This is a genomic window from Microbispora sp. H10830, assembly GCF_014161375.1.
Taxonomy (GTDB): domain Bacteria; phylum Actinomycetota; class Actinomycetes; order Streptosporangiales; family Streptosporangiaceae; genus Microbispora; species Microbispora catharanthi.
Genome location: NZ_JABBWX010000002.1, coordinates 452,985 through 566,798 on the forward strand (window position 1 = coordinate 452,985; position 113,814 = coordinate 566,798).

Sequence of the window (113,814 nt, forward strand, 5' to 3'; positions counted from 1 at the left end):
CTGATGCTCACCGCCTTCGGCGCCCTCGCCGACCGGGTCACCGGACTCGACGCGGGCGCCGAGGACTACCTGGTCAAGCCGTTCGAGATCGACGAACTGCTGGCCAGGGTGCGCGCCCTGCACCGCAGAAACCTGGACCAGGCCGCGCTGCTGCCGCTCGGCGCCGGCTGGCTCGACTCCGCGTCCAGCACCGTACGGCTGCCGTCCGGTGAGCAGGTGACGCTGTCCGGCCAGGAGTGCCGGCTGCTGCACGCGCTGGCGGCCCGTCCCCGGCAGGTGCACACGCGCACCTCGCTGCGGCAGCGGATCTTCGACGGCGCCAGGACCGAGTCGATCGTGGACACCTACGTCTACTACCTGCGCAACAAGCTGGGGCCCGGCGTCGTCCGTACCGTGCGGGGCGTGGGGTACCGCCTGGGCGAGCTGTGACGACCAGACGGTCCTTCGATCCGGAGCGGCGCCTGCTGATCCGGACCCGCCGCCGGATCACCGCGCAGGTGGCGGCCGTGTTCTCGCTGGCGATCGCCCTCCTGGGCACGCTGGTCTACTCCGTCGTGGTCGGCGAGCAGGATGCCACCGCCCGGCGCGACCTGGCCGTGGCCGCGATGTCGGCCCCGATGGACCACCCGCCGCCCTGCGTATGGCTGTTCGAACTCCGGGCGAACACCGTGCGGAGCTCCCCGGGGGCGCCGGAGAGCCTGCCGGTGCGCGAGGCGCTCGACCGGGTCGCCGCCGACGGCCGCACCCGGGTCGACGTCGCGGAGGTCGGCGGCCATACCTACCTGGTCCGTACGCAGCGGCGCGGCGACGTGCCCCTGCAGGCGGTGAGGGACATGTACTACCCCGTCACCGAGCGGCAGCGGCTGCTGCGCACGCTCTGCGCGGCCGAGGCCGCGGCCCTGCTGGCGGCGTTGCTGATCGGCCAGGTCCTCGCCCGCCGGGCGATCGCGCCGCTGGGCGAGGCCCTCGACCGGCAGCGCCGGTTCACCGCCGACGTCAGCCACGAACTGCGCAGCCCGCTGACCCGTCTGCACGTCCGCGCGCAGCTCGCCGCCCGGCGTCTGCGCCGGGACCCCGATCCTCTTGTCGTCGTGGGCGACGTCGACCGGCTGGTCACCGGCATCGGGCAACTGGGCGAGGTGATCGAGGACCTGTTGCTGTCGACCCAGCTCAGGCAGCGCCGCCGGCCGTTCGGGCCCGCGGACCTGGCAGCGTTGGCGGAGGAGTCGGCCGACGCCGAGGCGGCCCGCGCCGGGCAGCGCGGGGTGACGATCGACCTGCGGCGAAGTCCGGGTGACCATGTGGTGTGCGGAGCGCCGTCCGCGCTGCGCCGGGTGATCTCGGCGCTCCTCGACAACGCCCTCCGTCACACCTCGGCGGGCGGCCACATCTGGGTGACCGTGTGTTCGGGTCCGGAGACGGTTCGGCTCAGTGTGCGGGACGACGGCGTGGGGCTGGATCCGCGTGACGGCGAGCGCCTGCTCGCCAGACATGTCGGCGCGCCCCACACCGGAGGTCTCGGCATCGGCCTGGCTCTGGTGAGCGAGGTGATGGACGCGCACGGCGGCACGATCGACGTGGACGGGCGGCCGGGAGCCGGAGCCACCTTCACCATCTCTCTCCCACGGGCGGCGCCGGACCACGCTCCGCGCCTGTCCCGGATCTTCCTGCCCCAGCAGGCGCGGAGCGAGACGAACAGAACGCCTGAGGCGACCGCCTCCGGCCCCGGCGACGCCTCCCTGTAGTCCTCCGGGATGGCGGAGGGCGCTCAGCCGCGCCGGTGCGCGGTGCGGGCGTGACCGGGGGCGGTCGCGGCGTCGAGCAGCGCCCGGGCGGCAGACCGGGCCCGCTCCGCGGGAGCGGTGGCCGTGCCCATGGCGGCGGCGACGATGGCCCCCTCCACCAGCAGCAGGAGCTGGTCGGCGAGCGCGTCCGGGTCGGCGGCGCCCGCCTCCGCCGCGAGCGTGTGGAGCCGTTCCCGCAGCGTGCGCTTGTGCGCCCGCGCCGCCGCCACGGGCGGTGACGCCGGGCCGAGCTCGCCGAAGGCGTTGATGAACGAGCAGCCGCGGAAATCGGTGGTCCCGAACCACTCGGCGAGGAAGCCGAAGACGGCCGTCACCCGCTCGCGGGACTCGGCGACGCGGCCGACGTGCTCGGCCAGGGCCTGGTTCCACCGCTGGTCGCGATGCTCCAGGTAGGCCTCCACCAGCGCGTCCTTCGACGGGTAGCACTGGTAGAGCCGCTTGAGCGAGACCCCGGCCGCGTCGCGGATCTGGTCCATGCCCACGGCCTGGATGCCCCGGGCGTAGAACAGCCGCTCGGCCGCGTCGAGGACGCGGCGGCGTGCCGTGTCGCCGTCGATCCGCCCGCGCTGTGTGGCGTCCGGGCCGCGTGCTGTGTCCAGGTCGCGTGCGGTGTCCCCGTCGCGTGGTGTTTCCACCGACCCCTCCTCGCCCCGGAAAACGCTCGTTCTCTACGATACGTAGGGAGAACGAGCGTTCTCTTATTCGGGAAGGAGAGCACGATGAGCACACGTCCCCCGCTTCCGCCGTTCACCGAGGAGACCGCCAGACAGAAGGTGCAGGCCGCCGAGGACGCCTGGAACACCAGGGACCCCGAACGCGTCGCGCTCGCGTACACCGAGGACTCGGTGTGGCGCAACCGCTCGGAGTTCCTGACCGGGCGGGAGGAGATCGTCGCCTTCCTGCGCCGCAAGTGGGAGCGCGAGCGCGACTACGCCCTGCGCAAGGACCTGTGGACCTTCGGCGGCGACCGCATCGCCGTGCGGTTCCAGTACGAGTGGCACGACGCCGAGGGCCGGTGGTGGCGCAGCTACGGCAACGAATTGTGGGAGTTCACCGCCGACGGCCTGATGAGCCGCAGGGAGGCGAGCATCAACGACGTGCCGATCGAGGAGAGCGAGCGGCGCATCCGCGGCCCGCGCCCCGAGTCCGAGCCCGGGGCCGGCCTCCCGCTCGCCTGACCGGCGGGGGCGGCCCGAGGCCTGTCACCCGGCCATGCTGCCGAGGGACTCGGCGCGGAGCGCGTCCGGCGCGCAGGCGGGGCAGTCCGGCGCCGCCGGATGGCGCGTGTAGACGTGCTGGTCCGGGGCGACGAGGTTGATGCCGGTGACGTAGCTGCCCGAGGTCGCGGGAATCCCGGTCAGGAACGCGATGACCGCCTGGGCGGTCAGGTGGCCCGACACTCCGGCGGAGGGCGCGATGACGTCCGGCCCGCCGAGGTCGAGGGGGATCCCCGGCGCGAGCGGGGCGTCGACACTCGCGGTCAGGCACTCGTAGCACGGGCCGCCGGGAGCGAACGCCGCCACGCTCACCAGCGGGCCGTTGTAACCGCCGAGCGCCCACGGGATCCTCTCTGACAGGCAGGCCCGGTTGGCCCAGATGCGGATGCCGCCCCGTCCGGCCGGTTCGTCGGCGCACATCGCCACCGCGTCGAACCCGCGTACGAGGTCGATCATGTCCTCCTCGCACTCGACCGCCCGGGTCTCCCCGGTGACGCGGACGGAGGAGTTGACCTCGGCGAGCCGGGCGACGGCCACGTCCACCTTGGGACTGCCGATGTCGGCCTCCCGATAGAGGGCCTGCCGCGTCAGGTTCGACAGCTCGACCAGATCGCGGTCCACGCAGTGGATCTCGCCGACGCCGCACGCGGCGAGCGCCCAGGCCGTGTGGCTGCCGGTGCCGCCCAGCCCGAGAACGAGCACGCGGGAGCGTTTGAGACGGACCTGGGCCTCCCAGCCGTGCTCGCGCGGCGCGAGGCCGCTGCCGCGGAAGAACGCCGCGTTGCGCGAGTAGCGTTCGAGCTCCCGCAGGCTGAGCTCCTCGGGCCGCGGGCCGGCGGCGTCCTCCACGTATCCCGAGGTGAGCAGGAGATCGACGACGCCGGTCGCCTCGGCCTCGGTGAGCCGCGGGAACGCGCGGCACAGGCGGGCGACGACCTCCTCCGGGGTCCTCGTGCCGTCCATCGCGTTCAGGGCCGCCCAGGCGTGGCCGTCCGGATCGCTGATCTCCTGCGCGGCCCCGCCTATCCGGATCCGGTCGTTGCCGTACCTGTGGGGGCGGTGCTGGGCTTTCACACGGGGCAACCGCAAGGCGACCTCTCGGCATCGCGAGCGGGACAACAATCGACAGGTGGATCTTTCTCGAAGTGTCCACTCATGTCAAGGTGAATGCCGAAGCGGCATCGTCCCTGGATGCGGCGGTGACCGAAGCCGTGACCGTGAGCCGGCCGTCGCGGGCGGGCTGTTTTGTCGGACGGCTCGGCTACCTTCCGGATCATGACAGACCGTTCCCCCAACGGCGCGACCGTGTGGGCGCGACACAGCAGGCTGCGGGTGGTGCCGCCGGTCCAGCCGCGCAAGCTGGCGAAGGTCCCCTTCGTCGAGCTGGCGGACGGCCGGCTGCAGGGCGTGGTGTCGAGCGGCTCGGACATCGGCCGGGTCTACGTCTCCTCCATCGCCGCCGGCACCCACGACTACAACTGCAGCACCAACAACAACCGCCCCTGCGGCGGCCTGTACGGCTCGCCGTGCAAACACCTGCGGGCCCTGGTCGCCGAGGCCGTCGTGCAGTACGGCGCCGACCGCGTGTCCCGTTACCTGCGGGTCGAGGTCCCCGAGGGCGCGGATCTGGCCGACTGCCTGGGCGGCGTCCACGAGCCCGCCCCCGCCGCGGTCGTGTTCAGCCGGTTCCTGCGCCACCTGGCCTACCTGGAGGTGGCCGACACGACCCTGCCGATCCCGGAGCTGCACTGGTTCCCGGCCACGGGGACGGTGGGCTGATGCTCGCCGTACAGCTCGCCGCCCTGCTCGGCGGCGACTCGGGAAACGCCGGCGAGGGGGCCGAGGAGGCGCTCGCGCTGCTCGACGGCTTCGACGACGCCCTGGTGCACGGTCTCGCCCGGCTCGCCGACGAGCGCGCCGACGCGGTGACCGCGCTGGCCGCGGCGTTCGCGGCCACCCCTCTCGGCGATCGGCTGGCGGAGGCCGCCGACGCGGTCGTGTCCGGTTCGATCACGCAGGAGCATCTGACGGCCCTGGCGGGCGGCCGGGTCGCGTTGTCCGGCGCCGTGCACGATTCCCTGCTCGAGAGCCTGGACACGGCATTGGGACGGGAACGGGCGGAATGGCCATCGGCGCCCGACGGCCCGGGGACGGCCGGCGGCGCCGCCGCTCAGCCGGCCGGGCACGTGCTCGGCGGCGTCCGCTCCTGGCTGCGCGAGCTGGCCATCACCGGCTGGCGCGGCGTCGACCACGACCTCGTCTCCGCCGCGGACCAGGTCATCGAGGCCCTGCTCGCCGCACCGGATCTGCGCAGGCTCGCGGTGCTGCTCGACGGCTTCGCCGCCGAGCTGCGCGCCTCCTGCCCGATCGGCTCCGCGGAGCACCTGCCGGTGCGGCGCTGGGCCGACCTGTGGACCCGCGCCCTGCTGTTGTCGCAGGAGGGCGTACTGACCGGCGAGCCCCGGCCCGCCGCCACGGTGTCGGGACGGCTGCTGGTGCTCGGCGTCGACGTGCACGAGCACGGCACCGCCGTCCAGTTCCAGGTGCACGCCGTCCTGGAACCCGCCGACGGCGGCAGGTCCCGGCTGGTGCGCACCTCCGTCACCGTCGCCAAGGTCGACACCATCGTCGGGACCGCGCTGTGGAAGCTGCCGCAGCGCCACAAGGTGCTGCTGGCCGCGCTGGCCGACCGCCGCAGCGTCGAGATCGCGGACATGCCCCTGCTCGACAGCGGTGACCTCGTCTGGGACGACGACCGCGCCTTCGTGAGCAAGCCCGCCGACCCGTTGGCGACCGCCCGGCTGTGCCTGCCCGGCGCGCTCGCCCCGGCGGTGCCGCCCCTCGACCGCGTTCCCGTACGCATCGCCGAACCGGTGCTGGTGGAGGGCTACAAGGTGACCAAGGACGGCTCCTTCGACCTGGACGGCACCGTCCTCGCCGTGGACGCGGAGCTGCTGCCCGGCTGCGGCCCGCTCACGCCCAAGCTGGTGGCGGCCTCGTCGGCGTGCGTGGGACTGGTCCGGTGGGACGGCGGCCGATGGACGCTGCAGCCGCTCGCCGTGCAGGCGAAGGTCAAGCGGGAGGCGGTGGTGGTCGCCACCGGCGACTGGGCGCTCGGCCCCACCGACCCCAAGGCGGCCAAGGCCGAGGCCAGGGCCGCCGACGCGGTCACCGTCCTGCGGGAACGAGCCGGACGGCTGCTGCGACGATGAGCGACGACATCTCCACGAGCGCCCACGCGCCCACGGGCGGGGACGCCACCGCGCCCGTTCTCCCGCCCGTTTCCACAACCGGAGACGACGGACTGACGAACGCCGACCGCAACCGGCGTCAGTTGCTCTACTGGCGGCTGCTGGCCCGGCTGTTCGACCACGAGGAGCAGCCGGCGCTGGAGACCGCGAGCGTCGCGGTCGTCGGCGACCTGGGCCTGCCCGCCGGGCTGCTCGACCCTGCCGTGTCGGTCGACTCACTGGTGCAGCGCTTCCCCGACCTGGCCGCCGAATTCGAGACCCTGCTCACGCCGGACGAGCACGTGTCCGGCGGCGAGGTGCGCAGGGCGGCACTCGTCTCGAAGCTGCTGCTCAACGTCTTCGCCACCGGTGCGGGTGACGTCAGCGCCACCCAGCTCGCGACCTGGCAGCAGGACGCCGCCTGGCTCAAGCGGGCCCTGTGCGCGGGGCCGGCGCCCGGACCGGGAACGGGCACGGCACCGGCGGCGGGACCCGGGACCGGCGCGGAACCGGGAGGACCCGGCGGCGAGCCCGGGACGGGCGTGGGGCCGGGCCCCACGGCCGGCCACGGGCCTGGCAACGGCGTCCGGATCGGCGACGACGACCTGGCCAAGGCGCTGGCCGACATCGAGGCCGGGCTGGTCAGCCGCATGCGCCTGCGCGAGGTGCTGGCCGACCCGGCCCTGGCGCGGCAGCTCACGCCCAGCATGTCGCTGGTCGAGCAGCTGCTGCGCGACAAGGCCAACCTCTCGGGGGTGGCGCTGGCCAACGCCAAGGCGCTGATCCGCAGGTTCGTCGACGAGGTCGCCGAGGTGCTGCGCACCCAGGTCGAAAAGGCCAGCGCGGGCGTGATCGACCGGTCGGTGCCGCCCAAGCGGGTGTTCCGCAACCTGGACCTCGACCGGACGATCTGGAAGAACCTCACCAACTACAGCCCCGAGGACCAGCGGCTCTACGTCGACCGGCTCTACTACCGGCGCACCGCGAGGCGCACGACGCCGGCCAGGATGATCGTGGTCGTCGACCAGTCCGGTTCCATGGTCGACGCGATGGTCAACTGCACCATCCTGGCGTCCATCTTCGCCGGGCTGCCCAAGGTCGACGTCCATCTGGTCGCGTACGACACCCGCGCGCTCGACCTCACCCCGTGGGTGCACGATCCGTTCGAGGTGCTGCTGCGCACCCAGCTCGGCGGCGGCACCGACGGCACCGCCGCCCTGGCCCTCGCCCAGCCGAAGGTCGCCGACCCCCGCAACACGGTGGTCGTGTGGATCTCGGACTTCTACGAATGGAACTGCCCCGCCGTCTACGCCGGGATGGAGGCGCTGCACCGATCCGGCGTACGGCTCATCCCGGTCGGCTCGGTGAGCAGCGGCGGCCAGCAGAGCGTCAACCCGTGGTTCCGGCAGAAGCTCAAGGACCTCGGCACGCCCGTCATCTCGGGCCACATCCGCAAGCTCGTGTTCGAACTCAAGAACTTCCTCGCCTAGGAGACCCCCTCACATGACCAACGAGATGCTCCGCGCGCCCGCCGAGGTGAAGTACGCCGAGGAGCTCGACTGGCTGGAGTCGATCGACGACGGCCCCAAGCCGTTCTCCTGGCGGCTCAGCCCCCGGATGGTCCGGCTGTTCGTGCTCGGCAGCGAGCGGTCCGACGGCCTGGACCGGGAGATCCCGCAGAAGTGGTTCGGCGACCGGAGCTTCGTCGAGCGCAGCATCGTGACGCTCGCCTCCGACCGCGGCCTGCTGCTGATCGGCGATCCGGGCACCGGCAAGAGCTGGCTGGCCGAACTGCTGTCCGCCGCCATCTGCCGCAACTCCACCCTGGTCGTGCAGGGAACGGCGGGCACCACCGAGGACCACATCAAGTATTCGTGGAACGTCTCGATGGTGATCGCCAAGGGCCAGTCCCGCGAGTCGATGATCCCGTCCCCGATCATGACGGCGATGGAGCAGGGCATGATCGGCCGTTTCGAGGAGCTGACCCGCTCCACCAGCGACGTGCAGGACGCCCTGATCTCGATCCTGTCGGAGAAATACGTCTCCATTCCCGAGCTGGACACCGACAACACGGTGTTCGCCAGGCCCGGGTTCTCGATCATCGCCACCGCCAACAGCCGCGACCGGGGCGTCAACGACCTGTCCTCGGCGCTGAAACGGCGGTTCAACTTCGTCCGCATCCCGGTGGTGACGAGCAAGGCCAGCGAGGCGGAGATCGTCCGTTTCCGCACCACGGAACTGCTGCGCCGGCACCGCATCGAGCTGGACGTGCCGCCCGCGCTCCTCGACATCCTGCTGCAGAGCTTCGCCGACCTGCGCACCGCGGCGGCGTCGGCCACGAGCGAGGACGAGAAGCTGGAGTCGGCCCTGTCCACCGCCGAGCAGATCGGCGTGCTGGAGGACGCCATCCTGCACAGCCACTTCTTCGGCGACCGCACGCTGCGCGCCGAGACCCTGGGCGGCTCGCTGGTGGGCTCGCTGGCCAGGCGCGCCCCGGAGGACCTGGCCATCCTCAACAAGTACTGGCACGGCGTGGTCGAACCACGCAGCAGGAACGACGGAGGCGAGTGGACGCGGTTCCTCGACGGCGGCCGTCAGGCGATCTCGACGCTGTCATGAGCACCTTCGACGCCCTGCGCGGGCAGCTTCTCGACGCCGCCGCGGCCTTCTCCGGCGGCGGCGACGCCCTGGCCGGCATCCTGTCCGGCATGGTCGACGACGTCGACCGCGTGCTGCGCGAGGAGCTGGAGATCTTCCCGGTCTGCCACCACTCGCCGGCCTCCGCCCTGGCCATGACCCGGCGGCTGCGCGACAAGCGGCCCAAGGTCGTCTACCTGGAGCTGTGCGAGGACATGCGCCCGATCCTCGACGAGCTGCGCAACTGCCGGCTGCCGGTGGCGCTGCAGGCGTTCGCCACCCAGCTCGACGGGTTCCCGGCCGGCTCCGGACCGCTCAGCGTGATCGCGCCGGTCACGGAGGCGTCGGCGGAGTATCAGGCCATCGCGTACGCGCTCGACACCCCCGGCGTCGAGATCGTGCTGGTCGACCGCTCGGTGGACCACGTCTTCCAATGGCTGCCCCAGGAAACGGGTGGTCCGGCCGATTCGGCCGGACCGGCTCCGGAGGAGGCCGGCTCGGTCGAAGACGGGCACGGTGACGAGGCGGCGCTGCACGGGGACGCCGTGGGCGTCGAGATCGGCGACCTGCGGCCGCGCTTCGCCGAGCTGGAAAAGCACCTGCTGCACCACGGCAAGGTGCGGCACTGGTCGGAGTGGTGGGACCAGTACGTCGAGCAGCCGCTCACCGGAGCGGGCTACGACACCTACCGCCAGGCGATGGCGCTGGTCGGCAGCCTGTTCCGGCGGCTCCGCCCGCAGGGGAACGACCGCCTGACCATTGACGAGGAACGCGAGCGCTATATGTGGACGCGCATCCGCGAGCACCTCGCGGAGTCGGGCGCGGACCCCGCCGACTGCCTGTACGTGTGCGGTGCTTTCCACGCGGTCAGCACGATCGCCGAGTTCGGCCTGCGGTCCGAGGCGCCGCCGTACGAGATCAGCCCGCGCACGGGCACCCGCTGGCTCTACGGGCTGATCCCCTCCAGCCACTCCGCGATCGAGGCGCAGTTCGGCCTGGCCCAGGGCTCGGTGTCCATCGCCGCCGCCACCTGGGCCAAGGCGGTCAAGCGTGGGGGCCTCACACCCCACCGGCTGGAGGGGCAGCAGGGCGGACCCGGGAAGCGGGCCGCCAAGGCCGACAAAGCCACCAAGGCAGCCAAAACCGCCAAGGCCGCATCGCCCGTCGCCGCCGAGCCGGCGGCCGACCGGCTGACGGGGTTCCTCGCCGGCCCGCCCGTGCTCGACGGCCTGGACGAGGACGAACTGCGCGGATGGTGCGTCGACATCGTGCGGCTGGCCCGCCGCAACGGCTATCTGGCCAGCACCGCCGACGCCATCGCCGTGTTCGAGACGTCGATCCTGCTCGCCGGGTTGCGCGGGCGGGCCAGGCCCACGCCGTACGACTTCGCCGACGCGGCCGTCACCTGCATCGAGAAGGACGCCGTGCCGGGCCGCCGGGACGTCCGCCGCCTGTGTGAGATCCTCCTGGGCGGCGACAAGATCGGGATGGTCGGCTACGAGGCGTTGCCCCCGCTGGCCCGTGACGTGTACGACCGGCTGGAGCCCCTCGGGCTGGACCTGACCAGGCGCACACAGCAGCGGGTGCTGCTCGACCTCAAGGCGGACCCAGAGCTGGAGCCGTGCTCCGATCTGCTGTGGACGCTGCGCTACCTGCTGCCCGACGGTGCGCTCCGGCCGATCATGGGGGCGCGCCGCCTCGGCGAGCGGCCGATCCAGGAGAGCTGGGACGTGGCGCTCGGCCGGCACCAGCGGGAGATCGTCGAGCTGGGCTACGAGGGCGTCACGGTCGAGCAGGTGCTGGAGCAGCGGCTGCGCCGCACGGCGTGGGATCCCCAGGCCACGGCCGCGGTCGCGCTCGCGGCCGTCGAGGACGCCATCCTCTACCTGGGCGGCCGCCGCCTCGCCGGCGAGCTCGGCGCCCGCGCCGTCGAGCTGCTGGCCGCCGAGCGCACGGTGGACGACGCTCCCGAGGTGCTGCGCCGGATCAGGCGGCTGCTGACCTACTACCGGGCGAGCGAACCGGAGCTGCCCGCCTGGTGCGAGGACTTCGTCACGGCCGGATACGCCCACTACTGCACGCTGCTGCCCACCGCGTTCGCCGACGACGACACCGGCGTACGCCAGGTCGGCGCGATGCTCGGCTTCCTGTTCACGCTGGAGAGCCTCGCGCTGTCGCTGGGGTGCGAACGGGCCCAGCTCGAACTGGCCGTACGGCAGTCGCACCCGCGGGACCCCGCCAAGGTCGCGTTGCTGTGGGCGGCGCAGACGCAGCTGGGCCTGCTGACCAGGGAGGAGCTGCGTGCCCGCTGTGACGAGCTGCTGGCCAACCCGCTCGTCGTCCCGGCCTATCCGCTCTATGTGAGCGGGTTCGTCCAGGCGCTCGAACCCGTCCCCGGCCTCGCGCCGTTCGTGGTCGAGGCGCTGTCGAAGGCCTTCGCGCGGCTGCCCGACCCCGTCCTGCTGCCGTGGCTGCCTACGTTGATCACCACGTTGCGCCGGCACGCGCCGGAGCTGGTCCCCGTGCTCGTCCGCGAGGCCGGCCGGACCTTCCCCGGCGCGCTGGCCGAGCTGGACGCCTGGACCCCGCCCTGGGAACGGCCGGCCGCACCGGCGCGCAGGGCCCGGGCGGCACCCGCGCCGAGCGGGCCGGTGTCCGCGCTGCTGACCCGGCATCCGCAGGCGTGCGACGCCATGGCCGCGCTGCTCGGCTGCACGGCGGAGTGGGGGAGCGGACGGCAGGAGAGCGGCGAGGTGGCGGCTCTCCTCGCCCGGCACCCGGCGACGACCGGCGCGGTCGCCGCGCTGCTCGGCGCGTGAGCCATGCCCGCGCCTTCACCCGGTGGCGGCGCCGGCGAGCAGGGCGGGGACGAGTGAGGCGAGAACGGCCTGGTCCTCCTCACGGCGGGGGGCGTACTCGGTGATCCCCAGGCCGGCCAGGGGAAAACGGGCCGTCAGCGCGCGTACGGCGTCGCGCAGTGCCGCGACGGACAGACCGCCGGCCTCGGGGTAGCTGAGCGACCCGAACTCCTCCGGGTCGAGAACGTCGAGGTCGATGTGGATGTAGACGGCGGTGCCCCCGGCGGCGGCGACGGCCGGGACCAGGACGCCGGGGTCGGCCGTCAGCTCGGGCACGGTGTGCCAGGCGAGGCCCGCGTCGGCGGCGTAGGCCGGCTCCGCCGGATCCAGCGCGCGGACTCCGGCGAGGATCACCTGCCCGGGCCGCAGAGCCCGCGGCGGGACCAGATCGGGGTGCCCGTCGCCCAGCAGGGTGCGCAGGACCATGCCGTGGAAGGCATGCGAGGGTGAGGAGCCGGGCGTCGCCGACGCTCGACCCCTGCCATCAGAACACTGCAGGCGACGGGGGTTTTTCTCTCTGGGCTCATCGCGGATGCCTTTCACCTGCGCGGTTAGATGGACGGTGCTGATAATGATCGGGTGACTCGTCAGGTGCGCACCTCCCCCGGCGCGGCGTATGACCTCGGGTACCACGTGGTGTGGTGCCCGAAGTATCGCCGCCCGGTCCTGGGTGGCCGGGTGAAGGCCCGCCTTGAGGAGTTGATCCGCGCCAAGGCGAGCGAGCACGGATGGGAGATCGTGGCGCTTGAGGTGATGCCCGACCACGTGCAGTTGTTCGTCAAGCCGCACCCGAAGAACTCGCCGTCGTACGCGGCCAACCTGTTCAAGGGCTTCACCTCCCACCACCTGCGCGCCGAGTTCCCCCACCTGCGTTCCCGGTTGCCCACGCTGTGGTCGAGGTCGTCCTTCGTGGCCACGGTCGGCGCGGTGTCGGCTGAGACGGTGCAGCGTTACATCGAGGCGTGGTACGAGCGCGCTCCGAAGGGGAGCGGTCGTGCGTAGGTCCTTCAAGTTCCTGCTGCGCCCGACCCGCCACCAGGAGATGGCGCTCGCCGCGTGCGTGGAGGATCACCGGCTGCTGTACAACGCGGCGTTGGAGCACCGGCGGACGGCCTACCGCAAGGCCGGGGTGACGGTTCGCTACGGCGACCAGTCGGGCGAGTTGAAGCACATCCGCGCCGATGACGCCGAGGGTCAGGGCCGGTGGTCGTTCTCCTCCCAGCAGGCCACCCTGCGACGGCTGGACAAGGCGTTCGCGGCGTTCTTCCGCCGCGTCAAGGCAGGCGCGAAGCCCGGCTTCCCGCGTTTCAAGGGGCGCGGGTGGTTCGACACGGTCGAGTGGCCCAAAGATGGTGACGGGTGCCGGTGGGATTCCCAGCCCGGACACCCAGCCGCAACGTTCCTGCGCTTGCAGGGTGTGGGGCATGTTCGCGTCCACCGGCACCACCCGGTGCGCGGCCGGGTGAAGACGATCGCGGTGAAGCGGGAAGGCAACCGCTGGTATGTAATCCTGTCGTGCGACGACGTCCCCGCCGAGCCGTTGCCCGCGACCGGCGCGGCGGCCGGGATCGACATGGGCGTGGCCTCGCTCGTCACCACCAGCGACGGGGAGCCTCTGGCCAACCCGCGCCACCTGGAAGCGTCCGCCGGGCGTCTGGCTTCTGTTCAGCGGGACCTGGCCCGCAAGAAACGCGGGTCCAAGCGCCGCCGCAAGACCGCAGCGCGGGTGGCCGCCCTGCACGCCAGGGTGCGGCGGCAGCGCCTCGACGGCGCGCACAAGACCGCACTGGCCCTGGTCCGCGCGTATGACGTGATCGTGCATGAGGATCTGCGGATCGCGAACATGACCCGGTCGGCGTCCGGCACAATCGACAACCCCGGCCGGAACGTCGCCCAGAAGTCCGGCCTCAACCGGAGCATCCTGGACGCGGGTTGGGGGGTGTTCCTGCGTGTGCTCGCGCACAAGGCTGAAAGCGCCGGTCGAGAGCTGATCGCGGTGAACCCTGCCAACACCTCCCGCACCTGCTCGCGTTGCGGGCACTGCGCGAAGGAGAACCGCCTCAACCAAGCCGGGTTCCGATGCCAGGCGTGCGGGCATTCCGCGCATGCCGACGTGAATGCGGCGGTCAACATCCTCAGGGCAGGGCTTGCCCTTCGCGACGCTGCGGAAGCGGCCTAGCGAGAAGCCGCTCCCTTCGGAGCGGAGGAGTCACTGGGGCACGTGAACGACCGCGGTCGGAAGCACGGTCCGATCATTCCATGCCGATGCCCACCCGGGCAGGGGCGGCGCCCGCCCGGGTCTCCACCTGGCGCTGCCCGGTCAGCGGGCATTTCCGGGGGCGGGGACCATCGGCGCCGGCAGCGACGCCGAGCGCCCCGCCCGCCCGAGCGCCCCGCCCGCCCGAGCGCCCCGCCGCGCGCGACGGGGCGGCGAGACCGCGCGGACGGTCCGGTCGACGGGTCGCCGAGGCCCCCGTATGTGCTCTCGGCGACCCTGCCGCGCCCTCCGCCGGGCCACTGCCCGGCCTGCTCGTCCGCTGAGGGGCACCGCCCCGGGGGGCAGGCGACCCTGCGGGCGTTCATCACCCGATGGTTCCGGGACGCCGGCGAAACCGGCAGACCGGAGGCGTGCGCCGCTTCGCCAGTTCCTCCAGCGCCGCGTCGAGCCGCTGCCGGCGCCCGTACGGCTGCGCGTGCCGCGGGCGCCCGCCCCGTCTGCCTACGGTCGCATCGGCCGGGGCGTCGGTCATGAGGCCCCACTGCCAGTACCACTTCTGCACGCCGTGCAGCACGCATACATAGAGCGTGTCGATCTCGTCGGAGCACTGTGCGGCGTACGTCGTGATCTGGTCCCAATCGGCGACGAGCGGCGTGGTGGTGGCTCCTTCGGCGCGGACGTGCGTCAGCACGTACAGGCGCGTGTGCTGGTCGAACTCGGCTTCGGCGACGTCGCTGAGCAGGCGCGGCTGCCGCCGGATCGGGCCGGTTCGAGGTGGGGGCCAGGCCGAGAGCGTGAGCAGGCCCAGCAGCGCCACCTCGATGCACCAGTCCAGATTCATCGGAGGGGGTTCCCTTCGTCGGAGGCCGTTACCGGATTCGTCCCGGGCGAAGCCCGACCGCGGGCCGTCACGCCGGCCGCCTCGCGGGTGAGGGAATCGGGACGCGGGTACGGTCCACAGGTGAGACGAGACAAGGAGAGCGGCTGCGACGATGCCGGTCGCAGCCGCTCTCTCGCGGCGCGTCTCCACTCGCGCTCCTGCTCCAGGTAGCGGGGCGCGAATGGAAACGATCATCCGGTGTCCCGGAAGGCAACTCCGCCGCGGACCGGACGAGGGACGTCCACTAGTTACCCCCACGTCCCTCGCCGTTCTCGGCGGTGGCGCGCACTCGCCGAGAGCATTTCGGTGCTGTCGTCGCCGGCGCCGCGGCGTTCCCGTTCACCGCGCCGGCTGACCTGAGGTGACCGGTTAGCGGTGTCCCCAGCCGCCGGAACCGCCGGGGCCGCCGTTGCCGGGACCGCCGTGACCGGGGCCACCGGGGCCGCCGTTGCCGGGACCGCCGGGACCGCCCTGGCCAGGGCCGCCGTGACCGGGGCCGCCCCAGGGGCCGCCACCCGGACCGCCGTGACCGGGACCGCCCGGACCGCCGTGACCGGGACCGCCCGGACCGCCGTGGCCGCCCCAGCCGCCGCCCGCACCACCGGGGCCGCCGTGGCCGCCCCAGGTGCCGTTGCCCCAGTGGCCGCCCCAGTGGTCGCCGCCCCAGTTGTGGCCCGGGTTCCAGTACCCGCGGCCAGGCAGGCCGTACCAGCGGCCGGGCAGGCCGAGGGACGAGTCACAGCCCCAGCTGCCGGGCAGGGGGTATCGGCGGCCGTCGACGATGTAGACCGGCGTGGTCAGTCCGGCCCCGCAGGTCGGCGAGACGTAGACCCCGCCGTTGACGACGTACTGGCAGCTGGGGAGCACGTAGGTGCGCCCGCTCACGACGTACTCGTGGATTCCGGTGCCGAGCTGGTAGCCGGGGAGGCCGTACCAGCGGCCGGGCAGGCCGCTGACGGCCTGGTCGCACCAGTCGCCCGGCAGGGTGTAGGTGCGACCGGACAGGATGTACACCGGCCGGGTCAGGCCCGCCCCGCAGGTCGGCGAGACGTAGACGCCGCCGTTGACGACGTACTGGCAGCTGGGGAGGATGTACGTCTTGCCCTTCAGGACGAACTGGTGGACGCGGATGTCCGCGCGCGGATCCGGCCCGCGCCTGGAGGCGTCGACCGGGCGGGAGACGCTGCTCGTGGCCTGCGACGCCGTGCTCGCCGCGCTCGCGGCTTCGGCGGCCAGCACCACAGGGGTGATCAGGGCAGCGGTGGCGAGTGCCCCCGTGAGGAGGGCTTTCTTCATCGTCAAGAGACGATTCCTTTCCTGAGGTGTGCTGCTTTCGGATCGAACGCACATCCCGGAAGCCGGCGGTGTGGCGACGGCGAAGCGGGATGCGCAGGACCGCAGTCGAGGCGGTTCGAGCCGGACTCCCCGTGAGATCCTCCGCCGAGGATCAGGGGTGACCCGGATCGGAAACGCGTGATGCGATCACGAGTCCTCGTGCGTGTCAGCAGATTTTGACGACACGAAGGGCCGGAACAGGTCGAGAGTCCGCACCCCCGCTGCCGCCGCGATGGCGTCCGCCGTGGTGCGGCGGCATGTGCCTCGTTTGAGCAGACCATCGATGCACTGCCTGGTAAGGGCTGCCCGGCGAGCGAAATCGGCCACGCTGTGACTGTGGCCGACCATCAAGGCGCGCAAGAGCGCCACGCTCCGAAGGTGCATCTGCGGCTTTCCCGCCATAGCGAACCTCTCCGATGGAAACTTCATCATCAGATTCTGCTGACGTCCCGACTGCAGGTCGCACTCTAATCCGACCGAGCGCACGGCCGCACGTGAAAACGGAAGGTTTCCGCGAATAAATCTTGTGAAGCACGGCGTTTTATGACGCATCTTGTTGACACAACTGATCCCCGGCTTCGTCGGGGTTTGCTCCCTGTCGTCAGGATCTAGCGGGCATGATGGTGGCGATCGCGGCCAGAAAGAGTCGAGGAGCTGACAACCGAATGCCGTCGCAGCGCGTGACACCCGACCAGCCCCCCACCCCCCTGAGCGACTGCATCCGCGACTATGTGGCGGACAAGGGGATGAGCATCCGGACGCTCGCGCTGAGGTCCGTGAGCGGGAGCACAGGTCAAAGCCTCACCGCCCAGTGGATAACCGACGTGCTGAGCGGCCGGGTGTCGCGGATGCCTGATCTGTGGCGCCTGGAGGCTCTCGCGGCCGGACTGGAGATGGATCCGGACAGCGTCAAGGCGCTGGCTATCAGCCAGTGGATCGGGTGGGACATCGCCGACGTTCGGACCGGCCCCGGAGAACGCCTGATCTTCCGCGTCCCCACGGGTTATACAACTGAACAGTGCGCACGCCTCGCCGATGAACTCATGCAGGTGATCAATAGCGCGGCCGAGCCGGAAAGGGAGGAAAGGTGATTTTCCGGATGCATGGTCGCGTTCGCCGGTGCTGATGCGTCAAACTTTCCTGGCATCGAGCGGCGAAACGATCGGGGACGTGATTGCACAGAAAGGATTTGGTGGATGATTCGTGTCATCACCGTCGCAACCATCAGTGGAATTCCGTCGCGCCCAGTTGCTGCATAGCTGCCCTGCGGTAATCCATCACGCACTCCAAGCCAACCGGATCATTGCCTATGTCGACGAGAGGCAGTTCGCCCCCGAGCTGACGATCCCCATGGACGAGATCGGCACGGCGACGCTGGAGCTGCTTCAGCCCGTCGAGGACGCACGCCCGATGCCGGCGCTCCGCGTCCGCATCAGAAGAAGCGGAGAGCTCGGCCGTGAGCTCGCCGTGGCCGAGTTCGCGACAGAGGAGATCACGGTCGCCGTCGACAAGACCCTCATCACCGAGGAACTGGCCGCCTTTCTGGGCGACGCCGGCACCGCGGTCACCCGCGCCTTCGTCCGGCGGACGATGTGAGCCCCGGCGCCCCTGGAACGTGCCAGGCGGGCATGCCGGAGCCGATGGGGCGCCTGCCGTCGTTTCATCGCCTCATGCGAGGAGGCCGAAAGCGGCGTCAGGGAGACTGGGCGCCGGCCCTGGGCGCCGACCGATGGTGAGGCGGGAGGAGAGGGCAGAAGTCAGGATTCATGCGGGTGAGTGCGCGCGGTGGGAGGCCGCGTGTGCCTCGCTGGATGAGCCGGGCCGTGGTGCCGCCGGGTACGCCCCCGCAGTGCCTTCCCGCCGTGCCGGGAGCGGAGGCGTTGGCCGGGCGGCGGTTGCGCGGGCCTCGACGGAGCGGTGCCGGATCGGGCCGTATCGGGGGCCGTCGTGGCCACGGTGCCGGCAGGCGGGGACGAGCCCGGCACCGGACCTGCGGTGTTGGTGCTCGCCCAGACGCTCACGGCGGTCAGGACCGCGGCCCCGGTCACGATCAGTGAACGGATCAGCTTGGGCCGCGACAGGGAGCGATGGCGCCCGGCCTGCGGTATCGGGGAGGGCTCCGGTTCCGGCTCATGCCGGTCGAGTGGTTCGCCGCCGGTGCTGTCACGCCGCCCGGGGGACGACGCGTACGGCGGCGGCTTGGGCCGGGCCGTGCGGCCGGGGCCGTAGGGCGCTCGCCCGGGGCGCCGGGGAGAGCGAGGTCTGTCGTGGCCGTTCATCGCGCGCTCCGGATCGAGGAAGTCGTGCCATGCACGAAGAGAGACGGAATGGCTACGAACGGTATCCGAAGATCTGGGAATCACGGCCGGCTTTGGCCCCAGGTTGTCAGCAAAATCTGCTGACAACCTGGGGTTTTTAAATCCCCCGTCGAGCGCATGCTCGATCGAGGGTCGTGCTTGCGATCCTCAGGCGGGATCTCTCATGAGGTCCCCGATCGCGGTGCCTCAGTCGCAGGGGGTGACGTAGTAGTCGGCCCCGCAGTCGTCGCCGTAGAGGCCGTCCACGAGCACCACCGGGGTGCTCCAGTAGCCCAGCGGGCGGCTCCAGTAGCCGAGCGGGCGGCCCCAGTAGCCACTGTGCCAGGGACGGCTCGAGGGGTGCCCCCACCCGCCGTGCCCCCACCCGTCGGCGTGAACCGGAAGGCCGGCCTGTGCGGTCGTGGCCGGCTGTCGCGGGGCTGCCGTCTCCGCCGAGGCGGCGATCGGTGCCATGACGACGATCCCGGCGGCGCAGGCCGCGCCGGCCAGGAGTAGTCGACGGATCATGCGTAACCTCCTGTGTGCGTGACGTCACTGAATGTGACCGCTGTCACGCTACAACCCCGCTGATCGCGCTTGTGGACGGCGACACTTCAAGCGATGGCAATGTCGCGGGCGGTGCTGCCGCACCGGTCCGTCGAGCGCCGGCCCGGTCTCCCGGCTCACCTCTGTCCCGGAGACCGCAGCCGACGCCCGATCCTGAACGAGATCTCACTCTCACCTGAGACGTGTCCGGCGGCGCCGTCCCTGGGGGTGTGGGGCGGGGATCACCAGTCGCCGTCCCCGCCCTCGTCCTCGTCGTCCTCGAAGATCTCTTCGACGATCTCGCCGGCCACCAGGCCGCCGACGACCCCGGCGGCGCCGGCCGCGGCCACCGCGCCCCAGCCGGGGCCGCCGCGGTGCTCGTGGCGGTAATGGTCCTCGTAGTCGCCGCCGTGCCCATAGCCGTGCCCGTAGCCACCGTGGTGGTCACCGTACGGCGCGCCGTGATGGGCGCCGTGCAGGGCGAGCCCGGTGAGCCAGCGGTCGATCTCCCCGGGCCAGTCCATGCGCGCCGCGTCCTCGTGACCGACGCGGAAGCGGCCGACGGCGTCGCCGGAGTGACGACCGGCCCGCTTGTCGGCCTCCAGGATCACCTCCAGGCCCGCGGGGTCGGCCACGAAGGTGAGTTCGACCTCCCCCACCACACCGGCGTGCCGCGGGGGCGGGTAGAACTCGATCTCCTGGTAGAACGGCAGCTCCTGGCGTACGCCGTACAGGTGGCCGGCCTCCAGATCGGCCGACTTGAAGGCGAAACCGAGCTGGAGGAACGCCTCCAGGACGCGGAACTGCGAGGGGAGCGGCTCCACGGCGATCGGGTCGAGGTCGCCCTTGTCGACGGCCTTCGCGATGGCCACCTCGGTGCGTACGCCGAGCGCCATGCCGGTCAGGCGCTGCCCGTCGATCTCACTGATCGGGGTCTCCCACGGCACCGGGATCTGGAAGGGGATACTCCGGTTCTCGCCCTGCCGCAGGATGAACGGACCGGACACCCGGGCGCGGGAGAACTCACCGAGCCCAGCGCTCTCGCCGTCGCCGTGCTCGATCTCCACCCCGGCGACCAGGCCGAGAGTGATGTCCTCGATCTCGGCGTCGAAGTCGCCGCCGGACAGTCTCACCTCGCCGGTGAGCACGCCGCCCGGCCGGACTCGTGGGGTGGTCAGTACGGTGTCCACCGAGGGGGCGCCCACCCCGAGAGCACCCAGCATCCGCTTGAAGACCACGTGTTTCTCCCTGTCGACGGTCGATGAGGTGTGTCAGCCGCCCACCTGAACGATCAAGTGCCGCGGCCGGTTCCGGCCGCGGGTGAAGATCCGTGATCAACGCGCGGGACGCGGCACCGGGATTTCCGCAACCTTGCCGTCGGTTTTGCTCAGATAGGCATATTAAGGATTGTTATCCATTTGACCTGCGAAAGCGAATGAAGCGGACAGTGTGGAGGCGGCGAATCGGCGTGGAGACCATTTCGGCGGAGGCAGAGGTGGCGACGGGCCGCGCGCCCCGGAGCAGGGTCGTCATGTCGCTGATCTCCCTGGCGCTGGCGGCCGTGCTCATCTCGTTCCTTCCGCACATCACCGGAGTCACCTGGGGGCAACTCGACGAGCGCCTGGTGCGGGTCGGCTGGGGCGCGATGGCGGTGCTCACAGGGGTGTGGCTGGCCGGGCTGTGGGCGTACTCGAACGTGCTGAGCGACTCCCTGCCCGGGTTGAGCAGGCGCCGGGCGTTGCTGGTCAACTGCGTCGGCAGCGGCGCCAGCAACGTGCTGCCGTTCGGCGGGGCCGTGGGTGTGGCCATGACCTTCACCATGATGACCAGGTGGGGCTTCGGGCGGCGGCCGGTGGTGGCCTCGACGGTCGTGACGGGCGTGTGGAACCTGCTGTCCCGCTTCCTGCTCCCCGCCGTGGGACTCGTCTGCCTGCTCGGCGCGGGGTACATGCCGGATCGCCGGCTCGCGGCGGCCGCAGGGGTCGGCGGCGCGTTGCTCGTCGGCGTCGTCGTCGCCATGTCGGCAGCCCTCCATCGAGAGGCGGTGGCCGACCTGCTGGGGCGGGGCCTGGATCGGGTGGTCCGATTCCTGCCGCTCAGGCGCAAGCCGTGCCTGCGCGACTTCCTGCTCGACCTGCGTCACTCCACCATCGAGATCACTCGTACGCGGTGGCCCCGGCTCACGCTCGGCATGGTCGCCTACATGGCGCTGCAGTGCGTTCTGTTCATCGGATGCCTGCGCGTGACCGGTGCCGAGGTCGCCGTCCCCGAGGCGGTCGCGGCCTTCGCGATCAACCGGGTGCTGACCACCGCCGTCATCACGCCCGGCGGATCGGGGATCAGCGAGTCGGCGACCGCGCTGGCGCTGATCGGCTTCGGCGTCGCACCCGGGGCGGCCACGGCGGCGGTGTTGCTGTTCTGGTTCTTCGCCCACCTGATCGAGATCCCGGTGGGCTGGTTCGCCTGGAGCATCTGGTCGCTGACCGCACGCGCGCGGCCCTGAGCCGCCGGCGTACGGCGCGGCGGTCTACCTCTTCACCGGGCGGCCGGAGGGCGTTGCCCTGGCGTACTCCGCCCTGGCACACTCCGCGACCGGCGTTCGCGACCGGGTCAGCCGGTGGACGCCCAGGCCGGCGGCGGCCAGCGCGACCAGGCCGGCCGCGGCCAGGAGGCCGACCCGCCCGGAGACCTGCTCCACCAGCTCGTACGAACTCCCCGCGGCGTACCCGAGCCCGACGGTGCCCGCCCCCCAGGCCAGCCCGCCGGGCACCTCGAAGGCGAGGAATCTCGTGTACGGCAGGCGTCCCATACCGGCCAGCATGGGGACCAGGGCGCGCAGCAGACCGACCCAGCGGCCGAAGAGGACGGCCCATCCGCCGCGCCGCCGCAGGTAGTCCTCGGTGCGGTCCCACCGCTCCGCGCTCACCCGGCGGCCCAGCCGGCTGTCGCGCACGCGAGGCCCCAGCCGCCTGCCGATCCGGTAGCTGATCGAATCCCCGGCGACCGCGCCCACGCCGGCCACGACCATCATGAGAGGCAGGCTCACATGCCCCGTGTAGGCGAGGAAACCGGCCATCAGCAGGGTGAGCTCACCCGGCACCACGAGGCCGACGAGCGCCGCCGTCTCCGCGCAGGCCATCAGCCCGACCACCAGGTAGGCCCACGGGCCCGCCACCGCTATGAACTGGTGCAGCCCCTGCGTCATCGGATGCCCCCCGCCGTCGCGATGACTGTCTCCCCACAATGCACGTCACAAGGGGAACGCCAGTAGCTCGCGGCGGGAAAACCTCAGTAAGCGTCCAGCCCACAGGGAAAACGTCAGACAGTGCCGGAGAACGTGTCACACCGGGCAGGAGAGCCCGTCTTGTATCCCGTGGTGAACCACTTCACCCGCTGCTGGGAGCTCCCGTGCGTCCACCCCTCGGGGTCCACTCTGCCCTGGGTGCGCTCCTGGATCCTGTCGTCGCCCACCGCCGCCGCCGCGTCCAGGGCCTCCTGGATGTCCGCCGCGGTGAACGGGCTCTCGTAGAACCCCGTGTCCACCGCGTTCTTCGCCCACACTCCCGCGTAGCAGTCCGCCTGAAGCTCAAGCCGTACGGAGGCGCTGTCCGCCCCCTGGCTGTCGCCGCCGACCCGCCGGGTGGTGCCGAGGAGGTTCTGCACGTGGTGGCCGTACTCGTGACCGATCACGTACGCCTGGGCGAAGGGCCCGCCCTTGGCGCCGAATTTGCTCTCCAGCTCCTTGAAGAAGCCGAGGTCGAGGTAGACCCGGCTGTCGGCCGGGCAGTAGAAGGGGCCGACGGCGGAGCTCGCCTGGCCGCAGCCGGTGCTCACGGCGTTGGTGAACAGGACGGTCCGCGCGTTGCGGTACGGCTGCTTGCCCCGCTCGGCGAAGGCGTCCCGCCAGTATTTCTGGACGCTGTTGACCACACCCACCACGCGGCACTTCTCCGACTGGTCCGCGTCGCTGCCCTTCTTGCATCGGGACGTCAGATCCGAGGCCGGGTGCGCGCCCGTGGACCCGCCGGACGAGGAGCTTCCACCGCTGAGGAGATCGGCCGGGTTGACGCCCAGGACCAGGGCGACGACCAGGGCGACGACACCGACGACGCCCCCGCCGATCGCGAGCCCGCCGCCCGGGAACCCTCCTCCGCCCTCCTCCACCTGTGACGCGTCGAGATCCACGTCGTCGCGGAAGTCCATCGAGCCCGCCTTCCTGTCCCGGGGCCTGCCACGCCCTATGATCCCCGACGGCCGCCGCTCGCTCATCCGGTGCCCCGCCGACAGAAGTGCCCTTTTTGGACATTGAGGGATGAATGCGCACGAAGTTCGCCACTGTGTTGCGCTTTGCGGAATTGCGGGCGTTGTGACCTAGTCGTTCCTAATTCGTGACAGATGACCAGAATGAGGCGATAGTTCGTCTTTGCTTCAGTCTCTTCACGCACGTCGTTCACTCGCGAGATCCACTGTGACCGCTCGAGACCGCGCCGCTTTATCGGCGCTTTATGCACCGTGATGGAAGGGACTGCACCTGATGCAGCCAATGGCAGCCAGAAAGCTGCTGGGAGGCTTGAGGAGGCGAGGTCGTCTCGCCGTGGCCGTCGTGATCGCCCTGGTCGCGACGCTGCTCATCAGCGGCGTTGTGACGGCGGCGCACGCCGACCCGGACCCGGCGACAGCGGGTCATGGACGCCCAAGCCCGACGCCGACCGGTTCCCCCACCCCGCCCGCCCTCAGCCCCGCCGGTGGCTCGTACATCGAGGGCATGGTCAAGGTCACGGCGGCTCCGGCCGCGGCCGGTGACAGCGTCACCGAGCTCGCCGTCGACGGCGCCGCTCTGAACGCCACCCGTACGGTGGGCGTGTCGAGGCTCCGTTTCGACGTCGGCTCGAACTCGACGGAGGCGCGATACCACAACTACGTGCTCGTCAACGGCGTCTACCGGAGCGACATCGGCGACCTCGTGAACGAGCGGGCGACCATCGAGATCCCGAACGAACACCTCGTCAAGGGCGAGAACACCGTCGAGATCTTCGCCGGGACGATCCAGAGCTCGTGCGGCACCAACTACGACGACTTCGTCCTGTCCGACGTGGGTCTCGAACTGCTCGGTGAGGTCGCGGACGGGGAGGACAACCCCTACACCCTGTCGTTCGGCGACGGCAACTGCGGCTCGAACACCGCGCTGCTCAAGCAGGCCACGCTGAAGTTCTTCGTCAAGGGCGACCCGCAGGGCACCACGGGTCTCGCCACGGACCTGGACACCACGACGCTGGCGAACGGCGAGCACGCCATCACCGCCAAGGCCGCGTCCGGGGCCACGGTCAAGCACACCGTGACCGTGAACAACGCCCCGGCCGGGGCGCCCCGGCTGCTGCCCACGGACGGCACGCTGGTGGCGCGCACCACGCAGATCTACGCGAACGTGCCCGCCGCCGGTGCGGGCGGCGTCTCGTCCCTCACCGTCGACGGCGCGGAACCCGCCACGAAGGCCACCCTGGGCAACGGCGCGGCGACCTTCAGCTTCGACGTGGGCACGGACTCGATCGACGACAAGTACGACGACTTCCTGCTCGTCAACGGCAAACGCATCGACCTGGGCGGCACCTGGGCGGGCCGGCGCGTCACCGTCGCCGTTCCCGCCCGGTTCCTGGTACCCGGCGACAACACGGTCAAGGTCGTGACCGGCGACTGGAAGGCGTCCTGCGGCGCCGACCGCGACGACTTCACCATCGCGAACCTCGACCTCGCCCTCGACGGCGCCACCGTGACGGGTCACGACGTCAAGCCGTCCTACGATCTGGGCGACGGCACCTGCGGCAGCAGCCAGACCGCCCTCCGCGAGGTCGAACTGCGCTACACGATCGACGCCCCGGGGGTGCACGTCGTCCGGACGCTCGGCTCGGGCGACGCGACCCTCAGCTTCACCGTGGGCACCAACTCGATCGAGGCGCGCTACCAGAACTACCTGCTCGTGAACGGGCGGAAGGTCGTGCTCGACGGCGACTTCGTGAGCCGGCGGGTCGACTTCACCTTCCCGAACGAGTACCTCGTGCCCGGCTGGAACACGATCGACTTCGTGACCGGCACCTATCCCACGTCATGTGGCAACAACCGCGACGACTTCGCGATCTCGAACATCGCCCTCACCCCGGTGCGGGGCACGGCGGCCGGTCAGACGCTCAAGAGCTCCTACAGCATGGGCGACGGCAACTGCGGCGACAACGTGAACCTGCTGACCGAGATCGACCTCGAGTTCCTCGTGGACGCCCCCGCCGCCGGCCTGAGCGCGGATCTCGACACCACCGCGATCAAGGACGGCAAGCACACCGTCGCCGCCACCTCGACCACGGGCGAGACCGCCACCCGTACGCTGATCACCGACAACTCGGCCCCCAAGGTCGCCACGAGCGTCCCCGCCGCGGGCGAGAAGATCACCGCCTCCGTCGTGCTGGACGTCAAGCTGGAGGACGCCTCCGGCGTTGTGTCCGGGCCGGACGTCACGCTCGACGGGCAGGCGATCGCGCTGGGCGCCCAGGTGGGCCCCGGACTGCGGCCCGGTTCGCACACCCTCGCCGTGACCGCCGCGGACTCGCTCGGCAACACCGCCACCAGGGAGGTCTCGTTCGAGTCCGCCGGCATCCCGGACGCCCCCGCCGAGCTCACCCCGGCGTCCGGAGCCGTCGACGTGTCGGGCTCCGTCACGCTCTCGGCGAAGGTCGCCGAGCCCGGCGGAGGCCAGGTCAAGGCGACGTTCTCCGAAGCCGACATCCTGACCCCGAACCAGGCGTTCCAGGGTGTGGCCGAGACCGTCCCCACGACTCTGGAGGTGCCCGGAGAGAAGAAGGTCAAGGCCGCCGGGCTGGAGCCCGCCGACGGCGCGACACTTGACGCGCCCGCCGGCCGGGACGTCACCTACCAGCGGTACGACATCCAGGTGAAGGGTCACGTGGACGCCCCGGTCCTGCGCTGGGAGGGCGTCATCGACCCCGAGCGCCTGGTCTCGCTGCGAGCGTGGAACACCAAGACCCGGGCGTGGGATCTGCTGACGAGCTCCCGCGGCGCCGCCGAGGGCCAGACCGCGCTCACCGCCGTCGTCGGCGACCGGTACGTCGACGGGCAGCAGGTCCACGTGATGGTGACGGGCGAGGACCCGTTCGCCGACGACATCGACCCCGGTGACCCGAACGGCTTCGCCGACCCCTCCACGTACGACTTCTCAATCGTCCACTTCACCGACACGCAGTATCTGTCGGAGGGCGCGGTGGAGCAGGAGACCGCCGAAGAGCGCGCGGTGTGGGAGTCCGCGTACGCCGGGATCGTCAACTGGATCAAGGACAACAAGGACCCGCGCAAGATCTCTTACGTCGCGCACACCGGCGACCTCATCGAGAACAACATCCGCAAGCCCGCGGACGAGGCCACACAGCGACAGGTCGTCGGCGAGTTCGAGGTGTCGTCCAAGCAGCAGAGCGTCCTGGACGAGGCGAAGATCCCGAACGGCGTGATCGCGGGCAACCACGACAACCAGTCGGGCACCGAGGACGGGCCGGGGGCGATCTACAACAAGTACTACGGCCCCGGCCGCTACCAGTCGGCGGCGCAGGGCTGGCAGCACGCCGAGTACGGCGGGCCGTGGAAGGACGGCGACAACCAGAACCACTACGACCTGTTCTCGGCCGGCGGGCTGGACTTCGTCGTGGTCGGCCTGTCGTACGGCGTCACGCGGGAGGAGGCCGAGTGGGCCGACTCCGTCTTCAAGCGGTTCCCCGACCGCAACGGCATCCTGCTCTCGCACGACTACCTCGTGCCGAGCACCAACCCGGACGGGCGCGGCGCGGGATTCTCGGCGCCGGACGGCTCGATGCTCTACAAGACGGTGGTCGAGAAGAACCCGAACGTCTTCCTCATCCTCGCCGGGCACGAGCACGGCGTGGCCACCAACGTGAAGCCGAAGGTCGGTCAGGTCGGCAGGGGCGTCGTCGAACTGCTGGCGGACTACCAGTTCTACACGGTCTCGGCCGACCGCCTCGGGCTCACCCAGGTGGGCGGATACAACCCGGACGACCAGCTTCAGTTCGGCGCGAGCTTCTTCCGGCTGCTGCAGTTCAACGTCAAGCGGGCCGAGCTGACCGTGGACACCTACTCCCCGCTGCTGAACGACTTCGGCGCGGGCGAGTTCGACCCGTTGCGCCGTTACGACGGCCGCGAGGACAACATGGTGCTGCCGGTCGATCTCACCACCCGTACGACGAGCTTCACGACCGACTCGCTGGCGATCTACGAGCCCACCCGGGTCGTCGGCACGAGCACGGTCCCGTCGGGTCAGGTGGCCTCGGTGACCTGGAAGCGTCTCAAGGGCGACACGGCCTACGCCTGGTTCGTCACCGCACGCTCCACCGGCGGCGGCGTGACCGCCTCCGAGCCGAGCGTCTTCGTCACGAAGGACGAGCACGGCCGCCCCGGTAAGTGGGGACCGGACTCGCCCCTCTACCGCTGGTTCCAGCGTAGGTAACCGTCATCGCCGCCCCGGACCCCCGCGTCGACGCGGAGCGTCCGGGGCGGCCTTTCCCCTCGAACTCGGACCCCCTCGAATCCCGGACCCCCGAAACCCGGACCTCCTCAAACCTGGAGAACGAGACATGTCTCGCAGGCTGTCCGCCGCCGTCCTCGCTCTCGCCTTCGCCCTCGGCGGGCTGACGGCGTTCTCCGCTCCGGCAGCGGCGCACAACGCGACCACCAAGGCGCACGCCACGGTGACCGGAGCGGGCGCGGATGTCAGAGTCGTGCTCGACCTGGAGTACGACCTCCTCATGAAGTCGGCCTGGCTGTACGCGGAGGCGTACGACGCGAAGGAGCGGGCCGAGCAGCTCCGCCAGCTCAAGAAGAACCACGCCGCCGTCGTCGACTACGTCACGCGCCGCTTCGCCGTGGCGTACGGCGACACGCCCTGCCCGCCCACGCCGGTGGGCGACGCGGGCGTGCGCGACCGCGACAACGTGGCCCATGCGGTGCTGACTCTCGACTACCACTGCGCGGGCGACGGCGGGGGAGGACACGCGATCTCAAGCGCGCTCTTCCCCGACGCCGAGAGCTTCGTGCACAGCACGGAGACGATCGTCGGCTACACGCTCGACGGCACGACGGGTTCCGCGGTCCTGACCGCCGGGAACCCGACGCTGCGGGTCGGCGAGCACCGGGCCTCGCACCAGATCGGGGAGTTCTTCCTGCTCGGCGCCGAGCACCTGCTGTCCGGACTCGACCACATCTTCTTCCTGCTCGCCCTGCTCATCGGCGCCCGCCGCCTGCGGGACGTCGTCGTCACGGCCTCCGCGTTCACGGCCGCCCACAGCATCACGTTCCTCCTGGCGGCGCTGGGGATCGTGGACGTTCCTGCGGGGATCGTCGAGCCGGTCATCGCGGTGTCGATCATCGTCGTGGCCGTCGCCAACCTCCTGGGCCGCGACGAGGACAAACTGGGCAGGTGGCGGCTGCCGATCGTCTTCGCCTTCGGCCTGGTGCACGGGCTCGGCTTCGCGGGCGCGCTGGACATCGACGAGAAGGGATCGTGGGAGCTGCTCCTGTCGCTGCTGAGCTTCAACGTCGGCATCGAGGCGACCCAGCTGCTGATCATCGCGGTGCTCTTCCCGCTGCTGGTGCTGCTGCGCCGTACGTCCGCGGTGCGCTGGGCGACCGCCGCCATGTCGGTCCCCATCGTGGCGGTCGGCCTCTACTGGTGCGTCGACCGGATCACGTCGCCACTTTGACGTCCGGCCGGGCGGCGAACGGCCGCTCGGCTTCGTGACGAGGCCGGCACCGTGGTCGAATCGTTCCTCCACCTCCTTCCGCTGAGGAGACGAAGACCATGAACGATCGATCCCTTGAGGAGACCAGGGAGTTCTTCGCCGCGAGGGCGGCCACCTGGGAGGAGAAGTATCCCGACGACGGCCCGGCCTTCGCCGCCGCGATCGCCGAGATGGCCCTGCCGGCCGGGGGCCTGGTCCTCGACGCCGGATGTGGAACCGGCCGTGCGTTCCCCCTGCTGCGGGACGCGGTCGGGGCCGCCGGGCACGTGGTGGGCGTGGACGTCACCCCGGAGATGATCCGGTCGGCCCGCGAACGGGGACGGGGTGAGTCCGGCCGGCTGGTGATCGCCGACGTCGGGCGGCTTCCGTTCCGCGATGGTGTGGCCGACGGCGTGCTGGCCTCCGGGCTGATCTCCCACGTTCTCCAGCCGGCGGCCGTGCTGTCCGAGCTGGCCCGGGTGACCCGCCCCGGCGGGAGGCTGGCGCTGTTCCACCCCGTGGGCCGTGCGGTGCTCGCGGCACGGCGTGGCCGCACCCTGACCCCCGGCGACATACGGGCCGAGCACAACCTCCGTCCCCTGCTGGACGCCGCCGGCTGGACCCTGCTCGACTACGACGACACCGATGAGCGCTATCTGGCGCTGGCCTGCAGATGAGAGACCGATGACGCGGTGACGTCTGTCCGGCCGGAGGCGGCTCCGCCCTTGCCTTGACGTCTACGACAAGGTTCTAGCGTGATCGCGAACACCGGCCCGAGGAGCCCCCGATGAAATTCGCGATCGCCTACTCCACCGCCGACGGACTCGACCCCGACCGGCTGGTGGCCTATGCCCGCCATGCCGAGGATTGCGGCTTCGAGGGGCTATATCTGCCGGAGCACATCGTGCTGTATCCCGGCGCCGCGGTCGGTCCCTTCGAGATCCCGCCGGCGCTGCCCTATCCCGATCCGCTCGACTGCCTGGGCTTCGTCGCGGCGGCCACGCGACGCCTCCTGCTCGGCACGGCCGTGCTGCTGCTGCCGTACCACCACCCGGTGGTCCTGGCCAAGCGCCTCGCGACCATCGACGTGCTGTCCAAAGGGCGGATGCGGCTGCTGACCGTGGGGCTCGGCACCCTGCCCGGCGAGGCCGGAGCGGCGGGGGTCGACTTCGGCACCCGTGGACGCCGCGCCGACGAGGCCATCGACGTGCTGCGGCTGCTGTGGGAGGGGGACGAGAAAGGCGTCAGCTTCACCGGCGAGTTCTTCGGTTTCGACGACGTGTGCAGCTATCCCAAGCCCTATGGCGTCACCCACCTGCCGATCCACGTGGGCGGGTCGAGCCGGGCCGCCGCGCGCCGGGCCGGACGGCGCGGCGACGGCTACTTCCCGGGCGGCGCGCTCACCCCGGAGGAACGCGCCGTCCAGTGGGAACTGGCCCGCACCGCGGCCGCCGAGGTCGGTCGCGATCCCGATGCGCTGGAGTACACGCGCTGGGGGTCGATCGACATGTCCCCCGAACGCGTCGAGACGTACGCCGCGCAGGGCGTGACCCGCATCGTGGTCAGCCCCTCGTCCACGGAACCGGAGCGGCAGCGGGACGAGATGTCCGCGTTCGCCGAGCGGTTCGCCCTCCCCCGTATCGGCTGACGCCTGGCTCGTGCGATGTCCGGCATCACTCGCGCGTGACGCGGCGCTCGCGGCCACCTGCGTGAGGAACGGTACATTGCGCGCGTGTCCTCCACTTCGCGGCCTGACGATCGCCTCGCGTCCGTGTTCCGGTTCGCCACCGAGCTGGTCGCCTGGATCGCGACCCCGTGGGCCGTCGCCTCGCGGTCCGTGCCGCTGGCGGTGCTGTCGGTCGTAGTGCTGATCGGGCTGCCGACGCTGTTGTCCACGCCGGGGGACAAGCGGAACGTGATCGTCGCGGTGCCCGGGCCGGTGACCATCGCGCTGGTCCTTGTGCAGCTCGCGGCGGCGGTGGTGGCGGCGTGGGTCGCCTGGCCCGCGTTCGCCGCCGTGCCGGTGACCGTGCTGGCCGCGATCACCGTGGTGCTCGAACTGCCCCGCTGGCGGTGGCTCGCCCTCCGGTGAGGGGTCGTCAGGCGTGCGCGGGGTCGCGTCGTGTGCGCAGGAAGGCCGCGGCGAGGAGGACGCCGAGCAGGACGAGGACGGCGTTGACGGCGATGGCGGCGGTGACACCGTGCAGGATCGCCCCGGCGGACGCCACGCCCCCGGCCGTGGCGGTGGCGATCGCGGACATGATCGGGGTCCCCATGGTGATGCCGACCTGCTGGGACATCGAAGCCAGGCCGGTGGCCAGGCCCTGCTCGTGGTCGGGGAGGCCGGTGGTGGCGGTGACCATGAAGCCGACGATGACGAGCATGTTGCCCACGCCGCCCAGGAAGGTGGCGGGCAGCAGCAGTCCCATCGAGGCCGGCGTGTCGCCCAGGAAGATCAGGACGGCGGTGAAGACGGCCTGAAGCAGCCCGCCGCCGATCAGGACGGCCGCTGTGGAAGTGCGGGCGATCGCCTTGGGAGCGAGTATGCCGCCGGTCACGGTCCCGGCTCCCAGAACGCCGAAGGAGAGCCCGGCGGCGAGGGCCGAGAAGCCGAGGGTCTTCTGCATGTACAGGGTGAGCAGGTACACCAGGGACGTCTCGGTGACGAAGGCGAGCAGCCCGAGCACATTGCCCCAGGCCACGGTGCGCTTGCGCAGTACGCGCACCGGGACCAGGGGCTGGGCGGCCCTGCGCTCGACGAGATAGAAGACGACCAGCAGGACCGCCCCTGCCAGCAGGCCCGTCAGGGCGAGGGGCTCCCTCCAGCCGTGTTCGCCGGCGCGCGTCAGGCCGTAGACGACGCCGAGCAGCCCGAGGGTGACCGACAGCGCGCCGGGCAGATCGACCTTGGGACGGGCGGCGGGGCGCGACTCGGCGATGACGGCGGGGGCGACGAGGAGCACGGCCAGGGCGACGGGGACGTTGATGAGGAAGGCCCAGCGCCAGGACAGCAGGTCGGTGAGCACGCCGCCGAGGACCGCGCCGGTGGTGAACCCGGCGGACATGAGCGCACCGTTGAGGCCCAGGGCCTTCTGGCGCAGGGGGCCTTCGGGGAAGGACGTGGTGAGCAGGGCGAGCCCGGCCGGGGTGGCGGCGGCGGTGGCGAGCCCTTGGGCGATGCGGGCGATGAGGAGGACCGCGGGGCTCGGGGCGAGCCCGCCCGCGAGCGAGGCCGCGCCCAGGAGCGCGAGGCTGCCGAGGAAGATCCGCTTGCGGCCGATCAAGTCGCCGATGCGGCCGAAGAAAAGAGTGAAGCCGGCCGCGCACAGCGCGAAGGCGGTGGCGATCCACTGCAGATCGGCCAGGGGGAACCCGAGGTCGTCGCCGATCGCGGGCAGTGCCACGTTCAGGATCGAGAAGTCGACGGCCAGCATGAACTGGGCGACCAGCAGCACCGCGAGGATGACCTTCAGGCGGCCGGTCAGGCGCCGCGGTGGCGCATCGTGAGTGGCGGCCGCGGCCACCGGCGGGGATTTCGTGGTGGACATGACAGGGACGTCCCTTCGAGCATGGAGGCAGTACGGTCTTAACGGTTCTCGCGTCCCGTTAAACTGATGAGGACACTAGCACTCCATGCCGCCTTAAGGGAACTGTCGTCCCGATAGTGGCCTTGTGGGAAGGAGCCTTCATGGCAGCCACTCCACCGCCCGGTGCCGTCCGCCCAGGTGGACGCACCGCTCGCGTCCGCGAGGCCGTCCTTGAAGCCGCCGCCGACACGCTGGCCGAAAGGGGCTTCGACGGGCTCGACCTCGGCGAGATCGCGCGTATCGCGGGAGTCGGGAAGACCACCCTCTATCGCCGCTGGGGCACGCCCGGCGCGCTCGCCGCCGACCTTCTCCACGACATGGCCGAACGATCCCTGCCCCGGTCGCGCAACGGCGACATCGACCAGGATCTGCGCGACAACGCCCGCCTGGTCCTCAAAACCCTCACCGATCCCCGCCAGGGGCGGCTGTTCAAGGCGCTGATCGCCGCCTCACTCTGCAACGACCAGGCGGCGCAGGCGTTGCGCCGCTTCTACGCCGTACGCATCGACGAATGGGCCGGCTGTGTCACCGACGCGATCGAACGAGGCGAACTGCCCTCCGGCACCGACCCGCGCCGGGTGATCGCCGCCGTCTCCGCACCCCTGTACTACGCCCTGCTCAACACCGGGGAACCTCTGGACGAGACCGCGGCGGATCGGGCCGCGGCGGCGGCTCTGGCGGCGGCCCGCGCGGGCGCCCTCACCTGACGCCTGCCAGTGAGAGGCGACAGCCCGCCGTTGGCGCTGTGCGACGCTCACGCCACGTTGCACGGCGCTGCCCGGGTTTCCACGCCGGCGCTCGCGCGAACGCTACGGATCATGCTCTCCACACGAGAGGTCCCATCGGCGTCGGTCGCAGGTTCCGCGACACTTGGTCCTCGACGAGTACCGATTCGGCGTCTGCGCGGCCCAGGCTCGAGATCGGTCGCGCAGCCGACGAAGACCGAACGCCGCAGGAGACAACCGTGAGCATCGAGGCACAGCGCGCCCACATCCTCACCGGGCAGATGTACAACGACCTGACCGACGAACTGGTCGCCGCCCGACAGCGCGCCGTGCTGCTCACCAACGCCTACAACGACAGCTTCGGCGCTCCCCAGGCCCAGCGTGAGGCCCTCCTACGTGACCTGCTCGGCCACGTCGGCCCCGGCGCGCACTTCGAGCCCACCTTCCGGTGCGAGTTCGGCTACAACATCAGCGTCGGCGCCGGCTTCTACGCCAACTTCGACGCCGTCATGCTCGACGGCGCACGAATCACGATCGGCGACAACGTTCTGCTCGGGCCGCGCGTGAGCATCTACACCTCCAACCACGCCATCGATCCTGACGAGCGCGTCGCCGGGGCCTGCTACGCCAGGCCCGTGACCATCGGCGACGGCGTGTGGATCGGGGGCGGGGTCACCATCAACCCCGGCGTGACCATCGGCGACGGCGCGATCGTCGGCTCCGGGGCCGTCGTGACCCGAGACGTCCCCGCACGCGTCATCGCCGCCGGTAACCCCGCCCGGGTCCTGCGCGAGATCACCGAGCGGGATGCCACCGGCTGGCGCCCCGACGCCCTGTAGGCGCGCGGCCGGGAATTCACCGCCAAGGACGCCGGCGCGGAGCAGAATGGCCTGGCGATAACGGCGACAGCAGCGGCGGTTGGGGCGGGGATCGGCCGGGGTTGCGCACACCGTGGAGCGCAGGCCATCATCGAGGCATGATCTCCAACCGAAAGGGCGGCGACGCCCACGCGCGTTGACCGCGCCCACGCGGCGCTATGTCGCCGCTGAACCTGTGGCCGACGTCCGGAGCAAGAGCGCTCACGACCGGTGGCAGGAAGCTGTCAAGATCCGACAGGAGTGGCTGGACCACGGTCTGTCCACGCAGCCGGCCGACCGGCGGACCGTCGAGCACAGCCTGACCGTGATCTACGCGAGGATCTCTCGCCCGAAGCCCCGTTTTGAATGGGTGGACTCACCGGACAAGGCGATCCCGCTTGTCGCCGGTCTGCCCACTCTCGACCAGCTCTACGGGTGGATTCGGGATCCTCGTCCGCGCGGGACACCGCCACTGGCCAGTGATCTGGCCATGCTCGAGTCCCAGTTGCGCGGCGCACTCAGCGCGGGTGTCTCCCACGCCGACCCTGAGCTGTCCCCGACGCGGAGGGGTAAACGGGGCGAGCCTTGGCCCGAACTGCCACCGCTCAAGGCACTCGACGCCGGCGTTCCACTGGGTGTGGTGCTGCACCAAGGCATCCGCACCGCACTGCACCGGAGCCTCGCGCACGGATATCGCATGCCGATTCGTAACGCGCTGGCCGGCAGCGGGCCCGTACCGGCGTGTTGGTACGGGCAGCAGGACGCGGCGTGGGTCGCTTACTACGACGCCCTGCACCGGCTCGGACTGGCCTCCTACGGGCCGGACGAACTCGAACACCTCGGCCACTGGGCCGCACTGGTTCGCTCCTGCGGCTGGTGGTGGCCCGGCGAGGACGTGTGCATCGTGGTGGATCGGCCGGAACTGGTCCGCACCGAACCAGTTCCCGGAACCTGGCACGACGAGGTCCGGCTCCGGCTCGACGGTGTCCGATACCGCGACGGCTGGCACCCGCTGCCGGCATGACCCACGGGTCGGCCGGGACGAGGCAGATCGTCTCGTCCCGGCCCGCCCGAGGACAACCCGTCCGCTGGCGCTCGTCTCGACCTTCCCGGTCGTCTGCGCGCTTGTGAGCGGGGCCTGGTCACTCGGTAGGGCAGGAGAGCCGGTTCCGTGATCGGAACCGGGTTTCCTGCCGGCACTACCTGGTCGCGTTGGCGCAGGCCGGACTCCGGAACCGGAGTTCGTGCGCCCGGTGCTTGCACACGTTGTTTCCTGCCGGAATCCACGATGGACCGGACCCCTGTGGCGGGGTCCGGTCGATCGGTCAGAAATACCGGCCGCAGGGGACCTGGTCGATGACTCCGATCTCGTTCCGTTGGGACCGGGGCACAGTTCACAGTCGCGGGCTTGGAGTCGAGTTGGATCCGACTGCAGGCGTTGCGAGGCGCCGGTGCCGCTCACACCAGAGCAGGGCGGCCGAGATCAGGCAGGCGGCGGTGAACCACAACGGGGAGACGGTCGTCGGCCTCGAGAAGGTGGTGATCATCGCATACGGATCGAAGGCGTCCGAGCCGTAGAGGAGCCCCGGGCCGCCCCGGTCGGTCAGGGTCACGGCGGCGATCCCGCCGAGCGCGGTGAGGAACAGGCCGCTCATCGCCACCCAGAACACGGCCCGCCGCTGCAGGGCGACGAGCACCAGTACGGCCAGGCCGCCGATGCCCACGAACAGCTCCAAAGCGTGCCAGAACGCCGGGGAGACGGCGCCCACCACGTCACCCACGACAGGAGGCAGTCGCTCGATCGACACGTGCGGACTGATCCACGCCGGATGGCGGTTGGCCAGCGGCGGAAGGAGCAGGACCAGGCACGCGGCGAACCGGGCCGCCACCGTGAACGCCGCTCCACGATCGGTCGGCGGGACGTATGGCGCGAGCCCGCTGGGCGTGCCGACGAGTTCGTGGGCGGACCGGGCCAGCCAGATCACGATCAGAGCGTCGGCGGCCGACGTGGCCTCGTCGTAGACGTCGTGGAAATCACCGGCCCCGCTCAGCGGTATGCCCCCGATCAGGAGCGCGACCGGCACCAGCACGGAGGCGATGCCGTACCACACGGTCGTCCGCCCCCAGCGGCCGTCCCGCCACTGCGCCACGAGCACAAGCACGGACCACACCAGAGTCCCGGCGCCGGCGAACCCGCCGAGCGCCGCCGCCCGCTCCGCCGCGTGCCAGTCGAGCATGTCGAACACCTCGGTCGCCGCCAGGCTCACCTGGGCCAGCAGGCCGGCGGCCAGGGCGAGATCGGCGTGCCGTACGTTGCGGCGCAGCACCGGGTGGAACAGCACGACGACCGCCGCCATCACCAGCGTGTCGAGCACCACCGCCCACCACGGCCAGACCGGCATGACCGCGTAGAACACCCAGAATGCCACTGCCGCGTACAGAGTCCTTCGCAGCGGGCGCGTCTCGGGGTCGGCCGAGAGGGTCTTCCCGTACGGCAGGCCCCGCAGGCTCTGCCAGAGCGCCCAGGCCCACAGTCCGCCCGCCAGGACGAGGATGAGCACGTTCGGCCACGTGGCCGTGGCGTCCTCGTCCGCTTCGACGAACAGTGACAGCCGCCACAGGAAGCCGACGTCGCCACCGGTCCGCGCGACCACGGCGGCGACCACGAGCGCCGCCACATAGCCACCGGTCACGAACACGGCGGGAAGGACCGACCGATAACGGCGCACGCGTCACATCCAGGAGATCGAGCAGAGGGCGGGGCCGCTCACCCTAGCGCTTTGTGATCACAAATTCGATCAACGGTCAAACGGTCAAGGGCCTGATCATGTCTCTAGTGATCAGGCCCTTGATTCTCGAGTCGGGGTGGACGCGCACCCGGGTTTTCCCGGCCTTGCCCGGCGGTGGAGGGCATATTGCCTTTGTGACAACGGGCAGGTGTGTGAGGGACCTTCTGGCGGCAGGGATCGTCGAAGGCATCCTCGTCTGGGGTGCGGTTGGTGCGTGGACAGCCGCTACGGTCGGCAACTACCCCTGGAACGCCTGGGTCCCGATCGCCTACGGAGCCGGCAAAGGTGTCTTCCTCGGTCTGCTCGCCGGACTCGGTGCCGCCGCAGGGCTGACAAGGTGGGCGCGGCGCACTCCGAAGTCCATCGCCTTCGTCGGCGCCCTCGTCGGCGGCTCGATTCTGGGCACGATCAAAGACTTCAACGGCCCACCTGCACCTATGGTCTACTTCATGCCGCCGATGCCGGATGAGCGCTGGTACTGGTCCACCATGCTCATCCATTGGTCCGGCAAGATCATGGCGCCGGCTGTCCTTTGCGCCGTCAGCCTTGTCATGTTCGTCGGCCGCCTTATCCGGGAACCGTACCCGGCGAGGCTGTCCGTCGCGACTAACTCGATGCTCGCCCTGGCAGGGGTGGCGCTGCTACTCCTTCCGGAGATCGCCTCAAGCTTCGTTCCTGAGGTGCAGGGCAACGGGCAGCACGTGAACGAGGGAATCATCGCGGCCCTCTACTGCTGGGCGATGGCCATTCCCGTGATCGCCGTGGGCATCTGGCGACTCCTTCGCCGTTCTTCCTCCATCTCAGTATTTCCGCCCAGAGATGCCTCCGCTGGAGCGCTTGAGACTCGAACCCCTCATTGACGGATTACAGCCGACCGACGCCCTGGGCACATGGCCTCTGAATCGGGGGCAAATGTTCATCTGGCGCGTTGCCGTCGCCGGTTGCCGTCCGCCGCCGTCAGCAAGTAGTGAGTTGGTGCACGGCTCTTGCCAAGAAGTGTCATCGGCTGGGGTTACCGTCGCTGCCATGCGGATACCTGACCTGATCCCCATTTCCTACGAGCCCGATTACCACACCGACACCATCGGCACTCATGCTGGAGGCTTGTTCTTCGGAGGGGTGTGCAGGGGATGGCCGGTCGCGGCGTACGAAGAGGTAGGGGAGTGGCCCTGGCGTGATGAGCATGGTGAGCCGATGCCGGGGCCATGGTTCGCGATCCTTCATCTGTTCGACCACGATGGTCGGCACCTCAGCTCAGAGATCGGTCCGTTTGCGGACGGCGCCGAGGCAGATCAGGCGTTGCGACGGATGCTGGCCTGCTTGCAGGACGTCGAGTATGGGGACATCGCCGTTCGTCTCTTCCGTGTTGACGCCCACGACTGCGTGTTCGGTCTCATAGACGAGACGGACAGAGCCGAAGACGGCGACGGCTATGTCGAGTACTACCCCAACCAGATCGGGTTCTACGAGCCCTGGGATGGCTCCTACGACACCTGATCGCTTCTCGGCAGCCCTCGCCGGTGGGTAGCCCAAGATTCGCCGGGGTCACTCTGCCTGGGCGCGCTCTTCCGGGGGGTGACGAAGCTGCCCATGCCAGGCTCGGTGTGGATCAGGCCGTCTGCCCAGAGCGCCCGCATGACCTTCTGGCCGGTGGCGTTCGCGACGCCGAACTCACCTACGGCCCGCACTCGTGCTCGGCGATCACCTCGGGGCCGGAGTGCCCCCGCCGGAGGCGCATTCATGCTCAGCCCTCTTCTGCCCTGTACCGGAAGCCGGGGAGCGCGGCGGCCGGCGCGATCGGGGTCCGCGCGCGGGCCTGCTTCGAGCGCGGACTCCTGGTCGAGCGCGCCGGAGCCCACGCGGCATGACCTGGATGGTCGGGCCATGCCGCGTCCTGTTCGGCCTCGCGCTACCGCTCCACGTGGGCACGCAGAGCCTGGATGAACCAATCGAACACTGGGGCCAGACTCTCGGGGACCGGCCAGCCGTTGATCACGGCCAGCAGTTGCCAGTACCGCTCCACGCGGGGATCGTTGGCGGTCTCCAAGCGCGTCAGCAGCCAACGCTGCAGGTTGGCGTCGTCGGGGCGGCCGAAGACGTCCGCGTAGCGGGCCATGAGCGCTGTGATCACAGGGGCGGCCTGGGGCGAGGCCGGGGCGACACCGGCTGCCAGTGCCTGGCCGACCTGGTCGCGGACGGTGTCGGTGAGGTCATGGTGCAGGCCCGTGGTGTCGCCTTGAGCGCGTTCGGCCGCCTGGTACTCGGCCATCCGGCGTACGGAGGCGCGGAAGTCCGGCTCCTGGGAGAGCTCGGCGAGTTCGACCCAGGTCTCGACCTGCTCCGGCGTGGGGTCGTCGGGCAGGTCGGGCATAGCCGAGCGCATCATGGCCACCAGATCGGGGTTGGCGTCGAGACCACCGAAGGTGTCGTCGATGAAGTCGCTGATATGACGTCGGCGTTCGTCATCGGAGAGCTTGGCGAGCTTGTGCATCAGGTCCATCTCCTCAGGGGTGGAGCCACGCTTGGCTACCGCTCGCAGCACCGCACGCCGCAGTCGCAGGGTACGGATCTGCACCTCCAGTGCTTCGGCATGTGCTGCGGCGACCTCGGGCAGCGAGATCTCCCGGTTCAGGATCTGCCGGACGGCGGCAAGGTCGAGTCCCAGGTCGCGCAGCGTCCGCACGAGGTCCAGACGCGCGAGGGCATCGATGTCGTAGAGCCGGTAGCCAGCCGGGCTGCGGTCAGTCGGCGGCACGATTCCCGAGTCGGAGTAGAACCGTATGGTCTTGACCGTCAGCCCGGTCCGCCGAGCCAGATCGCCGATCGAGTAGAGCGTGTCGCCGTCCATACTCCGTACCCTCGCGTCTCCCCCTGCTGGAGACTCAAGCTCCTCTTCCCGGTCGCTGTTCCACTCCAGCGAATCGGCAAGCCGCATCCCGTCCACACGTCTTGACTATTCCTCCCAGGCGATCACCGGACTCGATGAGGTGATTCGGGCTGCGGATAGACGTGCGACTTCGAAAGGTGACCGACCTCACCGATCACTGGAGACTGCAGGAGCAACGGCCCCACTGCCCGGCGAAGCAGCTGCGGACACGCACGATGGTGCTGCCGTAGGTGCCCGAAGGGCCGCGGAGCGGTGGGCGACGGCGCGTGCGGTGGCGACGCGGCTGAACGCGCCGTCGGCCTCCACGCCGATCGGCCCGATCTCCTCCTCCAGGATCAGCGTCCCTCCGGGTGTCCAGCAGGGACGGCCCTCGGCCTGGTAGGCCGCGGCGCCCCCGGGCGGCAGGCGATCCTGTTCGTACCCTGCACCGACCGGGCCGCGATCGGAGAGCGGAACGTGTGGCCGGGGCGCGGTGGAGTTGCTTGGCACTATCGGGGCGTTGGCGTGACCAGGAAGTCTGCCTGAAATTTACAGCGGTGTCGGTCACGGACCAGCGGTTCGAGCAAGTCGTCTCCCTTTCTGTTGACGCACTCCCGCCTCCCCTCTAGCGTGAGGCCTCCGTGGGTGATCGGCAGTTATTTTGTTATCGCTAACAATGTGCACAAATGAAATTTCGACCCAGCCATTTAGATCTAGTGATGGGACATTTCATGGCACTGAGCATGGCGTCTGATGGTTGCTCATCAGGACCATCGCGGAGCATTCGGTCGTTGCGCCAATTGCTGATCGCCCTTGTGCTGACCGCGCTCACCGCAGTGGCAGCCCTCGTCCCCGCGCCATCGGCCAATGCCGCCACCAGCCAATTCCGAGGTATGAACTGGGCCGTGCTGGGTGACAACTTCAGCACCGGCACGCTCGTCGTGCAGGGCCTGAGCCAGTCCGACAGCAACGCGACAGTACGGGCCAAGGCCAACGCGCTCTACGACTACATGGAATACATCATGGGGGTCAACACCGTCCGGTTGCCTATCAACACCCACACTGTGGCCAACACGACCTGGTGGAACTCCTACCGCGGCGCCATCGACGCCGCCACCGACCGTGGATTCAAGGTCATCTTGGCCTATTGGGAGGACGGCGCAGCCTCCGGCGGCAGGATCACGAACCTCGCCGCGTGGAACTCGATGTGGTCCACCGTGACCAACACGTACGGCTCGAACAGCAACGTCTACTTCGAGCCGATGAACGAGCCGCACGGCTACTCATCGGCGGAATGGCGCGACGTAGCGGCGAATTGGCTCAGCACTCACACCTCGGCGGTGCCTGGCCGGGTACTCATCGGCGGTACCGGCTTCAGCCAGGACCTCCGGGACATCTGCAACGACAGCCGCTTCAACTCGACGCTGCTGTCCTTCCACTACTACGCCTTCTTCTACAGCGCGATGACCTACGACGCCTTCCGAAGCCACATTCAGACGCGTCTGGGCAACTGCGCCTCGCGCGCGGTCATGACCGAGTTCGGTGCGCCGATGAACGACGGCCGCAACTACGGCGACGCGAACAGCACCGACAACTTCGTGCGCTACCTCCGCGCCGTGGCCCAGGTCATGCGTGACAACCAGATGGGCGGCACCTACTGGCCCGCCCTCGGCGGCAAGCCGACCGACAACCTCGGCTACGACCACTACTCGATGTACGCCCTCGGCGGCAGCGGCACCAACCTCACCTTGACCATCCGCAACCAATCCGGCGCCGACCGGGTCCGCTACGGCTGGGGCGACACCGTCCGCGACTCCACCCCTTCGCCGCAGCCGGAAACGTTCTACAGGATCGACGCGCGCCACAGCGGCAAGGCCATGGACGTCCTACAGGCGAGCACCAGCAACGGTGCGCGCGTCGACCAGTACACCTACGGCGGCAACCCATGGCAGCAGTGGCAGTTCCAGGACGCCGGCAGCGGCTACTGGCGCCTCGTCAGCCGCCACAGCGGCAAGTGTCTTGATGTGGTGGGCGCTTCAACCGCCGACGGCGCCGAGCTCATCCAGTACACCTGTGGCACCGGCACCAATCAGCAGTTCCAGATGGTCGCCAACGGTGGCTACTTTCAGCTCCGGGCACGACACAGCGGCAAATGCGTGGACGTACCGTCCGCGTCGACCGCGGATGGCGTGATCCTCAAGCAGTATCCGTGCAACACCGGCACCAACCAGCAGTGGTCGCGCACGGCCGTCTGACGGTCGTCTCGACGTAACCGCGGATCCGCGGTACATCCCTCCCCGGTGCCGAGCTCGTGCTGTGCGTTCGGTGCCGGGGATCCGGATTGCGGCGTTGTGTGGTCCGTTCCCACGGCCCGCACAGCACTAGCATCGGGCTCCATGATCGTATGGCTTAACGGCACCCACGGCGCAGGCAAGACGACGACCGCTCCACTTGTGCAGCAACTGATCCCGAATTCACGGGTGTTCGACGCCGAGAAGGTAGGCGAGACACTCATGGACATCACGCCGGGGCTGCCGGCGACCGACAACTTCCAACACTGGCCGCCGTGGCGGCCACTCGTAGTCGAGACCGCCCGCCTCGTACTCGACTACACCGGCGGCACTCTGGTGATGCCCATGACTGTCCTGGTTGAGCAGTACTGGCGCGAAATCAGCATGGGCCTCACCCAACATGCCATCCCGGTACGACACTTCGTCCTCCACGCTGACCAAGACACCCTGCGTAGGCGCATCGAGGGGGACACTCTTCTTGGCCCCTCCCCCTTCCGTCTCAGATACCTTGAGCCCTACGCCGAGGCGGCCCGCGCGTGGCTACACGGCGAGGCCGAGGTCGTCGACACCACGCACCTGACACCGGCCCAGGTCGCACTGCAGATCGCAGAGGCCGTCAAAAGTTGAGGTTCGCCCCCACGCGAAGACTGTGCACCCCGGTGAACGTTTTCCGTCACAGCACGAGTAATCGTCAAGACCTGTGGATCAAGATCCTTCAAGCAGCGATGGATGACTGCGAGCATCGGCAGCACGCAGAATCGCCGTGGCGGATGCATTAAACCAGGATCTCCACCCGTCCCCGGCGAGCCTAATGACGAGGTTGGCCCGAAGGACCACTCAGACCCAGTCAGGCGGGCCAACCCACTCTTCATAACGCGATCCAGAGAAACGATCGTGCGGAGAACAGGTCTAGCCAGCGGCAGTCGCAGGGCAGAACACCGACGCGAGGGCTTGGTCGATACGCTGCGCCACAGCACCGCGCTCGGCGTCATCCATGGCCACCGTCACGGAAACCGCGAACTGCAGCCGCCCGTCCGGCGAGGTGTAGGTCGCGGCGACGAAGCCAGGGGCGCTGCCGCCACGTGGCTGGAAGGCCGGCTTGCCCATACACGGACCGCCCTGCGGCGGCGACGGCTGGCCGGGCACCGGATCGGTGATCACTTTGCGCAGGGAGTCCGGCAGCAGCTTGCCTTGGATGAACGCGCGTTGGAAGGCGCTGATGTCGTGCGCGGTGGAGATCACGCCGCCGGCGCCCAGCATGGTGGTGGCGTTGAGCTTGTCGGCGTCGAGCAGCTTGCCCGTCTCATCCTTCCTATAGCCGTGCCCATGCGGGCCCTTGATTCCCTCGGCGGCTTTGATCGGCAGGTAGGTGGCCCGCATGCCGAGCGGGGTGAAGATCCTCTGCTTGAGCTCGGTCGCCAGCGAATGCCCGGTCACCTTCTCGATGATCATGCCGAGCAGGATGTAGTTGGTGTTGGAGTAGTTGAAGGTCCCGATCTCCGATGGCCGTTGTTGCTTGCGCGAGGCGGCCAGCAAGTCGACGGGGCGATACGTGGTCGTGGAGCCGAGCGGGTCGATCTCGGGGGTGAGGAAGTCGGGGATGCCCGAGGAGAGCTGGATCAGGTTGCGTACCGTGATCTCGTCGGCCCGTTCCACTAGATCCTTCTCCGCCACCTCGGGGAGCACCTCGCTGAGCTTGTCGTCCAGTTTCAGCTTGCCGCTCTGGACGAGTTGCAGGGCCACGGTGGCGGTCATGTTCTTAGTCTGCGAACCGATCCGGTAGCGGGCGGTGGAGGGGATCACGCCGCCCCCGCCGTCGAGCAGCCGGGAGCCGGCCGATCCCTTCCCGACCCGCTTGCCGTTCACATACACCTCGCCGATGGCGCCCACCACGTGGCCTGACTTCACCAAGGCCTCCATCGCCTTCTGCACGTCCCCTACCTTGACCGGGGCGTTGTCCGTCGACGCGATGGCGGGCGCGGACACGCTCAGAGCCAACGCCGCGCATGCCGCCGAGACGACGCGTGCGCCTGCCGATTGACGCGAAACCATGAAGCGCTCCTCCTGGAAAGCCGAAGCTCCGATGTGAAGCTCCAGTCCTAGCCAGGGAGTTGCTACATAGGCATAAGTAACAACCCCTGAGAGGGGTGGGGGCGACGCCAAGACATGTAAGTCGCGCCGGACTCTCGCCCTGTCCAAGCGCTGCTTGGACGCGTTACAGCGGCAGAGGGAACAGCAGGAAAGGCAGCGGGAAGCCGCGGAAGAAGTGGCAGGAGAACAACCTCGTGTTCGCATCCAAGGTCGGGACCCCACTCGATCCCTCGCACGTACGGCGCGACTTCCGCAATGCCATCAAGGACGCCGCAGATGCTAGTGATCGGCAGCGTAGCGAGTGGTGCTCCTACGGCAGTGGCGTGTCGGAGAAAGGTAATAGCGTTGTCTGGCAGGCGATTCAGTCGCTAGAAGAGGCGAGATCAACGATCTTTGGCCGAAGAAGTTAGCTGGAGATCCCAGGCCAAGCGGGCTGGCACCGTCGGGCACCCGAGCCTGTAGTCCCTCCCCATGGGGAGAGATCTCCCCGCAGGCTAGTCACTCAATTACTCACTCAGGAACGCAGAAGGCCGGTTCCGATCTTCGGAACCGGCCTCTCAGCTGGTACTACATGGTCGGGGTGGCGGGATTTGAACCCACGGCCTCTTCGTCCCGAACGAAGCGCGCTGCCAAGCTGCGCTACACCCCGGTCGCTTGGACTTTTCGTCCTGCGCCTCGGCAAGTCTAGCGGACTTTGCGGCTGCTTGTGTCATCCGGCACGACGGGGCGGCGGGGGACGAGCGTCAGCAGGGTCGCCTCGGGCGGGCAGGCGAAGCGCGCGGGTGCGTACGGCGAGGTGCCGAGTCCGGCGGAGACGTGCAGCCAGGAGCTCTCGTGCCTGCTCAGCCCCTTGACGCGGGCGCGGTCGATGCCGCAGTTGGTCACCAGGGCACCGTAGAACGGAATGCACAGCTGCCCGCCGTGGGTGTGCCCGGCCAGCAGCAGTTGATACCCGTCCTGGGCGAACCGCGACATGTTGCGTGGCTCGGGCGAGTGCATGACGCCGAGCCGCAGGTCGGCGTCCACGGGAGTCTGGCCTTCGATCTCGTCGTACCGGTCCCGGTCGATGTGGGAGTCGTGGATGCCGCCCACATGGACGTCGAGGTCGGCCACCTTGAGGCGGGCCGTCGCGTTGTTCATGTCCAGCCAGCCGGCCTCCCGCATCGCGGCGCCCAGCTCGGCCCACGGCAGCGTCGGCACGTGCTGCCGGGAGTCTCCCTTGGACGTACGCCACAAATAGCGGGCGGGGTTCTTCGGCCGGGGGGCGTAGAGGTCGTTGGAGCCGTAGACGAACAGACCCGGCCGGTCGAGCAGCGGTTCCACGGCGTACATGTACGACTCGACCGCGTCGGGGTGCGCCAGCGTGTCGCCGGTGTTCACGACGAGGTCGGGGTCGAGGGAGGCCAGCGAACGCACCCAGTTGATCAGCCGGTGGCGCCGGGGCGTGAGGTGCAGGTCGGAGATCTGCAGGATCCGGACCGGCCGCTGGCCAGGAGCCAGGACGGGGACGTCGAACCGGCGCAGCCGGAACCAGTTTCGCTCGATCACCGAGGCGTAGCCGACACCGGCCACGCCGAGGCCGAGGATGGACAGGGGAATCGCGGCTGCTTTCCTCACACAGCCATGATGCCCGACGTACGGCCCGCCTCCCGCATAACCTGGCGAAGACGGGAGCCCGGGCACGGCAAGATGGACGCATGAGTGCGTTGAAGGACAAGCTGAAGGCCGACCTCGCGGCCTCGATGAAGGCTCGTGACGAGGTACGGCTCCGGACCATCCGGATGGCTCTGGCCGCCGTCAACGTCGAGGAGGTCGCCGGCAAGGAGGCCCGCGAGCTCTCCGACGACGAGGTGATCAAGGTGCTGACCCGCGAGGCCAAGAAACGCCGGGAGGCTTCCGAGGCGTTCGCGGGCGCCGGGCGGGCCGAGCAGGCCCAGGCGGAGCTGGACGAGCAGGCGGTCCTGGAGGAGTACCTCCCCGCCCAGCTGAGCGACGACGAGCTGAACGCGCTCGTCGACGAGGCGATCTCCGAGAGCGGCGCGCAGGGCCCCAAGGCCATGGGCCAGGTCATGAAGATCCTGAACCCGAAGGTCGCGGGCCGCGCCGAGGGCGGCCGGGTCGCTCAGGCCGTACGCGCCCGCCTGTCCGCCTGACGGCCGCGAGCGCCCGGCCGAGGCCGGAAACTCCGCCTCACGGCCGCGGGCGGCCGGCCTGGGAACGGGCGAGTGTCCGGCCGAGGCCGGAAACGCCGATGGGCCGCTCCTCGGCGAGAGGAGCGGCCCATCGGGAGAAGGATCACCCGAACGGGTCGAAGGGCGAGTCGCCGCCACCGGGGCCACCGCCGTTGCCACCGCCACGGCCGTTGCCGGGACCGCCGCCATGGCCGTTGCCGCGACCGTCGCCACCCGGACCGTCGCCGCCGCCGCGGTCGGACTTCGGCTTCGGCGGGGGAGCGCACTGGTGGGCGCAGCCGCCGAACCTCGACATGTCCGGCTTGACGAACGACGAGGCGTCGACGCCCTTGAGCGCCGACAGGAAGGTCGCCTTCCAGATCGGGCCCGGGATGCTGGCGCCGAAGACCGAGCCGTACGACCGGCCGCCGATGACGCGGTTGCTCAGCGGGTAGCGGACCGGGCCGCGCGGGTCGCCGAGGCTGACCGCACCCGCCAGGTCGGGGGTGAAACCGGCGAACCAGACGGTCCGGGAGACGTCGCCCGTACCGGTCTTGCCGGCCGCGTCCCTGCCGATGCCGCCGACACCGGACATGGTGCCCTTGGTGAACACGCCCGACAGGATGCTCGTGGCCGCGTCGGCGACCTCGGCCTCGACTGCCTGCTTGCACTTGGGCTTGAACGAGGTCACCTTGTTGAAGCGGTCGGTGATCTCGGTGATGGCCATCGGCGCGCAGTACTTGCCGCGGGCGCCCAGCGTCGCGTACGCCGTGGCGACGGTGACCGGGTCCATCTCGTTGAAACCGAGCGTGAACGGCTCGAACTCCTGGAGTTTGCCGCCGTCGGCGCGCTTGATGCCGAAGTCCTTGGCGGTCTTCACGACGTCGCAGAGGCCGACCTTCTGCTCAAGGGTGAGGAAGAAGGTGTTCACCGAGCCCCAGGTGCCGGTCTGCAGGGTCAGGAACCCGCCGTGGCCCTCCGCGTTGTGCAGCGGGGTCTTGATGTCGCCCACGGAGTTGCCCTTGCAGTCCTTGAACGCGGAGTAGCTGGGCGCCGTGTAGGTGCTGCCGACGTTGAAGCCGTCGTTGAACTTGTAGCCTTCCTTCAGCGCCGTCACCAGCGTGAACATCTTGAAGGTCGATCCGGCCTGGAAGCCCGTGCCGCCGCCGTGCAGGCCGTCCGCGACGACGTTGATCGACATCTCGTTCTTCTTCTTGCTGGTGCCGAACTTCCGGCTGGAGGCCATCGCCTTGATGGCTCCCGTGCCCGGCTCGACGAGTGCTTCGGAGGCGACCGGCTTGTCGCTCGGGAAGACGTACTTCTTGATGGCCTTCTCCGCGGACTTCTGCATCTTCCGGCTCAGCGTGGTCCTGATCGTCAGGCCGCCGCGGGCCAGGAAGTCCTGCCGGGCCTTCTGCGTCTTGCCGAACTGCGTGTCGTTGAGGATCTCGTTGCGCACGTACAGGCAGAAGTACGGGTAGTCGCTCTCCTCGCAGCCGCCGGGGATCTCCTTGTCCTTCCACCCCAGCTTCTTCTTCTTGGCCGCGTCGCGATCGGCCTCGGTGATGATCTTCAGCTCGGCCATGCGGTCGAGCACGACGTTGCGCCGGGTTAGCAGCCGGTCACGGAACTCCTTGCCCCGGTTGGGGTCGGTGGCGTTCGGGTCCTGGACGGCTCCCGCCAGGGTGGCGGCCTCGCTCAGGCTCAGCTCGGAGGCGTGCTTGCCGAAAAAGCGCTTGGACGCCGCCTCGATGCCGTACGCGCTGGCGCCGAAGTAGGCGATGTTGAGATAACGGTTGAGGATCTCGTCCTTGCTGTACTTCTGCTCGATCCCCATCGCGTAGCGGATCTCGTTGAGCTTGCGCCCCACGGTCGGCGCGACGGCGGCGGCCTTCTCCTCGTCGGTCTCCGCCTTGTTGTACAGGACCTGCTTCACGTACTGCTGGGTGATGGACGAGCCGCCCTGCGTCACCCCGCCCGTGGTGATGTTCCTGACCAGGGCGCGGGTGGTGCCCTCGACGTCGAGCGGGCCGTGCTCGTAGAAGCGGAAGTCCTCGATCGCCACGATCGCCTTGCGCATGATCGGCGCGATGCGGTCCATCGGGACCGATTCCCGGTTCTCGAAGTAGAACTGGGCGATCTGCTTGCCGTCCGCGTCGAGCAGGACCGTCTTCTCGGGCAGCGGCGGTTCGTCGAGCTTCGCCGGCTTGAGGCTCAGGGTGTCGATGCTCGACTTGACCGTCACGCCGGCCCCGCCCACGGCGGGTAGTGCAATGGCCGCCGCAAGCACTCCCGCGACGCCCGCGGCGCCGATGAGGCGCAGGCCCGCACCTGTCCGGGATGCCAGAGTTTTGCCGTGTGCTTGCACGGATCCAAGGGTACGTCCGTTTGGTGACTCTCCCGGCATCGACCTCACAGGTCCGCATTACCCCCCGGCGGGGGGGACTAGTCATTCCCGGCCACATGGCCTGACATGACCATGCACGAATTTGGTCCCCCCGGGGTATGTCGGTTCGATCGTTTCGTTGCGTACTTTCTCCTCTGCGGCTACTGCAACCAGGAGGCCCGACGCCCGCGCCCGTCGGCCGAAACGACGACTGACCACCTAAGGGGAGTGGGGTCGAACATGTGGATCACGGATTGGACCTCCCGTGCCGCCTGCCGAGGTGCGGATCCTGACGCACTCTTCGTGCAAGGCGCCGCCCAGAACCGGGCCAAGCTCATCTGCCGTGGATGCCCCGTCCGTACCGAATGCCTCGCCGATGCGCTCGACAACCGCATCGAGTTCGGGGTGTGGGGCGGGATGACGGAGAGGGAACGGCGCGCGCTGCTCAGGCGCAGGCCGGATGTGGAGTCCTGGCGCGACCTGCTGGAGTCCGCCAAGGAAGAGTACGAGCGGACCAACGAGCTGATCGCCGGCTGAGCCCGGCGCGGCGTCCCGCGGCGAAGCGGGACGCCGGACGTCACGTCTTCAGGACGCGAGGAGTTGCCCGATCTGGCGCAGTCCCGCCAGATCGTGCACGTCCTCGGGCATCGCGGGCACCTGCGCGATGGGCACCGTCGGATGGGCCGAGGTGAAGTGCTCCTGCTGGCGCTGCTCCCGGGAGGCGAGCTGCATCCTTCCGGCGTGCAACCGCAGCACGGCCGCGGTGAGCTCGTGCTCACCCCTGGCGTCCAGGTCCTCGGCGGCGGCGGAGCTGCGCGCCGCCGACAACGACGGCGCCAGCGGCCGGTGCACGCGGTTGACGACGAGCCCGGCCAGCGGCATGCGCTCGTCGGCCAGCCGCTCCACGAAGTAGGACGCCTCGCGCATCGCGTCGCGCTCCGGCGCGGCGACGACGACGAACGCCGTGCCGGGGGCCTGCAGCAGCCGGTACGTCTGCTCGGCGCGCTGGCGGAAACCGCCGAAAACCGCGTCGAGCGCGGTGACGAACAGCTGGATGTCCCGGAGCACCTGGGCCCCGATCACCTTGGTCAGGATGCCCGCGACCATCCCGAAGCCGGCGTTGAGCAGCTTGAACGCGCTGCGCCCGCCGGCCTTGGCCGGGGCCGTGAGGATGCGGATCAGCCTTCCGTCGAGGAAGCGGCCGAGGCGCTCGGGGGCGTCGAGGAAGTCGAGCGCCGACCGTGACGGCGGGGTGTCCACCACGATCAGGTCCCACTCGTTCGAGCGGCGCAACTGGCCCAGCTTCTCCATGGCCATGTATTCCTGCGTGCCGGAGAAGCTGGACGACAACGATTGGTAGAAGGGGTTCGTCAGGATCTGCCGGGCGCGCTCGGGGTCGGCGTGGGCCTCGATGATCTCGTCGAAGGTCCGCTTCATGTCGAGCATCATCGCGTGCAGCTCGCCGCCGGCTTCTCCGGCGCCGTCCACACCGTGTACGCGCCTGGGGGTGTTGTCGAGCTCGGTCAGGCCCATGGCCTGGGCCAGCCGCCTGGCGGGGTCCACAGTCAGGACGACCACCGAGCGGCCCCGCTCGGCGGCGCGCAGCCCGAGAGCCGCGGCCGTCGTGGTCTTGCCGACACCGCCCGAGCCGCAGCACACGATGATCCGGGTGTCCGGATCATCCAAGATCGCGTCCATGTCCAGCGCGGGCGCCGTCCTCGTCACCATTCAGCCTTTCACTCGATCAGAAGGTCACGCCGCGCACAGTTCACGCGACACACTGTGCCCGCAGCGCGTCGGCCAGCTCGTAGAGCCCGGCCAGGTCGGCGCCTTCGGGCAGCAGCGGCAGGTCGTACCGCGGCACGTCGGCCTCCTCCAGCGCGACGCGCTCGCGCTTTTCCAGCTCGGTTCGCAGGGCGTGCTCGGTCACCTCACGGGCGAGCGCCTCTGCGACCGCGGACGCGTTGGCCGTGGCGTCCGTCAGCCCGGCCGCCTTGAGGCCGAGCGCGAGCTCGGCGGAGTCGAACCGCCCCCGGCCGGCCGCTTCGAGCACGCCCTCGGGCAGCCCGGCGGGGCGCACCATGTTGACGAACACGCCGCCCACCGGCAGCCCGGTCGTGCGCAGCTCCTCGATGCCGTCCAGCGTCTCCTGGACGGGCATCTCCTCAAGCAGCGTCACGAAATGGACCGCCGTCTCCGGGGAGGCGAGCACGCCCCGCACCAGGTCGGCGTGGTTCTTGATGGGCCCGACCCGGGCCAGCCCGGCGACCTCCTGCGTCACGTTCAGGAAGCGGGCGATCCTGCCGGTCGGGGGCGCGTCCATGACGATCGCGTCGTACACCCTCCGGCCCAGCTTGTCGCGGCGGCGTACGGCCTCGCTGGTCTTCCCTGTGACCAGGACGTCCCGCAGGCCGGGGGCGATGGTCGTGGCGAAGTCGACCACGCCCATGCGGGTCAGCGCCTTGCCCACGCGCTTGATGCCGTAGAACATCTCGAGATATTCGAGCATCGCCTCTTCGGGGTCGACGGCCAGCGCGTACACGTCCCCGCCGCCGGGCGCCACGGCGATCTTGCGCTCCTCGTACGGCAGCGGCGGCAGGTCGAACGCCTGGGCGATGCCCTGCCGTCCCTCGACCTCGACGAGCAGCACCTTGCGCCCGCCCGCCGCCAGGGCCAGCGCGAGCGCGGCGGCGACCGTCGTCTTCCCGGTGCCGCCCTTGCCGCTCACTATGTGCAGGCGCACGCCGTCCCAGTCGGTGTCACGGGCCTCCCCGTTGCTCCCGCCGCGACTGCTGGTCGGCTGACTCACCGTGCCTCCTCCGGACGGCCGGCGAGATCGCGTGCGCGGGTCGTCGCGCGGTGGTTCCCGTCGGCGTGCCTGCTCCACTCGCCCACGTGAGGAAGGCTACCCAAGGGTCACCTGCCGATTCGCGGGGGTCGTCCAGAGCCGGAACCCGAGGTACGGCTTGCGCGTCGATTGGGTAAGGGTTCGCCAATGGGCGCTTGCCCCCCATCGGGTCGACGAAGGAGGTGCCGGCCGTGGAGTCGGTGCTATTGACGCTGGTCGTGGTCCTGGGCTTTGCCCTGCTCGTCGCGGTGGCCCGGGGCGTGCGGATCGTCCAGCAGTACGAGACCGGGATCGTGTTCCGGCTCGGCCGCATCCAGCAGGAGGTGCGGGGCCCCGGATTGCACCTGATCGTCCCGATCGTCGACCGCATGCAAAAAGTGAACATGCAGATCGTCACGATGGGAGTGCCCGCGCAGGAGGGCATCACGAGGGACAACGTGTCCGTCCGCGTCGACGCGGTGGTCTACTTCCGGGTGATCGATCCGATCAAGGCCGTCGTGAACGTCCAGAACTACCTCTTCGCGGTCTCCCAGGTGGCGCAGACGTCGCTGCGGTCGGTGATCGGCCAGTCGGAGCTGGACCAGTTGCTGTCGGACAGGGACGCGCTGAACGCCCAGCTCAAAGCCGTCATTGACGAGCCGACCGAGGGGCCGTGGGGCATCCGGATCGAGCGGGTCGAGATCAAGGACGTGGCGCTGCCCGAGGGCATGAAGAGGTCGATGTCCCGGCAGGCGGAGGCCGAGCGGGAGCGGCGCGCGCGGATCATCACGGCCGACGGCGAGTTCCAGGCGTCCAAGCGGCTGGCCGCCGCCGCGCGGCAGATGTCCTCCGACCCGGCGGCCCTGCAACTGCGCATGCTGCAGACCGTGGTGGAGGTCGCGGCGGAGAAGAACAGCACGCTGGTCATGCCGCTGCCGGTCGAGCTGCTGCGTTTCTTCGACAAGATGGCCCCCGCGGCCGAGACGCCCGCCGCCGGGCAGAAGGCCGAGGTGGGGGAGCCCGTTCCGGTGGAGGAGGAGCTGGAGGAGCTGCCCGCCATCGACGCCCCGGCCGACCTGCCCGGCACGCCGTTCGACGTGTCCGACCGCGCCCCTCGGCCGGAACCGCGTTCCTGAGCATCCCCGGCCTGCCGTGCCTCGATAGCCTTTGCCCATGACCAAGTGGGAATACGTCACCGTGCCGTTGCTCACGCACGCTACGAAGCAGATTCTGGACAACTGGGGCGAAGACGGGTGGGAGCTCGTCTCGGTCATCCCGGGGCCCAACCCCGAGCAGCTGGTCGCCTACATGAAGCGGCCGAAGTGATGGCCACCCCGGAGGAGCGGCTCGCCGAGCTCGGGCTCGCGCTGCCCGAGGTCGTGCCCCCGCTGGCCGCGTACGTGCCCGCCGTACGGACGGGCGACCACGTCTACACCTCCGGCCAGCTTCCGCTCGTGAAGGGCGAGCTGGCCGTCACCGGCAAGGTCGGCGCGGAGGTGTCGGCCGAGGAGGCCAAGGAACAGGCGCGCATCTGCGCGGTCAACGCCCTGGCGGCCATCAAGGCGCTGGTGGGCGACCTGTCGCAGGTCGTGCGGATCGTGAAGGTGGTCGGGTTCGTCGCGAGCGCTCCCGGCTTCACGGGGCAGCCGCAGGTCGTCAACGGCGCCAGCGAGCTGCTCGGCGAGGTGTTCGGCGAGGCGGGCAAGCACGCGAGGAGCGCGGTCGGCGTGGCGGTCCTCCCGCTCGACGCCCCGGTCGAGGTGGAGGTCATCGCGGAGGTCCGCTGACCGTCCGGCCGGCCGGAACCGGGGTTTGCGGTTCCGCGAACGCGTGGGGGAGCATGGGGGCGGGTTGACCCGATCCTTGTTCTGGAGGGCCTCATGGGGTTTCCGCTGCCCGGCGAGGTCGGCGAGCGGGCGCGGGAGATCCTCGCCGGCCGCCTGGCTCCCGTCCCCGCCAGGGACGCGGCCACGGTGGTGCTGCTGCGTGACGACCCCCTGGAGGTGTACCTCCTCAGGCGCAAGGCCACGATGGCCTTCGCCGCCGGCGCCTACGTGTTCCCCGGCGGATCGGTCGACCCGCGGGACGCCGACCACACCGTGGCCTGGGCGGGCCCGCCGCCCGCCGCGTGGGGCGAGGTCTTCCGGGCCGACGAGAGCACGGCCCGGGGCCTCGTCTGCGCCGCCGTACGCGAGACGTTCGAGGAGTCGGGCGTGCTCCTGGCCGGGCCGGGCGCGGACACGGTGGTGACGGACACGACGGGCCCGGACTGGGAGGCCGACCGCCTCGCGCTGATCGCGCGCACGCTGTCGTTCGCCGAGTTCCTCGACCGGCGCGGTCTCGTGCTCAGGTCCGACCTGCTCAAGGCGTGGGCGCACTGGATCACCCCGGTGGTGGAGCCCCGGCGCTTCGACACCCGCTTCTTCGTGGCGGCTCTGCCCCCCGGGCAGCGTACGCGGGACGTGGGCGGGGAGGCGTCCGGGGTGGCCTGGATGCGGCCGCGCGACGCGCTGGCCGCCGCGAGGGCGGGAACGGCGCACATGCTGCCGCCCACCTTCCGGACGCTGGCCGAGATGGCGGCGTTCGAGTCGGCCGGCGACGTGCTCGCCTGCCCCCGGTCGATCACGACCGTCCTGCCGGAGCCCGCCGAGGTGGACGGGCAGATGGTGCTGATGATCCCCGAGACAGGAAAGGCGGCCGAGTGAGCGGCCTGCGCATCCCCGGACCGGACGGCGCCGACGGCCTTGACGGCTCCGGCGGCCTTGACGGCGCGGGCACGGCGAGCGCCGTGAACGTGCTGGCGCCCAACCCGTCGCCGATGACCCTCGACGGCACCAACACCTGGATCGTCGGCGGGGCGGACGCCGTACTGGTGGTGGATCCGGGCCCGGACGACGAGGCGCACCTGCGGCGGGTCGCCGAGCGGGTGGACGGCCGCCGGGTGACCGCCGTGCTGCTCACGCACGGCCACCCGGACCACAGCGAGGGCGCGACGACGCTCGCGCGGATGCTCGGCGCGCCGGTGCGGGCGCTCGACCCACGCCTCCGCCTGGGCGAGGAGGGCCTGGCCGACGGCGACGTGGTGACGGCGGGAGACGTGGAGGTGCGGGTCGTCGGCACGCCGGGGCACTCGTTCGACTCGCTGTGCTTCTGGCTGCCCGGCGACAGGGCGATCCTGACCGGTGACACGATCCTCGGCCGGGGGACGACCGTCATCGCCCCCGACGGGGACCTCGGTGACTACCTGCGCAGCCTGGACAGGCTCAGGCAGGGCGCCGAGATGCTGGAGGCCATGGTGCTGCTGCCCGGTCACGGGCCCGTCCTGCCCGATCCCTCCGGGGTGCTCGACGCGTACATCGCCCACCGGCGCGAGCGGCTGGACCAGATCCGCGAGGCGATCCGCAGTGGCGCCAGGGACGCGCGCGAGATCGTCGAGATGGTGTACGCCGACGTGGACCGGTCACTGTGGCCGGCCGCCGAGATGTCGGTGGCGGCCCAGCTCAACTACCTCAAGACGCTCTAGCGTCGCTTCAGCGGGAGCGGTTGAAGAGCCGCTCCCTGTCCATGATCACCACGGCCTTGGCCTCGATGCGCAGCCAGCCGCGCTGGGCGAAGTCGGCCAGGGCCTTGTTGACCGTCTCCCGCGAGGCGCCCACGAGCTGGGCGAGCTCCTCCTGGGTGAGGTCGTGGTGCACCCGGATGCCGTCGTCGGTCTTCTGCCCGAAGCGGTCGGCCAGGTCGAGGAGCTGCTTGGCGACGCGGCCGGGCACGTCGGTGAAGACGAGGTCCGCGAGCACGTCGTTGGTGCGGCGCAGCCGCTGGGCCAGGGCGCGCAGCAGGTGCAGCGCCACTTCGGGCCGGCCGGTCAGCCACGGACGCAGGTCGTCGTGCCCCAAGCCGGCGAGCCGTACGTCGGTCAGCGCGATGGCCGAGGCCGTACGCGGGCGAGGGTCGAACAACGACAGCTCGCCGAACATCTCGCCGGGGCCGAGCACGCTCAGCAGGTTCTCCCGGCCGTCGGGAGCGGTGCGCGCCAGCTTGATCTTGCCTTCGAGCACCACGTAGAGCCGGTCGCCCGTCTCGTTCTCACTGAAGAGGGTGCGGCCCTTGGGCAGCTCCACCTCGGTGATGCTCGTACGCAGAGCCGCGGCGCTCTCGCGGTCGAGCGCGGAGAACAGCGGCGCCTTGCTCAGTACTTCCTCGGTGCTCACGGTGCCTCCTTGCTGCGGGCGCGCTCGGTCGCCGGCTCCGTGCTAGCCATTGTGACCCACGCCATCCGCGACGCATTACGGGGTGTCCCGTTACGTCGCATGGGCGTAGCTCCCGGCTCGCACTCGTGTGCGTGGTGCCTGGCGAAACAACACAATCTTGGCGGAAACCTATCCTTACGCCCATCGCGCGCTCGACCGGCTCGGGCAGCCGGTCGTCCCCCTACGGGCACAGTGTATTGCGCAGCGTAGGGACAAATTGGCAAATACAGGCTGGATATGTGGCATGTGTGGCAAGCCATGACCTGGGAGCGGGCCGAGGACGCGAGGCCCTACGCTTGCGGCATGGCGACGAACACGGCCGCTCCCCGACGGCGTCAGCGTCAGGCCGAGACCCGCCTGGGACTCGTGCGGCGGGCGCGGCGAATCAACCGGATCCTGGCCGAGACCTACCCCGACGCCCATTGCGAACTCGACTTCGGCAACCCCCTGGAGTTGCTGGTCGCCACGATCCTGTCGGCGCAGTGCACCGACAAGAGGGTCAACATGGTCACTCCGGTGCTCTTCGCGAAGTACCGCACGGCGGCCGACTACGCCGGAGCCGACCGCGCCGAACTCGAGGAGATCATCAAGTCGACCGGGTTCTTCCGGGCGAAGGCCAACAGCATCATCGGGATGGCTCAGGCCCTGTGCGAACACCACAAAGGGGAGGTCCCGGGCAAGCTGGCCGACCTGGTCAAGCTCCCGGGCGTGGGCCGCAAGACCGCGAACGTCGTGCTCGGCAACGCCTTCGAGGTTCCCGGCATCACCGTCGACACGCACTTCCAGCGGCTGACGAGGCGCTTCGGCTGGACGACCGAGACCGATCCCGTGAAGATCGAGCACGAGGTCGGCGAGCTGATCCCCAAGTCCGAGTGGACGATGCTGTCGCATCGGCTGATCTGGCACGGCCGGCGCATCTGCCACGCCAGGAAGCCCGCCTGCGGCGTGTGCCCGCTCGCCGCGCTCTGCCCGTCGTACGGCACCGGCCCCACGGACGCGGACGAGGCGCGCAAGCTGGTGCGGCCGGGCCCGTTCTCGTGAGTATGCAGTGATCGGGAAGCTCGGGCGTCCTCCCGTGGTTGTACGGCACGCTTGGGCCCCAGCATGCCCGGTGTGACGATGTGGAGGTGGTCGTGGCTCCCCCTTGGTTGACGGAGCTGGCCGCGAAGGCCGCGCACAGCCCTGTTCCCACCGCGTTGCGGCCGCCCGCGAACGGCGCCGGCCGCTCGGCGGCGGTGTTGTTGCTGTTCGGCGAGGGGCCCGAGGGGCCCGACATCCTGCTCATCCAGCGCAGTTCGAAGGGCCGGGTGCACGCCGGCCAGCCCGCGTTCCCCGGTGGCGGCGTTGATCCCGGCGACGACGGCCCGATAGGCGCGGCCCTGCGCGAGGCCCAGGAGGAGACCGGGCTCGACCCCTCGGGCGTCGAGGTCGTCGGGACCATGCCCGAGCTCTACGTCTGGCGCAGCGACAACCGGGTGACGCCCGTGCTCGCCTGGTGGCACACGCCCTGCGCCGTGCACGCCGCGTCTCCCGACGAGGTCGAGACCGTCGAGCGGGTCCCGGTCGCGGAGCTGGTGGACCCGGCCAACCGGCTCCGGCTGCGCCATCCGCGCGGCATCGTCCCCTCCGTGGCGTTCCGCGTACGCGGGCTGCTCGTGTGGGGGTTCACCGCCGGCGTGCTCGACGGGGTGCTGACCGCGGCCGGCTTCGAGCGTCCCTGGGACCGCTCACGGGTCGAGGATCTTCCCCCCGAGGTCCTCGATCTGGCCGCGCGGGGCTGAGCCGCCGGGGTGCTCGTACGCCGCGTATGGCGACGAGACCCGGCAGACGCCCGCACACGACGAGTGGCGTGGCTATACCGTGGAAACTGTGCGCGGCGATCTTCTGGATCTCATCCTGATCGGCCTGGTGGTGGCCTTCGCGGTATCCGGTTACCGGCAGGGCTTCATCATCGGGGCCTTCAGCTTCATCGGATTCATCGGCGGCGCCATCCTGGGGCTGTTCATCGCGCCACCCCTGGCCGGAGCGATCGTCAGCGGCGACATCGAGAGGGCCCTGTTAGCCATCGTCATCGTCTTCCTGGCGGCGACGATCGGGCAGTTCGCGTCCTCGACCATCGGCGCGGTGGCCCGCAGCCATGTCACATGGGAGCCGGCCAAGGCCGTCGACGCCTTCGGCGGCTCGGTCGCCAGCGGTCTGTCGGTTCTGGCCATCGCCTGGCTGATCGGCTCCCTGATGGTCTCGATGAGCATCGGCCAGCCGCTGGTCAAGGACCAGATCAACGGATCCGTCGTGTGGCAGACGGTCGACGAGGCCATGCCGGACGGCGTGCGGGCCATGCAGAAGCCGTTCAGGGACTTCGTCAACACGTCGGAGTGGCCGCAGGTCATCACCTCCATCGGCGGCCAGAACGTGCCCCCGCCCGACCAGAGCCTGATCAACGGCAGCCCCGCCCTCGTCCGGGCCCGCAGGGCGATCGTCAAGGTGCAGGGCACGGCCCCGAGCTGCCGCAAGCGCATCGAGGGGACCGGGTTCGTCTACGCGCGGCAGCGGATCATGACCAACGCCCACGTCGTCGCCGGGGTCACCGAGGGGCTGCGGGTCACCGACTACGAGGGCAACCAGTACGACGCCCGGGTCGTCCTGTACAACCCCGAGCGCGACATCGCGATCCTGTTCGTCCCGAACCTCCCGATCAACGCGCTGCGCTTCGACATGAACGCCGACAAGGGCGACAGCGCGATCATCGCCGGTTACCCGAAGGGGCACCCCTTCACGCCGCTCGCCGCGCGCGTCAGGATCAAGCAGCGCGCCGAGTCGTACGACATCTACAACCAGCGCAGGGTGGAGCGCGAGGTCTACGCCATCCGGGGCAAGGTCCAGCCGGGCAACTCGGGCGGGCCGCTGCTGAGCCCGGACGGCCGGGTGTTCGGAGTGATCTTCGCCGCCGCGACGGACCAGCCCGAGACGGGCTACGCCCTCACCGCGGAGGAGGTCATGCCCGACGCCAACGACGGCAGCGGCGCCGTCGTCCGCGTGGGCACCCAGGACTGCGACTAGGGAGTGTCCGGTTCCTGACGCTCCACCCCGTTCTCCAACCTTCGGAGGTGCCGCTCCACCCCACCCCGTCCCTACCGTCCTCGGCATGGACAAACGCACTGGAGGGTCGGGCCGCATCTGGCTCGACCTGCTGCACCGGCTCATGGACGCCAACGGGGGGAAGATGAACGGCAAGGTCCTGCTCGCGATCGTGATCGTGGCCCTGCTGGTGATCGCCGGCTTCGTGGCCTTCCGGCTTATCGTGTTGAACATGATTCTCACGTTGACGGATTCGCGCTAGGCGATGCGGGAGGTGTGGGGGCGGGTCGTGCGGCTGCTGGCGGCCGACGACCCCGAGACCGGCCACATGGTCAGGCTGCTGATGAGCCTGGTCCTCGCCTGGTCGCTCGCGACCGCGTCGCCCGACCGCGCCCCCGCGCTGTTCTGGTCCGCGCTCTGCGCGTCGATGGCGTGCTGGCTGGCCTTCGTCCTGCTCGACCGATACTTCTCCCGAGTCGCCGTGGCCCTGCTCGCGGCCGGTTCTGCGATCGCCGCGTCGGTGTCGGGATCGGCCGAGGCGGCGCCCACGGTATTCGTGTTCGCGATGCTGCTGCTGTTCGCGGCGCACGTGACGCCGAGCATGGGGGCGATCGTCGCGGTCACCGTGACCGACCTGGCGCTCATGGCCGGCAGCATGCTGTGGTGGGAACAGCCGCGATCGGCGATCGTGGTCCGCGCCGCGGTCGTGCTGTGCACCGTGCTCTTCGCCTTGCACCGGCGCCAGTACCGCCGGGCCCAGCAGGACCGGGCCAGGGCCATGGCGCTCGACGAGCGGGCCCGCATCGCCAGGGAGCTCCACGACGTGCTCGCGCACTCCCTCGGCGCCCTGGGGGTGCAACTGGAGGTCGCCGAGGCATTGCTCACCGAGCGAGGCGACGTGGAGGGGGCGGTGGCACGCATCCGCAGGTCGCGGGCTCTGGCCAGGGAGGGGCTGACCGAGGCGCGTTCGGCGGTGGCGGCCCTGCGGGAGGACGTGCCGCCGCTGCCCGACGCGCTGAGCCTGCTGGTCGCCGAGCACCGCAGGGACCACGACGTACCCGCCGAACTGTGCACGGCGGGCACACGGCGGCCGATCACTCCGGCGGCGGAGGTCTGCCTGCTGCGTACGGCGCGCGAGGCACTGACCAACGCCGCCAGGCATGCTCCGGGCGAGCCGGTGACGGTCGAGCTCGGCTACGGTGAGGGCGCCGTCCGGCTGGTGGTGCGCAACCCGTGTGAGGCCGCACGCGCGGTGTCATCCGGGCACGGCCTGCAGGGCATGCGTGAGCGGCTGGCGCTCGCCGGCGGGACGTTGAGCGCCGGACCGGCGGGCGGCCTGTGGGAGGTGCGGGCGGAGGTGCCGGAATGAGGGTCCTGGTCGTCGACGACCAGCAGCTCATGCGTGAGGGCCTGGTGGCGCTGCTGGACCTGGTCGACCACGTGGAGGTGGTGGGCGACGCCGGGAACGGAGAAGAGGCCCTGAGCCTGGTGGCCGAGCTGCGTCCCGACGTCGTGCTCATGGACCTGCGCATGCCCGTGATGGACGGCGTCGAGGCCACGCGGCGGATCAGCCGTGCGTACCCGGAGGTGGCCGTCGTGGTGCTGACGACCTACGACGACGACCGGTCCGTGGACTCCGCCCTGCTGGCCGGGGCCCGCGGCTACCTCACCAAGGACGCCGGTCGCGCCGAGATCGCCGCCGCCCTCCGCTCCGCCGCCGCCGGGCAGTCGACGTTCTCGGCCGCGGTGTCCCGGCGGCTGGTCGACGCGCTGTCCCGCGCCGCGCCGCCGCCGGTCGCGGCCTGTCCCGACGGGCTGACCGTGCGGGAGGTCGAGGTGCTGCGGCTCGTCGCCGGGGGGCTGAGCAACGCGGAGATCGGCTCGGCCCTCTTCATCGCGGAGACGACCGTGAAGACGCACATCAACAACGCCTTCGCCAAGATCGGCGTCCGCAACCGTACGGCGGCCGCCGCCTACGCGCGCGACAAGCTGCTCTAGGTGACTCTCCCGCGCACCACGCAGCCGGTGCCCGGTTCCACAGTCCGCAGCAGCCTTGTCGGCCGGCAGCCCTGCCCGCCGCAGCAGCCATATGGTCAGCAGCCCTGCCCACCGCACCCCGCTGCCGCACCCCGGCGTCACCGCTGCCGCTGACGGGCGGCCTCGCTACTTCGCGGGGGCCAGGCGGGCGAGGATGGCGGCGATGGCGGAGCCGGCGTCGGCGTTCCCCTCGTCGATGGCGGTCGTGACCGCGTCGGCCTCGATGGCCAGGGCCCGCAGGTCCAGCCTGTAGGGCCGGGTGGAGCCGTACGCGCCGAGCCTGGCGGACCCGCGGGTCAGCAGGGCGGCGGCGCCGGAGAGGTTGCCGCGCTGGATGTGCGTCAGGCCCACGCATATCTGGGCGAGTCCCTGCCACAACTCGCGTTCCTCGGCCGGGCTGGTCTTCCAGCGGGCCTCAAGCACCTCGTGAGCGTGGAACGGCCGGCCCGCCGCGAGCAGCTTCCTGGCCTCCTCCAGCGCCTCCTCGGCGGCGGGAGCGTAGTCGTCCGGCACCCGGGGCACTCCCTCTGTGCCTCTGGGGAGCGGCCTGCCGTACTCGTCGCGAGGGCGTGCATTACGGGGGCGACCCGCTTCGTCACGGTCACGCATGGTCTCTCCGCAGGGCGCGTGGGCGGTTCTGAGCGGCCGAAGCACCCCGGCGACTCCCGGATCACCCGGAGATCAACCAGGAAGTTGAGCCACTTCAGGGCACATTTCTACTATCTTCTACAAGATCACGGGTACCGATCCGGCAGCCGGGGCGGCCGCGCTGGGGCGATCAGGGTGTGTGAGACCGGCGGCGGCGGGTCACACCCGGCGCCGGACGGCACGTCGGCGGCCGGGTTCAGCCGCGGGCTCGGGAGCGGATTCGGCGGTCAGGTCGGCCGGCCGGGCGGCCGGGTTCAGCGACCGGGTTGAGCGGCCGGGTTCAGCGACCGGGTTGAGTGGCTGGGTTGAGTGGCCGGGTTGAGTAGCCGGGTTGAGTAGCCGGGTTCAGCTGACCGGGTTCAGCGGTCGGGTTCGGGGTCGGAGAGCCAGGCGATGAGCTCGGCGTTGAACTGCTCGGGGCGCTCCTCGTGCGGGAAATGCCCGGCGCCCTCGATCAGCCGCCACCGGTACGGCGCGGCCACGAACCTGCTGGAGCCCTGGGCGGTCCGCGGCAGGATGCACGGGTCGAGCGCGCCGTGCAGTTGCAGCGTCGGCGCCTCGATCTCCGCGCGCATCTGGCGGGCGTAGCGGAAGCCGTCAGGGCGGAGCTGGGACCGGGCGAACCAGCGGTAGTACTCCAGCGCGCAGTGCGCCACGGTCGGGAGCCGCATCGCCTCCCGATACACCCGCGTCACGCCGTCGCCGGGCCACTGCGGCCCGGCCCACCTCTCGACCAGCCTGCCGATCGCGGCGCCGCCCTTGCGGGTCAGCTTCCGCTCCGGCAGGAAGGGGAGCTGGTATCCCAGGGCGTAGCGGCTGGCCTTGAGCTGCCCGAGCGGGTCGGTGAAAAGCGCGGCACGCATGCGCAGCGGATGCGGCGCCGACACCGGCACCAGCCGCCGCACCACCTTCGGGTCGAGGACGCTCATCGTCCAGCCCAGCAGGCCGCCCCAGTCATGGCCCACCACGATCGCGCTCGTCTCGCCGAGCGCGCGCACCAGGCCCGCCGCGTCGACGGCCAGCGTGGGCAGGTCATAGCCGCGTGGCGGCTTGTCGCTGGTGCCGTAACCGCGCAGGTCGACGGCGACGGCCCGGTAACCGGCCTTCGCCAGCGCCGGAAGCTGGTGTCGCCAGGTCCACCAGAACTGGGGGAACCCGTGCAGCAGCAGGACCAGCGGTCCATCCCCGGCCTCGGCCACGTGGAACCGCACACCGCCCGCGTGCACCACCCGGTGGGTCCAGGGGCCGTCGAGCTCGATCAGCGTCTCGTCAACCGGCATCGCTCACGGACTCCCGGTGGGCGCCCACCTGCCCGGCGGTCGGGCCCGTGTACGGCGGCGGCGCCGGGGCCCCGGACCGCGGCGTGGCGGGGGCCGGGATCCTCTCCGGCAGCTCCTCCTCCGCCTCCTCCGGGCCCGCCAGGCCGCGCAGGCTCCGCCTGGTGCGCTTCATGCCGGTCAGCCCCTTGAGCCGGCGGTAGCCGACGAGGACCAGCAACCCGGCCATCAGGAGGTAGAACACCGTGACGATCGTGAACGCGAGCCAGGTGGCCAGCCCCACGGCCACGAGGGCGTACGCGATCGCGAACGAGGCCAGGATCAGGCACAGGTGCCCGATGAAGGCCGCGGCGCCGAACAGCCCGGCGGCCATGCCGACCCGCTTCGCGTCGAACTTGAGCTCGGCCTTCGCCAGCTCGATCTCCGACCGTACGAGGGTCGAGATGTGATGGCTCGCCTGGGCGACCAGCGCACCGAGCGATTCGTCCTCGGGCATGAGCGATCTCCTATCTGCGACTATCAAACATCATCTCGTGCCCGTCCGCGCACCTGCACTGAAGCCCCTTGCCTGTGGATAACCCGATTCGAAGGACGCGACACGCGGAGACCTGCCCGCGGACGGTCCGAATATGACGGCTCAGGCGATCCGTACGCTCCTCGTCGCACCGGACCGTGGCCGGTGCGGAGACGCGGAAGGCGTGGACGCCGTTCGTCCACGCCTTCCTCACGAGACCAGGCGGCTCGTGATCAGTCGTCGCTCTTGGCGCTGGGCAGCTTCTCCGCGATCAGGTTCATGACCGAGCTGTCGGTCAGCGTGGTGACGTCGCCGAGCGACCGGTTCTCCGCCACGTCGCGCAGCAGCCGGCGCATGATCTTGCCGGAGCGGGTCTTCGGCAGCTCGGGCACGACCAGGATCTGCCGCGGCTTGGCGATCGGGCCGAGCGTCTTGGCCACGTGGGCGCGCAGTTCGGCGGCGATGTCGTCGCTCTCCTCCGCACTGCCGCGCAGGATCACGAAGGCCACGATGGCCTGGCCGGTCAGCGGGTCGGTGGCGCCCACGACGGCCGCCTCGGCCACCTTCGGGTGGCTGACCAGCGCGCTCTCGACCTCGGTCGTGGAGATGTTGTGCCCGGAGACGAGCATGACGTCGTCCACCCGGCCGAGCAGCCACAGGTCGCCGTCCTCGTCGCGCTTGGCGCCGTCGCCGGGGAAGTACATCCCCTCGAACCGCGACCAGTAGGTGTCGACGTAGCGCTTGTCGTCGCCCCAGATGGTCCGGAGCATGGCCGGCCAGGGCTCGCGGACCACGAGGAAGCCGCCGCCGCCGTTCGGCACCGAATTGCCCTGGTCGTCGACCACGTCGGCGGAGATTCCCGGCAGCGGCTGCATGGCGGCGCCGGGCTTGGCGGCCGTGACGCCGGGAAGCGGGCTGATCATGATGCCGCCGGTCTCCGTTTGCCACCACGTGTCCACCACCGGGCAGCGGTTGGCGCCGATGTGCTCGCGATACCAGACGTACGCCTCGGGGTTGATGGGCTCGCCGACCGAGCCGAGCACCCGCAGGGACGACATGTCGTACTTCGCGGGGATGTCGTCGCCCCACTTCATGAACGTACGGATCGCGGTGGGGGCGGTGTAGAGGATCGTGACCTTGTACTTCTGCACGATCTCCCAGAAACGGCCGCGGTGCGGGGTGTCCGGGGTGCCCTCGTAGATCACGCTGGTCGCGCCGTTCGCGAGCGGGCCGTACACGATGTAGGAGTGCCCGGTGACCCAGCCGATGTCGGCCGTGCACCAGTAGATGTCGCTGTCGGGCTTGAGGTCGAAGACCGCGTGGTGGGTCCAGGCGACCTGGGTGAGGTAGCCGCCGGTGGTGTGCAGGATGCCCTTCGGCTTCCCCGTCGTGCCGCTGGTGTAGAGGATGTACAGCGGGTCCTCGGCGTCGTGCGGCACCGGCTCGTGCTCGGCGGGCTGGCGGTCCACGAGGTCGTGCCACCAGACGTCCCGCTCGGTGGTTGCGACGTCCTGGCCGGTCCTGCGTACGACGACGACGTGCTCGACGCCGGGGCACTCGGCGACCGCCTCGTCGACCGTCGGCTTCAGCGCGCTGGGCGCGCCGCGGCGGAAGCCGCCGTCGGCGGTGACGACGACCTTCGCGTCCGCGTCGTGGATGCGGCTCTTCAGGGCGGAGGCGGAGAAGCCGCCGAAGACCACCGAGTGGATCGCGCCGATCCGGGCGCAGGCCAGCAGGGTGATCGGCAGCTCGGGGATCATCGGCATGTAGACCGCGACCCGGTCGCCCTTGCGCACTCCCAGCTCCTGCAGCGCGTTGGCCGCCTTCGCGACCTCCTTCTGCAGGTCGGCGTAGGTGATCGTACGGCTGTCGCCGTCCGGCTCGCCCTCCCAGTAGTAGGCGACCTTGTCGCCCCGGCCGGCCTCCACGTGGCGGTCGACGCAGTTGTAGGCGACGTTCAGCTTGCCGCCGACGAACCACTTGGCGAAGGGCGGCTCCCACTCAAGCGTGGTGTCCCAGCGCTCCGCCCACGTCAGCCGCTCCGCGGCGCGCTCCCAGAAGGCGAGCCGGTCCTGTGCGGCCTCCTCGTAGGCGTCCGCCGTGACGTTCGCGGCCGAGGCCAGGTCCGCCGGGGGCTCGAACCGGCGCGTCTCGCTCAGCAGGTTCGACAGCGTCTCCTGGGTTTCCTGACCGGGGGTCTCGGTGGCCACTCCGTACTCCTTCACAGCGTCTAAAAGGTTGTCTCTCGTTCGGCCGCCTCGGCCAAGCTGGGGTATGTCGTGTCCCACTTCACCAGGCGAGCGGTGTCAAGTACAAGTAATCGGGGTGGGGGCGTTTTGTCCGGTTACCGCCTATAACCTGCCAACTTAGCGATAGGTGAGGAACTCGCCGAGACCGGTGTCGCCTTTGTGCGCTGAACGGCCGTACCTCCTCGGCGAACGACCTTCTACCGGCGGGTATGGTCGGGGGCTGTGAGCGATCCCCTGGCTGTGATCGCCGGGCTGCCCGGCGTGCCCGAGGCCGTACAGGAGGCCCGAGAGGCCGTCGACCGGCTCTACCGGCACCGGGTGCTGCGCCGGCGCAGCCCCGAGGTGTCGGCCGAGTCGGCCCTCCGAGGCGCGCGCGCCTCCGCCGCGATCGAGGGCGTCGACGTGCCGCTCGAGACGCTGCGCATGGGCGAGGTGACCGATCCCGTCGTGCAGGGCGCGCTGCGCGCCTCGGCCGAACTCGGACGGCTGGCGCCGACGTGGCGCTCGGCGCCGCGGCAGGTCCTCGCCCGGCTGCACGCGCTGGCGGCGGCCGGGATGACCACCGACCCCGGCAGGCCCCGGACCGCGCCCACGACCGCCGATCCGCTGGGGCTCGGCCCCGCGCCAGGTCCGGAGGAGACCGCGGCCCGCATGTCGGCCCTCGCCGGGCTGGTCACGGGTTCCACCGCGGCGCCCGCCCTCGTGCTCGCCGCGATCGTGCACGCCGAGCTGGCGGTGCTGCGTCCGTTCGGCGTGGCCGACGGCCTGGTCGCCCGCGCCGCGGAGCGGCTCACACTGGTCGACCTCGGCCTCGATCCGAAGTCGCTCGCCGCCGTCGAGGTGGGCCACGCCGACCTCGGCGACGCGTACGCCGAGGGCCTCAGGGCGTATCTCAAGGGCACGAGTGAGGGCGTCGGGACCTGGGTGAGGCACTGCGCTTCGGCGGTCGTCCACGGCGTCCGCGAGACGACGGCGATCTGCGAGGCCATGTCCCGCTGATCCGCCCTTGCGCGCCGCCGTACGCGGCGCCGGTGCGGGCGGGAGCGGTCCGCCGGGGCCGTGCCGGGCCGCCGGGCGCGGCGCCGGTGCGGACAAAGCAGACGGCGTCCCTGGTGTGGAACGCCGTCGCCGGTACGTGTCACCGGGTTACCAAGCGTGCACCTGAATCTGTCGGAGCGGGTCAAGCCCGTCTCGACACGCCTCCCGCGGCTGGTCGCGCGTGGGTACCCGATGCCGTACACGGACCCGCAGGTCCGTAATCCCTTTTTACGTCCGTTTCCCCGAGATGGAAACCCCCACGTCCAAGAGCTTTACCGAGTCACTTGGGTCATTCCTGTACTTCTGTCCCCATTGGTGCCGTGTGTCGGCATGAAGAGGGAGGGGCGGTGACTCCTCGTGGCCGTCGCCCGTACCCGTTGCGACCGCGCCTGTCGACATGCCACACTGACTCTGGGAAAAAATTTTACTAAGATTGGAGAGGGTTCTCGACGTACCTCTCGTGATCAGGCAGCATACGGTGTGTCTCTCCATACGGAACGACGTGCGTGGCCGCTTGATGGCGCTGGAACCCTTGCCATGTCGTGGTCCCTTGTTTAAAGCTTTCTTGTAATACGGGACCGGCTCTACCCCCCCAGAGCCGGACCGCCAGGCGACCCCCGCTCTCCCCCCCGGCGGGGGTCGCCCTTTTTTTTCGATCAACCTGCCTGTGGCCAATAGGGGACGACCCGAACCGCCCGGTCTTGTCCACAGGCCGGGCTTCGTCCACAGAACGCGGTTCGCTCGCCCGCGCCGGTCGCGGCCTCTCGCATGGTGGTCCTCCCTAACGCCGAGTCGTCCGGGACGACAGGGAGACACCGATGCCACGCCCACTGGCCATAACCGACGATCAGGAACTCCTCGACGATCTGCTCCGCATCGCCGCCGCCGCGGGCGTCGAACTCGACGTGGCCCACGCGGCGGCCCACGCCCGGCCGTACTGGATTCGGGCTCCGCTGGTCGTGGTCGGCAGTGACCTGGCCGACGATCTGGCCGCCACGGGTCCGCCGCCCCGGCAGAACGTGGTTGTTGTGACCCGGACCGCCGACGACCCCGACATGTGGCGCAGGTGCGTCGCGGTCGGGGCGCACACCGTGCTGGAACTGCCCGAGGCCGAGCGGCTCCTCGTGGAGGAGTTCGGCGACGCCGCCGAGCCCGCCACCAGGGCCGGCACGGTCCTGTGCGTCGCGGGAGGGAAGGGCGGCGCCGGTGCCACCGTCCTCGCGGCGTCCCTGGCGCTGACGGCGTCCCGTGGCGGGCTGCGCACGCTCCTCGTCGACGCCGACCCGCTCGGCGGCGGCATCGACGTGCTGCTCGGTCAGGAGGAGGCGCTGGGCGCCCGCTGGCCCGACGTCGTCGGGAGGGAAGGCAGGGTGAGCTTCGCCGCCCTCCAGGAGGCGCTGCCCACCTTCGGGGAGCTCACGGTGTTGTCGGCGCATCGCGGCGAGCCGGTGTGCATCCCCCGCGAGGCGATGCGTGTCGTGCTCGACGCCGCGCAGCGCGGCTGCGACCTGGTCGTGGTCGACCTGCCCCGGCACGTCGGCGAAGGCGAGGCTGAGGCGCTCGCCAGGGCCGCCGCGACGATCGTCGTCGTTCCCGCGGACCTGCGAGGAGCGCTCGCGGCGGCCCAGACGGTGACGCTGCTCCGGCCGGGGACCGGTGACCTGCGCCTGGTGATGCGCGCCGGGACGCTCGATCCGGAGGTCGTCGCGGCCTCTCTGTCGGTCCCGTACGCGGGTGTGCTCCCGGAGACGCGCGGACTCGTGGAGACGCTGGATCGGGGAGACCCGCCGCCGCTGCGCCGCTCCCCGTTGGGCCGCTTCTGCGGTGAGCTGCTCGAGTCCCTCCTGGGCGGGCTCTCCCAGGGCGGCAGGACCGGCCGGCCGTCCGCCGGGGCGGGTGGCCCGTGACCCGCCAAGGACCGGTGACCGTTCCCGGGGTCGGCGCGGATCTGGTCGAGGCGGTCCGCGTACGGCTGTCGCAGACCGGTGCCGCCCCCAGCGAGGCACAGGTGGCTGCGGCCCTGCGCGCCGAGCGGGCCGTCCTCGGCGACGCCGAGATCCTGGCCGTCGCTCGAACGCTGCGCGCCCATCTCATCGGCGCGGGCCCGCTCGAAGCCCTGCTGGCCGAGCCGGGTGTCACGGACGTCCTGGTCAACGGGCCGCGCGAGGTGTGGGTGGACGACGGGGACGGCCTGCGCAGAACGGGCGTGACGTTTCCAGGAGACGACGAGGTCCGCAGGCTTGCCCAGCGCCTGGCCGCGGCGGCCGGGCGTCGCCTCGACGACGCCTGCCCCTACGTGGACGCCCGGCTCGCCGGTGGCGTGCGCCTGCACGCGGTCCTCCCACCGATCGCGGCGGAGGGGACCTGCCTTTCGCTGCGGTTGCCGTCACGACGGGCGTTCACGGTGGAGGAGCTCGCCGCGGAGGGCGGAGCCGCCGTGCTCCGCGCGATCATGGCGGCCCGGCTGGCGTTCCTGGTCACCGGAGGAACCGGCACCGGCAAGACGACCATGTTGAGCGCCATGCTCTCCCTCGCGGGTCCCGCGGAGCGTCTGCTGCTGGTCGAGGACTCCGCCGAGTTGCAGCCTCTGCACCCTCACGTCGTACGGCTGGAGGCCCGGCCGCCGAACCTGGAAGGCGCGGGCGGGGTCGGGCTGCGCGATCTCGTTCGGCAGGCCCTCCGGATGCGGCCCGACCGCCTCGTGGTGGGCGAGGTGCGAGGAGCGGAAGTCGTCGATCTGCTGGCGGCGCTCAACACCGGTCACGAGGGCGGCTGCGGCACGCTGCACGCCAACAACGCCGCCGACGTGCCCGCGCGGCTGGAGGCTCTGGCCTGTGCGGCGGGGCTGTCGCGGGAGGCGGTGCACAGCCAGATCGCCGCCGCGCTCGACCTCGTCATCCACCTCGTGCGGGAGGTCGGCGGAGGCCGCCGCCGCGTTTCGGAGATCTGCGTGCTCGAGCGCGGCCCGTCCGGCCTGGTGACGGCGGCTCCGGCCCTGACCTTCGATCCGGACGGCCGGGCCTGCCGGGGCCGGTCCTTCGAGGCCCTACGAGCACGCTGCCCGGCCTCGTGGCCGTCATGACGCCGCCGGGCGGGCTGGTCACGGGGCTGGTCGCGATGCTCGCCGCCGCCCTCGCCGCCTGGGTGTGGGCCGGGCCGGATGCCGGGACGACACGGCTGGCGTGGCTCACGCGGAGCCGGCGGTCAAGGGACATGCGCAGGTTCTGGGTCGTACTCACCCGCCGTCCACGGCCAGGGGCGACGGCGGCGGCCTGGCGTGCGGCGTCAATCGAACTGTGCCAGAGCCTGGCAGCCGAGCTGTCGGCGGGCAGGACCCCCGGCGACGCCCTCGCTCGGGCGGTCTCCTCGGTCAGCCCACCCGATCCGGCCGCGCTCGCCCCGGTGGTGGCCGCCGCCCGGGATGGCGGCGACGTCGCCGCGGCCCTGCTGAACGCCGCGCCCGCGCGCGGGGGCGAGGGACTGGTCCGGCTGGCCGCGTGCTGGCAGGTGAGCGTAGCCGTGGGCGGCGGCCTGACCGCACTGGTGGAACGGGCGTGCGCGTCTCTGCGGGAGGCGCAGGCCCATCGAGAGGAGGTGGCCGCCCACCTCTCCGGACCTCGGGCGACCGCCCGGATGCTGGCGGGCCTGCCCGTGCTCGGCCTGCTTATGGCCGCAGGGCTCGGCATGGATCCGCTGGCGTTCCTGTTCGGCAGCCCGGCGGGGTTCGTCTGTCTGGTGGTCGGGCTCGTCCTCGACGCCGCCGGCGTCTGGTGGACCCGCAGGCTCGTCACCCGGGCGGAGGAGTTGACGGTGCCGTGATCGGACGGCGCCGTGGTCGACATGCGGTGGCGAGACGGTGCCGGGTGCGGCGAGACGGTGCGGTGCGGTGGCGGGACGGTGCCGGGGCCGGACGGTCCCGATCGGACGCACGCGGGGGCCGGACGGCCTTGATCGGACGCGTCCCGGGGACGTCGCGGGCCGAAGCCGCGAGTGCTGCTAGCGGCTGTCGCGAGGTGTCACGTGGCGGGGGCGGCGGGTGTCGCCTGTGGTGGAGAGGACGTCCGTCGTCATGGGTGGCGACGCCGGGTGTCCTGCTGGAGGCGGTTGTTCCGCTGGAAAGGGGGCGAGACATGATCGCCGTACTGGCCGGGCTCCTGACCACGCTGGCGATGCTGGCGTGGCCGGCTTCTCGTTCGCCGGCCGTGCGGCTGAACGCCATCGCGTCGTCGGCGGCGTCGGAGGCGCCGGCACGGGGATCAGCAGGCGCCGCGCCGATGGGTGCGAGCGCGTCACGTCGAGGGGTGGCCGTCGCGGCACCTGTGGGATTCGCGCTGTTCCTGCTTCTCGGTGGTCTGGTGGGGGCGTGCGCGGGGACGGTGACGGCCATCGGCCTGTTCGTCGCCGTTCGCAGGCGGGAACCGGCCGAGGCCAGACGCCGCCGGGAGCGTATGGGGGCCGACCTTCCGTTCGCCGTCGATCTGATCGTCGCCTGTCTCCGGGCAGGGCAACCGATGAGCGGGGCCGTCGAGACGACCGCCGTCGCGATCGCGGGCCCGGTGGGCGAGCGGCTCTCGTGGGCCGGTGCTCAGATGCGCCTGGGCGCTCCTCCCGAGGAGGCGTGGGCCGCTCTGTCCGATGAACCGGCACTCGCCGCCCTGGCCAGAACGATGATCCGGGCTGCCCAGAGCGGTGCGCCGGTCGCCGACGTCCTCACCCGGCTCGCCGACGACGCCCGGCGTACGGCTCGGGCGACGGCTTCGGCCGCGGCGCGCAGGGTAGGTGTCCACGCCGTCGCACCGCTCGGGCTCTGTTTCCTGCCGGCCTTCGTCTTCCTGGGGATCATCCCCATGGTCGCGGGTCTGGCGAGCCAGATCCTCCTGCCATGAACAACCTGTGGACAGTCTCATCCACACCTGTGGACAGCAGGCGGGGCAAAGGGTTCAGAAGCTCCACAATCGCTGGTCGTCGATCCACAGATGAGGGCGCTGTGGTTGTGGACAACTGCGGCGGCAGGGCTCTTGTCCACAGAACCGTGCTCGGCCCGAATTCCTCCGTCCGTCATCCCGCAGTCTGGCCCCAGCACGGGCGGAGGGGCCGCCCCGAGCGGGTCAGGAGGACCGATGAGCAAGCACGCCGCGACCGGCCGGAGGAATCAGACGGGCGCGATCCTTCGGCGGCGAGACGGTGACGCTGTGGGCCGTCACAGGGCGCGGCCGGCACGATGGGCGACGCTCGTGCGCTCGGCGCGTAGGGCGCTGCTCAGCCGCTCCGGGCGCACGTCCGTGCTCACCCGCCCCGGCCGGTGGGCAGCTTCCGAAACCGCCGGGTCGTCGACGCGGTCCGGGCGGGGGCCGAAGTCCGGCCGCCTGGGACAGCGCGCGGTCGCCGGCGGGTGGGCGCTTGCCGGCCACAGGGCGGGAGGCGGGTTGCGGACCGAAGGCGGCCTGTGGACGGAAGGCGGCCGCCGCCGATCCGGCGTGAGTGCGGTGGGAAACATCCTCGCTCTCAGCGTCCTGGCCGTCCTCTCAAGGGCGGGACGGCCGGGGGCCCAAGGTGCCGGGGGTCAGCGTGCCGTGCGTCAGCGTGCCGTGCGTCGGGGTGCTCGGCTCTGGAACGCCGCGCAGTCGATGGGCGACGCCCTGCGGAGGTCGTCCGCCGCGTTGCGGCGATCGGTCGCCCGGGCCTCGTACCGAGCTCGAGAGCTGAGCGTTCGATGGGCGGTGCAGGCCGAAACGAGGGCCGACGCGGGTATGTCCACCGCGGAGTACGCCGTCGGCACGATAGCCGCCTGCGGGTTCGCCGCACTGCTCTGGAAGGTGGTCACCAGCGCCGAAGTGAGGTCGATGCTCGCCGCGCTCATCCAAAAGGCGCTGAAGCTGGCCGCCTGAGGCTCCCGGTGGTGCGCCGCTGTGCCTGGATGCCGCGACGGCGGGTGGTGGACGTGCCGCCCCGGCGGGAGGAGCGAGGCTCGGTGACCGCGGAGACCGCCGTCGCACTTCCGGCCCTCGTGGTGGTGCTGATCGCCTCACTGTGGGCGGTGACGATCGTGGGCGCGCAACTGCGATGCGTCGACGCGGCCCGGGCCGGCGCACGCGCCGCCGCACGGGGCGAGGCGGCCGAGGAGGTGAGCGCGGCAGTCCTGCGACTGGCTCCGGAGGGTGCCACGGTGTCCATCCGCGTGAGAGCGGACACCACCCGGGTCGAGGTCATCGCGACCGTCCGGCCGCCCTTCAGGTCGCCGCTCCCGCCGGCTCGCCTCCGGGCCGCCGCCGTCTCCGCCACCGAACCCGGCGTCCTTCCGTCGCTGTCGGCGGCTGCGGAGGCGACCCGGTCTGCGGGCCTCGGGAGGACCTCGTCGCTCCGAGACCAGGCGGACGCGAATGACGAGCGGTTCCGAAGCCATATGAGCGCGGCCGGCAGCCACCCTGAACGCAGTCGCCCTGCACTCGAAGAAATCGGAGGAGCGCGGATCGCGGGAGCGGGGGCACGCGAATGAGGAGATTTCAGGCATGCGAGGGCGGAGCGCGCTCCAGGCGGGAGCGCGGCTCGGCGACCATCTGGACGATCGCCCTCATGACCGCCGTGTGGGCGGTGGCGATGGTCGTCGTCCAGGTGGGCGTCGCTCGCGTCGCGCGGCACCGGGCACAGAGCGCCGCCGATCTCGGCGCGCTCGGGGCCGCTCGCGTGGCGCTGGCGGTCCCGGATGAGGCGTGTGACCGTGCGCAGGCGATCACGGTCGCCAACGGCGCGTCCCTGCGGTCGTGCTCGCTGTCGGACGGTGTGGCCGAGGTCGTGGTAACCGTGCGGTTCGTGGTCCCCCTCCTCGGCCCCGCGACGGCCACCGCCTCCGCATCGGCCGGTCCGGTCGGCTCCGCCGCATAAGGGGGATCCGCGGGTGAACGCGGTGACGGTGACGCCGGCGGAGGGGTCGACGAGTCGCGTGCGGCGGGGGCGATGGTGCTGGGCCGCACCGGCATGCCGGAGTTCGGCATGCGGTGGCACACCGACAACGCGCTGCGGGGCGCGACGCGGAACTCGTGGTCGGCGGGGCACACGGCGGGTGGTTCGAGTGGCGGCGACGCGGCCGCCGTCGAAGTCGCTGTCCCACCGCTGACACCCGTCGAGCACGCGATGAGGCGTTACCGGCCGATGCAAGCGCGACCGGGCATATGGCGCATTTCTGATCTTCCGTAAAGTGAGACCACTTGTGTCGCAATAGAATCACGACTTCTTAGACATTCGGTCTAAGAGCGGACGGCTGGCGTAAAGTGCCGCGTACTCTCAGTCGCCGTGCGTATTCGGCCGAGGCAGCCGGGGGCGGACGGTTCTCCATGAAGGGATGCGTCGTGACCAGGGTTCGTAGGCTGGGCACAACGGCGATGATCGTTTTGATGGCTCTGGCGTCCACGCCGGTGATCGGCGCCGCACCCGCGAACGTGGCCGACGCCGAGATCCTGTCCCCCGCGGACGGGGAGGTCGTCAAGTCATCGGGTGCCGTGGCCGTGTCCGCGCAGACGGACTGGTACCAGGTCAGCATGGCCCTGTATGTCGAGGGCCCCTCCGTATCCCGGCAGAAGATCGCTTCCGGCGGCGCGAACCAGACGATCAGCGGATCCTTCGACCCCGGCGACGCCCCCAACGGCACGTTCACGGTCAGTTTGTTCGGTGAGGTCACACACAAGACCTATGCCACCTCCACCTTCGTGCTCAGCCGTCCGCCGGAGGCTCCCTCAGGGGTCGAGGCACGGCTCAAGAACCCCTCGACAATCCTGGTCAGCTGGGCGAAGGGCGCAGAGCCCGATCTCCAGTCGTACGAGATCACCTCGGTCAAGGCGGGCAAGTCCGGTTCCGTCTCCGCCGACTCCGCCTGCTCCGGTTCCACCTGTCAGACGAGCCTCGCGCTTCCGGCCGGCATGGGCGGGCAGAAGGTCGACGTCTCCGTCCGCGCGTTCCGCTCGGACGGCACCGGCGGCTCCGTGGGATCTCAGCGCTCCGTGGCCGCGTACGTGGCCGTTCCCGCGCCGAAGGCGTCTCCGAGCCCCTCCCCGTCGCCGTCGAGGAAGCCGGGCCAGTCGACGGTCAAGTCGCCCGCCGCCAAGACTCCGAAGACGCATCACTCCACCGCCGTGCCGAACCCGGAACCGGCACTGCCGCAGAACACCACGCCCAAGGACACCGAGCCGCCGAAGGACACCGAGCTCACGCTGCCGGAGGCGAACGGTGGCAGTGACCAGACCGAGCCGGTGGTCGTCCCGGAGAAGACCGACGATCCGAAGATGACGGCTCAGTCCTCTTTCCTGCCGCTCGGCGGGCTGAGCTTCGGCGTCTACGTCGCGCTCGCCGTCGTCCTGCTGCTCACGGGCGCGAACCTGGGCGCCTGGCTGCGCCGCAAGGGCCTGACAAGTGACAGCGCGGGCGAGGGACGGTCCGGAGGCTCGGAGCCGCGGCCGGTGGCTGGAAAGACGGGCGCCCCGCCTGAGGCCGCCACGGTGGCGAGTGGCGCGGCCGCGTTCAGCGGCGCCGCCACGGCGAAGGCCCGGGGAAACGCGCCTGTACGACGTCCCTCCGTAATCCTGGCCAGGCCGAAGGCCCGCGAGAATCTCCCGGCGACGGAGGCGGACACCGAAGTTCGCTTGGGCGCCGTCTCCTCGACGACCGAGGGCACGGGCGCCATCCCAGGCGCCGGCGCGACCACGGGCACGGTCACGGAGACTTCGTTGTCCGATCAGGAGCCGACCGCCTCTCTCGATCGGCCGGACCGGCAGGAGCTGTCGGCTACCGCGGAGACCGGCCCTACCACTGAGACCGGCCCTGCCACTGAAATCAGCCCTACCGCCGAGACCAGTCCTGGCGAGACATCCGCGGCTGAGGCGACCCCCGCTGCCCCCACAGCCGAGGACGGCGCTTCCACCGACTCCGCTTCCGAAACCGATCCGTGGAACGGCGCCTCCCCGGACTCCGCCGTCGCCGGCGCGGCTTTCCCCGGATCGTCGTCCGGTGACCTTTCGACCTCGGCCGTCCCCGCCGAAGGCGAGCCGCCTGTGCAGAATGCGCTGGACCGGCTGGCGTCGCTTCCGCCGTTGACGGCACGGCGGGACGACGGCGGCCGGACGGCCGCCGCGCACGTATCGCTGTCTCCGGTGGCGCTGCCCGGGCAGGTGCCGGTGGTCCCTGTGCCGGTGGTCCCAGCGCCGGTGATCCCAGTGCCGGCGGTGCCCGCGGGTGCGGCGGTCAACGGCCAGATGCCGGAACGGCCCCTCCGCCAGCCCGAGCCGGACGTCTGGACGGAGGACGACGACAACCCCTACCCCGGCCGCCGCGACCTCTGACGGTCGCGTGTTCCCGTCGTCTACCGGGACGCGTGCCTTCGGTGCATATCGGCTCCGGCTGCCGCTGTTCGCCTCGCGGGGCGGGTGTGATGGGAGAGCGCATGCCCGCCCGCTGGGAGGGTCCGTCCGCAGCCTGACGTGTTCCGCGCCCCGGGTCAGGCGCCCAGGAGGATGTCGAGGAGGCGGATCGCTCCGGCCTTGTCGAGCGGCTCGTTGCCGTTGCCGCACTTGGGGGACTGGATGCAGGACGGGCAGCCGCGTTCGCATTCGCATGAGGCGATCGCCTCCCGCGTAGCGGTCAGCCAGTCGGACGCCCGGGCGTACCCGCGCTCGGCGAAGCCCGCGCCTCCGTCGTGGCCGTCGTAGACGAAGACCGTGAGCAGGCCCGTGTCGGGGTGGAGTTCGGTGGACACGCCGCCGATGTCCCAGCGGTCGCAGGTCGCGAACAGGGGCAGCAGGCCGATCGAGGCGTGCTCGGCCGCGTGCGCCGCCCCGCCGAGATCCACAGCGTGTCCGGGCTCGACGAGGCCGGCGAGTGCGGGCGTGGGCAGGGTCCACCAGACCGCGCGTGTGCAGAGCGTGCGCGGCGGCAGGTCGAGCGGCTCCTCGCCGAGGACCTCCCCGGTCTGGGTGCGCCGTTTGAGGTACGAGACGACCTGGCGGGTGACCTCCACCGAGCCGAAGTGCAGAGTGCCGGGCCCGAAGGGCCGCGAACGCAGCGATTCCATCACCCGGATGTCGGTGACGTCCCGCGCGAAGGTCGCGTAGTCCGGTTCGGCGGCGGTGACCAGGGCGACCCCCGCGTCCAGATCGAGCACGTCGACCACGAACGTCTCGCTCTGGTGCAGGTAGACGGCTCCGTGATGGACCATGGTGTGCGCCGACGGCTCGTCGACCGTGCCCAGCAGACGACCGGTGGACGCCTCCACGACCTGCACCGGCGCACCGCCAGAGCCGCGGATGTCCGCCAGGTCGGCCGCGTGGTCCCGGCTCGTCCAGAACCACCCCGTGGTGCGCCTGCGCAGCAGTCCCTGGCTCACGAGGTCGTCGAGCACGCCCCGCGCCGCCGGGCCGAAGATCTCCAGGTCGTCCTCGGTCAGCGGGATCTCCGCGGCGGCCGCGCACAGGTGGGGCGCCAGCACGTACGGGTTGTCGGGGTCGAGGACGATGGCCTCCACCGGCCGTCCGAACACCGCCTCCGGATGATGGACGATGTAGGTGTCCAGCGGGTCGTCACGCGCGATCAGCACGGCCAGCGCGTCCTGGCCCGCGCGGCCGGCCCGGCCCGCCTGCTGCCACAACGAGGCGCGGGTGCCGGGCCATCCGGCGATGAGGACCGCGTCGAGCCCTGAGACGTCGACGCCGAGTTCGAGCGCGTTGGTGGTGGCCAGGCCGGTCAGTTCGCCCGAGCGCAGGGCCTTTTCGAGCACCCGCCGGTCGTCGGCGAGGTAGCCCGCCCGGTAGGCCGCCACCCGGTCGGCCAGCCGCCCCCCTCCACGATCTGTCCGGCGCCCCGCGTCGATCTCAGCCGGCTCTCCGCTCTCGGCGGCCGCCGCGGAGGACCGTCCCCGCCCGCCGATCCCGTCGAAGGCCTCACCAGAAGCGCCGCCGAAAGCTCCGCCGTCGTTCTGGCCGCTCACCTCTTCCTGTACGCCCTCGGCGTACTCCCCGTACGGCGCGGGCCCGGCGTCGAGGAGGGCCTCGACCTCCTCCAGCGTGCGGCGGGCGGTGAGGGCCACGGCCTCCGCGGCGCGGCGGGAGCGGACGAACGCGAGAGTGCGCACGTCCTCGATCACGAGGTCCGCCAGGAGGTCGGCCGCCTCGGCCGTGGCCGTACGGCGGACCGGGGCCCCGCTCTCCCCGCGTAAATCGGTCAGAGGCGGCTCCCACAGGGCGAAGGTGGTCGAACCCCTGGGGGAGGCGTCCGTGGTCACCTCGGCCATTTCAAGGCCGGTCAGACGCACTCCTGCGGCGGCGGGGTCGCTCGCGGTGGCCGACGCCAGCAGGAACACCGGGGAGGAGCCGTATCTGGCGGCGACCCGGCGCAGCCGGCGCAGGATCTGGGCGACGTGGGAGCCGAAGACGCCCCGGTAGCCGTGGCACTCGTCCACGACCACCAGCCGTAGCCGCCGCCAGAATGACGACCAGGACGAGTGCCGGGGCAGAATCGACCTGTGCAGCATGTCCGGGTTGGTCAGCACGTAGTTGGCGTTCTGGCGGACCCACCGGCGTTCCTCGGGCGGGGTGTCGCCGTCGTACGTCGCGGCGCGCACCTGCGTCAGCCGCAGCTTGCGCAGGGCCCTGAGCTGGTCGGCGGCGAGCGCCTTGGTCGGGGTGAGATACAGCACGGTGCCTCCGGAGAAGATCTCCGTGATGGCCGGCACCAGGTAGGCCAGGGACTTCCCGGACGCGGTCCCTGTGGCAATGATCACGTTTTGGCCACGTTTAACCAGCTCGGCGGCCATAAACTGGTGTTCCCACAGGCCGGAGACCCCCTGCAGGCGCAGTCGCGAGACCAGCAGGTCAGGGGCCCATTCCGGCCACCTTGCCTCACCTGCCTGACGTGCTGGAACATGCTCCACATGAGTCACGCGCCCCCGGCGTGCGGGAACCGCGAGCAGACGGGTGAGAAGGTCGCCTGTTCGGGCAGAGGACGAAGAAGTCGGAGTCACTGGTTTCCAGTTTGGCATCTGCGGGGAGAGTCGCCCGGAGTCGTGATTTCGTATAGACACGGAGTCGTAGCGTGGTTGAATGCCGCGCATCGGGTCGTGCCTCTGGACTACCAGGATGCATGACCTGTATCGAGACCTACGCAAGTAAGGCGCTGGAGGATCTGTGGATCTGAAGTTGGACCACCATTCCGAGGACAATCTCACCATCGTCGATGTCGAGGGTGAGATCGACGTCTACACCGCGCCCAGACTGCGTGAGCTGCTGATCGACCTGGTCAACAAGGGCAACTTCCACCTGCTCGTGAACATGGAGAAGGTGGACTTCCTCGACTCGACAGGCCTTGGCGTGCTGGTCGGCGGCCTCAAGCGGGTGCGGGCGCACGACGGTTCCCTGGAGCTCGTCTGCACGCAGGAGCGCATCCTGAAGATCTTCCGCATCACCGGCTTGACGAAGGTCTTCGGGATCTACGCCTCGGTCGAGGAGGCCAAGGAAGCCCACGGCCGGGACAAGTGACGGCCGAGGACTCAGCAACATGGCCACCGTCGAGCTGACGTTCAGCGCTCTGCCCGCCCACGTGCGTACGGCCCGGCTGGTCGCCACGGCCATCGCCCGGCGCACGGGAGTGGCGGAGGCGATCCTGGACGAGGTGCGGCTCGCCGTCGGAGAGGCGTGCTCGCGGGCTGTGGAGGCGCACCGCCTCCACTGCCCGGGGGAGCCGGTACGCATCGAGTTACGCGATGACGCGGGGCGTTTCGAGGTGACGGTCACCGACGCCGCCCCGAGCGAGGATGTGACGCCCCAGGTGCTGGAGGCGAACGGCAACCTCATGCCCGAGATCGACAATCTGGGCATCGCGGTCATCGCAGGGCTGGCCGACGACGTCGAGGTGCTTCCCGGGCCGAAGGGCATGCGCATCCGCATGAGCTGGCCCGCGTCGCCCCACGGCATCGCCGCCCTCTGACCTGCGAAGCCTCCGAGAACCTCCGAAAGAGATCCCAGAGCCTCCGAGGAGAGCCGAGGGCTTCCGGGGACATCCGAGGAGGACCTTCAAGGACCTCGACGACCTTGGACGACCCTTCGGGGCCAGGTCTTCGAGGCGAGACCTACGAGCAGATCGAGTGTCGCCCCCGGCGTGACACTCGATCTTTTGCTATGCCCGGCCTAATTTCGGATGGACCGAAACAAGGGACAAGGGAGTACCGTAACCAGGGCGACCATCGCCGCCACGCCTCTGACTCCGCTGGTCAAAGCACGTTCATAGCGGTGCAAATGTTGGTCCATTACTGGACGCCGCCTCGATTACGGGGCACGAGGGCCTTCATATCCGTGGCGTCGCTGCGTAGACTCCCGGCACCGGCCAAGGTATTGCGGATGCAACCGGAAGCGGCACTTGCCAACCGCCCGGAAGTGCGCCGCACGGCCAGTCGGATCGTCGGCGCCGTCCGGGCAGGACCGAAACCCCGTCTGGCCGAGGAGGACGGATGTCTGCCTATCACGCCGCTGGCGAGAGCGCAGCGGTAGCGTTGAACGGATCCCATCTCACCCTTGTCATAGTCGTCGCCGTCGTGGCTCTGCTCGCTCTGGCCGTCGCGGGCGGCCTGGTGCGTGAGGTGCTCGCCGCAGGGCAGGGCACCGAGCGAATGCAGAACATCGCGCGGGCCGTGCAGCAGGGCGCCGCCGCGTATCTCACGCGGCAGTTCCGGACGCTTGCGATATTCGTCGTCATCATTCCGTTCCTGCTTCTGCTGCTCCCGGCGGGCTCGACCGGCGAGCGCATCGGCCGGTCCGTCTTCTTCGTCGTCGGCGCGGTGTTCTCCGCGCTGACCGGTTTCATCGGCATGTGGCTCGCCGTACGTGGAAACGTCCGTGTCGCGTCCGCCGCCCGCGAGTCGGGTGAGAGGACCGCGATGCGCATCGCGTTCCGCACGGGCGGCGTCGCCGGCATGTTCACGGTCGGCCTGGGCCTGCTGGGCGCCGCGATCGTCGTGCTGGTCTACAAGGGCGACGCGCCGAACGTCCTCGAGGGGTTCGGCTTCGGCGCCGCGCTGCTCGCGATGTTCATGCGTGTCGGCGGCGGCATCTTCACCAAGGCCGCCGACGTCGGCGCCGACCTGGTCGGCAAGGTCGAGCAGGGCATCCCGGAGGACGACCCGCGCAACGCCGCCACCATCGCCGACAACGTGGGTGACAACGTCGGTGACTGCGCCGGCATGGCCGCCGACCTGTTCGAGTCGTACGCCGTCACCCTGGTCGCGAGCCTGATCCTGGGCAAGGCCGCGTTCGGCACCGAGGGCCTGGTCTTCCCGCTGATCGTCCCGATGATCGGCGTGATCACCGCGGTCATCGGCATCTTCACCACGGCTCCCCGCTCCAAGGACCGTTCCGGCATGGCCGCCATCAACCGCGGCTTCTTCATCTCCGCCGCCATCTCGGCCGTGCTGGTGGCCGTCGCGGCGTTCGCGTACCTCCCGTCGAGCTTCGCCGAACTGTCCGGCGCCTCCGCGGACGTCGCCGCGCTCACCGCCGACCCGCGCCTGATCGCCATCGGCGCGGTGCTCGTGGGCCTGGTCCTGGCCAGCGCGATCCAGATCCTCACGGGCTACTTCACCGAGACCAACCGGCGTCCGGTGCGGGAGATCGGCGAGAGCTCGCTCACCGGTCCCGCCACCGTCATCCTGTCCGGCATCTCGGTCGGCCTGGAGTCCGCGGTCTACTCGGCGCTGCTGATCGGCGGCGCGGTCTACGGCGCCTTCCTGCTCGGCTTCGGCAACGTGACCGTGGCGCTGTTCGCCGTGGCCCTCGCGGGCACCGGCCTGCTGACCACGGTCGGCGTGATCGTGTCGATGGACACCTTCGGCCCGGTCTCCGACAACGCCCAGGGCATCGCCGAGATGTCGGGCGACGTCGAGGGCGAGGGCGCCCGCGTGCTCACCTCCCTGGACGCGGTCGGCAACACCACCAAGGCCATCACCAAGGGCATCGCGATCGCGACCGCCGTGCTCGCGGCGACCGCGTTGTTCGGGTCGTTCCGTACGGCGGTCGAGGGCGAGCTGGCCAAGGCGTCGGCGGGCGTGAAGGACGCCCTGGGCTCGTTCGCCAACTTCAGCCTGTCGGTGGACGCCCCGAACGCCCTGGTCGGCCTCATCGTCGGTGCGGCCGTGGTGTTCCTGTTCTCCGGCCTCGCGATCAGCGCCGTCGGCCGCGCCGCCGGCCGGGTCGTGTACGAGGTGCGCGAGCAGTTCCGCACCAAGCCGGGGATCATGGACGGCAGCGAGCTGCCGGACTACGGACGCGTGGTGGACATCTGCACCCGCGACTCGCTGCGCGAGCTCGCGACCCCCGGCCTGCTCGCCGTGCTGACCCCGATCGCGGTCGGCTTCGCGCTCGGATACGCGCCGCTCGGCGCCTACCTGGCCGGCGCCATCGCGGCCGGAACGCTGATGGCGGTGTTCCTCGCCAACTCCGGCGGCGCCTGGGACAACGCCAAGAAGCTGGTCGAGGACGGCCACCATGGCGGCAAGGGCTCGGAGGCGCACGCCGCCACCGTGATCGGCGACACCGTCGGCGACCCGTTCAAGGACACCGCGGGCCCGGCCATCAACCCGCTGATCAAGGTGATGAACCTGGTCGCGCTGCTGATCGCCCCGGCCGTCGTCGCGTACGCCGACAACGTCGCGGTCCGCGTCACCGCGACGGTCGTCGCGGTGGCGATCGTGGTCGGCGCCGTGGTCGTCTCCAAGCGCCGTGCCTCGGGCATCGCCCCGTCCGGCGAGGCCGACGAGGCCTCCCGTGCCACGGAGCCCGTCGCCCACTGACGCGGCTCACGACACGGCCCGAAGGTCCCTCGCTCATGGAGCGGGGGACCTTCTCCATACACTGAGCACTTATGGACAAGCCGAACGGGGGCAGGACGCTGGCGCTGATCCTGCTGACCATGGCGGTGATGATCGCCGTGATCGTGGGCCTCGCTGTCTGGGCCATGCCATGAGCGTCCGGACGCTCGTCGTGGTCAGGCACGCGAAGGCCGGCCACGCGCCCGGCCTCCCGGACAGCGAACGTCCGCTCACCCCCGGCGGTGAACGGGACGCCCGGGCGGCCGGAGAGGAGATCCGGCGATTGGTCCCCGGGCTCACCTCAGGGCTCACCCCGGGGCTCGTCCTGTGCTCGCCGTCGGTCCGCACCCGCAGGACCGCCGAGCTGCTCGGCCTCGACGCCCCCGTCGAGATCGAACGCGACATCTACGAGGCGTACCCCGACGACCTGCTCGGCGTGCTGCGCCGTACGGACGGCGAGATCGCGTCGGTCGTGCTCGTCGGCCACAACCCGGGCGTGCACGAGCTCGTCGCCGCCCTGACCGACGCCAGGCTCGACGGCTTCCCGCCCGGCGCGTACGCGGTGATCGAGCTGGACGTGCCCTGGGAGGACGTCGCCCCCGACACCGGACGGCTGGTCCATGTGAGCCGCACCTGATTGCGGCCCGGCAAGGCGGGTAATAAGAAGCGCCTGCCGCTCAGGAACGTCGTGCTCGCCAGGGCGCCGAGGCTGGAGGATCCACGCCTCGCGCTCGGTTTCGGCCTGACCGGGGCCGCCTGCCTGGTGATCCCGCTGCTCACCGGCCTGCTCATCGGGCACCCCGCGGGCGGCGCGACGGTCGGCCTCGGCGCGTGGCTGGTCGCGGCGCGGACCATCGCGAACCCCGCGGGCATGCGCACGCCCTACCTGCTCGGCGTCGTGCTGTCGGTCGGCGTGGGGACGTCGCTGGGGATCCTGCTGTCGGGCAGCAGCTGGCTCATGGTCCTGGTCGCCTCGGCCCTGGCCGGGCTGGGCGGCCTGGTGCGCCCGATCGGCGTCACCCCGGCGCTCACGCTGCTGCTGACCGCCGCCAACCCGCTGCCGCTCGACCCCGTGCCGCACACGGGCCTGCAACTGCTCGGCGGTCTGCTGGCGGCCGTCCTGCTCACCCTGCCCTGGCCGTGGCGGCGCACCCGCCCGGTCGTCACGATGCTGGGGGAGACGGCCGACATCCTGGCCGGGCTGATCGAGGCCGTGGCCGACCCCGCGGTGGGCCAGGACGAGTGGGACGAACGCCGGAGGAAGGCCGCGGACGCGATCGCCGAGGTCCGCATGGCCCGGGCCCGCCGCGTCCGCTGGGAGCGGTCGAGGGCGGCCGAGGACGTCGCGCTCGCGTTGCGCCGGGTGTTCCACGAGATCATCGCGTTGCGGGGGCTGTGCGACACGCTGGCCCGGCGTGCGCCCGGCGCGGCGGACGACGCGGGGCTCGGCGACCTCCTAGGCTCGCTGTCCGCGTCGCTGCGGGCCTACCTGGCCGAGTGCCCGCCCGAGCACGTGCCCGCCGTGGACTTCGGCGATCGGGTGGACCGGCTGCGCGACCGGGCCGCCGGCGGCGAGCGAGAGATGGTCGTGCTCGTCCTCCTCCGGCAGATCGCGCACAGCGCCGGGCGGATCCGGGAGGCGCTCGGCGGCTCCATCGAGGCGGCCCACCGCCTGTGCGCGCCCGGCCTCGATCTGGCCACGCTGGCGGTTCCCCCGTCGCTCGCCTTCGACGACCCGCGCGTGCGGCACGCCCTGCGGGTCGTGCTCGGCACCGCCTTCGCCTCGATCGTCATCGTGCTGTTCAAACCCGCGTTCCCGCACTGGCTGGTGATCGCGGTGCTGGTCACCATCCAGCCGACGTACGGGGAGACGCGGGCCAAGGTGTGGGCGCGGGTGGGCGGCAGCACGGCCGGCGGTCTGGTCTCGGCCGCGATCCTGCACATCGCGCCGGGTCACTGGACGCTCGTCGCGCTGATCGGGGTGTCGGCCGCGCTGGCGTTCGGCCTGGCCCCGACGCACCAGGCCTACTGGGCGACGTTCATGACGATGTGCGTGCTGCTGCTGCTCGACTTCCAGGTTCCGCAGACCGCGCGGATCGCCGAGTCGCGGGTCGTGCTGACCGTCGTCGGCGGCGTCATCGCCATCGCGTGCGCGCGGCTGCTGTGGCCGCGGGGGGAGACGGAACGGCTGGCCGAGCGGGTCGGCCGGATGCTCGACTCGCACGCGGCGGTCGCCCGGACGCTGGCGCAGCTGGCCAGGGGGAAGGCGGGCGCCGAGCGGGCCGAGGAGCGGATCAGGAAGGCCGCGGTGGACGCCGAGATGGTCACGGGGGCGCTCGGCTACATCGCCAAGGAACCCGGCGGCACCGCCCCCGAGGCCGTCGACGAGGCCTTGGAGGCCGCCCAGCGGGTCCGCGACGACCTGCTGACGCTGATCTCGGTGCTGCGCGACGAGCCCACCGGCGCCGGGCCGGTCCCCGACGTCCTGGACGCCGTGGCCGACCATCTGCGGGCCGCCGCGCAGGCCGTGCGGGGGCGGGAGCCGTACGAGCCGGCGGCGGAGGTGAGCCGGGGGCTCGCGGACGACGCCGTGTGGGTCGGCGCCCAGGCCGAGCGCCGCCTCAGCGAGCTGGAGGCGAACGCCACCGAGCCGGGCTCGGGAACGGCGCTGCTGCGCACCGCCGCCGTCGACCAGGCGCTGCGCTCGCTGGACGCCGACGCCGTACGGCTGTGCGCGGCGGCGGCCGGCGCCTTCGCGAACAGGCCCTGAGGTCTCAGATCATGGGGGGCGGCATGCCGTCCTCGGCGTCGGCCGCCTCGACCTCCTCGCGGGAGATGCCGAGCAGGTAGAGGATCGAGTCGAGGTAGGGCACGTTGACCGCGGTGTCGGCGGCCTGCCGCACGATGGGCTTGGCGTTGAACGCGATGCCGAGCCCGGCGACGGCGAACATGTCGAGGTCGTTGGCGCCGTCGCCGATCGCGACGGTCTGACTCAGCGGGATGCCCGACTCGGCGGCGAAGCGCTCCAGCGCACGGGCCTTGCCCGGCCGGTCCACGATCTCGCCGACGACCCGGCCGGTGAGCCGGCCGTCGACGACCTCAAGGGTGTTGGCGGCCGAGTAGTCGATGCCGAGGTCGGCCACCAGGGAGTCGGTGATCTGGGTGAAGCCGCCGCTCACGATGGCGAAGCGGTAGTCGAGCCGCTTGAGGGTCCGCACCAGCGTGCGCGCGCCGGGGGTGAGGACGACCTCCTTGACGACCTTCTCGAAGACCTCCTCCGACAGCCCTTCGAGCAGCGCGACCCGCCTGACCAGCGACTCGGCGAAGTCGAGCTCGCCGCGCATGGCCTCGTCGGTGACCCGGGCGACCTCGTCCAGGCACCCGGCGTGCCGGGCCAGCAGCTCGATGACCTCGTTTTGGATCAGCGTCGAGTCGACGTCCATCACGATGAGACGCTTGGCGCGGCGGTGCAGGCCGCTGCGCTGCACGGCCACGTCCACCTGCTGCGCCGCGGCCTCCGCGGCCAGTTCCGCGCGCATCGCCTGGGGGTCGGCGCCGGACACGGCGAGCTCGATGCACGTCACCGGATAGCTCGACAGCCGCTCGATCCTGTCGATGTTCGCGCCGCTCGCCGCGATCCGGCCGGAGATCCCGGCCATGGCGGCGGGCAGCAGCGGCGCGCCCAGGACGGTGACGTGCAGCCGTCCGCGTCGCCGTTTCTCCTTGGAGATCGTGCCGGTCGCGATCTCCAGGTCCATGTCGAGGTCGGCGGCGACCTGCTCGACGGCCGTCCACAGGCCGCCGATCGTGCCTCCGGTGCCGGTGGGCGGCCCCCCGGCGTAGGCGACGAGTACGCCCAGGGTGAGGCGGCCTCGGATGACGACCTGCTCCACGTCGGCCACGACGACCGGGAACCCGGCCAGTACGGAAAACAGCCGCGAGGTGACGCCCGGGCGATCCGGACCGGTCAGCGTGATCAGGAGCGTGCGCTGGTTCACGTTGTTTGAGGTTACTGCGCCGCTTGTCATGAGCGCGCACGAGGTTCACGATGCGGACGCCTTCATGCCCCCGCCCTGAGGCTCCGCTGTCATTTCCGCATGTCGTCATGGTGGTGGGCCGCGAAGCAGGCCAGTCCGGGACGCCCTGCGCCGTCCGCCTCATCGTGGCCGACACCCCCCGAGGAAGGACGCGACGCGCATGACGATCTCTCTGCAGTCTCAACACTCCCTGGGCTCCGGCCGCTACACCGTCGGGTTCGCCGAGAGCGCCGCGGACCTGCGTGCCGCCCAGCGCCTGCGCTACGAGGTGTTCGCCGGGGAGATGGGCGCCCGGCTCGACTCCCCCCTGAGCGGGCTCGACGCCGAACCGCTCGACGCGTACTGCGACCACCTCCTCGTCCGCGAGGGTGACACGGTGGTCGGCACCTACCGCCTGCTGCCGCCCCGCCGCTCCGACCGGCTCTACTCCGACTCCGAGTTCGACCTCGGCGCGCTGAAGGGCCTGCGCGGCGACCTGGTAGAGGCCGGGCGCACGTGCGTGCACCCCGACCACCGTGGCGGCACGGTCGTCGCCCTGATGTGGGCCGGAATCGCGCACTACATGACCAGCCGCGGCCACGCCTGGCTTGCGGGATGCTGCTCGGTGCCCCTGGACGACGGCGGCGCGGTCGCCGCCGGAGTCGTCGACCGGGTCCAGCTGGGGCCCGAGGAGTATCGCGTCACGCCGCACACGCCCTGGCGCGACGCCGGGGTCCCCCGCCCCGACCGGTTCGTGCTGCCGCCGCTGCTGCGCGGTTACCTGCGGCTCGGCGCGTGGATCTGCGGCGCTCCCGCCCACGATCCGGACTTCGGCACCGCGGACTTCTTCGTGCTGCTCTCCGTGGCCGACGCCGACCCCCGCTACCTGCGGCACTTCCTCAGGCAGTCGCGGTGAGCGCCGTCGCGCACCTGCCGGCGGCCTCCTCCGCCTGGCTGCCGGTGTCTCCCTGCGCGCCCGACGTCTGCCTGCGCGCGCAGGCGCGTACGGTCGGCCCCCTGCGGCGGGCCGCCCGACTGGCGGGCGCGGCCGCCGTGCTGCTCGCCGGTCTGCCGATCGCGCTCGCGCTGGGCCGTACGGCGCGGCGCGGGGCGGTCACGATGTGGTGGTCGCGTCTGCTGCTGCGGGCCCTCGGCATCAGGATCGTGACGCGCCGCGGGTTCTCCTGCATCGGGGGTTCGGCGCGGGCGCGAGCCGTGCCGGAGGAGGACGGGCCCGCCCTGCTCGTCGGCAACCACGTCTCCTGGCTCGACCCCCTGGTCATCACGGCGACCTTCGCCTGCCGCCCGCTGGCCAAGGCGGAGGTGGGCAGGTGGCCGATCGTCGGCACGCTCGCCGCCGGGGGCGGCGCGCTGTTCATCGACAGGGACAGGCTGTCCGCCCTGCCGGGGGTCGTCGCGGACATGACCGCCGCGCTGCGGCGCGGAGAGAGCGTGGCCGCGTTCCCCGAGGGAACGACGTGGTGCGGACGTGAGATGGGGCGCTTCCGGCCCGCGGTGTTCCAGGCGGCGCTCGACGCGGGGGTGCCCGTGCGGCCGCTGGCGCTGCGTTTCCTGGAGGGCACCGCGGTTCATAAAGGCGCTGCGGCCGGCCGGGGCGCTGGGGTTCATGGAGGTACGGGGGAGCGGGCCGCCCTTTCCACCCGGCCGTCGTATGTCGGGGACGACACGCTGCTCGCGTCCGTCCTGCGGATCGTCGCCACCAGGGACCTCGTCGCGGAGGTGACGGTCTTCCCCGCCGTGCGGCCGGACCGTCCGGCCGCGTACGGCGGGCCGGTTCACCGGAGGGAGGCGCGGACGGCGCTGGCGCGGATCGCCGAGGCTCAGGTCAGGACGGGGCTCATGGAGCCCGAGGAGCAGGCCGTGGCGGCCTGACGGGGGCCGTCACACGATCGACGGCGCCCGCCCGGCGAGGCCGGGCGGGCGCCGTGGTGGATGGACGGATATCAGCGGTAGATCGAGCTCTTCGACTTGACCCAGCCGATGCTGTCGCCGAACTCGCTGAGCAGCTCCCTGGGGTCGGTGTTCGTCGACGTGTCGACGACCGCGCCGCCGAAGTAGCCGTAGAGCTTGCCGCGGGCGGACCCGCTCACCTGGGCCTTCGCCCAGAACGTGTAGCTGTTGCCCTTCTTGAGACCGGGCAGCACGCACAGCGCCCGGGTCCGCTCCCGCGTGCAGTGCTCGTGGTAGTTGGAGCCGTGCGGGACGTAGATCCTGGTCTTGGTGACGTTCTTGGGGAACTTGACCGCGAGGAAGATCTCGTCGGTCTTGGTCCTGAGCTTGTTGATGAGCCTGACCTTGAACGACACCACGCGCCCGGCACGGACGCTGTAGGGATAGCTGATCTGGATGCGGACGGGCGCCGAGGCCGCCGTGGTCGCCGCAGACGCCGCGGACGCTGCGACCGCCGTGGACGAGGTGGACGCGGTGGACGCGGCCGACGACGCGGCGGAGGCGGGCGCGCCGGACGCGACCAGCGCGCCCGCGGCCAGTGGCACGGCCAGCAGCGCGGTCGGCTTGCCGATGAGGGTACGCATGCGGTCAGCCTTGACGATCGAGATCACGGTTTGATCACGTATCAGAGGATGAGATGGCTGTCGCCGAACTCGTGCCAGAGGTAGCCCTCCTCCAGCGCCGCCTCGTACGAGCGGGCCAGCACGCCGGTCCCGGTGATCGCCGACAGCATCATCAGGTGGCTGGAGCGGGGCTCGTGCAGGCCCGTGACGAGGCCGTCCACCGCTCGCACGCCTCCCGCCGGCGTGACGACGTGCGAGGTCCAGCCCGACGCCGCCCGCACCGTGCCCGGGGCGTGGGCGTCGAGGGCGGCGGTCTCCAGAGCCCGTACGACGGTCGTGCCGACGGCGATCACCCGGCCCCCGTGCTCGCGGGTGATGTTCACCAGCCGTGCCGTCCACGGGGAGACCGAGAACCACTCGGGATAGGGCGGTTCGTCTTTCTCCGGTGACGCGACCCCGGTGTGCAGCGTGATCGGCGCGACGCCGATCCCCCGGCTGACCAGGTCGGTGACGAGCTCCGGGGTGAACGGCCGGGCGGCGCTGGGCATCTCCGCGCTGCCCGGCTCGACCCCGAAGACCGTCTGGTAGTCGGCGAGCGGCCAGTCGCGCCCCACGTAGCCGTACCGGATGGGCACGCCGTGTGCGGCGAGGTAGGAGAGCACGTCGCGGTCCAGTTGGGCACGCCACAGGCGCGGCGTCTCCTGCGCCAGCAGGCGCAGCGTGGCCCCTCCCGGGAGCGGCAGCCACTCGCCGGGCGCGGCGCCGGAGTAGGGCGCCGTCGCCGTCGCCGTACGGCGGCGCAGCTCGACCAGCCACTCGCCGGACGCGAGGCGGCCGGAGAAGTGGACGGCCAGGCGGTCGAGCCGCACCGCCGCGGGCAGGGTGGCGGAGTTGTTGACCACCAGCAGGTCGCCGGGGGACAGCAGCGACGGCAGGTCGGCGAAGACGTGGTGGGTGACCTCGCCGGTGTCACGGCGGGACACCAGCAACCTGACCTCGTCGCGGCGCAGCCCGCGCGCCTCCGGCGGTTCGTGCGCCTCCAGTGGCGCCGCCAGCGCGAACTCGAACGATCCCCCCGCCCCGTACGGCCGGATCGCCGGGTTGGGGACGGCCTTCATGGAGGGCTCGGTCCGGGCCGGGACGGCGGTGTGGGGGTCCCTGGCGGTCATTCCAGCTCTCCCCGGGTGAAGCGGCCGGGGGCGGGGCGGGTGCCCACGAGGCGCAGCAGCGCCGGGACCACGCTCTCGGGCGGCGGCGCTGCCCCGGCCTCCTCCGGGCCCACGGCGTCGGCCAGCATGCGGGTGCGCATCTCGCCCGGGTCCACCCACCAGACCGCCACGTCGGGCTCCTCGGCGGCGAGGACGTTCGACACCTGGTCGAGGGCGGCCTTGGTCGCGCCGTAGCCGCCCCAGCCCTCGTACGCCTCGACGGCGGCGTCGGAGGAGATGTTGAGGATCGCGCCCCGTCGCTTGCGCAGCGCGGGCAGCGTCGCCTGCACCAGCGCGAGCGGCGCGATCACGTTCGTCTCGAACAGCGCGCGCAGCGCGTCCAGCGGATAGTCGGCGAGTCTGGGCATCGGGGCGGGGCCGAGCCCGCTCGCGTTGTTGACCAGGAGGTCCAGCTCGGGCACGGACTCGGCGAGCGCGGCCACGTGCGCCGGGTCGGCGACGTCTCCGGGGATGGCCTGGGCGCCGAGGTCGAAGGCCGCCGACATCAGGTCCTCCTCGCCGCGCGCGGTGAGGAGGAGTGACCAGCCGTCGGCGGCGAGCGCCTTGGCGAGAGCGAGTCCCAGCCCTCGCGACGCTCCGGTGATGAGTGCGTGCTTCATGCGCTTCACGCTAGAAATCAGCACGTCAGGCGCGCATCGGACCGAGGTCCGGCCGTCGCTCGGCAGTTGGGTCTAGGTCCTGCGGCCGACGCGGGCCCTTCGGCGGTGGTCCTAGTCTGTGTCCGTGCCCGAGCCTGCCGACCCCGCCGCCGACCCCGCCGCCGCCTCCGTGCGGGACCGCGACGCGGTGCTGCACGCGGTCAGCTCGGCCGTGCTCGCCGTCACCCGCCACCTGTCGGTCCGCGAGGTCCTCCAGGTGATCGTGCGGTCCGCGGCGCGGCTGCTCGACGCGAAGTACGCCGCGCTCGGCGTGCCGGACGACGACGGCGCGTTCGCCGAGTTCGTGGCCGAGGGCATCTCCGACGAGCAGTGGGAGGCCATCGGGCCCACCCCGCGCCAGCACGGCATGCTGGGCGCGATGCTGCGCGAGGGGACGCCGGTGCGGCTGCCCGACATCCGCAGGGATCCCCGGTTCGAGTGGTGGCCGAAGGCCCACCCCATACTCAAGGACTTTCTCGGTGTGCCGATCACGGACGGCGACACGGTCCTCGGGATCATCTTCCTGTCCAACAAGCGGACGCCCGGCGGGTTCGACGAGGCCGACGAGGAACTGCTGACGTTGTTCGCGGCGCACGCCGCCATCGCGATCACCAACGCCCGGCTGTACGAGCGGGGGCGCGAGCTCACGGTCGTCGAGGAACGCACCCGGATGGCCCGCGAGCTGCACGACGCCGTCAGCCAGAAGCTGTTCTCGCTGCGGCTGACCGCGCGGGCCGCCGCCGCGCTCGCGCGTACGGATCCCGAGCGGGCGGCAGAGGCGATCGAGCGGGTCGAGCGGATGGCGGGAGAGGCGCTGACCGAGCTGCGCGCGGTGATCGTGGAGCTGCGCCCGGCCGAGCTGGACCGGCACGGCCTGGTGGAGAGCCTGCGCAAGCAGGCGGCCCTCCTCGACCGCCTGCACCCCATGACGGTCACCTTCACGACCGAGGGCGAGCCGCCGGGCGACCGCGGCCTCGACCTGGCGCCCGAGATCGAGGTCGCCGTGCTCCGGGTCACCCAGGAGGCGCTGCACAACGCCGTACGGCACGCCAGGGCCGCCCGCATCGACGTACGGCTCGCGCATCGGGAGGACGCGCTGGTGCTGGAGGTGGCCGACGACGGCGCCGGATTCGATGAGGCAGGCGTGCACGGCTTGGGGCTGCCGTCGATGGGCGACCGGGCCCAGGCCGTCGGCGGCACGCTGACGGTCTCCTCCGTGCCCGGCCGCGGCACGACCGTACGACTGGAGGTGCCCGCGTGATCCGCGTGCTCATCGCCGACGACCACCCCGTCGTACGGCAGGGCCTGCGTACGTTCCTGGAGATCCAGGAGGACATCAGCGTCGTGGGGGAGGCGGCCGACGGCGCCGAGGCGGTCGAGATGACCGGCGCGCTCGCCCCCGACGTGCTGCTGCTCGACCTGAAGATGCCGGTGCTCGACGGCCTCGGCGCGCTCGCGGAGCTGTCCGGCCGGGACGTGCGGGTGATCGTCCTCACCTCGGTCAGCGACCGCGGCGACGTGGCCCCGGCGATGCGGGCGGGCGCGGCGGGCTTCCTCTACAAGGACGTGGACCCCGGCGCCCTCGTGCAGGCGATCCGGGCCGTGCACGGCGGGCAGGTCCTGCTCGCACCGGAGGCGGCCGAGGCGATGCTGGCCGGCCCGGCGGACCGCGAGCAGGACGGGGCGGGATCCGCGCTGACCGACCGGGAACGCGAGGTGCTGCGACTGCTCGCCGCCGGCCGTTCGAACCGCGAGATCGCCCGCGAGCTCGTGGTGGCGGAGAAGACCGTGAAGACCCACGTCTCCAACGTGCTCATGAAGCTCGGCGTGCAGGACCGCACCCAGGCCGCGCTTTACGCGGTGCGCCACGGCCTGGCCTGAGCGTCCGCCCGCTCACCCCGCCAGCCGGGCGCCGCGCCGCCAGACCGCCCGGATGTTCAGGGTGTCGCCGATGGCCGTGGTGGGGTCCCCGTCGACCAGGAGGAGGTCGGCGCGCAGCCCCGGGGCGATGCGCCCGCGGTCGTCCAGCCGGAACCGCCGGGCGGTGGCGGCGGTCGCCGCGTGGAGCGCCGCGGACGGGGCGAGACCGGCGCGGACGAGGTATCCCAGTTCGTGGTGCACGCTGGCGCCGTGGGCCAGCCCGCCGAGGAACGGCACGGGGATGGAGGCGTCGGTGCCGACGAGGACGTCCACGCCGGCCTCGTGCAGGGCCGCGACGGACGCCAGCACGTCGTCGAGCCTGCCCTGTGGGTAGCGGTTGAAGCTGCCGCGCAGGGTCTTGTCCCATCGGTCGTCGAGACGCCTGCTCACCCGCGGGTCATCGGCCAGCGCCTCGCCGGTCATCCCCATGAGCGAGGCGTTCAGGCAGACGCACGCGACGACGAAGGCGCCGGAGTCGGCGATCATCCGGATGATCTCGGGCGTGTGCGGGCGGTCCATGAACAGGTGGGCGAGGCCGTCCACGCCCGCCTCGATCGCCATGCGGGTGGCGTCGACGGTGAGTGCGTGGGCGATGGCGAGCATCCCGTGCCGGTGGGCCTCGGCGACGCCGGCGTTCAGTGTCGCCTGGTCGAGCATGGGAAGGCCCGGGTGCCCCTCGACGGTCCCGTCGTCCACCATGAACTTGATGTAATCCGAGCCCGAGGCCACGAGGCGAGGGATCCACACCACCGCCTCCCCGGGGGTGGTCACGTGCGGTTCCGGGGGAGGACCCGCCTGCCGCCGGTCACCCGGCGCGCCGTTCCCGGCGGGCGCCCGGCCGCCGTGCCCGATGAAGGGACGGATGTCGAAGCCTTCGGGGAGCAGTTCGCTGGGATGCCCGCCCGGCGCCGTGAGACCGAAGCCGGCGGAGCGGACGTCGGCGAGCGTGTCGTCGTCCTCGATGTGGGCGCGGTTGTGCCGGGTGTGCACGCCCTGCATCTCGAGTTCCGTCGTCACGCCGAACGTCAGGGCGAGCGCGAGGGAGTCCTCGCTGGTGTGGACGTGGGCGTCGATCAGGCCGGGGAGGAGGGTCGCCCCGGCGGCGTCGACGACCTCGGCGTCGGAGGGCATATCCCCTCCCACGGCGAGGATTCGCCCGTCGCCGACGAGCACCCCGGCGGGGCCGATCGGCCTCTCGCCGTCGAACACCCGGGCGTTGACGATGGCTGTCTTCATGGTCCGTCCCGTCTGCCGCTGATACATAGGTGCCTATGTAAGCAGATGCATAGGGTCCTATGCAAAGGCCGCGTACGGTGTCGGTAGCCTTTTGCCGGGTGGCGGACGGGTGCCCCGCGGGACGTGCCGTCACGTGCCCGGGCCGGACGCCAGGTCGATCGGGAGAGAGGCGCCGATGGAGGGCGAGGAGGAGCGGTGGGTTCCGGAGCGCTATGTCGCCTTCTGGATCAACAGCTCGTCGAGGAAGGTGGTCCGCCTCCATGAGCTGCGGCTGCGCCCCCTCGGGCTGAGCATGGCCAACGCCGCGGTGCTCCTGACACTGGCCGAAGGCGGCCCGCTGTCGCAGAAGGACCTGACCCGGTTGGCGCGGGTCGAACAGCCGACGATGGCCGAGATGCTGTCGCGGATGGAGCGTGACGGTCTGGTGCGCCGGCAGCCCAATCCCCGTGACCGGCGGGGCAGCCTTTTCTCCGTCACCGACCTGGCGCGGGACCGGCTCGACCTGGTGCGCGAGGCGCTGGTGCAGGGGGAGCGGGACGCGCTGTCCGGTCTCACCGACGAGGAGGCGGAGCAACTGATCCGGCTGCTCCGGCGCGTGGCCGACAACGTGGACCGGGCCGCCGCCCCGATCCAGTCGCCCCGATAGCCGTCTCCTCCGCATGCTTCGGCGGAAGCGGTAGTTCGTCTCGCGAATTGGTTACTCTGGACCGGTGAGTAAGGATGTCGGCGTCCAGATCGGGACGGTGGCCGCACTGGTGCGGTCCACATTCCTGGTGAACGCCGTGTACGCGAATTCCGCCCGCGAGTACGGCCTCACCCAGCAGCAGGGCCAGTTGTTGTGCGTCCTGATGGCGCAGCCCTACGGCATGAGCGAACTGGGCGCGATGCTCGGCCTGGCGAAGTCGAGCCTGACCGGTCTGGTGGACCGCAGCGAGCGCAACGGCCTGGTCCAGCGCACACCCGACCCTCAGGACTCCCGGGCGGTGCGGGTGTCGCTCACCGGGGAGGGCGCCGAGCTGGCCGACGAGTTCTACACCGAGACCTGCCGCCGCGTCGAGGAACTGGTCTCGGGGTTGGCGCCGGCGGAGCGCGACGCGCTCGCCGCCCTGCTCGGCCGCGTCGTGACGGACAACAAGGTCCCCAGCGTCTTCATGGAGCCGGACTCCACGCACTGAACCCGGGAAAGGTTGCAGTTCGTACTACGAACTAATATGGTTCGTAGTACGAACTGCATCCATTTCTTGCGTTGGAGCGTGAAAGATGAGTCGTACAGTCGTGGTCGTCGGCGGAGGCTACGGGGGTTCCGCGCTCGCGAAGGCGCTGGACGCCGAGGCCGACGTCGTCCTCATCGACCCCCGGGACGCGTTCGTCAACACGGCAGGCTCCCTGCGGGCGCTGACCCAGCCGGACTGGGCGGGCACCATGTTCTTCCCCTACGACCAGTGGCTCAGGCGCGGCAGGGTGGTGCGCGAGCGCGCGGTCTCGGTGGACCCCGGCGGCGTCACCCTGGCCTCGGGCCGGCGGGTCGAGACCGACTACCTGGTCCTGGCCACCGGTTCCAGCTACACCTACCCCGCCAAACCCGCCTCCGACTCCATGGACGACGTCCTGGACGACCTGCGCCGGACCCACAAGGAACTGGCCGGCGCCGAACGGGTGCTGATTCTCGGCGCCGGGCCGGTCGGTCTCGAACTGGCCGGCGAGATCAAGGAAGTCTGGCCGCACAAGCACGTGACCATCGTCGACCCCGCCGAGCGACTGCTGGCCGCCTTCCCCGAGGAGATGCGCCGGGAACTGCACCGCCAGCTCGATGGCCTGGACATCCACCTGCGGCTGGGCGCCGGCCTGACCGCACCTCCGGCGACCGAACCCGGTCAGGCGGAGACCTTCACCGTCACCACGACCGGCGGGGAGGAGATCACCGCCGACATCTGGTTCCGCGCCCATGGCGTGCGGGTCAACAGCGACTACCTCGCCGACGGCCGATTGACGACGCGTATGCCGCAGGGACGGGTTCCCGTCACCGAGACCCTCAACGTCCAGGGTTACGAGCACGTCTACGCCATCGGCGACATCACCGACGTCCCCGAGGCCAAGATGGCCGGGTACGCGATGCAGCACGCCGAGGTGGTGGCCCGCAACATCATCGCCCAGCTGCGCGGCGGGCAGCCGGAGGCCACCTACCGGCCGCTGCCCTACCCCATGATCCTGCTCCCGCTCGGTCCGCGTGGCGGTGTCGGCCAGCTGCCCAGCCCCGACGGACCGGTCGTCGTCCCGGCCGAGACCGTCTCGGCGTACAAGGGGGCCGACCTGTTCACCGGCCGCTTCACCGAGCAGTTCGGTGCCGCCTGACATGGACGAAACGCCTGTCCGCATACAGAAAGGCAGAACGTTGTCAGCACATGACGTCGTCTTCGGGTTTGGCGCGCATTCCGGCATCGAGGACATACCCGAGCTGTTGCGCATGGTCCAGCAGGCCGACCGGGACGGACTCGACATCTTCACGTTGTCGGACCATCCCTACCTCGGCGGACGTGTGGACGCCTACGCCGCGCTCGGCTTCATCCTCGGGCGTACGCAGCACATCGCCGGCTTCGCCAACGTCACCAACCTGCCGACCCGGCCCGCTCCGATGCTGGCCAGGATGGTGACGTCGTTGTCGGCGCTGTCGGGCGGCCGGGTCGTGCTCGGCATGGGCGCGGGCGGGCTGTGGGATCGCATCGCCGACATGGGGGTGCCGCACCTATCGCCCGGCGACGCCGTGGACGCCTTCGAGGAGGCGATCGTCCTGGTCAAGCTGCTGTCCGGCGGCGGCCCTCCGGTCACCTACCAGGGCAAGCACTACCAGGTGAACCAGATCGAGCCGGCCCCCGTGCCCGCGCCGCCCGTGTGGACCGGATCGGTCGGCCGCAAATCCCTTGCCGCCACCGGCCGGGTGGCGGACGGCTGGATCCCCGGCCACGCGGCCGACTGGCTGAGCGAGCGCTACCGCACGTCGCGGCCGGTCATCGACGAGGCGGCGGCCTCCGTCGGCCGCGATCCGCGCGAGATCCGCACGGTCTTCAACTTCCCCGGCCGCATCACCGACCGGCCGCTGCCCGCCACCCGTGACTCGGAGGGCCGCTGGATCGGCGGCTCCGTCGGCCAGTGGGTCGAGGAGCTGACCGGGGCCGTGCTGGAGCACGGCGCGTCGGGCTTCACGCTCTTCTCCGCCGACCACGGCGCTCCCGGCCGCACCCTCCTGGCCCGCTGGGCCCAGGGCGTCGTGCCCGCCGTCAGGGAGGCGATCGCCAAGCGGTGAGCCCGGTCCGGGCGCACGTCAGACCTGGGACTCCACGATCGCGTTGTGTGCGGCCACCCTGGCCCGCCGTACGGCGCGGTCGAGGTCGCGCAGGACCTGCCCGCGTGCGGCGACCTGCCCGGAGGTGAGCCCCCGCTCGTCGGCGAGGCGGAGCGCGGCCGACAGCCGGGCGGCGAGGGCGCCGACCCGGTGCGCCCTGCCGGGATAGCCGGGGGCGAGGGCCTCGCCCGCGCGGTCGAGCGTGTCCGGCGCCGGGAAGCCCTGCGCCGGGCCGCCCACGCCCAGCAGCGCCTCGGTGGCGGCCATCATGGCGGTCCGCAGCGCCTGCTCCGCCTCGGCCAGCGACGGCACGTCGGGCGGGACGGCCGACGCCTCGGTCACGGTCCAGCGGATTCCGGAGTACGACGAGCCGCGCCTGTCGGCGGACGGCACGAGACCGAGGCACCGGCCGGACAGCACGGCCACGACGGCCTGGCCCGCGTCGATCGCGGCGCCGTTGAAGGCGGGCGGGCCGGTGAGCCCGAGCGGGTCGCCGGGCACCGGCAGGGCCAGCCGGAACGCGCCGAGGCCTTCGATCCGCCGGTCGACGAGGTAGGCGAGCAAGGGGGTCTCGACGTCATCCGCCGCCACCACCTGGGGCCCGGCCTCGCGCTCGACGCGGTCGAGGGCGTGCTCCAGACTCACGTGTCCCCCGAGCCAGGCATTGCCCCAGGCGACGAGCGTGGCGGAGATCGGTGAATCGATGCGCACCCGATCCACGATATGTGGTCGGACTGCCATAGTTTTATCTCAGCGAACCACGGGAGGGGGCCCACATGGGCGGTCAGGTGCTTCAGCTTCAGGACGTGGCCGTCCGCAGGGACGGCGCCGCCCTGCTGCGCGGCATCGACTGGAGCGTCCGGGAAGACGAGCGCTGGGTGGTGATCGGGCCCAACGGCGCGGGGAAGACGACGCTGCTCCAGGTGGCCGCATCGCTGCTGTTCCCGTCCGAGGGCTCGGTGGAGATCCTCGGCGAGCGGCTCGGCCAGACGGACGTGTTCGACCTGCGGCCCCGGATCGGCCTGGCCAGCGCGGCCCTGTCGGAGCGCATCCCGCCGGAGGAGAAGGTCATCGACCTCGTGCTCACCGCGTCGTACGCGATCCTGGGCCGGTGGACGGAGGAGTACGACTCCCACGACGTCACCCGGGCGGTCGAGCTCATCGACCAGCTCGGCTGCGCCCACCTGATCCGGCGGCGCTTCGGCACGCTGTCGGAGGGCGAGCGCAAGCGGGTGCAGATCGCCCGGGCGCTCATGCCGGACCCCGAACTGCTGCTGCTCGACGAGCCCGCCGCCGGGCTCGACGTCGCGGGCCGCGAGGACCTCGTACGCCGCCTCGGCGCGCTGGCCCGGGACCCGAAGTCGCCCACGATGGTGCTGGTCACCCACCACGTCGAGGAGATCCCGGCCGGGTTCACCCACGTGCTGCTGCTGCGGCACGGCTCGGTGGTCGACCAGGGGCCGATCGACTCGGTGATGACGCCGGAGAACCTGTCCGCGACCTTCGGCGTGCCGCTGCATCTCGACCGCGGCCAGGAGGGCCGCTGGTACGCCCGTCCCCTCTGACCTCCACGCGGAGCCCGGCGCCTACCCTTGGCGGATAGCCGTACAGCGAGGGGCGCGCCGTGTTCTGGACTGAGGAGCGCGCGGGAGCGAAGCGACCAAGCGCGACGAGGGAAGACACGGCCTCAAAGCGCCCCGAGCAGCCGAGCGAAGCGAGGCAGGTAAACAGGGAGAGGTGCGAGTGACGCCGTGGGAGGCGGCCGCGGTCTTCGCGGCCGGTGTCGGGGCCGGGGCCATCAACGCCGTCGTGGGATCGGGTTCGCTCATCACGTTCCCGACGATGCTGGCCGTCGGCTTCCCGCCGATCGTCGCGAACGTGTCCAACAACGTCGGCCTCGTGCCCGGCGGCGTGACCGGAGTGCTCGGCTACCGTGCCGAGCTGAAGGGGCAGCGCGAGCGGCTGCTCCGGCTCGGCGTCGCGTCCGTGATCGGCTCGCTCGCCGGCGGGGTGCTGCTCCTGCGCCTGCCCGCCGAGGCGTTCAAGGTCATCGTCCCGGTGCTCATCGCGGTGGCCTGCCTCCTCGTGGTGTTCCAGCCGAGGATCAACGAGTGGCTGGCCGTACGGCGCAGGCCGCACCCGCACGGCGGGCCGTGGCTGTGGCTGGGCGTCCTGGGCGCGGGCATGTACGGCGGCTACTTCGGCGCCGCCCAGGGAATCGTGCTGATCGGCCTGCTCGGCAGCTTCCTCGACGAGGACCTGCAACGGGTGAACGCGGCGAAGAACCTGCTGTCGCTGCTGGTCAACGCCACGGCCGCGGTGCTGTTCGCGTTCATCGCGCCGGTGGACTGGGCCGCCGTGCTGATGGTCGCGCTCGGCTCGGCCGTCGGCGGCTTCCTCGGCGCCCGCCTGGGCCGCCGGCTGCCCGCACCCTTGCTGCGGGGATTCATTGTTGTCGTGGGAATCGTGGCGATAGTGAAGCTGGTGTCCTGAAAGGGTATGTCTGCCCTTGTGAAGGGCGACCGGGTGGAGATCGTCATCGATGCGGGGGGCACCCCGCGCACCTACGAGGTGGTCGCGACCAGGGCGGGCCGCCGGATCGAGATCACGACGGGCCGCGGAGTGGTCGAGGTCACCGAGGTCACGCGGGCGGGCACTCCCGTCCGCACCGCGAGGTTCATGTCCAACCGCGTGCTCGCGCTGGTCGAACATCCCGCCGACGACCGCGGCCCGGACACCGGATGACCCGGGCCCGGGCGCGGAACGCGCCGCCGCGGTGAGTCGCCGTGGTGAGTCGCCGTGGTGAGTCGCTGTGGGATCACTCCGCGGGACGGACCTGGATGACGCCGTCCTGCCGCAGCCGGGTCTGGAAGGCCGGCTGGCGCGACGTCGCGGGACCGTGCATGACCCGGCCGTCGGAGATGCGGAAGGCGCTGCCGTGCCACGGGCAGACGATGCAGGCCTGGCCTTCCTCCATGGCGACCCGCCCTTGGTGGAGAGGGCCGGCGAGGTGGGAGCAGTTGTCCGCGAGCACGCTCACGTCGTCGCCGAGGCGCAGGACGAAAAGGTCGATGTAGCCGAGCCGCCTCCGGACCGGCCGCCCGTTGGGCAGGTCCTTGAGCGCGCACAGGTCGTGCCAGCCGAGCGGCATGAGGTGGCTGACCGACTCCGCGTGGTTGGCCCCGGCGGCCTGGCGATAGGACATGTGGCTGCCGAGGTGCGCACCCGCGGAGGCCGCCGCGAGTCCCGCGTACGCCAGCATGCGCCCGGCGCGTTCACGTCCCGTCACCCGTAAGAAGAGAGAGCCCGTGTAGCAGAGCGCCGCGGCGGCGTTCGTCATGGCGTGCACCAGGCCCACGCGCTGCTGTTCGCGGTGCAGGGTGGACCAGTCGGTGAGGCCGGCCGCCACTGTGGGAACGGCGGTGCCCAGTCCCGCCAGGATCAGCGTCCGCGCCGCGCGTGAGCCCGTGTTGGTCATGTCCACCACGCTCGCCGACAGCCAGCAGCCGAAGGTCGTCACGGCGAGCGCCGGGTGCAGCGGGTGTCCCATGGGCACGCCGTGCAGGACGTCTCGCAGCTTGCCCGGGCCGAGTCTGCGGCGCACCTTCTTGGATATGACGGTGATCGGCCGGTCGAGCACGGTGGCCCGCTCGAGCCCGTCGAGGAGCTCTGCCGAAGGGACCCTCCGTGCCGTACGGCCCGCACGCGGCCTGGTCGTCTCTTCCATGTCTCGCCCCCTAACAGGGGATCACGTACCCCCGCGTCACAGGTGTGAACATGGACAGGCATGAGACGGTATATGCGAGTTTCGGGCCGGCAGGTTCCCGATCAGGGCGCCAGATGACCCCGGGCGACCGAGCTGGCGACCAGCTCCGCGGCGTACTCACCGAGCGTGGGAGACCCCTCCTCGACGAGCCGCACCTTCTCCATGACCTGGCCGGCCGTCACCTTGTAGAGCGACCAGGTGCCGCCCTCGTTGTGGTGGTTGGCGATGATCGGCGCGAGCCGGTCGAGCGCCTTAGCGAACCTCGCCTCCGGTGTGCGCCGCTCCTCGAACTCGTCCCACAGGCCGCGCAGCCGCGCCCCCTGGTCCTCCGGGAGCAGCCCGAAGATCCGGTCGGCCGCCGCGCGTTCGAGGGCGGCCTGCCCCTCGACCGCGACCGGGTCGTAGATGAAGGTGTCGCCGGCGTCGACCTCCACGATGTCGTGGACGAGCAGCATCGCGACCACCCTGGACATGTCGGTTCCCGGGGGCGCGTGCTCGGCCAGCGTCATCGCCATCATGGCCAGATGCCAGGAGTGCTCGGCGTCGTTTTCGCGGCGCGATCCGTCCAGCAGCGTGTTCCGGCGGATGACGCGCTTCAGCTTGTCGATCTCCATGTGGAAGGCGAGCTGGGACTGGAGCCGTTCGTGGATGAGCGCGGTCGTCACGCGCGCAAGCCTAACCGGTCACGATCAGCTCGTAGCGGATGCTCGGCCGGGCGCCGTCAGGTCCATGAAACGCACGCCCTTCTCCCGGCCGGCGACGCGTCCCGCCTTGTCGTATGCGGTCACGGTGACCGGAGGGCTGTCCAGCACGTGGTGGTCCTTGACCCGCCCCCGGGATCATGGCGGACCTTTGAGGTTCTCGCGGAGCGTCAGAAGGTGAAGAGGGTGTCGGACGGTGGAATGGGCGTCAGACGGTGAAGAGGCGGCCGACCTCCTCCAGTTCGCGTACGAGGTCGAAGCGGGGGTCGCGGTAGTGGCGGGCGCCGAAGCCGGTGCGGCTCACGGTCCATTTCAGTTCGCGCGCCCACCTGTCCTGGTCGGCGCACAGCGCCAGGTCGGCCATCGTCATCCGGATTTTGATCAGTGATAACCAGGCGGCACCGGGGGGATTCACCAGGAGACTCCTTTCGGAGGGGTGCCAAGCGGAGATCTTGTCGTCCTGAATTCGTCATACGGAGGCGCGTCCCATCCCCGGAACGGCCTATTCGGTGTTCGCTGTGCGATGCGAGCGCCGCGACGCCCGCCGAATGTCGAAATCCCGCTGGCCCGGATGCCTCCCGTTTTCACGCGCACCCGAAGCGGCCGGCGCCCCTCGCCGGGCGCGTGCCCCGGATGGGGAAGCGGGTCTCGGAGTATTTCGCCGGCGACCGCCGGCGCCCCCACACTCCGAAAGACCCTTCCCGCATCGATCGTGACTCAGGACGCAATGCCCTGCAATACTTGACGAAAAGAAATCCGCAAGAATCTTGTGCGGATACGCTGCAAATTACGGTGCAAGTTGCACGAGCGGGCGCGGTAATCTTCGAACAGGGCGCCCCTCATCCGCGCGCCCGATCCGCCAGGGCGCGCCCACCATCCGTGCGTCCACCGCAACCACCGGATTCACCGGATGAAGGAGGTCGGCAGGGGTGCCCGAGCACGGCAGTCCCACCGTCCGCCGCCGTCGGCTGGGGCAGGAACTGCGCCGGTTACGCGAGCGCGCCGATCTGACGGGCGACCAGGTCGCCGCCCGGCTCGGCTGGTCGGCAGCGAAGATCAGCAGAATCGAGACGGCGCGCACCTCGCCTCGCACGAGCGATGTTGAGGCACTTTTGGTGATCTACATGGTAGATTCCCGCCAACGCCAAGAGCTGCTCGCCCTGCACCGGGACGCGACCCGGAAGGGCTGGTGGGAGGATTACCGCGACTCCCTGCCCAAGGAATACACGACGTTCCTTGGCCTGGAGGCCGAGGCCACGGCGGCACGCGACTGGGAACCCCAGGTGGTGCCGGGTCTGTTCCAGACAGAGGCGTACGTCCGAGCCATGATGGAGAGCGGACAACGGAGCACCCTTGAGGCGCCGGGCGGCGTCCGCAGCCGGATCGAGGTCCGGATGGCGCGCCAGCAGGCGGTTCTCAGGGCGGAGAGCCCGCTGGCCATCTCGGCCGTTCTGGAGGAGTCGGTCCTGCTGCGCCGGTTCGGCGACCACGAGGTGATGCGGGAACAGCTCAGGCGGTTGATCGAGGTGTCAGAGCTGCCGAACGTCGAGTTGCGGATCCTGCCGCTCGACGCGGACCATCCGATCAACACCGGGGCGTTCTGCCACCTCAAGGTGCCCGAGTTCCACGACGTCGTGTACCTGGAGGCACTCCTGGGCGGGCGTCTGGTGGAGGACGAGGCGATCGTCTACCGGTACGAGGTGGCATTCGACTACCTGGAGACGAAGGCCCTCGACGTGGACGACTCCCGCCGGTTCTTGGAGAAAACTGTCCGTCACTGGCGTTAGCCAGCTCTAGACCGCCTCGGAAACCCGCGCGACATGCTTTCCGGGGGGAGAAAAACATTGTCCATGAACTCGAGTGACCTGTCCGGCGCCGTCTGGTGGAAGAGCAGCCGGAGCTCTAACAACTGCCAGTGTGTGGAAGTGGCCGTACTGCCCGACGGCCACGTGGGTGTGCGCGACAGCAAGAACCAGGACGGTCCCGCTCTCGTCTTCACCTCCGCGGAATGGGACGCCTTCATCGGTGGCGTTAAGGACGGCGAGTTCGACCTTTAACGAGTTCGACCTTCAGCGAGTCCGGCCTTTGGCGAGTCGGCCTTCCGCGAGGCGAGTCCGGCCGGATATCTCGACCTCGGAAAACGGCGCCTGCAGAGCGCTCGTGACGACGGTCGCGGACGCGCGTACGGCCCGCGCCCGGAAAGGGGCGCGAGCCGTACGTGAGGGGAAGGGGGTCAGGCGACGCCGAGCCCCTGCGCGACGCGCTGGCCGAGGTCCTTGTGGATGTTGGTCCAGTAGTCGACCACGCGCTTCTTCATGTCGGCGGTGACCTCGGGAGCCGAGGCGTGGCCGACGATGTTGCTCACCATGTGGTCGCGGTCGACGTCCGAGAGCACGTTCTCCCACAGCGCGCGCGGCTGGACGTAGTCGTCGTCCTCGCGGTGCCTGACGTGGGCGCTCCGGATGATCTCACCGGTGACCTGGTAGTTCTCGCCCTTGTAGAGCGACGGGTCGGCCGCGGGGCCGTTGACGCTGTTCGGCGCGTAGACCGGGTCGCCCGGGTTGCGGTAGCGCATCTGGCCGTCGCGGTTGTAGCTGTGCACCGGCACCTTCGGCGCGTTGACCGGAAGCTGCAGGTAGTTCGGCCCGATGCGGTAGCGGTGTGCGTCCGGGTAGGAGAACAGGCGGCCCTGGAGCATCTTGTCGGGAGAGGGTCCGACGCCCGGCACCAGGTTCGCCGGCTCGAAGCCCGCCTGCTCGACCTCGGCGAAGTAGTTCTCCGGGTTGCGGTTCAGCACGAACCGGCCGATGGCGATCTCCGGGTAGTCGGAGTGCGGCCAGACCTTGGTGAGGCCGAACGGGTTGAACCGGTAGTCCGCCGCGTCCTCGAACGGCATGATCTGGATGTTGACCTTCCACGCCGGGTGGTCGCCGTTCCTGATGGCGGTGTGCAGGTCGCGGAGGTGGAAGTCCGGGTCCTCCGCCACCAGCGCCCTGGCCTCGGCGTCGGTGAGGTTCTCGATGCCCTGCTCGGTCTTGAAGTGGTACTTGACCCAGAACTTCTCGCCCGCGGCGTTGTACCAGAGGAAGGTGTGCGACCCGAAGCCGTGCATGTGCCGCCATGAGCGCGGCGTGCCGCGGTCGGTCATGAGGAACGACACCTGGTGGGCCGACTCGGGCGACAGCGTCCAGAAGTCCCACTGCATGTTGTGGTCGTGTGTGTGGGTGTCGGCGCGGCGCTTCTGCGAATGGATGAAGTCGGAGAACTTCGACGGGTCGCGGATGAAGAAGATCGGCGTGTTGTTGCCGACGATGTCGTAGTTGCCGTCCTCGGTGTAGAACTTGATCGCGAAGCCGCGGGGGTCGCGTACGGTGTCGGCGCTGCCCAGCTCGCCGGCGACGGTCGAGAACCGCAGGAAGAGCGCGGTCTCCTCGCCCTTCTGGAACAGCTTGGCCCTGGTGTACCGGCTGACGTCCTCGGTGATCCGCAGCACGCCGTACGCGCCGCCGCCCTTGGCGTGCACCACGCGCTCGGGGACCCGCTCCCGGTTGAAGTGGGCCATCTTCTGGATCAGGTAGTGGTCCTGCAGCAGAAGCGGGCCGTTGGGGCCGACGGACAGCGAGAACTCGTCGCTGGGAGCGGGAATCCCGGCGTCGGTGGTGGTGATGGGCCTGTCGGTCATGGGGCCGTCCTCCGGGGTCACTTCATGGAACCTGCGTGCGGAAAGCAGCGGAAAGCAGGGACGCGAGACTCAGACGTGGGCGGAGTCGGGCTGGGCGCTGCCGGCCTCGGCCCGGCACGGGGGGCACAGGCCCCAGTAGATGACGTCCGCCTCGTCCACCAGGTAGCCGGCGTCAGACGCCGGCTCCAGGCAGGGCGCGTGCCCCACCGCGCAGTCGACGTCCGTGACTCTTCCGCAACTGCGGCAGACGAGGTGGTGGTGGTTGTCGCCCACCCGCGTCTCGTACCGCGTCGGGCTGCCCGCGGGCTCGATGCGGCGGAGCAGTCCGCCGCGCTGCAACGCGTTCAGCGAGTCGTAGACGGCTTGCAGGGACACCTGGCCGACGCGTTCGCACACACCGCGATGGATGGCTTCCACGTCGAGGTGGTCGCCTCCGCTCACGGTCTGCATGATCGCCAGCCGGGCCGCGGTCACCCTCAGTCCGGCCTGGCGAAGGCGCCCGGCGTCGTCCACAGCCCCTACGTTAGCAACAAACTTGAATGGCTCAAGTAAAGGAACTCTCCCAGTTATTTGCCCCAGGATCTCCCACGGGCTCCCCGGATGCCGGCGGAAGATGGCATGCTCGGGTGCCGTGAGACGTCAGCCCCTCGCCCTGTCCCTGTTCGCCCTCCTCGCGGCTCCCCTTCTCGTCGCGGGGTGCAGCCCGGCGGAGAGCGAGCCCGTTCCCGGTGCGTCGCAACCGGAGGTCAAGACCGCGACGCCGTCTCCCAAGCCGCAGCGGCGGCCCTTCACGATCTCCTTCGCGGGCGACGTGCACTTCGAGGGCGTCCTGCGCAACCGGCTCAACGCCGACCCCCGTACGGCGCTCGGCCCGATCGCCGCCGTGCTGCGCAAATCCAACCTCACCGCGCTCAACCTCGAGACGGCCATCACCACCGCCGGTACGCCCGCGCCGGGCAAGCAGTTCACCTTCCGGGCGCCCGCCACCGCGTTCACCGCGCTCAAGGCCGCCGGAGTGGACGTCGTCAACATGGCCAACAACCACGGCATGGACTACATGGAGAGCGGCCTCCGGGACACGCTCGCCGCGATCAAGTCCTCGAAGTTCCCCGTCGTCGGCATCGGCGCGGACGAGACCGAGGCATACCGGCCCTTCCGCAGGACGGTCAACGGCAACCGGGTGTCGATCATCGGTGCGACCCAGGTGATGGACGAGCAGTTCATCCAGCCGTGGACGGCGGCCGGGGACAAGGGCGGGCTCGCGTCGGCGAAGAACGAGCCCCGTCTCATTCGTGCCGTACGGCAGGCCCGCAAGAACTCCGACACCGTCATCGTCTTCCTGCACTGGGGCGCCGAGCTGGTCAAGTGCCCGACCCCGGTGCAGCGGAGCCTGGCGGGCAAGCTCGTGGCCGCGGGAGCCGACGTGGTCGTGGGCAGCCACGCGCACATCCTGCTGGGCGGCGGCTACTCCGGTCCGGCGTACGTCCAGTACGGCCTGGGCAACTTCGCCTTCTACAACTGGGGCCCGGACACCGGGACGACCGGCGTGCTCACCCTGACGATCAACGGCAGGAAGGTGCTCAAGGACCAGTGGACCCCCGCCCGGATCAACGGCGGCGTGCCGATTCCCGTGACGGGCGGCGCCAAGCAGCAGGCGCTCGGCGCGTACCGCGCGCTGCGCGGCTGCACCGGCCTGTCGGCCGCACCCGCCGACTCCTGACGGCGGTGCGAGGGGATTCTTGCCGCAAATCAGACGACTGGTCGATAAGCGCTGACCACGGCGCGTGAAACAGGCAAGATGGGTGGGTGTCCAGCCGGTACGTGAGGGAAGCAGGCGGCCCCGCTGTCGCCGTCGAGCACTGTGCTGCCGTAGAGACCTGTGCCGCCGCCGAGAAATGGGTCCGTGGGGGTGGTGAGGGAATGTCACCGCGCTCGCCGCATCCCGATGAGCCGCTGCGGCGGCGTCCTTCGCAGCGTCGCAGCGCCCGCAGAGTGGAGCGGATGCTCGACGCCTGCGCCGAGCTGCTCGACGAGGGAGGGTACGACGCGCTGACGACCACCCGGGTGGCCGAGCGGGCCGGGGTGGCGATCGGCTCGGTCTACCAGTTCTTCCCGGACAAGCGGGCGCTCAGCCAGGCCCTGACGCGGCGCAACGTCGAGTTGTTCGTCGCGCGGGTCGGGCGTCGCTTCATGGTCGAGGACTACGCCGGCTGGTGGGACGCCGTCGACGCCATCATCGACGAGTACGTCGAGATGCACCGCAGTGTGCCCGGGTTCCGCTCGCTGCACTTCGGCGAGGTCTTCGATCTCGACCTCCTCGACTCCGTGGCCGACAACAACACCGTGATCGCCGGACGGCTGCGCGCGCTGCTGTTCGCCGAATTCGGGCTGGCGGACAGTGAGGATTTGGATCGTGCCATTCTCGTCGCCGTGGAGGCCGGGGACGCGGTGCTGAAGCTCGCCTTCCGGCACGACCCGAACGGCGACCCCGGAATCGTGGCCGAAGCCAAACAGCTCGTCCGCGGATATCTGTCCCGCCAGCTCGCCTCGGCCGTCTCGCGGCGCGGGTGACGACGCGCGCCCTCGTGGCGCGGGTGTTGCGGCAGGCGGGCAGGGCATCCACCCCCGCCGGAGGCGGGCGGAGCGGCTCGCGGCGGGCGGCGGTGTTCGTGCGGGCTTATCCGTGCGGGCTTATCCGCGGGGCGGCTCACTCGGAGGCGGCTCACTCGTGCGGGCGGCGGGGATCGCCCGGCGCCTGCGGGCCGGGTACGCCGCGGGGGACGCCGATCGAGGGCCACAGCCCCGGTGTGGCGGTGCCCTGGACGTAGGCGGTGTTCTGCCAGGACCTGGTGCGGGTGCGCGGCGGTATCGTCAGCTCCCGCGTGTCGTCCTCGTCCGTCAGGCTCGGCTGTCTCTTCCCGGTCGCGCCGGCGCGGCATCGCAGAGTCGCCGCCGGCTCGACCCTCAGCTCCATCATCTGCAGCTTGGCCTGCAGCCGGGCCAGTTCGGCGCGGGCCTGGTCGAGCGCCTCGTACTGGGCCGTGACGAAGCCGGCGAAACCCGGAACCACGGCGGCGAGCACTGTTGTGGAGGCGAGAGTCAGTATCACCCGCTTGGACATGCTGTAACGCTCCTCGCCGAGCTTCGATTGGCACAGGCATGCTGCGATATGCCCGACTATCTGCCGAGAAAAGCGCATAGTAGCCAAACGTGTACTAACTGTTGCTTCGGCAATGCCTGGTGTTGTCCTGCGAAAACAGGCCGGGATCGGTAGCCTCGGCTCTGTGGCACATGTGACAAATGAGCAGGTGGACCGACTGCTCGAACAGGCCCTGCTGCTCGATGACCACGGTGCCCTCGCCCGCCGCCTCGACGCGCTGGCCCAGGGGTACGAGTCGGGAGAGATGTCCAGGGCGGCGATCCTCGTGCTCGCCGCGGAGGAGTGGCGCCAGGCCGGTCAGCCCGCGACCGCCCTCGACCGTTACCAGAGCGCTCTGGAGGACGGCGGGGAGGTGCCGGTGGACCCGCGTGCGGGCATCGCCGACACGCTGTTCGAACTCGACCGGCCCGAGGAGGCCAGGGCGTTGATCGCCGCGGTCAGGTCAGGGGACTGGAACCCGTCCACCGCGCTGACCGTCGCCGAGACACTCGTGGCGTACGGCGACCTCGACGCGGCGCACGAGTGGGCCACCGACGGCATCCGCGCCTGCGGCGCGACGGGGTCGGGCATCCGCGACTCGCTGCTGCGCACTCGCTACCGCATCCGGGTCGATCTCGGCCTGCCGGAGGACGACCTCGACGCCCTCCTCGACGTTTCCCGCTGAGTCCTCTCGGCACCCCGGATACGGCTTGAGGGCCTCACCCGGTCAGGTGGTGTGAGGGCATGGAAAAAGGGGCCGTGGATCACGGCCCCTTGGTCACGTTGTCTTCGGTTTCGCTGTCTTCTGTGTTCCGGCGGACGAGGCCGGATGGGAGCCGCGGGGGAGCCGGGGCGACGCCGATCACCCCGGCCGGCCGGTGCAGGCCGTCCCGGCCGGTGCTCGCCTCTCTCCCCGCCCGGCGGACTCGCTCCTCGTGCGGCCCGGTCGCCGAACCCGGGCCGTCGGCCGCAAGGCCGCCGTCCTTGCGCCTCGTATGGCGGATGGAGGGTTACGGCAGGAGTTTCTTGCCGGTCGCGGTGGCGAAATCGGTCACCGCGCGCGTGCCCGTCGCCTTGGTGAGGGCGGCCGGGGCGGTGATGTCACCGTTCTGCTGGCGCGAGGCCGCCTTGGGGTACTCGCGCGGCTGCAGCCGCGGCACGTGCCGGCCGTCCGCTGCGTCGGGCTGCACGGCCGCGGCGGTCCCTCGCCCGCGCGCGTCGTCGTTCCGCTGACGCTTGTCCTTGGCCCCCTTCTTGCGCTCACCCTCCGGCAGGGAGGCGTTGCGCGTGCCGGTCATGGGCCGGCCGGCCTGACCCGCCTGCGGGGCCGCCTGGTCGGCACTCTGCTTGGCACTCTGGTCGGCGGCCTGGGCGGGCGCCACGACCCCGGGCTGCTTGTGGGGGTGGTGCGCCTTGCGGTGGCGGCGGTCCTTCACCGGGAAGGTCTGCGTGCTCTGCTTCTGGCCCGAAGCACCGCTCTGCGAACTGGTGCTGTGGAACTCGCCCTGGGGTGCGAAAGCACCCTGTGTGCCCTGGTTCCGCGCCTCCGGCTTCTGCGCGCCCGGCTTCTGCGCTCCCGAGTTCTGCGCCTCCGGCTTCTGTGCTCCTGGCTTCTGCGCGCCCGGCTTCTGCGGCACCGCGCCCTGGGCGGAGTCGCCCCGGGACGCCGAGCCCGCCTGCTCGTCCTGCGGCTTGGGATGCCGGTGGCTCTTCTTCTGATGCCCCTGCGCGACGGGGTGCTCCCGCTCCTGGGCGGCCGGCGCGGTCCGCAGCGCCTGGGGCGCGCAGGCGTTCGCGGCGCCGGGCTTGGCGGGTGCGGCGGCGAGGAGGGGCACGGTGCTCCTGGCCGGGAACAGGGTTTTGGCGTCCGCCGCAGGAACGGCGGGCGCGCGGCGCGGTTCGGAGACGGCCGTGGCGCCCGCCACGGCGTTGTGCACCGGGGCGGAGACCGCCTTCGCGGGCGCCGAGAGGGTCGCGGCGTCGGCGGGAAGCGTCTTCGCGCCCGCCGGTGCGGGCAGTGCCGTCGTGCCGCCGGGAACGGCGGGGGCGGCCTTGGCCGCGCCGGGTGCCGCACCTGTTGCCGTACTGGGCATCGTGCCCGGCAGCGTACGGGGGCCTGGCACGGCCGGCAGCGCCGCGGGCCCCGGGACGGTCCGGGCGACCATGGCGGAGCCGGTGGGAAGCGAGTTGCGCCCCTGCCCGGCGGCCGCTCCGGCCGCGTCGGCGATGCTCAGCACGCCCGCCGCCGGAAGGGTGGTCAGTCCTCCCGTGAGGTCGCGGCCGGTGACGTCATGGCCGGTGACGTCGCGGCCGGTGATGTCGTGGCTTTGGGCCCGGCAGGCGTCGGCGAGCGCGCCGTCCTTCGCCATCGCCGGGCCCCCGGTCAGCCAGCTCACTCCGGCAGTGACGGCCGCAAGCGCAACGCACCGCCCTCGAATACTTCGTGATGTCCTGGACATCCACGTCCCCCTGATCGCGTACGGTAGTCCGACGAACGCCGAACGTAGCAGCGAGGGGAAAGAGCGGGGCGCGCTTGCCCCAATGGTGGGGAAGACCTTACCGAGCGGGCTGAATCGTCAGCGTGTCACCTGCCTCGTCAAAGTCCACGATTACCTCGTCGCCGTCCCTGATGGCCCCCGACAGCAGCTCCTTGGCGAGCTTGTCGCCGATGGCCGACTGGATCAGGCGGCGCAGCGGACGCGCGCCGTACAGCGGGTCGTAGCCGGTCAGCGCGAGCCAGTCGCGGGCGGCGGGCGTGACGGTCAGCTTCAGCCGCCGGTCCGACAGGCGCCGCGCGAGCCGGGCGACCTGCAGGTCCACGATCTGCGACAGCTCCTCGGTGCCCAGCGCGTCGAACACGATGATGTCGTCGAGCCGGTTGAGGAACTCGGGCTTGAACGACGCCCGCACCGCGTTCATCACCGCCTCGCGCTTGGCCTCGTTCTCCATCGTGGGGTCCACGAGAAACTGCGAGCCGATGTTCGAGGTGAGGATCAGGATCGTGTTGCGGAAGTCGACCGTGCGGCCCTGCCCGTCGGTGAGCCGGCCGTCGTCGAGCACCTGCAGCAGGATGTCGAAGACCTCGGGATGGGCCTTCTCGATCTCGTCGAGCAGCACCACGGTGTACGGCCTGCGCCGCACGGCCTCGGTGAGCTGGCCGCCCTCCTCGTAGCCGACGTAGCCGGGCGGCGCGCCGACCAGACGGGCCACGCTGTGCTTCTCGCTGTACTCGCTCATGTCGATGCGGGTCATGGCCCGCTCGTCGTCGAACAGGAACTCGGCGAGCGCCTTGGCCAGCTCGGTCTTGCCGACACCGGTCGGGCCGAGGAAGAGGAACGAGCCGGTCGGCCGGTCGGGGTCGGCGATGCCGGCCCGGGCACGCCGTACGGCGTCGGAGACGGCCTGGACGGCCTGGCGCTGGCCGATCAGGCGCTCACCCAGCTCGTCCTCCATCCGCAGCAGCTTGGCGGTCTCGCCCTCCAGCAGCCGCCCGGCGGGGATGCCGGTCCACGAGGAGATGACCTCGGCGATGTCGTCCGGGCCGACCTCCTCCTTCACCATCGGCTCGGCCTCGGCCTCCGCGGTCTCGGCGGCCTTGGTGGCCTCGTCGAGCTCCTTCTCCAGGCGGGGGACGTCGCCGTACATGAGCCGCGACGCGGCCTCGAAGTCGCCGTCGCGCTGGGCCCGTTCGGCCGCGCCGCGCGCCTCGTCGAGCTGCTTCTTCAGCTCACCGACCTTGTTGAGGCCGGCCTTCTCCCGCTCCCACCGGCTGACCAGGGCGTTGAGGTCCTCCTGGCGGTTGGCCAGCTCCTCGCGGAGCTTCTCCAGGCGCTGCCGGCTGGCCTCGTCGGTCTCCTTGGCGAGCGCGAGCTCCTCCATCTTCAGGCGGTCCACGCTCCGCTGGAGCTGGTCGATCTCCACCGGCCGCGAGTCGATCTCCATGCGCAGCCGCGACATCGACTCGTCCACCAGGTCGATCGCCTTGTCAGGAAGGAAGCGCGCCGTGATGTAGCGGTCGGAGAGCGTCGCGGCGGCGACCAGGGCGCTGTCGGAGATCTGCACCTGGTGGTGGGCCTCGTATCGGCCCTTGAGCCCGCGCAGGATCGCGATCGTGTCCTCGACGGTGGGCTCGCCGACGTAGACCTGCTGGAACCGCCGCTCCAGGGCCGGGTCCTTCTCGATGCGCTCGCGGTACTCGTCGAGCGTGGTGGCGCCGATCATGCGCAGCTCGCCGCGGGCCAGCATGGGCTTGAGCATGTTGCCCGCGTCCATCGCGCCCTCGGCCGCGCCCGCGCCGACCATCGTGTGCAGCTCGTCGATGAACGTCACGATCTGGCCGTTGCTCTCCTTGATCTCGGTGAGCACGGCCTTGAGGCGCTCCTCGAACTCGCCGCGGTATTTCGCGCCCGCGACCATCGCGCCGAGGTCGAGCGCGACCAGGCGCTTGTTGCGCAGGCTCTCGGGCACGTCGCCCGCGACGATTCGCTGGGCGAGGCCCTCGACCACGGCGGTCTTGCCGACGCCGGGCTCGCCGATCAGCACGGGGTTGTTCTTGGTGCGGCGCGACAGCACCTGGACGACCCGGCGGATCTCGCCGTCGCGACCGATCACAGGGTCGAGCTTGCCCGCCCTCGCCGCCTCGGTGAGGTCGACGCCGTACTTCTCCAGCGCCTGGTAGGTGTCCTCGGGCGTCTCGCTGGTCACCCTGGCATGCCCGCGGACCTTCTCGAACGCCTCCAGCAGCGCGCTCGGGGTGGCGCCCGCGGCCTTCAGCAGGTCGGCGACCTGCCCGCCGTCGGTGGCGAGCCCGACGAGCAGGTGCTCGGTCGAGACGTACTCGTCCTCGAGCTGCTTGGCCCGCTGCGCCGCGGTGTTGAGCACGGTCAGCAGCTGGCGGGAGCTGGACGGCGCGCTCACGGTGGAGCCCTGCGCCTTCGGCAGCCGGTCGAGCAGTTCCTCGGCCTGGGCGCGCAGCTGCCGGGGGTCCGCGCCGACGGCCTGCAGCAGCGACCCGGCGATGCCGCCGTTCTGCCCCAGCAGGGTCGTCAGCAGGTGCGCGGGCGCGACCTCGGGGTTGCCGTCGGCCGCGGCGCGCCGGACGGCCGCGGACAGGGCCTCCTGGCTCTTCTGGGTGAACTTGTAGTCCATATGTGAATGCCTCGTTTCGCCGATCAGGCAGGTGGCAGTTCGTAGCGGACCAGTGCCCGCAACATCGTGAGCTCACCCCTGAGCCGGGTGACCTCCTCGCGCATGCGCATGTTCTCGGTTTCGAGTTCGAGGATGCGCTTG

Annotated in this window: 106 protein-coding genes, 1 tRNA gene and 1 pseudogene (2 of these 108 running past the window's edge); 69 read left to right on the forward strand and 39 right to left on the reverse strand. The window is 70.8% G+C overall.

The window, feature by feature from the left end; genetic code table 11:
- Both HHX35_RS06870 and HHX35_RS06875 read left to right on the forward strand, forming a co-directional pair.
- Positions 1–429 carry the 3' portion of a response regulator transcription factor gene (locus tag HHX35_RS06870; protein ID WP_205825642.1) on the forward strand. It extends 261 nt beyond the left edge of the window, so the window shows 429 of its 690 coding nt (coding positions 262–690); the start codon falls outside the window, past its left edge; it ends in the stop codon at positions 427–429.
- Positions 426–1,745, forward strand: a complete 1,320-nt coding sequence (locus tag HHX35_RS06875) for a HAMP domain-containing sensor histidine kinase (protein WP_182898037.1) — start codon at positions 426–428, stop codon at positions 1,743–1,745. The genes HHX35_RS06870 and HHX35_RS06875 overlap by 4 nt, the downstream gene beginning before the upstream one ends.
- Positions 1,746–1,768: 23 nt before the next feature.
- On the opposite strand, the gene HHX35_RS06880 is transcribed toward HHX35_RS06875, so the two are convergent.
- Positions 1,769–2,440 (reverse strand): TetR/AcrR family transcriptional regulator, encoded by a 672-nt coding sequence (locus HHX35_RS06880; protein ID WP_310738929.1) that lies wholly within the window; start codon positions 2,438–2,440, stop codon positions 1,769–1,771.
- Positions 2,441–2,524: 84 nt separating this feature from the next.
- On the opposite strand from HHX35_RS06880, the gene HHX35_RS06885 reads away from it, so the two are divergent.
- Positions 2,525–2,983, forward strand: a complete 459-nt coding sequence (locus tag HHX35_RS06885; RefSeq protein WP_182898038.1) for a nuclear transport factor 2 family protein — start codon at positions 2,525–2,527, stop codon at positions 2,981–2,983.
- 24 nt (positions 2,984–3,007) lie between these two features.
- Here the strand turns inward: HHX35_RS06885 and HHX35_RS06890 are convergent, their stop codons facing one another.
- Entirely contained in the window at positions 3,008–4,096 is a 1,089-nt protein-coding gene (locus tag HHX35_RS06890; protein WP_220505097.1) for a ThiF family adenylyltransferase, read from the reverse strand.
- A gap of 201 nt (positions 4,097–4,297) precedes the next feature.
- Between HHX35_RS06890 and HHX35_RS06895 the strand changes: the two genes are divergently transcribed.
- Genes HHX35_RS06895 through HHX35_RS06915 form a run of 5 tightly spaced genes read left to right on the forward strand, consistent with a single transcriptional unit; the run spans position 4,298 to position 11,708 of the window.
- A complete protein-coding gene (locus tag HHX35_RS06895; protein WP_182898040.1) occupies positions 4,298–4,801 on the forward strand; it encodes a hypothetical protein in 504 nt (167 codons plus the stop codon).
- On the forward strand, positions 4,801–6,234 hold the full coding sequence (locus tag HHX35_RS06900; RefSeq protein WP_220505098.1) for a hypothetical protein: 1,434 nt from the start codon (positions 4,801–4,803) through the stop codon (positions 6,232–6,234). Before HHX35_RS06895 ends, HHX35_RS06900 begins: the two co-directional genes overlap by 1 nt.
- The gene (locus HHX35_RS06905; protein ID WP_182898041.1) at positions 6,231–7,742 is read left to right on the forward strand and encodes a VWA domain-containing protein; all 1,512 of its coding nucleotides are present in this window, start codon (positions 6,231–6,233) and stop codon (positions 7,740–7,742) included. The genes HHX35_RS06900 and HHX35_RS06905 overlap by 4 nt, the downstream gene beginning before the upstream one ends.
- 13 nt (positions 7,743–7,755) lie before the next feature.
- Complete coding sequence (locus HHX35_RS06910) at positions 7,756–8,871, forward strand: AAA family ATPase (RefSeq protein WP_182898042.1); 1,116 nt, start codon at positions 7,756–7,758, stop codon at positions 8,869–8,871.
- Positions 8,868–11,708 carry a DUF5682 family protein gene (locus HHX35_RS06915; RefSeq protein ID WP_182898043.1) on the forward strand — a complete coding sequence of 947 codons (2,841 nt, stop codon included), beginning with the start codon at positions 8,868–8,870 and terminating at the stop codon, positions 11,706–11,708. The genes HHX35_RS06910 and HHX35_RS06915 overlap by 4 nt, the downstream gene beginning before the upstream one ends.
- 15 nt (positions 11,709–11,723) lie before the next feature.
- Here the strand turns inward: HHX35_RS06915 and HHX35_RS06920 are convergent, their stop codons facing one another.
- Entirely contained in the window at positions 11,724–12,380 is a 657-nt protein-coding gene (locus HHX35_RS06920; protein WP_310738931.1) for an arginase family protein, read from the reverse strand.
- On the opposite strand from HHX35_RS06920, the gene tnpA reads away from it, so the two are divergent.
- Complete coding sequence (tnpA, locus tag HHX35_RS06925) at positions 12,327–12,749, forward strand: IS200/IS605 family transposase (protein ID WP_310738932.1); 423 nt, start codon at positions 12,327–12,329, stop codon at positions 12,747–12,749. The two genes, HHX35_RS06920 and tnpA, sit on opposite strands and share 54 nt — an antisense overlap.
- Positions 12,742–13,926: an RNA-guided endonuclease TnpB family protein gene (locus HHX35_RS06930; RefSeq protein ID WP_182898046.1), complete on the forward strand. Its 1,185-nt coding sequence runs from the start codon at positions 12,742–12,744 to the stop codon at positions 13,924–13,926. Before tnpA ends, HHX35_RS06930 begins: the two co-directional genes overlap by 8 nt.
- Before the next feature lie 403 nt (positions 13,927–14,329).
- Here the strand turns inward: HHX35_RS06930 and HHX35_RS06935 are convergent, their stop codons facing one another.
- Together HHX35_RS06935 and HHX35_RS06940 are read right to left on the reverse strand one after the other, a co-directional pair.
- The gene (locus tag HHX35_RS06935) at positions 14,330–14,806 is read right to left on the reverse strand and encodes a hypothetical protein (RefSeq protein WP_182898047.1); all 477 of its coding nucleotides are present in this window, start codon (positions 14,804–14,806) and stop codon (positions 14,330–14,332) included.
- Between the two features lie 408 nt (positions 14,807–15,214).
- Positions 15,215–16,147, reverse strand: coding sequence for a hypothetical protein (locus tag HHX35_RS06940; protein ID WP_182898048.1), 933 nt, complete (start codon positions 16,145–16,147; stop codon positions 15,215–15,217).
- 650 nt (positions 16,148–16,797) lie between these two features.
- Here HHX35_RS06940 and HHX35_RS06945 point away from each other — a divergent pair.
- Both HHX35_RS06945 and HHX35_RS06950 read left to right on the forward strand, forming a co-directional pair.
- Positions 16,798–17,271, forward strand: coding sequence for a hypothetical protein (locus HHX35_RS06945; protein WP_182898049.1), 474 nt, complete (start codon positions 16,798–16,800; stop codon positions 17,269–17,271).
- A gap of 136 nt (positions 17,272–17,407) precedes the next feature.
- Positions 17,408–17,776: a hypothetical protein gene (locus HHX35_RS06950; protein ID WP_182898050.1), complete on the forward strand. Its 369-nt coding sequence runs from the start codon at positions 17,408–17,410 to the stop codon at positions 17,774–17,776.
- Positions 17,777–18,684: 908 nt separating this feature from the next.
- Here HHX35_RS06950 and HHX35_RS06955 read toward each other — a convergent pair.
- Positions 18,685–19,005, reverse strand: coding sequence for a hypothetical protein (locus tag HHX35_RS06955; RefSeq protein ID WP_182898051.1), 321 nt, complete (start codon positions 19,003–19,005; stop codon positions 18,685–18,687).
- Positions 19,006–19,265: 260 nt separating this feature from the next.
- Positions 19,266–20,261 (reverse strand): sporulation protein, encoded by a 996-nt coding sequence (locus HHX35_RS06960; RefSeq protein ID WP_182898052.1) that lies wholly within the window; start codon positions 20,259–20,261, stop codon positions 19,266–19,268.
- Positions 20,262–20,491: 230 nt separating this feature from the next.
- On the opposite strand from HHX35_RS06960, the gene HHX35_RS06965 reads away from it, so the two are divergent.
- Complete coding sequence (locus tag HHX35_RS06965) at positions 20,492–21,526, forward strand: lysylphosphatidylglycerol synthase transmembrane domain-containing protein (RefSeq protein ID WP_182898053.1); 1,035 nt, start codon at positions 20,492–20,494, stop codon at positions 21,524–21,526.
- 24 nt (positions 21,527–21,550) lie between these two features.
- Here HHX35_RS06965 and HHX35_RS06970 read toward each other — a convergent pair whose 3' ends face one another.
- Entirely contained in the window at positions 21,551–22,228 is a 678-nt protein-coding gene (locus HHX35_RS06970) for a DedA family protein (protein ID WP_182898054.1), read from the reverse strand.
- A gap of 113 nt (positions 22,229–22,341) precedes the next feature.
- Positions 22,342–23,226 (reverse strand): neutral zinc metallopeptidase, encoded by an 885-nt coding sequence (locus tag HHX35_RS06975; protein ID WP_182898055.1) that lies wholly within the window; start codon positions 23,224–23,226, stop codon positions 22,342–22,344.
- 391 nt (positions 23,227–23,617) lie between these two features.
- Here HHX35_RS06975 and HHX35_RS44530 point away from each other — a divergent pair, with 391 nt between their 5' ends.
- From HHX35_RS44530 to HHX35_RS07000, 5 genes are all read left to right on the forward strand, one after another.
- A complete protein-coding gene (locus HHX35_RS44530; RefSeq protein WP_182898056.1) occupies positions 23,618–27,538 on the forward strand; it encodes a metallophosphoesterase in 3,921 nt (1,306 codons plus the stop codon).
- 127 nt (positions 27,539–27,665) lie between these two features.
- Positions 27,666–28,790 carry a HupE/UreJ family protein gene (locus tag HHX35_RS06985; protein WP_182898057.1) on the forward strand — a complete coding sequence of 375 codons (1,125 nt, stop codon included), beginning with the start codon at positions 27,666–27,668 and terminating at the stop codon, positions 28,788–28,790.
- Between the two features lie 98 nt (positions 28,791–28,888).
- Complete coding sequence (locus HHX35_RS06990; RefSeq protein ID WP_182898058.1) at positions 28,889–29,485, forward strand: methyltransferase domain-containing protein; 597 nt, start codon at positions 28,889–28,891, stop codon at positions 29,483–29,485.
- Between the two features lie 110 nt (positions 29,486–29,595).
- Entirely contained in the window at positions 29,596–30,456 is an 861-nt protein-coding gene (locus HHX35_RS06995; protein WP_182898059.1) for a TIGR03619 family F420-dependent LLM class oxidoreductase, read from the forward strand.
- A gap of 84 nt (positions 30,457–30,540) precedes the next feature.
- Positions 30,541–30,900: a hypothetical protein gene (locus tag HHX35_RS07000; protein WP_182898060.1), complete on the forward strand. Its 360-nt coding sequence runs from the start codon at positions 30,541–30,543 to the stop codon at positions 30,898–30,900.
- Positions 30,901–30,907: 7 nt separating this feature from the next.
- On the opposite strand, the gene HHX35_RS07005 is transcribed toward HHX35_RS07000, so the two are convergent.
- Complete coding sequence (locus HHX35_RS07005; protein ID WP_182898061.1) at positions 30,908–32,356, reverse strand: MFS transporter; 1,449 nt, start codon at positions 32,354–32,356, stop codon at positions 30,908–30,910.
- Positions 32,357–32,496: 140 nt separating this feature from the next.
- Between HHX35_RS07005 and HHX35_RS07010 the strand changes: the two genes are divergently transcribed.
- The 3 genes from HHX35_RS07010 (at position 32,497) to HHX35_RS07020 (ending at position 35,001) form a co-directional block, all read left to right on the forward strand.
- A complete protein-coding gene (locus HHX35_RS07010; RefSeq protein WP_182898062.1) occupies positions 32,497–33,102 on the forward strand; it encodes a TetR/AcrR family transcriptional regulator in 606 nt (201 codons plus the stop codon).
- A gap of 257 nt (positions 33,103–33,359) precedes the next feature.
- Positions 33,360–33,959 carry a sugar O-acetyltransferase gene (locus HHX35_RS44535; RefSeq protein WP_220505099.1) on the forward strand — a complete coding sequence of 200 codons (600 nt, stop codon included), beginning with the start codon at positions 33,360–33,362 and terminating at the stop codon, positions 33,957–33,959.
- A gap of 175 nt (positions 33,960–34,134) precedes the next feature.
- The gene (locus tag HHX35_RS07020) at positions 34,135–35,001 is read left to right on the forward strand and encodes a DUF6745 domain-containing protein (protein WP_220505100.1); all 867 of its coding nucleotides are present in this window, start codon (positions 34,135–34,137) and stop codon (positions 34,999–35,001) included.
- A gap of 370 nt (positions 35,002–35,371) precedes the next feature.
- On the opposite strand, the gene HHX35_RS07025 is transcribed toward HHX35_RS07020, so the two are convergent.
- Positions 35,372–36,706: a hypothetical protein gene (locus HHX35_RS07025; RefSeq protein ID WP_182898063.1), complete on the reverse strand. Its 1,335-nt coding sequence runs from the start codon at positions 36,704–36,706 to the stop codon at positions 35,372–35,374.
- A gap of 53 nt (positions 36,707–36,759) precedes the next feature.
- On the opposite strand from HHX35_RS07025, the gene HHX35_RS07030 reads away from it, so the two are divergent.
- Together HHX35_RS07030 and HHX35_RS07035 are read left to right on the forward strand one after the other, a co-directional pair.
- The gene (locus tag HHX35_RS07030; RefSeq protein WP_182898064.1) at positions 36,760–37,626 is read left to right on the forward strand and encodes a hypothetical protein; all 867 of its coding nucleotides are present in this window, start codon (positions 36,760–36,762) and stop codon (positions 37,624–37,626) included.
- 166 nt (positions 37,627–37,792) lie between these two features.
- On the forward strand, positions 37,793–38,263 hold the full coding sequence (locus HHX35_RS07035) for a hypothetical protein (RefSeq protein WP_182898065.1): 471 nt from the start codon (positions 37,793–37,795) through the stop codon (positions 38,261–38,263).
- Positions 38,264–38,675: 412 nt separating this feature from the next.
- Here HHX35_RS07035 and HHX35_RS07040 read toward each other — a convergent pair whose 3' ends face one another.
- A complete protein-coding gene (locus HHX35_RS07040) occupies positions 38,676–39,614 on the reverse strand; it encodes a MerR family transcriptional regulator (protein WP_182898066.1) in 939 nt (312 codons plus the stop codon).
- Positions 39,615–40,423: 809 nt separating this feature from the next.
- Here HHX35_RS07040 and HHX35_RS07045 point away from each other — a divergent pair.
- Positions 40,424–41,887, forward strand: a complete 1,464-nt coding sequence (locus HHX35_RS07045) for an RICIN domain-containing protein (RefSeq protein WP_220505101.1) — start codon at positions 40,424–40,426, stop codon at positions 41,885–41,887.
- Positions 41,888–42,028: 141 nt separating this feature from the next.
- Positions 42,029–42,550 (forward strand): ATP-binding protein, encoded by a 522-nt coding sequence (locus tag HHX35_RS07050; RefSeq protein WP_182898067.1) that lies wholly within the window; start codon positions 42,029–42,031, stop codon positions 42,548–42,550.
- Between the two features lie 282 nt (positions 42,551–42,832).
- Here the strand turns inward: HHX35_RS07050 and HHX35_RS07055 are convergent, their stop codons facing one another.
- The 3 genes from HHX35_RS07055 to HHX35_RS07065 form a co-directional block, all read right to left on the reverse strand.
- A complete protein-coding gene (locus HHX35_RS07055; RefSeq protein WP_182898068.1) occupies positions 42,833–43,975 on the reverse strand; it encodes a serine hydrolase in 1,143 nt (380 codons plus the stop codon).
- 611 nt (positions 43,976–44,586) lie between these two features.
- Positions 44,587–44,663: transfer RNA gene (locus tag HHX35_RS07060), tRNA-Pro, on the reverse strand.
- 35 nt (positions 44,664–44,698) lie between these two features.
- Positions 44,699–45,631, reverse strand: coding sequence for a metallophosphoesterase (locus tag HHX35_RS07065; RefSeq protein ID WP_139573988.1), 933 nt, complete (start codon positions 45,629–45,631; stop codon positions 44,699–44,701).
- Between the two features lie 80 nt (positions 45,632–45,711).
- Here HHX35_RS07065 and HHX35_RS07070 point away from each other — a divergent pair, with 80 nt between their 5' ends.
- A complete protein-coding gene (locus tag HHX35_RS07070; RefSeq protein ID WP_182898069.1) occupies positions 45,712–46,167 on the forward strand; it encodes a GatB/YqeY domain-containing protein in 456 nt (151 codons plus the stop codon).
- Between the two features lie 142 nt (positions 46,168–46,309).
- Here HHX35_RS07070 and HHX35_RS07075 read toward each other — a convergent pair whose 3' ends face one another.
- Positions 46,310–48,445, reverse strand: a complete 2,136-nt coding sequence (locus HHX35_RS07075) for a transglycosylase domain-containing protein (protein ID WP_310738935.1) — start codon at positions 48,443–48,445, stop codon at positions 46,310–46,312.
- 366 nt (positions 48,446–48,811) lie between these two features.
- Between HHX35_RS07075 and HHX35_RS07080 the strand changes: the two genes are divergently transcribed.
- Positions 48,812–49,108, forward strand: a complete 297-nt coding sequence (locus HHX35_RS07080; protein ID WP_030506755.1) for a WhiB family transcriptional regulator — start codon at positions 48,812–48,814, stop codon at positions 49,106–49,108.
- Positions 49,109–49,156: 48 nt separating this feature from the next.
- Here the strand turns inward: HHX35_RS07080 and HHX35_RS07085 are convergent, their stop codons facing one another.
- A complete protein-coding gene (locus HHX35_RS07085) occupies positions 49,157–50,299 on the reverse strand; it encodes an ArsA family ATPase (RefSeq protein WP_182898071.1) in 1,143 nt (380 codons plus the stop codon).
- Between the two features lie 40 nt (positions 50,300–50,339).
- On the reverse strand, positions 50,340–51,380 hold the full coding sequence (locus tag HHX35_RS07090; protein ID WP_182898072.1) for an ArsA-related P-loop ATPase: 1,041 nt from the start codon (positions 51,378–51,380) through the stop codon (positions 50,340–50,342).
- A 230-nt stretch (positions 51,381–51,610) separates the two neighbouring features.
- On the opposite strand from HHX35_RS07090, the gene HHX35_RS07095 reads away from it, so the two are divergent.
- The 5 genes from HHX35_RS07095 (at position 51,611) to HHX35_RS07115 (ending at position 54,921) form a co-directional block, all read left to right on the forward strand.
- A complete protein-coding gene (locus HHX35_RS07095; protein ID WP_139573993.1) occupies positions 51,611–52,534 on the forward strand; it encodes a slipin family protein in 924 nt (307 codons plus the stop codon).
- Positions 52,535–52,571: 37 nt separating this feature from the next.
- Positions 52,572–52,724: a DUF4177 domain-containing protein gene (locus tag HHX35_RS07100; RefSeq protein WP_076440089.1), complete on the forward strand. Its 153-nt coding sequence runs from the start codon at positions 52,572–52,574 to the stop codon at positions 52,722–52,724.
- Positions 52,724–53,185 (forward strand): RidA family protein, encoded by a 462-nt coding sequence (locus HHX35_RS07105; RefSeq protein WP_139573994.1) that lies wholly within the window; start codon positions 52,724–52,726, stop codon positions 53,183–53,185. Before HHX35_RS07100 ends, HHX35_RS07105 begins: the two co-directional genes overlap by 1 nt.
- A 93-nt stretch (positions 53,186–53,278) precedes the next feature.
- Positions 53,279–54,103, forward strand: coding sequence for an NUDIX domain-containing protein (locus HHX35_RS07110; protein WP_182898073.1), 825 nt, complete (start codon positions 53,279–53,281; stop codon positions 54,101–54,103).
- Positions 54,100–54,921 (forward strand): MBL fold metallo-hydrolase, encoded by an 822-nt coding sequence (locus tag HHX35_RS07115; protein WP_396779818.1) that lies wholly within the window; start codon positions 54,100–54,102, stop codon positions 54,919–54,921. Before HHX35_RS07110 ends, HHX35_RS07115 begins: the two co-directional genes overlap by 4 nt.
- A 7-nt stretch (positions 54,922–54,928) precedes the next feature.
- Here HHX35_RS07115 and HHX35_RS07120 read toward each other — a convergent pair whose 3' ends face one another.
- Entirely contained in the window at positions 54,929–55,609 is a 681-nt protein-coding gene (locus HHX35_RS07120) for a Crp/Fnr family transcriptional regulator (RefSeq protein WP_030506761.1), read from the reverse strand.
- 342 nt (positions 55,610–55,951) lie between these two features.
- On the opposite strand from HHX35_RS07120, the gene nth reads away from it, so the two are divergent.
- From nth to HHX35_RS07150, 6 genes are all read left to right on the forward strand, one after another.
- Positions 55,952–56,689 (forward strand): endonuclease III, encoded by a 738-nt coding sequence (gene nth, locus HHX35_RS07125; RefSeq protein ID WP_182898074.1) that lies wholly within the window; start codon positions 55,952–55,954, stop codon positions 56,687–56,689.
- A 92-nt stretch (positions 56,690–56,781) separates the two neighbouring features.
- The gene (locus tag HHX35_RS07130; protein ID WP_139573997.1) at positions 56,782–57,429 is read left to right on the forward strand and encodes a CoA pyrophosphatase; all 648 of its coding nucleotides are present in this window, start codon (positions 56,782–56,784) and stop codon (positions 57,427–57,429) included.
- 88 nt (positions 57,430–57,517) lie between these two features.
- A complete protein-coding gene (locus HHX35_RS07135) occupies positions 57,518–58,708 on the forward strand; it encodes a MarP family serine protease (RefSeq protein ID WP_182898075.1) in 1,191 nt (396 codons plus the stop codon).
- A gap of 85 nt (positions 58,709–58,793) precedes the next feature.
- Complete coding sequence (locus tag HHX35_RS07140) at positions 58,794–58,988, forward strand: hypothetical protein (protein WP_182898483.1); 195 nt, start codon at positions 58,794–58,796, stop codon at positions 58,986–58,988.
- Between the two features lie 3 nt (positions 58,989–58,991).
- The gene (locus HHX35_RS07145; protein WP_182898076.1) at positions 58,992–60,095 is read left to right on the forward strand and encodes a sensor histidine kinase; all 1,104 of its coding nucleotides are present in this window, start codon (positions 58,992–58,994) and stop codon (positions 60,093–60,095) included.
- The gene (locus HHX35_RS07150) at positions 60,092–60,724 is read left to right on the forward strand and encodes a response regulator transcription factor (RefSeq protein ID WP_182898077.1); all 633 of its coding nucleotides are present in this window, start codon (positions 60,092–60,094) and stop codon (positions 60,722–60,724) included. Before HHX35_RS07145 ends, HHX35_RS07150 begins: the two co-directional genes overlap by 4 nt.
- A 165-nt stretch (positions 60,725–60,889) precedes the next feature.
- Here HHX35_RS07150 and HHX35_RS07155 read toward each other — a convergent pair whose 3' ends face one another.
- The 4 genes from HHX35_RS07155 to acs form a co-directional block, all read right to left on the reverse strand.
- Positions 60,890–61,276, reverse strand: a complete 387-nt coding sequence (locus HHX35_RS07155) for a DUF309 domain-containing protein (protein WP_310738936.1) — start codon at positions 61,274–61,276, stop codon at positions 60,890–60,892.
- A gap of 494 nt (positions 61,277–61,770) precedes the next feature.
- A complete protein-coding gene (locus tag HHX35_RS07160) occupies positions 61,771–62,691 on the reverse strand; it encodes an alpha/beta fold hydrolase (RefSeq protein WP_182898079.1) in 921 nt (306 codons plus the stop codon).
- Positions 62,681–63,184, reverse strand: coding sequence for a phage holin family protein (locus HHX35_RS07165; protein ID WP_182898080.1), 504 nt, complete (start codon positions 63,182–63,184; stop codon positions 62,681–62,683). Before HHX35_RS07165 ends, HHX35_RS07160 begins: the two co-directional genes overlap by 11 nt.
- A gap of 251 nt (positions 63,185–63,435) precedes the next feature.
- The gene (gene acs / locus HHX35_RS07170) at positions 63,436–65,412 is read right to left on the reverse strand and encodes an acetate--CoA ligase (protein ID WP_182898081.1); all 1,977 of its coding nucleotides are present in this window, start codon (positions 65,410–65,412) and stop codon (positions 63,436–63,438) included.
- A 261-nt stretch (positions 65,413–65,673) separates the two neighbouring features.
- Between acs and HHX35_RS07175 the strand changes: the two genes are divergently transcribed.
- The 10 genes and pseudogenes from HHX35_RS07175 to HHX35_RS07220 all read left to right on the forward strand — a co-directional run bounded on the left by HHX35_RS07175 (position 65,674) and on the right by HHX35_RS07220 (position 75,818).
- Positions 65,674–66,450, forward strand: coding sequence for a Fic family protein (locus HHX35_RS07175; RefSeq protein WP_182898082.1), 777 nt, complete (start codon positions 65,674–65,676; stop codon positions 66,448–66,450).
- An 857-nt stretch (positions 66,451–67,307) separates the two neighbouring features.
- A complete protein-coding gene (ssd, locus tag HHX35_RS07180) occupies positions 67,308–68,396 on the forward strand; it encodes a septum site-determining protein Ssd (RefSeq protein ID WP_182898083.1) in 1,089 nt (362 codons plus the stop codon).
- A 14-nt stretch (positions 68,397–68,410) separates the two neighbouring features.
- Complete coding sequence (locus tag HHX35_RS07185; RefSeq protein WP_182898084.1) at positions 68,411–69,571, forward strand: TadA family conjugal transfer-associated ATPase; 1,161 nt, start codon at positions 68,411–68,413, stop codon at positions 69,569–69,571.
- A complete protein-coding gene (locus tag HHX35_RS07190; RefSeq protein ID WP_182898425.1) occupies positions 69,568–70,308 on the forward strand; it encodes a type II secretion system F family protein in 741 nt (246 codons plus the stop codon). The genes HHX35_RS07185 and HHX35_RS07190 overlap by 4 nt, the downstream gene beginning before the upstream one ends.
- A 311-nt stretch (positions 70,309–70,619) precedes the next feature.
- On the forward strand, positions 70,620–71,375 hold the full coding sequence (locus tag HHX35_RS07195; protein WP_259404827.1) for a type II secretion system F family protein: 756 nt from the start codon (positions 70,620–70,622) through the stop codon (positions 71,373–71,375).
- 741 nt (positions 71,376–72,116) lie between these two features.
- Entirely contained in the window at positions 72,117–72,377 is a 261-nt protein-coding gene (locus HHX35_RS07200; RefSeq protein ID WP_182898427.1) for a DUF4244 domain-containing protein, read from the forward strand.
- A gap of 29 nt (positions 72,378–72,406) precedes the next feature.
- Positions 72,407–72,985: a TadE family type IV pilus minor pilin gene (locus HHX35_RS07205; RefSeq protein ID WP_220505103.1), complete on the forward strand. Its 579-nt coding sequence runs from the start codon at positions 72,407–72,409 to the stop codon at positions 72,983–72,985.
- Entirely contained in the window at positions 72,982–73,371 is a 390-nt protein-coding gene (locus tag HHX35_RS07210) for an Rv3654c family TadE-like protein (RefSeq protein WP_259404828.1), read from the forward strand. The genes HHX35_RS07205 and HHX35_RS07210 overlap by 4 nt, the downstream gene beginning before the upstream one ends.
- A gap of 63 nt (positions 73,372–73,434) precedes the next feature.
- Positions 73,435–73,683: pseudogene (locus tag HHX35_RS07215) on the forward strand (amidase family protein); the annotation flags it as partial.
- A gap of 197 nt (positions 73,684–73,880) precedes the next feature.
- Positions 73,881–75,818 carry a hypothetical protein gene (locus HHX35_RS07220; RefSeq protein ID WP_182898087.1) on the forward strand — a complete coding sequence of 646 codons (1,938 nt, stop codon included), beginning with the start codon at positions 73,881–73,883 and terminating at the stop codon, positions 75,816–75,818.
- Positions 75,819–75,973: 155 nt separating this feature from the next.
- Here HHX35_RS07220 and HHX35_RS07225 read toward each other — a convergent pair whose 3' ends face one another.
- Positions 75,974–78,508: a DEAD/DEAH box helicase gene (locus HHX35_RS07225; protein WP_182898088.1), complete on the reverse strand. Its 2,535-nt coding sequence runs from the start codon at positions 78,506–78,508 to the stop codon at positions 75,974–75,976.
- Between the two features lie 145 nt (positions 78,509–78,653).
- Here HHX35_RS07225 and HHX35_RS07230 point away from each other — a divergent pair, with 145 nt between their 5' ends.
- From HHX35_RS07230 to HHX35_RS07250, 5 genes are all read left to right on the forward strand, one after another.
- A complete protein-coding gene (locus tag HHX35_RS07230) occupies positions 78,654–79,004 on the forward strand; it encodes an STAS domain-containing protein (protein WP_030506779.1) in 351 nt (116 codons plus the stop codon).
- A gap of 19 nt (positions 79,005–79,023) precedes the next feature.
- Positions 79,024–79,452: an ATP-binding protein gene (locus tag HHX35_RS07235; RefSeq protein ID WP_182898089.1), complete on the forward strand. Its 429-nt coding sequence runs from the start codon at positions 79,024–79,026 to the stop codon at positions 79,450–79,452.
- Positions 79,453–79,972: 520 nt separating this feature from the next.
- Positions 79,973–82,306 (forward strand): sodium-translocating pyrophosphatase, encoded by a 2,334-nt coding sequence (locus HHX35_RS07240; RefSeq protein ID WP_182898090.1) that lies wholly within the window; start codon positions 79,973–79,975, stop codon positions 82,304–82,306.
- A 169-nt stretch (positions 82,307–82,475) separates the two neighbouring features.
- Positions 82,476–82,961 carry a histidine phosphatase family protein gene (locus tag HHX35_RS07245; RefSeq protein WP_259404829.1) on the forward strand — a complete coding sequence of 162 codons (486 nt, stop codon included), beginning with the start codon at positions 82,476–82,478 and terminating at the stop codon, positions 82,959–82,961.
- Positions 82,962–85,094, forward strand: coding sequence for an FUSC family protein (locus HHX35_RS07250; RefSeq protein ID WP_182898091.1), 2,133 nt, complete (start codon positions 82,962–82,964; stop codon positions 85,092–85,094). It abuts the gene before it with no gap.
- 4 nt (positions 85,095–85,098) lie between these two features.
- Here the strand turns inward: HHX35_RS07250 and serB are convergent, their stop codons facing one another.
- The gene (serB, locus tag HHX35_RS07255) at positions 85,099–86,322 is read right to left on the reverse strand and encodes a phosphoserine phosphatase SerB (RefSeq protein ID WP_240808868.1); all 1,224 of its coding nucleotides are present in this window, start codon (positions 86,320–86,322) and stop codon (positions 85,099–85,101) included.
- 199 nt (positions 86,323–86,521) lie between these two features.
- Between serB and HHX35_RS07260 the strand changes: the two genes are divergently transcribed.
- Both HHX35_RS07260 and HHX35_RS07265 read left to right on the forward strand, forming a co-directional pair.
- Complete coding sequence (locus HHX35_RS07260) at positions 86,522–87,256, forward strand: GNAT family N-acetyltransferase (RefSeq protein ID WP_182898092.1); 735 nt, start codon at positions 86,522–86,524, stop codon at positions 87,254–87,256.
- Positions 87,253–88,233, forward strand: coding sequence for a lysophospholipid acyltransferase family protein (locus tag HHX35_RS07265; RefSeq protein ID WP_220505104.1), 981 nt, complete (start codon positions 87,253–87,255; stop codon positions 88,231–88,233). The genes HHX35_RS07260 and HHX35_RS07265 overlap by 4 nt, the downstream gene beginning before the upstream one ends.
- 71 nt (positions 88,234–88,304) lie before the next feature.
- Here the strand turns inward: HHX35_RS07265 and HHX35_RS07270 are convergent, their stop codons facing one another.
- From HHX35_RS07270 to HHX35_RS07280, 3 genes are read right to left on the reverse strand one after another with little or no spacing between them, the layout of a single operon-like run.
- Positions 88,305–88,895 carry a hypothetical protein gene (locus HHX35_RS07270; protein ID WP_182898093.1) on the reverse strand — a complete coding sequence of 197 codons (591 nt, stop codon included), beginning with the start codon at positions 88,893–88,895 and terminating at the stop codon, positions 88,305–88,307.
- A 41-nt stretch (positions 88,896–88,936) separates the two neighbouring features.
- Positions 88,937–90,043 (reverse strand): S-adenosylmethionine:tRNA ribosyltransferase-isomerase, encoded by a 1,107-nt coding sequence (locus HHX35_RS07275; RefSeq protein WP_259404830.1) that lies wholly within the window; start codon positions 90,041–90,043, stop codon positions 88,937–88,939.
- Positions 90,040–90,702: an SDR family oxidoreductase gene (locus HHX35_RS07280; protein ID WP_182898094.1), complete on the reverse strand. Its 663-nt coding sequence runs from the start codon at positions 90,700–90,702 to the stop codon at positions 90,040–90,042. Before HHX35_RS07280 ends, HHX35_RS07275 begins: the two co-directional genes overlap by 4 nt.
- A gap of 124 nt (positions 90,703–90,826) precedes the next feature.
- On the opposite strand from HHX35_RS07280, the gene HHX35_RS07285 reads away from it, so the two are divergent.
- Both HHX35_RS07285 and HHX35_RS07290 read left to right on the forward strand, forming a co-directional pair.
- Positions 90,827–92,002, forward strand: a complete 1,176-nt coding sequence (locus HHX35_RS07285; RefSeq protein WP_310738937.1) for a GAF domain-containing sensor histidine kinase — start codon at positions 90,827–90,829, stop codon at positions 92,000–92,002.
- Positions 91,999–92,622: a response regulator transcription factor gene (locus tag HHX35_RS07290; RefSeq protein ID WP_182898095.1), complete on the forward strand. Its 624-nt coding sequence runs from the start codon at positions 91,999–92,001 to the stop codon at positions 92,620–92,622. The genes HHX35_RS07285 and HHX35_RS07290 overlap by 4 nt, the downstream gene beginning before the upstream one ends.
- A 12-nt stretch (positions 92,623–92,634) precedes the next feature.
- Here HHX35_RS07290 and HHX35_RS07295 read toward each other — a convergent pair whose 3' ends face one another.
- On the reverse strand, positions 92,635–93,897 hold the full coding sequence (locus HHX35_RS07295) for an amidohydrolase family protein (RefSeq protein ID WP_182898096.1): 1,263 nt from the start codon (positions 93,895–93,897) through the stop codon (positions 92,635–92,637).
- Between the two features lie 175 nt (positions 93,898–94,072).
- Between HHX35_RS07295 and HHX35_RS07300 the strand changes: the two genes are divergently transcribed.
- The 4 genes from HHX35_RS07300 to HHX35_RS07315 all read left to right on the forward strand — a co-directional run bounded on the left by HHX35_RS07300 (position 94,073) and on the right by HHX35_RS07315 (position 97,198).
- Positions 94,073–94,543 carry a MarR family winged helix-turn-helix transcriptional regulator gene (locus HHX35_RS07300; protein ID WP_182898097.1) on the forward strand — a complete coding sequence of 157 codons (471 nt, stop codon included), beginning with the start codon at positions 94,073–94,075 and terminating at the stop codon, positions 94,541–94,543.
- A 64-nt stretch (positions 94,544–94,607) separates the two neighbouring features.
- Positions 94,608–95,072 carry a MarR family transcriptional regulator gene (locus HHX35_RS07305; protein ID WP_310738938.1) on the forward strand — a complete coding sequence of 155 codons (465 nt, stop codon included), beginning with the start codon at positions 94,608–94,610 and terminating at the stop codon, positions 95,070–95,072.
- Between the two features lie 85 nt (positions 95,073–95,157).
- Positions 95,158–96,249, forward strand: coding sequence for an NAD(P)/FAD-dependent oxidoreductase (locus tag HHX35_RS07310; protein WP_182898098.1), 1,092 nt, complete (start codon positions 95,158–95,160; stop codon positions 96,247–96,249).
- A gap of 40 nt (positions 96,250–96,289) precedes the next feature.
- Complete coding sequence (locus HHX35_RS07315) at positions 96,290–97,198, forward strand: LLM class flavin-dependent oxidoreductase (protein WP_182898099.1); 909 nt, start codon at positions 96,290–96,292, stop codon at positions 97,196–97,198.
- Between the two features lie 18 nt (positions 97,199–97,216).
- Here the strand turns inward: HHX35_RS07315 and HHX35_RS07320 are convergent, their stop codons facing one another.
- Entirely contained in the window at positions 97,217–97,942 is a 726-nt protein-coding gene (locus tag HHX35_RS07320; protein WP_396779923.1) for a hypothetical protein, read from the reverse strand.
- A gap of 71 nt (positions 97,943–98,013) precedes the next feature.
- Here HHX35_RS07320 and HHX35_RS07325 point away from each other — a divergent pair, with 71 nt between their 5' ends.
- From HHX35_RS07325 to HHX35_RS07335, 3 genes are all read left to right on the forward strand, one after another.
- A complete protein-coding gene (locus HHX35_RS07325; RefSeq protein WP_182898101.1) occupies positions 98,014–98,802 on the forward strand; it encodes an ABC transporter ATP-binding protein in 789 nt (262 codons plus the stop codon).
- A 178-nt stretch (positions 98,803–98,980) separates the two neighbouring features.
- Complete coding sequence (locus HHX35_RS07330) at positions 98,981–99,730, forward strand: sulfite exporter TauE/SafE family protein (RefSeq protein WP_182898433.1); 750 nt, start codon at positions 98,981–98,983, stop codon at positions 99,728–99,730.
- Positions 99,731–99,736: 6 nt separating this feature from the next.
- On the forward strand, positions 99,737–99,982 hold the full coding sequence (locus HHX35_RS07335; protein WP_205830246.1) for a hypothetical protein: 246 nt from the start codon (positions 99,737–99,739) through the stop codon (positions 99,980–99,982).
- Positions 99,983–100,055: 73 nt separating this feature from the next.
- On the opposite strand, the gene HHX35_RS07340 is transcribed toward HHX35_RS07335, so the two are convergent.
- From HHX35_RS07340 to HHX35_RS07350, 3 genes are all read right to left on the reverse strand, one after another.
- Positions 100,056–100,964 (reverse strand): Rieske (2Fe-2S) protein, encoded by a 909-nt coding sequence (locus HHX35_RS07340; RefSeq protein ID WP_139574030.1) that lies wholly within the window; start codon positions 100,962–100,964, stop codon positions 100,056–100,058.
- Between the two features lie 101 nt (positions 100,965–101,065).
- Positions 101,066–101,617, reverse strand: a complete 552-nt coding sequence (locus tag HHX35_RS07345) for an HD family hydrolase (protein WP_182898434.1) — start codon at positions 101,615–101,617, stop codon at positions 101,066–101,068.
- A gap of 295 nt (positions 101,618–101,912) precedes the next feature.
- Positions 101,913–102,119 (reverse strand): hypothetical protein, encoded by a 207-nt coding sequence (locus HHX35_RS07350; protein ID WP_182898102.1) that lies wholly within the window; start codon positions 102,117–102,119, stop codon positions 101,913–101,915.
- A gap of 514 nt (positions 102,120–102,633) precedes the next feature.
- On the opposite strand from HHX35_RS07350, the gene HHX35_RS07355 reads away from it, so the two are divergent.
- Entirely contained in the window at positions 102,634–103,491 is an 858-nt protein-coding gene (locus HHX35_RS07355; RefSeq protein WP_139574032.1) for a helix-turn-helix transcriptional regulator, read from the forward strand.
- Between the two features lie 63 nt (positions 103,492–103,554).
- The gene (locus HHX35_RS07360; RefSeq protein ID WP_182898103.1) at positions 103,555–103,761 is read left to right on the forward strand and encodes a DUF397 domain-containing protein; all 207 of its coding nucleotides are present in this window, start codon (positions 103,555–103,557) and stop codon (positions 103,759–103,761) included.
- A 176-nt stretch (positions 103,762–103,937) separates the two neighbouring features.
- On the opposite strand, the gene HHX35_RS07365 is transcribed toward HHX35_RS07360, so the two are convergent.
- Both HHX35_RS07365 and HHX35_RS07370 read right to left on the reverse strand, forming a co-directional pair.
- Entirely contained in the window at positions 103,938–105,386 is a 1,449-nt protein-coding gene (locus HHX35_RS07365; protein ID WP_182898104.1) for a catalase, read from the reverse strand.
- Positions 105,387–105,455: 69 nt separating this feature from the next.
- A complete protein-coding gene (locus tag HHX35_RS07370) occupies positions 105,456–105,899 on the reverse strand; it encodes a Fur family transcriptional regulator (RefSeq protein ID WP_139574036.1) in 444 nt (147 codons plus the stop codon).
- 118 nt (positions 105,900–106,017) lie between these two features.
- On the opposite strand from HHX35_RS07370, the gene HHX35_RS07375 reads away from it, so the two are divergent.
- Together HHX35_RS07375 and HHX35_RS07380 are read left to right on the forward strand one after the other, a co-directional pair.
- Positions 106,018–107,106, forward strand: coding sequence for a CapA family protein (locus HHX35_RS07375; RefSeq protein ID WP_310738940.1), 1,089 nt, complete (start codon positions 106,018–106,020; stop codon positions 107,104–107,106).
- 200 nt (positions 107,107–107,306) lie between these two features.
- Positions 107,307–107,957, forward strand: a complete 651-nt coding sequence (locus HHX35_RS07380) for a TetR family transcriptional regulator (protein WP_139574038.1) — start codon at positions 107,307–107,309, stop codon at positions 107,955–107,957.
- Positions 107,958–108,108: 151 nt separating this feature from the next.
- Here the strand turns inward: HHX35_RS07380 and HHX35_RS07385 are convergent, their stop codons facing one another.
- Complete coding sequence (locus HHX35_RS07385) at positions 108,109–108,507, reverse strand: hypothetical protein (RefSeq protein WP_182898106.1); 399 nt, start codon at positions 108,505–108,507, stop codon at positions 108,109–108,111.
- Between the two features lie 163 nt (positions 108,508–108,670).
- Between HHX35_RS07385 and HHX35_RS07390 the strand changes: the two genes are divergently transcribed.
- Complete coding sequence (locus HHX35_RS07390) at positions 108,671–109,210, forward strand: tetratricopeptide repeat protein (RefSeq protein ID WP_310738942.1); 540 nt, start codon at positions 108,671–108,673, stop codon at positions 109,208–109,210.
- 325 nt (positions 109,211–109,535) lie between these two features.
- Here HHX35_RS07390 and HHX35_RS07395 read toward each other — a convergent pair whose 3' ends face one another.
- The 3 genes from HHX35_RS07395 to HHX35_RS07405 form a co-directional block, all read right to left on the reverse strand.
- The gene (locus HHX35_RS07395; RefSeq protein WP_182898107.1) at positions 109,536–110,921 is read right to left on the reverse strand and encodes a hypothetical protein; all 1,386 of its coding nucleotides are present in this window, start codon (positions 110,919–110,921) and stop codon (positions 109,536–109,538) included.
- A 160-nt stretch (positions 110,922–111,081) separates the two neighbouring features.
- Entirely contained in the window at positions 111,082–113,673 is a 2,592-nt protein-coding gene (clpB, locus tag HHX35_RS07400) for an ATP-dependent chaperone ClpB (RefSeq protein ID WP_182898108.1), read from the reverse strand.
- A 23-nt stretch (positions 113,674–113,696) separates the two neighbouring features.
- Positions 113,697–113,814, reverse strand: partial view of a heat shock protein transcriptional repressor HspR gene (locus tag HHX35_RS07405; protein WP_139574042.1) — the final stretch only. Its footprint extends 230 nt past the window's final position; 118 of the gene's 348 nt are visible here — the last part of the coding sequence; its start codon lies beyond the right edge, outside the window — the gene reads right to left on this strand; its stop codon occupies positions 113,697–113,699.

What these genes read in the sequence shown, in the direction of transcription:
- HHX35_RS06885 (WP_182898038.1), top strand. Translation starts at nt 2,525, where the DNA reads ATGAGCACACGTCCCCCGCTTCCGCCGTTCACCGAGGAGACCGCCAGA.
- HHX35_RS06895 (WP_182898040.1), top strand. Translation starts at nt 4,298, where the DNA reads ATGACAGACCGTTCCCCCAACGGCGCGACCGTGTGGGCGCGACACAGC.
- HHX35_RS06900 (WP_220505098.1), top strand. Translation starts at nt 4,801, where the DNA reads ATGCTCGCCGTACAGCTCGCCGCCCTGCTCGGCGGCGACTCGGGAAAC.
- HHX35_RS06905 (WP_182898041.1), top strand. Translation starts at nt 6,231, where the DNA reads ATGAGCGACGACATCTCCACGAGCGCCCACGCGCCCACGGGCGGGGAC.
- HHX35_RS06910 (WP_182898042.1), top strand. Translation starts at nt 7,756, where the DNA reads ATGACCAACGAGATGCTCCGCGCGCCCGCCGAGGTGAAGTACGCCGAG.
- HHX35_RS06915 (WP_182898043.1), top strand. Translation starts at nt 8,868, where the DNA reads ATGAGCACCTTCGACGCCCTGCGCGGGCAGCTTCTCGACGCCGCCGCG.
- HHX35_RS06935 (WP_182898047.1), bottom strand. Translation starts at nt 14,806, where the DNA reads ATGAATCTGGACTGGTGCATCGAGGTGGCGCTGCTGGGCCTGCTCACG.
- HHX35_RS06945 (WP_182898049.1), top strand. Translation starts at nt 16,798, where the DNA reads ATGATGGTGGCGATCGCGGCCAGAAAGAGTCGAGGAGCTGACAACCGA.
- HHX35_RS06955 (WP_182898051.1), bottom strand. Translation starts at nt 19,005, where the DNA reads ATGATCCGTCGACTACTCCTGGCCGGCGCGGCCTGCGCCGCCGGGATC.
- HHX35_RS06970 (WP_182898054.1), bottom strand. Translation starts at nt 22,228, where the DNA reads ATGACGCAGGGGCTGCACCAGTTCATAGCGGTGGCGGGCCCGTGGGCC.
- HHX35_RS06975 (WP_182898055.1), bottom strand. Translation starts at nt 23,226, where the DNA reads ATGGACTTCCGCGACGACGTGGATCTCGACGCGTCACAGGTGGAGGAG.
- HHX35_RS06985 (WP_182898057.1), top strand. Translation starts at nt 27,666, where the DNA reads ATGTCTCGCAGGCTGTCCGCCGCCGTCCTCGCTCTCGCCTTCGCCCTC.
- HHX35_RS06990 (WP_182898058.1), top strand. Translation starts at nt 28,889, where the DNA reads ATGAACGATCGATCCCTTGAGGAGACCAGGGAGTTCTTCGCCGCGAGG.
- HHX35_RS06995 (WP_182898059.1), top strand. Translation starts at nt 29,596, where the DNA reads ATGAAATTCGCGATCGCCTACTCCACCGCCGACGGACTCGACCCCGAC.
- HHX35_RS07005 (WP_182898061.1), bottom strand. Translation starts at nt 32,356, where the DNA reads ATGTCCACCACGAAATCCCCGCCGGTGGCCGCGGCCGCCACTCACGAT.
- HHX35_RS07010 (WP_182898062.1), top strand. Translation starts at nt 32,497, where the DNA reads ATGGCAGCCACTCCACCGCCCGGTGCCGTCCGCCCAGGTGGACGCACC.
- HHX35_RS07035 (WP_182898065.1), top strand. Translation starts at nt 37,793, where the DNA reads ATGCGGATACCTGACCTGATCCCCATTTCCTACGAGCCCGATTACCAC.
- HHX35_RS07040 (WP_182898066.1), bottom strand. Translation starts at nt 39,614, where the DNA reads ATGGACGGCGACACGCTCTACTCGATCGGCGATCTGGCTCGGCGGACC.
- HHX35_RS07050 (WP_182898067.1), top strand. Translation starts at nt 42,029, where the DNA reads ATGATCGTATGGCTTAACGGCACCCACGGCGCAGGCAAGACGACGACC.
- HHX35_RS07055 (WP_182898068.1), bottom strand. Translation starts at nt 43,975, where the DNA reads ATGGTTTCGCGTCAATCGGCAGGCGCACGCGTCGTCTCGGCGGCATGC.
- HHX35_RS07070 (WP_182898069.1), top strand. Translation starts at nt 45,712, where the DNA reads ATGAGTGCGTTGAAGGACAAGCTGAAGGCCGACCTCGCGGCCTCGATG.
- HHX35_RS07080 (WP_030506755.1), top strand. Translation starts at nt 48,812, where the DNA reads ATGTGGATCACGGATTGGACCTCCCGTGCCGCCTGCCGAGGTGCGGAT.
- HHX35_RS07085 (WP_182898071.1), bottom strand. Translation starts at nt 50,299, where the DNA reads ATGGTGACGAGGACGGCGCCCGCGCTGGACATGGACGCGATCTTGGAT.
- HHX35_RS07100 (WP_076440089.1), top strand. Translation starts at nt 52,572, where the DNA reads ATGACCAAGTGGGAATACGTCACCGTGCCGTTGCTCACGCACGCTACG.
- HHX35_RS07105 (WP_139573994.1), top strand. Translation starts at nt 52,724, where the DNA reads ATGGCCACCCCGGAGGAGCGGCTCGCCGAGCTCGGGCTCGCGCTGCCC.
- HHX35_RS07110 (WP_182898073.1), top strand. Translation starts at nt 53,279, where the DNA reads ATGGGGTTTCCGCTGCCCGGCGAGGTCGGCGAGCGGGCGCGGGAGATC.
- nth (WP_182898074.1), top strand. Translation starts at nt 55,952, where the DNA reads ATGGCGACGAACACGGCCGCTCCCCGACGGCGTCAGCGTCAGGCCGAG.
- HHX35_RS07140 (WP_182898483.1), top strand. Translation starts at nt 58,794, where the DNA reads ATGGACAAACGCACTGGAGGGTCGGGCCGCATCTGGCTCGACCTGCTG.
- HHX35_RS07145 (WP_182898076.1), top strand. Translation starts at nt 58,992, where the DNA reads ATGCGGGAGGTGTGGGGGCGGGTCGTGCGGCTGCTGGCGGCCGACGAC.
- HHX35_RS07150 (WP_182898077.1), top strand. Translation starts at nt 60,092, where the DNA reads ATGAGGGTCCTGGTCGTCGACGACCAGCAGCTCATGCGTGAGGGCCTG.
- HHX35_RS07160 (WP_182898079.1), bottom strand. Translation starts at nt 62,691, where the DNA reads ATGCCGGTTGACGAGACGCTGATCGAGCTCGACGGCCCCTGGACCCAC.
- HHX35_RS07165 (WP_182898080.1), bottom strand. Translation starts at nt 63,184, where the DNA reads ATGCCCGAGGACGAATCGCTCGGTGCGCTGGTCGCCCAGGCGAGCCAT.
- ssd (WP_182898083.1), top strand. Translation starts at nt 67,308, where the DNA reads ATGCCACGCCCACTGGCCATAACCGACGATCAGGAACTCCTCGACGAT.
- HHX35_RS07190 (WP_182898425.1), top strand. Translation starts at nt 69,568, where the DNA reads ATGACGCCGCCGGGCGGGCTGGTCACGGGGCTGGTCGCGATGCTCGCC.
- HHX35_RS07195 (WP_259404827.1), top strand. Translation starts at nt 70,620, where the DNA reads ATGATCGCCGTACTGGCCGGGCTCCTGACCACGCTGGCGATGCTGGCG.
- HHX35_RS07200 (WP_182898427.1), top strand. Translation starts at nt 72,117, where the DNA reads ATGGGCGACGCCCTGCGGAGGTCGTCCGCCGCGTTGCGGCGATCGGTC.
- HHX35_RS07205 (WP_220505103.1), top strand. Translation starts at nt 72,407, where the DNA reads ATGCCGCGACGGCGGGTGGTGGACGTGCCGCCCCGGCGGGAGGAGCGA.
- HHX35_RS07210 (WP_259404828.1), top strand. Translation starts at nt 72,982, where the DNA reads ATGAGGAGATTTCAGGCATGCGAGGGCGGAGCGCGCTCCAGGCGGGAG.
- HHX35_RS07220 (WP_182898087.1), top strand. Translation starts at nt 73,881, where the DNA reads ATGGCTCTGGCGTCCACGCCGGTGATCGGCGCCGCACCCGCGAACGTG.
- HHX35_RS07225 (WP_182898088.1), bottom strand. Translation starts at nt 78,508, where the DNA reads ATGCCAAACTGGAAACCAGTGACTCCGACTTCTTCGTCCTCTGCCCGA.
- HHX35_RS07235 (WP_182898089.1), top strand. Translation starts at nt 79,024, where the DNA reads ATGGCCACCGTCGAGCTGACGTTCAGCGCTCTGCCCGCCCACGTGCGT.
- HHX35_RS07240 (WP_182898090.1), top strand. Translation starts at nt 79,973, where the DNA reads ATGTCTGCCTATCACGCCGCTGGCGAGAGCGCAGCGGTAGCGTTGAAC.
- HHX35_RS07245 (WP_259404829.1), top strand. Translation starts at nt 82,476, where the DNA reads ATGAGCGTCCGGACGCTCGTCGTGGTCAGGCACGCGAAGGCCGGCCAC.
- HHX35_RS07260 (WP_182898092.1), top strand. Translation starts at nt 86,522, where the DNA reads ATGACGATCTCTCTGCAGTCTCAACACTCCCTGGGCTCCGGCCGCTAC.
- HHX35_RS07270 (WP_182898093.1), bottom strand. Translation starts at nt 88,895, where the DNA reads ATGCGTACCCTCATCGGCAAGCCGACCGCGCTGCTGGCCGTGCCACTG.
- HHX35_RS07275 (WP_259404830.1), bottom strand. Translation starts at nt 90,043, where the DNA reads ATGACCGCCAGGGACCCCCACACCGCCGTCCCGGCCCGGACCGAGCCC.
- HHX35_RS07280 (WP_182898094.1), bottom strand. Translation starts at nt 90,702, where the DNA reads ATGAAGCACGCACTCATCACCGGAGCGTCGCGAGGGCTGGGACTCGCT.
- HHX35_RS07295 (WP_182898096.1), bottom strand. Translation starts at nt 93,897, where the DNA reads ATGAAGACAGCCATCGTCAACGCCCGGGTGTTCGACGGCGAGAGGCCG.
- HHX35_RS07300 (WP_182898097.1), top strand. Translation starts at nt 94,073, where the DNA reads ATGGAGGGCGAGGAGGAGCGGTGGGTTCCGGAGCGCTATGTCGCCTTC.
- HHX35_RS07310 (WP_182898098.1), top strand. Translation starts at nt 95,158, where the DNA reads ATGAGTCGTACAGTCGTGGTCGTCGGCGGAGGCTACGGGGGTTCCGCG.
- HHX35_RS07325 (WP_182898101.1), top strand. Translation starts at nt 98,014, where the DNA reads ATGGGCGGTCAGGTGCTTCAGCTTCAGGACGTGGCCGTCCGCAGGGAC.
- HHX35_RS07335 (WP_205830246.1), top strand. Translation starts at nt 99,737, where the DNA reads ATGTCTGCCCTTGTGAAGGGCGACCGGGTGGAGATCGTCATCGATGCG.
- HHX35_RS07340 (WP_139574030.1), bottom strand. Translation starts at nt 100,964, where the DNA reads ATGGAAGAGACGACCAGGCCGCGTGCGGGCCGTACGGCACGGAGGGTC.
- HHX35_RS07345 (WP_182898434.1), bottom strand. Translation starts at nt 101,617, where the DNA reads ATGGAGATCGACAAGCTGAAGCGCGTCATCCGCCGGAACACGCTGCTG.
- HHX35_RS07360 (WP_182898103.1), top strand. Translation starts at nt 103,555, where the DNA reads ATGAACTCGAGTGACCTGTCCGGCGCCGTCTGGTGGAAGAGCAGCCGG.
- HHX35_RS07365 (WP_182898104.1), bottom strand. Translation starts at nt 105,386, where the DNA reads ATGACCGACAGGCCCATCACCACCACCGACGCCGGGATTCCCGCTCCC.
- HHX35_RS07380 (WP_139574038.1), top strand. Translation starts at nt 107,307, where the DNA reads ATGTCACCGCGCTCGCCGCATCCCGATGAGCCGCTGCGGCGGCGTCCT.
- HHX35_RS07385 (WP_182898106.1), bottom strand. Translation starts at nt 108,507, where the DNA reads ATGTCCAAGCGGGTGATACTGACTCTCGCCTCCACAACAGTGCTCGCC.
- clpB (WP_182898108.1), bottom strand. Translation starts at nt 113,673, where the DNA reads ATGGACTACAAGTTCACCCAGAAGAGCCAGGAGGCCCTGTCCGCGGCC.